The sequence below is a fragment of the Modestobacter versicolor genome, assembly GCF_014195485.1.
GTDB classification, from domain to species: Bacteria; Actinomycetota; Actinomycetes; order Mycobacteriales; family Geodermatophilaceae; genus Modestobacter; species Modestobacter versicolor.
In genome coordinates, this window is record NZ_JACIBU010000001.1 from 398,682 (window position 1) to 509,331 (window position 110,650).

113 protein-coding genes (2 of these 113 only partly in view) are annotated in these 110,650 nt (G+C 73.9%); 64 read left to right on the plus strand and 49 right to left on the minus strand.

Annotation, left to right across the window (positions count from 1 at the left end):
* On the minus strand, positions 1–113 hold the start of the coding sequence (locus FHX36_RS01805) for an IclR family transcriptional regulator (RefSeq protein ID WP_258372899.1). It extends 832 nt beyond the left edge of the window; only the first 113 of its 945 coding nucleotides appear in the window; it begins with the start codon at positions 111–113; its stop codon lies beyond the left edge, outside the window.
* Positions 114–387: 274 nt separating this feature from the next.
* Here FHX36_RS01805 and FHX36_RS01810 point away from each other — a divergent pair, with 274 nt between their 5' ends.
* The 8 genes from FHX36_RS01810 to FHX36_RS01845 are packed head-to-tail and all read left to right on the plus strand — an operon-like array spanning position 388 to position 6,527.
* The gene (locus tag FHX36_RS01810) at positions 388–957 is read left to right on the plus strand and encodes a UGSC family (seleno)protein (protein WP_110553226.1); all 570 of its coding nucleotides are present in this window, start codon (positions 388–390) and stop codon (positions 955–957) included.
* Positions 954–2,039 carry a hypothetical protein gene (locus tag FHX36_RS01815; RefSeq protein ID WP_258372897.1) on the plus strand — a complete coding sequence of 362 codons (1,086 nt, stop codon included), beginning with the start codon at positions 954–956 and terminating at the stop codon, positions 2,037–2,039. Before FHX36_RS01810 ends, FHX36_RS01815 begins: the two co-directional genes overlap by 4 nt.
* Positions 2,036–2,911 (plus strand): SDR family NAD(P)-dependent oxidoreductase, encoded by an 876-nt coding sequence (locus FHX36_RS01820; RefSeq protein ID WP_343056550.1) that lies wholly within the window; start codon positions 2,036–2,038, stop codon positions 2,909–2,911. Before FHX36_RS01815 ends, FHX36_RS01820 begins: the two co-directional genes overlap by 4 nt.
* Entirely contained in the window at positions 2,908–3,768 is an 861-nt protein-coding gene (locus FHX36_RS01825) for an SDR family NAD(P)-dependent oxidoreductase (RefSeq protein ID WP_110551239.1), read from the plus strand. The genes FHX36_RS01820 and FHX36_RS01825 overlap by 4 nt, the downstream gene beginning before the upstream one ends.
* Positions 3,765–4,319 carry a UGSC family (seleno)protein gene (locus FHX36_RS01830; protein ID WP_110551238.1) on the plus strand — a complete coding sequence of 185 codons (555 nt, stop codon included), beginning with the start codon at positions 3,765–3,767 and terminating at the stop codon, positions 4,317–4,319. Before FHX36_RS01825 ends, FHX36_RS01830 begins: the two co-directional genes overlap by 4 nt.
* Positions 4,316–5,368, plus strand: coding sequence for a hypothetical protein (locus FHX36_RS01835; protein ID WP_110551237.1), 1,053 nt, complete (start codon positions 4,316–4,318; stop codon positions 5,366–5,368). The genes FHX36_RS01830 and FHX36_RS01835 overlap by 4 nt, the downstream gene beginning before the upstream one ends.
* A complete protein-coding gene (locus FHX36_RS01840) occupies positions 5,365–5,595 on the plus strand; it encodes a hypothetical protein (protein WP_110551236.1) in 231 nt (76 codons plus the stop codon). The genes FHX36_RS01835 and FHX36_RS01840 overlap by 4 nt, the downstream gene beginning before the upstream one ends.
* A gap of 2 nt (positions 5,596–5,597) precedes the next feature.
* Complete coding sequence (locus tag FHX36_RS01845; protein WP_110551235.1) at positions 5,598–6,527, plus strand: SDR family NAD(P)-dependent oxidoreductase; 930 nt, start codon at positions 5,598–5,600, stop codon at positions 6,525–6,527.
* Between the two features lie 82 nt (positions 6,528–6,609).
* On the opposite strand, the gene FHX36_RS01850 is transcribed toward FHX36_RS01845, so the two are convergent.
* From FHX36_RS01850 to FHX36_RS01865, 4 genes are read right to left on the minus strand one after another with little or no spacing between them, the layout of a single operon-like run.
* Positions 6,610–7,524 (minus strand): SDR family NAD(P)-dependent oxidoreductase, encoded by a 915-nt coding sequence (locus FHX36_RS01850; protein WP_110551234.1) that lies wholly within the window; start codon positions 7,522–7,524, stop codon positions 6,610–6,612.
* A 23-nt stretch (positions 7,525–7,547) separates the two neighbouring features.
* The gene (locus FHX36_RS01855; protein WP_110551233.1) at positions 7,548–8,426 is read right to left on the minus strand and encodes an amidohydrolase family protein; all 879 of its coding nucleotides are present in this window, start codon (positions 8,424–8,426) and stop codon (positions 7,548–7,550) included.
* Positions 8,423–9,097, minus strand: coding sequence for a 3-oxoacid CoA-transferase subunit B (locus FHX36_RS01860; RefSeq protein ID WP_110551232.1), 675 nt, complete (start codon positions 9,095–9,097; stop codon positions 8,423–8,425). Before FHX36_RS01860 ends, FHX36_RS01855 begins: the two co-directional genes overlap by 4 nt.
* Complete coding sequence (locus tag FHX36_RS01865) at positions 9,094–9,852, minus strand: CoA transferase subunit A (protein ID WP_110551231.1); 759 nt, start codon at positions 9,850–9,852, stop codon at positions 9,094–9,096. The genes FHX36_RS01860 and FHX36_RS01865 overlap by 4 nt, the downstream gene beginning before the upstream one ends.
* A 343-nt stretch (positions 9,853–10,195) precedes the next feature.
* Here FHX36_RS01865 and FHX36_RS01870 point away from each other — a divergent pair, with 343 nt between their 5' ends.
* From FHX36_RS01870 to FHX36_RS01950, 17 genes are all read left to right on the plus strand, one after another.
* The gene (locus FHX36_RS01870) at positions 10,196–11,299 is read left to right on the plus strand and encodes an NDMA-dependent alcohol dehydrogenase (protein ID WP_425487819.1); all 1,104 of its coding nucleotides are present in this window, start codon (positions 10,196–10,198) and stop codon (positions 11,297–11,299) included.
* Positions 11,300–11,312: 13 nt separating this feature from the next.
* Positions 11,313–12,791 (plus strand): aldehyde dehydrogenase family protein, encoded by a 1,479-nt coding sequence (locus FHX36_RS01875; RefSeq protein WP_110551229.1) that lies wholly within the window; start codon positions 11,313–11,315, stop codon positions 12,789–12,791.
* 48 nt (positions 12,792–12,839) lie between these two features.
* Entirely contained in the window at positions 12,840–13,958 is a 1,119-nt protein-coding gene (locus tag FHX36_RS01880) for an NDMA-dependent alcohol dehydrogenase (protein ID WP_110551228.1), read from the plus strand.
* A gap of 109 nt (positions 13,959–14,067) precedes the next feature.
* Entirely contained in the window at positions 14,068–15,174 is a 1,107-nt protein-coding gene (locus FHX36_RS01885; RefSeq protein WP_110551227.1) for a zinc-dependent alcohol dehydrogenase, read from the plus strand.
* 10 nt (positions 15,175–15,184) lie between these two features.
* Entirely contained in the window at positions 15,185–16,189 is a 1,005-nt protein-coding gene (locus tag FHX36_RS01890) for an amidohydrolase family protein (protein ID WP_110551226.1), read from the plus strand.
* A gap of 306 nt (positions 16,190–16,495) precedes the next feature.
* Positions 16,496–18,097 (plus strand): ABC transporter substrate-binding protein, encoded by a 1,602-nt coding sequence (locus FHX36_RS01895; protein WP_110551225.1) that lies wholly within the window; start codon positions 16,496–16,498, stop codon positions 18,095–18,097.
* Positions 18,094–19,128, plus strand: coding sequence for an ABC transporter permease (locus tag FHX36_RS01900; RefSeq protein ID WP_110551224.1), 1,035 nt, complete (start codon positions 18,094–18,096; stop codon positions 19,126–19,128). The genes FHX36_RS01895 and FHX36_RS01900 overlap by 4 nt, the downstream gene beginning before the upstream one ends.
* Positions 19,115–20,002, plus strand: coding sequence for an ABC transporter permease (locus FHX36_RS01905; RefSeq protein ID WP_110551223.1), 888 nt, complete (start codon positions 19,115–19,117; stop codon positions 20,000–20,002). Before FHX36_RS01900 ends, FHX36_RS01905 begins: the two co-directional genes overlap by 14 nt.
* Complete coding sequence (locus tag FHX36_RS01910; RefSeq protein ID WP_110551241.1) at positions 19,999–21,156, plus strand: ABC transporter ATP-binding protein; 1,158 nt, start codon at positions 19,999–20,001, stop codon at positions 21,154–21,156. The genes FHX36_RS01905 and FHX36_RS01910 overlap by 4 nt, the downstream gene beginning before the upstream one ends.
* Entirely contained in the window at positions 21,153–22,247 is a 1,095-nt protein-coding gene (locus FHX36_RS01915) for an ABC transporter ATP-binding protein (protein WP_110551222.1), read from the plus strand. The genes FHX36_RS01910 and FHX36_RS01915 overlap by 4 nt, the downstream gene beginning before the upstream one ends.
* On the plus strand, positions 22,244–22,663 hold the full coding sequence (locus tag FHX36_RS01920) for an ester cyclase (RefSeq protein WP_110551221.1): 420 nt from the start codon (positions 22,244–22,246) through the stop codon (positions 22,661–22,663). The genes FHX36_RS01915 and FHX36_RS01920 overlap by 4 nt, the downstream gene beginning before the upstream one ends.
* An 8-nt stretch (positions 22,664–22,671) precedes the next feature.
* A complete protein-coding gene (locus tag FHX36_RS01925; protein WP_146251533.1) occupies positions 22,672–23,541 on the plus strand; it encodes an SDR family NAD(P)-dependent oxidoreductase in 870 nt (289 codons plus the stop codon).
* A gap of 77 nt (positions 23,542–23,618) precedes the next feature.
* Positions 23,619–25,157: an AMP-binding protein gene (locus tag FHX36_RS01930; protein WP_110551219.1), complete on the plus strand. Its 1,539-nt coding sequence runs from the start codon at positions 23,619–23,621 to the stop codon at positions 25,155–25,157.
* A gap of 282 nt (positions 25,158–25,439) precedes the next feature.
* Positions 25,440–26,834, plus strand: a complete 1,395-nt coding sequence (locus FHX36_RS01935) for a C40 family peptidase (RefSeq protein WP_343056553.1) — start codon at positions 25,440–25,442, stop codon at positions 26,832–26,834.
* Between the two features lie 193 nt (positions 26,835–27,027).
* The gene (locus tag FHX36_RS01940; RefSeq protein WP_183513457.1) at positions 27,028–28,407 is read left to right on the plus strand and encodes an AAA family ATPase; all 1,380 of its coding nucleotides are present in this window, start codon (positions 27,028–27,030) and stop codon (positions 28,405–28,407) included.
* On the plus strand, positions 28,404–29,387 hold the full coding sequence (locus FHX36_RS01945) for a DUF58 domain-containing protein (RefSeq protein WP_110550444.1): 984 nt from the start codon (positions 28,404–28,406) through the stop codon (positions 29,385–29,387). The genes FHX36_RS01940 and FHX36_RS01945 overlap by 4 nt, the downstream gene beginning before the upstream one ends.
* Positions 29,384–30,340 carry a VWA domain-containing protein gene (locus tag FHX36_RS01950; RefSeq protein WP_110550442.1) on the plus strand — a complete coding sequence of 319 codons (957 nt, stop codon included), beginning with the start codon at positions 29,384–29,386 and terminating at the stop codon, positions 30,338–30,340. Before FHX36_RS01945 ends, FHX36_RS01950 begins: the two co-directional genes overlap by 4 nt.
* 3 nt (positions 30,341–30,343) lie before the next feature.
* Here FHX36_RS01950 and FHX36_RS01955 read toward each other — a convergent pair whose 3' ends face one another.
* Complete coding sequence (locus tag FHX36_RS01955) at positions 30,344–31,858, minus strand: GGDEF domain-containing protein (RefSeq protein WP_146251489.1); 1,515 nt, start codon at positions 31,856–31,858, stop codon at positions 30,344–30,346.
* A 70-nt stretch (positions 31,859–31,928) separates the two neighbouring features.
* The gene (locus FHX36_RS01960; protein ID WP_110550438.1) at positions 31,929–32,900 is read right to left on the minus strand and encodes a quinone oxidoreductase family protein; all 972 of its coding nucleotides are present in this window, start codon (positions 32,898–32,900) and stop codon (positions 31,929–31,931) included.
* Positions 32,901–33,526: 626 nt separating this feature from the next.
* Between FHX36_RS01960 and FHX36_RS01965 the strand changes: the two genes are divergently transcribed.
* A complete protein-coding gene (locus FHX36_RS01965) occupies positions 33,527–34,951 on the plus strand; it encodes a dihydrolipoyl dehydrogenase family protein (RefSeq protein ID WP_110550436.1) in 1,425 nt (474 codons plus the stop codon).
* A 26-nt stretch (positions 34,952–34,977) separates the two neighbouring features.
* Here the strand turns inward: FHX36_RS01965 and FHX36_RS01970 are convergent, their stop codons facing one another.
* Positions 34,978–35,955 (minus strand): DMT family transporter, encoded by a 978-nt coding sequence (locus FHX36_RS01970; RefSeq protein ID WP_110550434.1) that lies wholly within the window; start codon positions 35,953–35,955, stop codon positions 34,978–34,980.
* A 73-nt stretch (positions 35,956–36,028) separates the two neighbouring features.
* A complete protein-coding gene (locus tag FHX36_RS01975; RefSeq protein ID WP_181428601.1) occupies positions 36,029–36,250 on the minus strand; it encodes a hypothetical protein in 222 nt (73 codons plus the stop codon).
* A 565-nt stretch (positions 36,251–36,815) separates the two neighbouring features.
* Between FHX36_RS01975 and FHX36_RS01980 the strand changes: the two genes are divergently transcribed.
* On the plus strand, positions 36,816–37,427 hold the full coding sequence (locus FHX36_RS01980; protein ID WP_258372554.1) for an RNA polymerase sigma factor: 612 nt from the start codon (positions 36,816–36,818) through the stop codon (positions 37,425–37,427).
* 265 nt (positions 37,428–37,692) lie between these two features.
* The gene (locus FHX36_RS01985) at positions 37,693–37,977 is read left to right on the plus strand and encodes a zf-HC2 domain-containing protein (RefSeq protein ID WP_110550430.1); all 285 of its coding nucleotides are present in this window, start codon (positions 37,693–37,695) and stop codon (positions 37,975–37,977) included.
* 248 nt (positions 37,978–38,225) lie between these two features.
* Here FHX36_RS01985 and FHX36_RS01990 read toward each other — a convergent pair whose 3' ends face one another.
* Both FHX36_RS01990 and FHX36_RS01995 read right to left on the minus strand, forming a co-directional pair.
* Entirely contained in the window at positions 38,226–38,381 is a 156-nt protein-coding gene (locus FHX36_RS01990) for a Zn-dependent oxidoreductase (protein ID WP_110550428.1), read from the minus strand.
* Positions 38,382–38,462: 81 nt separating this feature from the next.
* Entirely contained in the window at positions 38,463–40,268 is a 1,806-nt protein-coding gene (locus FHX36_RS01995; protein WP_110550460.1) for a lipase family protein, read from the minus strand.
* Positions 40,269–40,363: 95 nt separating this feature from the next.
* Here FHX36_RS01995 and FHX36_RS02000 point away from each other — a divergent pair, with 95 nt between their 5' ends.
* Positions 40,364–41,413, plus strand: a complete 1,050-nt coding sequence (locus tag FHX36_RS02000; RefSeq protein ID WP_110550426.1) for a YdcF family protein — start codon at positions 40,364–40,366, stop codon at positions 41,411–41,413.
* A 73-nt stretch (positions 41,414–41,486) separates the two neighbouring features.
* The gene (locus FHX36_RS02005; protein WP_146251488.1) at positions 41,487–42,560 is read left to right on the plus strand and encodes a VanZ family protein; all 1,074 of its coding nucleotides are present in this window, start codon (positions 41,487–41,489) and stop codon (positions 42,558–42,560) included.
* A 136-nt stretch (positions 42,561–42,696) separates the two neighbouring features.
* Here FHX36_RS02005 and FHX36_RS02010 read toward each other — a convergent pair whose 3' ends face one another.
* On the minus strand, positions 42,697–43,641 hold the full coding sequence (locus tag FHX36_RS02010) for an NAD(P)/FAD-dependent oxidoreductase (protein ID WP_110550422.1): 945 nt from the start codon (positions 43,639–43,641) through the stop codon (positions 42,697–42,699).
* 62 nt (positions 43,642–43,703) lie between these two features.
* Here FHX36_RS02010 and FHX36_RS02015 point away from each other — a divergent pair, with 62 nt between their 5' ends.
* Positions 43,704–44,111, plus strand: a complete 408-nt coding sequence (locus tag FHX36_RS02015; protein ID WP_110550420.1) for a MerR family transcriptional regulator — start codon at positions 43,704–43,706, stop codon at positions 44,109–44,111.
* 134 nt (positions 44,112–44,245) lie between these two features.
* On the opposite strand, the gene FHX36_RS02020 is transcribed toward FHX36_RS02015, so the two are convergent.
* Positions 44,246–45,241 (minus strand): helix-turn-helix transcriptional regulator, encoded by a 996-nt coding sequence (locus tag FHX36_RS02020; protein ID WP_110550418.1) that lies wholly within the window; start codon positions 45,239–45,241, stop codon positions 44,246–44,248.
* Positions 45,242–45,331: 90 nt separating this feature from the next.
* Here FHX36_RS02020 and FHX36_RS02025 point away from each other — a divergent pair, with 90 nt between their 5' ends.
* The gene (locus FHX36_RS02025) at positions 45,332–46,078 is read left to right on the plus strand and encodes an alpha/beta fold hydrolase (protein WP_110550416.1); all 747 of its coding nucleotides are present in this window, start codon (positions 45,332–45,334) and stop codon (positions 46,076–46,078) included.
* 62 nt (positions 46,079–46,140) lie between these two features.
* On the opposite strand, the gene FHX36_RS02030 is transcribed toward FHX36_RS02025, so the two are convergent.
* On the minus strand, positions 46,141–46,554 hold the full coding sequence (locus tag FHX36_RS02030; RefSeq protein ID WP_181428599.1) for a GNAT family N-acetyltransferase: 414 nt from the start codon (positions 46,552–46,554) through the stop codon (positions 46,141–46,143).
* A 134-nt stretch (positions 46,555–46,688) separates the two neighbouring features.
* Positions 46,689–47,078, minus strand: coding sequence for a DUF4406 domain-containing protein (locus FHX36_RS02035; protein ID WP_110550412.1), 390 nt, complete (start codon positions 47,076–47,078; stop codon positions 46,689–46,691).
* 41 nt (positions 47,079–47,119) lie between these two features.
* Between FHX36_RS02035 and FHX36_RS02040 the strand changes: the two genes are divergently transcribed.
* Positions 47,120–47,914 (plus strand): DeoR/GlpR family DNA-binding transcription regulator, encoded by a 795-nt coding sequence (locus FHX36_RS02040; RefSeq protein ID WP_110550409.1) that lies wholly within the window; start codon positions 47,120–47,122, stop codon positions 47,912–47,914.
* Positions 47,915–48,020: 106 nt separating this feature from the next.
* Here FHX36_RS02040 and FHX36_RS02045 read toward each other — a convergent pair whose 3' ends face one another.
* Both FHX36_RS02045 and FHX36_RS02050 read right to left on the minus strand, forming a co-directional pair.
* A complete protein-coding gene (locus FHX36_RS02045) occupies positions 48,021–50,156 on the minus strand; it encodes a SpoIIE family protein phosphatase (RefSeq protein WP_110550407.1) in 2,136 nt (711 codons plus the stop codon).
* Between the two features lie 136 nt (positions 50,157–50,292).
* On the minus strand, positions 50,293–50,739 hold the full coding sequence (locus tag FHX36_RS02050) for an ATP-binding protein (protein ID WP_110550406.1): 447 nt from the start codon (positions 50,737–50,739) through the stop codon (positions 50,293–50,295).
* Between the two features lie 316 nt (positions 50,740–51,055).
* On the opposite strand from FHX36_RS02050, the gene FHX36_RS23745 reads away from it, so the two are divergent.
* Both FHX36_RS23745 and FHX36_RS23750 read left to right on the plus strand, forming a co-directional pair.
* Positions 51,056–52,927, plus strand: coding sequence for a SpoIIE family protein phosphatase (locus tag FHX36_RS23745; RefSeq protein ID WP_110550404.1), 1,872 nt, complete (start codon positions 51,056–51,058; stop codon positions 52,925–52,927).
* 69 nt (positions 52,928–52,996) lie between these two features.
* On the plus strand, positions 52,997–53,488 hold the full coding sequence (locus tag FHX36_RS23750) for an ATP-binding protein (RefSeq protein ID WP_110550402.1): 492 nt from the start codon (positions 52,997–52,999) through the stop codon (positions 53,486–53,488).
* An 81-nt stretch (positions 53,489–53,569) separates the two neighbouring features.
* Here the strand turns inward: FHX36_RS23750 and FHX36_RS02065 are convergent, their stop codons facing one another.
* Positions 53,570–54,781, minus strand: coding sequence for a PP2C family protein-serine/threonine phosphatase (locus FHX36_RS02065; protein WP_110550400.1), 1,212 nt, complete (start codon positions 54,779–54,781; stop codon positions 53,570–53,572).
* A gap of 63 nt (positions 54,782–54,844) precedes the next feature.
* On the minus strand, positions 54,845–55,567 hold the full coding sequence (locus tag FHX36_RS02070) for a GAF and ANTAR domain-containing protein (protein ID WP_110550398.1): 723 nt from the start codon (positions 55,565–55,567) through the stop codon (positions 54,845–54,847).
* Between the two features lie 22 nt (positions 55,568–55,589).
* Here FHX36_RS02070 and FHX36_RS02075 point away from each other — a divergent pair, with 22 nt between their 5' ends.
* Positions 55,590–56,483: a GAF domain-containing protein gene (locus FHX36_RS02075; RefSeq protein WP_181428597.1), complete on the plus strand. Its 894-nt coding sequence runs from the start codon at positions 55,590–55,592 to the stop codon at positions 56,481–56,483.
* Between the two features lie 121 nt (positions 56,484–56,604).
* On the opposite strand, the gene FHX36_RS02080 is transcribed toward FHX36_RS02075, so the two are convergent.
* The 3 genes from FHX36_RS02080 to FHX36_RS02090 form a co-directional block, all read right to left on the minus strand.
* Positions 56,605–57,339 (minus strand): GAF and ANTAR domain-containing protein, encoded by a 735-nt coding sequence (locus FHX36_RS02080; protein ID WP_110550396.1) that lies wholly within the window; start codon positions 57,337–57,339, stop codon positions 56,605–56,607.
* A gap of 312 nt (positions 57,340–57,651) precedes the next feature.
* The gene (locus FHX36_RS02085; protein WP_110550394.1) at positions 57,652–58,188 is read right to left on the minus strand and encodes a class I SAM-dependent methyltransferase; all 537 of its coding nucleotides are present in this window, start codon (positions 58,186–58,188) and stop codon (positions 57,652–57,654) included.
* A 61-nt stretch (positions 58,189–58,249) separates the two neighbouring features.
* Positions 58,250–59,152 (minus strand): SDR family NAD(P)-dependent oxidoreductase, encoded by a 903-nt coding sequence (locus FHX36_RS02090; RefSeq protein ID WP_110550392.1) that lies wholly within the window; start codon positions 59,150–59,152, stop codon positions 58,250–58,252.
* A 104-nt stretch (positions 59,153–59,256) separates the two neighbouring features.
* Between FHX36_RS02090 and FHX36_RS02095 the strand changes: the two genes are divergently transcribed.
* The 3 genes from FHX36_RS02095 (at position 59,257) to FHX36_RS02105 (ending at position 62,012) form a co-directional block, all read left to right on the plus strand.
* Positions 59,257–59,931 carry a TetR/AcrR family transcriptional regulator gene (locus tag FHX36_RS02095; protein WP_110550391.1) on the plus strand — a complete coding sequence of 225 codons (675 nt, stop codon included), beginning with the start codon at positions 59,257–59,259 and terminating at the stop codon, positions 59,929–59,931.
* Positions 59,928–60,707 carry a GNAT family N-acetyltransferase gene (locus FHX36_RS02100; protein ID WP_220035776.1) on the plus strand — a complete coding sequence of 260 codons (780 nt, stop codon included), beginning with the start codon at positions 59,928–59,930 and terminating at the stop codon, positions 60,705–60,707. The genes FHX36_RS02095 and FHX36_RS02100 overlap by 4 nt, the downstream gene beginning before the upstream one ends.
* 573 nt (positions 60,708–61,280) lie before the next feature.
* Positions 61,281–62,012 (plus strand): dienelactone hydrolase family protein, encoded by a 732-nt coding sequence (locus FHX36_RS02105; RefSeq protein WP_110550389.1) that lies wholly within the window; start codon positions 61,281–61,283, stop codon positions 62,010–62,012.
* A 66-nt stretch (positions 62,013–62,078) separates the two neighbouring features.
* Here FHX36_RS02105 and FHX36_RS02110 read toward each other — a convergent pair whose 3' ends face one another.
* The 4 genes from FHX36_RS02110 to FHX36_RS02125 form a co-directional block, all read right to left on the minus strand.
* Positions 62,079–62,693 carry a DedA family protein gene (locus FHX36_RS02110; RefSeq protein ID WP_220035775.1) on the minus strand — a complete coding sequence of 205 codons (615 nt, stop codon included), beginning with the start codon at positions 62,691–62,693 and terminating at the stop codon, positions 62,079–62,081.
* Between the two features lie 11 nt (positions 62,694–62,704).
* The gene (locus FHX36_RS02115) at positions 62,705–63,076 is read right to left on the minus strand and encodes an STAS domain-containing protein (RefSeq protein WP_110550387.1); all 372 of its coding nucleotides are present in this window, start codon (positions 63,074–63,076) and stop codon (positions 62,705–62,707) included.
* Between the two features lie 110 nt (positions 63,077–63,186).
* A complete protein-coding gene (locus tag FHX36_RS02120) occupies positions 63,187–63,753 on the minus strand; it encodes a hypothetical protein (protein ID WP_110550385.1) in 567 nt (188 codons plus the stop codon).
* Positions 63,750–65,960 carry an MMPL family transporter gene (locus tag FHX36_RS02125; RefSeq protein WP_220035774.1) on the minus strand — a complete coding sequence of 737 codons (2,211 nt, stop codon included), beginning with the start codon at positions 65,958–65,960 and terminating at the stop codon, positions 63,750–63,752. Before FHX36_RS02125 ends, FHX36_RS02120 begins: the two co-directional genes overlap by 4 nt.
* Before the next feature lie 382 nt (positions 65,961–66,342).
* On the opposite strand from FHX36_RS02125, the gene FHX36_RS02130 reads away from it, so the two are divergent.
* The 6 genes from FHX36_RS02130 to FHX36_RS02155 all read left to right on the plus strand — a co-directional run bounded on the left by FHX36_RS02130 (position 66,343) and on the right by FHX36_RS02155 (position 71,966).
* On the plus strand, positions 66,343–67,266 hold the full coding sequence (locus FHX36_RS02130; RefSeq protein WP_110550381.1) for an ABC transporter ATP-binding protein: 924 nt from the start codon (positions 66,343–66,345) through the stop codon (positions 67,264–67,266).
* The gene (locus tag FHX36_RS02135; RefSeq protein WP_220035773.1) at positions 67,263–68,129 is read left to right on the plus strand and encodes a hypothetical protein; all 867 of its coding nucleotides are present in this window, start codon (positions 67,263–67,265) and stop codon (positions 68,127–68,129) included. The genes FHX36_RS02130 and FHX36_RS02135 overlap by 4 nt, the downstream gene beginning before the upstream one ends.
* Before the next feature lie 60 nt (positions 68,130–68,189).
* Complete coding sequence (locus FHX36_RS02140) at positions 68,190–68,891, plus strand: response regulator transcription factor (protein WP_110550379.1); 702 nt, start codon at positions 68,190–68,192, stop codon at positions 68,889–68,891.
* Complete coding sequence (locus tag FHX36_RS02145; protein ID WP_220035772.1) at positions 68,888–70,381, plus strand: HAMP domain-containing sensor histidine kinase; 1,494 nt, start codon at positions 68,888–68,890, stop codon at positions 70,379–70,381. Before FHX36_RS02140 ends, FHX36_RS02145 begins: the two co-directional genes overlap by 4 nt.
* 126 nt (positions 70,382–70,507) lie before the next feature.
* Complete coding sequence (locus FHX36_RS02150) at positions 70,508–71,356, plus strand: alpha/beta fold hydrolase (protein ID WP_110550377.1); 849 nt, start codon at positions 70,508–70,510, stop codon at positions 71,354–71,356.
* Positions 71,349–71,966, plus strand: a complete 618-nt coding sequence (locus FHX36_RS02155) for a TetR-like C-terminal domain-containing protein (protein ID WP_110550375.1) — start codon at positions 71,349–71,351, stop codon at positions 71,964–71,966. The genes FHX36_RS02150 and FHX36_RS02155 overlap by 8 nt, the downstream gene beginning before the upstream one ends.
* A gap of 119 nt (positions 71,967–72,085) precedes the next feature.
* On the opposite strand, the gene FHX36_RS02160 is transcribed toward FHX36_RS02155, so the two are convergent.
* Positions 72,086–72,934, minus strand: a complete 849-nt coding sequence (locus FHX36_RS02160) for a helix-turn-helix transcriptional regulator (protein WP_110550374.1) — start codon at positions 72,932–72,934, stop codon at positions 72,086–72,088.
* A gap of 101 nt (positions 72,935–73,035) precedes the next feature.
* Between FHX36_RS02160 and FHX36_RS02165 the strand changes: the two genes are divergently transcribed.
* Positions 73,036–73,797, plus strand: a complete 762-nt coding sequence (locus tag FHX36_RS02165) for an SDR family oxidoreductase (RefSeq protein ID WP_110550372.1) — start codon at positions 73,036–73,038, stop codon at positions 73,795–73,797.
* 99 nt (positions 73,798–73,896) lie between these two features.
* Here FHX36_RS02165 and FHX36_RS02170 read toward each other — a convergent pair whose 3' ends face one another.
* The gene (locus FHX36_RS02170; RefSeq protein WP_110550370.1) at positions 73,897–74,541 is read right to left on the minus strand and encodes a TetR/AcrR family transcriptional regulator; all 645 of its coding nucleotides are present in this window, start codon (positions 74,539–74,541) and stop codon (positions 73,897–73,899) included.
* 107 nt (positions 74,542–74,648) lie between these two features.
* On the opposite strand from FHX36_RS02170, the gene FHX36_RS02175 reads away from it, so the two are divergent.
* The gene (locus tag FHX36_RS02175) at positions 74,649–75,215 is read left to right on the plus strand and encodes a dihydrofolate reductase family protein (RefSeq protein ID WP_110550368.1); all 567 of its coding nucleotides are present in this window, start codon (positions 74,649–74,651) and stop codon (positions 75,213–75,215) included.
* Positions 75,216–75,243: 28 nt separating this feature from the next.
* Here the strand turns inward: FHX36_RS02175 and FHX36_RS02180 are convergent, their stop codons facing one another.
* The 5 genes from FHX36_RS02180 to FHX36_RS02200 all read right to left on the minus strand — a co-directional run bounded on the left by FHX36_RS02180 (position 75,244) and on the right by FHX36_RS02200 (position 79,948).
* Positions 75,244–76,086, minus strand: a complete 843-nt coding sequence (locus tag FHX36_RS02180) for an N-acyl homoserine lactonase family protein (protein WP_220035771.1) — start codon at positions 76,084–76,086, stop codon at positions 75,244–75,246.
* A 1-nt stretch (position 76,087) separates the two neighbouring features.
* On the minus strand, positions 76,088–76,921 hold the full coding sequence (locus FHX36_RS02185) for a shikimate dehydrogenase family protein (RefSeq protein ID WP_110550366.1): 834 nt from the start codon (positions 76,919–76,921) through the stop codon (positions 76,088–76,090).
* 86 nt (positions 76,922–77,007) lie between these two features.
* Positions 77,008–78,048 carry a DctP family TRAP transporter solute-binding subunit gene (locus tag FHX36_RS02190; protein ID WP_110550365.1) on the minus strand — a complete coding sequence of 347 codons (1,041 nt, stop codon included), beginning with the start codon at positions 78,046–78,048 and terminating at the stop codon, positions 77,008–77,010.
* A 143-nt stretch (positions 78,049–78,191) separates the two neighbouring features.
* Positions 78,192–79,466 (minus strand): TRAP transporter large permease, encoded by a 1,275-nt coding sequence (locus tag FHX36_RS02195; RefSeq protein ID WP_110550363.1) that lies wholly within the window; start codon positions 79,464–79,466, stop codon positions 78,192–78,194.
* Positions 79,463–79,948, minus strand: a complete 486-nt coding sequence (locus FHX36_RS02200) for a TRAP transporter small permease (RefSeq protein WP_110550361.1) — start codon at positions 79,946–79,948, stop codon at positions 79,463–79,465. The genes FHX36_RS02195 and FHX36_RS02200 overlap by 4 nt, the downstream gene beginning before the upstream one ends.
* Before the next feature lie 182 nt (positions 79,949–80,130).
* Between FHX36_RS02200 and FHX36_RS02205 the strand changes: the two genes are divergently transcribed.
* A complete protein-coding gene (locus FHX36_RS02205; RefSeq protein ID WP_110550359.1) occupies positions 80,131–81,126 on the plus strand; it encodes a LacI family DNA-binding transcriptional regulator in 996 nt (331 codons plus the stop codon).
* A gap of 4 nt (positions 81,127–81,130) precedes the next feature.
* On the opposite strand, the gene FHX36_RS02210 is transcribed toward FHX36_RS02205, so the two are convergent.
* Positions 81,131–83,053, minus strand: a complete 1,923-nt coding sequence (locus FHX36_RS02210; RefSeq protein ID WP_258372552.1) for a sugar phosphate isomerase/epimerase and 4-hydroxyphenylpyruvate domain-containing protein — start codon at positions 83,051–83,053, stop codon at positions 81,131–81,133.
* Positions 83,054–83,145: 92 nt separating this feature from the next.
* The gene (locus FHX36_RS02215) at positions 83,146–83,934 is read right to left on the minus strand and encodes a hypothetical protein (protein ID WP_146251487.1); all 789 of its coding nucleotides are present in this window, start codon (positions 83,932–83,934) and stop codon (positions 83,146–83,148) included.
* Positions 83,935–84,104: 170 nt separating this feature from the next.
* On the opposite strand from FHX36_RS02215, the gene FHX36_RS02220 reads away from it, so the two are divergent.
* The 3 genes from FHX36_RS02220 to FHX36_RS02230 all read left to right on the plus strand — a co-directional run bounded on the left by FHX36_RS02220 (position 84,105) and on the right by FHX36_RS02230 (position 86,877).
* A complete protein-coding gene (locus tag FHX36_RS02220) occupies positions 84,105–84,785 on the plus strand; it encodes a TetR/AcrR family transcriptional regulator (protein ID WP_258372551.1) in 681 nt (226 codons plus the stop codon).
* A gap of 240 nt (positions 84,786–85,025) precedes the next feature.
* Positions 85,026–85,880: a helix-turn-helix domain-containing protein gene (locus FHX36_RS02225; protein ID WP_110550446.1), complete on the plus strand. Its 855-nt coding sequence runs from the start codon at positions 85,026–85,028 to the stop codon at positions 85,878–85,880.
* Positions 85,881–85,947: 67 nt separating this feature from the next.
* Complete coding sequence (locus FHX36_RS02230; RefSeq protein WP_110550355.1) at positions 85,948–86,877, plus strand: NADP-dependent oxidoreductase; 930 nt, start codon at positions 85,948–85,950, stop codon at positions 86,875–86,877.
* Between the two features lie 50 nt (positions 86,878–86,927).
* Here FHX36_RS02230 and FHX36_RS02235 read toward each other — a convergent pair whose 3' ends face one another.
* From FHX36_RS02235 to FHX36_RS22365, 4 genes are all read right to left on the minus strand, one after another.
* Positions 86,928–87,854, minus strand: a complete 927-nt coding sequence (locus tag FHX36_RS02235) for a hypothetical protein (RefSeq protein WP_183513459.1) — start codon at positions 87,852–87,854, stop codon at positions 86,928–86,930.
* Between the two features lie 103 nt (positions 87,855–87,957).
* Positions 87,958–88,686, minus strand: coding sequence for a B3/B4 domain-containing protein (locus tag FHX36_RS02240; RefSeq protein WP_110551952.1), 729 nt, complete (start codon positions 88,684–88,686; stop codon positions 87,958–87,960).
* Positions 88,687–88,733: 47 nt separating this feature from the next.
* Positions 88,734–89,099 (minus strand): ATP-binding protein, encoded by a 366-nt coding sequence (locus FHX36_RS02245; RefSeq protein WP_181428741.1) that lies wholly within the window; start codon positions 89,097–89,099, stop codon positions 88,734–88,736.
* Between the two features lie 174 nt (positions 89,100–89,273).
* Positions 89,274–89,411 (minus strand): hypothetical protein, encoded by a 138-nt coding sequence (locus FHX36_RS22365; protein WP_220035914.1) that lies wholly within the window; start codon positions 89,409–89,411, stop codon positions 89,274–89,276.
* Between the two features lie 148 nt (positions 89,412–89,559).
* Between FHX36_RS22365 and FHX36_RS02255 the strand changes: the two genes are divergently transcribed.
* Both FHX36_RS02255 and FHX36_RS02260 read left to right on the plus strand, forming a co-directional pair.
* Positions 89,560–90,387 (plus strand): PaaX family transcriptional regulator, encoded by an 828-nt coding sequence (locus tag FHX36_RS02255; RefSeq protein WP_110551950.1) that lies wholly within the window; start codon positions 89,560–89,562, stop codon positions 90,385–90,387.
* A gap of 104 nt (positions 90,388–90,491) precedes the next feature.
* Positions 90,492–91,892 carry an alpha/beta hydrolase gene (locus FHX36_RS02260; RefSeq protein ID WP_110551949.1) on the plus strand — a complete coding sequence of 467 codons (1,401 nt, stop codon included), beginning with the start codon at positions 90,492–90,494 and terminating at the stop codon, positions 91,890–91,892.
* 79 nt (positions 91,893–91,971) lie between these two features.
* Here the strand turns inward: FHX36_RS02260 and FHX36_RS02265 are convergent, their stop codons facing one another.
* Positions 91,972–94,146, minus strand: a complete 2,175-nt coding sequence (locus FHX36_RS02265) for an MMPL family transporter (protein ID WP_110551948.1) — start codon at positions 94,144–94,146, stop codon at positions 91,972–91,974.
* Complete coding sequence (locus FHX36_RS02270; protein WP_110551947.1) at positions 94,143–95,021, minus strand: helix-turn-helix transcriptional regulator; 879 nt, start codon at positions 95,019–95,021, stop codon at positions 94,143–94,145. Before FHX36_RS02270 ends, FHX36_RS02265 begins: the two co-directional genes overlap by 4 nt.
* 204 nt (positions 95,022–95,225) lie before the next feature.
* On the opposite strand from FHX36_RS02270, the gene FHX36_RS02275 reads away from it, so the two are divergent.
* Positions 95,226–96,221, plus strand: coding sequence for an SDR family oxidoreductase (locus tag FHX36_RS02275; protein ID WP_110551946.1), 996 nt, complete (start codon positions 95,226–95,228; stop codon positions 96,219–96,221).
* Between the two features lie 88 nt (positions 96,222–96,309).
* A complete protein-coding gene (locus FHX36_RS02280; protein WP_220035913.1) occupies positions 96,310–96,900 on the plus strand; it encodes a class I SAM-dependent methyltransferase in 591 nt (196 codons plus the stop codon).
* Between the two features lie 56 nt (positions 96,901–96,956).
* Here FHX36_RS02280 and FHX36_RS02285 read toward each other — a convergent pair whose 3' ends face one another.
* Positions 96,957–97,238 (minus strand): DUF4342 domain-containing protein, encoded by a 282-nt coding sequence (locus tag FHX36_RS02285; RefSeq protein ID WP_110551945.1) that lies wholly within the window; start codon positions 97,236–97,238, stop codon positions 96,957–96,959.
* A gap of 179 nt (positions 97,239–97,417) precedes the next feature.
* Between FHX36_RS02285 and FHX36_RS02290 the strand changes: the two genes are divergently transcribed.
* The 5 genes from FHX36_RS02290 (at position 97,418) to FHX36_RS02310 (ending at position 102,228) form a co-directional block, all read left to right on the plus strand.
* Positions 97,418–97,969: a hypothetical protein gene (locus tag FHX36_RS02290; RefSeq protein WP_110551944.1), complete on the plus strand. Its 552-nt coding sequence runs from the start codon at positions 97,418–97,420 to the stop codon at positions 97,967–97,969.
* A gap of 181 nt (positions 97,970–98,150) precedes the next feature.
* Positions 98,151–99,317 (plus strand): sensor histidine kinase, encoded by a 1,167-nt coding sequence (locus tag FHX36_RS23285; RefSeq protein WP_146251574.1) that lies wholly within the window; start codon positions 98,151–98,153, stop codon positions 99,315–99,317.
* Positions 99,314–99,988, plus strand: a complete 675-nt coding sequence (locus FHX36_RS02300; protein WP_110551942.1) for a response regulator transcription factor — start codon at positions 99,314–99,316, stop codon at positions 99,986–99,988. The genes FHX36_RS23285 and FHX36_RS02300 overlap by 4 nt, the downstream gene beginning before the upstream one ends.
* A 129-nt stretch (positions 99,989–100,117) precedes the next feature.
* Complete coding sequence (locus FHX36_RS02305) at positions 100,118–101,389, plus strand: fumarylacetoacetate hydrolase family protein (RefSeq protein ID WP_110551941.1); 1,272 nt, start codon at positions 100,118–100,120, stop codon at positions 101,387–101,389.
* A 140-nt stretch (positions 101,390–101,529) separates the two neighbouring features.
* Positions 101,530–102,228, plus strand: a complete 699-nt coding sequence (locus tag FHX36_RS02310; protein ID WP_110551940.1) for a class I SAM-dependent methyltransferase — start codon at positions 101,530–101,532, stop codon at positions 102,226–102,228.
* Between the two features lie 72 nt (positions 102,229–102,300).
* Here the strand turns inward: FHX36_RS02310 and FHX36_RS02315 are convergent, their stop codons facing one another.
* Entirely contained in the window at positions 102,301–103,152 is an 852-nt protein-coding gene (locus FHX36_RS02315) for a helix-turn-helix transcriptional regulator (protein ID WP_110551939.1), read from the minus strand.
* Between the two features lie 85 nt (positions 103,153–103,237).
* On the opposite strand from FHX36_RS02315, the gene FHX36_RS02320 reads away from it, so the two are divergent.
* Positions 103,238–104,020 carry an SDR family NAD(P)-dependent oxidoreductase gene (locus FHX36_RS02320; protein ID WP_343056555.1) on the plus strand — a complete coding sequence of 261 codons (783 nt, stop codon included), beginning with the start codon at positions 103,238–103,240 and terminating at the stop codon, positions 104,018–104,020.
* A 70-nt stretch (positions 104,021–104,090) separates the two neighbouring features.
* Here the strand turns inward: FHX36_RS02320 and FHX36_RS02325 are convergent, their stop codons facing one another.
* The 4 genes from FHX36_RS02325 to FHX36_RS02340 form a co-directional block, all read right to left on the minus strand.
* Positions 104,091–105,284 carry a ferritin-like domain-containing protein gene (locus FHX36_RS02325; protein ID WP_183513461.1) on the minus strand — a complete coding sequence of 398 codons (1,194 nt, stop codon included), beginning with the start codon at positions 105,282–105,284 and terminating at the stop codon, positions 104,091–104,093.
* Complete coding sequence (locus tag FHX36_RS02330) at positions 105,281–106,141, minus strand: phosphate/phosphite/phosphonate ABC transporter substrate-binding protein (protein ID WP_110552498.1); 861 nt, start codon at positions 106,139–106,141, stop codon at positions 105,281–105,283. Before FHX36_RS02330 ends, FHX36_RS02325 begins: the two co-directional genes overlap by 4 nt.
* Positions 106,141–107,298 carry an acyl-CoA dehydrogenase family protein gene (locus FHX36_RS02335; RefSeq protein WP_110552499.1) on the minus strand — a complete coding sequence of 386 codons (1,158 nt, stop codon included), beginning with the start codon at positions 107,296–107,298 and terminating at the stop codon, positions 106,141–106,143. The genes FHX36_RS02330 and FHX36_RS02335 overlap by 1 nt, the downstream gene beginning before the upstream one ends.
* 76 nt (positions 107,299–107,374) lie before the next feature.
* Entirely contained in the window at positions 107,375–108,169 is a 795-nt protein-coding gene (locus FHX36_RS02340; RefSeq protein WP_221203127.1) for a MerR family transcriptional regulator, read from the minus strand.
* Positions 108,170–108,250: 81 nt separating this feature from the next.
* Between FHX36_RS02340 and FHX36_RS02345 the strand changes: the two genes are divergently transcribed.
* On the plus strand, positions 108,251–108,607 hold the full coding sequence (locus tag FHX36_RS02345; protein ID WP_110552501.1) for a nuclear transport factor 2 family protein: 357 nt from the start codon (positions 108,251–108,253) through the stop codon (positions 108,605–108,607).
* A 9-nt stretch (positions 108,608–108,616) separates the two neighbouring features.
* On the opposite strand, the gene FHX36_RS02350 is transcribed toward FHX36_RS02345, so the two are convergent.
* Positions 108,617–109,600, minus strand: coding sequence for a GlxA family transcriptional regulator (locus FHX36_RS02350; RefSeq protein WP_110552502.1), 984 nt, complete (start codon positions 109,598–109,600; stop codon positions 108,617–108,619).
* A gap of 104 nt (positions 109,601–109,704) precedes the next feature.
* On the opposite strand from FHX36_RS02350, the gene FHX36_RS02355 reads away from it, so the two are divergent.
* Entirely contained in the window at positions 109,705–110,064 is a 360-nt protein-coding gene (locus FHX36_RS02355; protein ID WP_220035960.1) for a cupin domain-containing protein, read from the plus strand.
* A 4-nt stretch (positions 110,065–110,068) separates the two neighbouring features.
* On the opposite strand, the gene FHX36_RS02360 is transcribed toward FHX36_RS02355, so the two are convergent.
* A complete protein-coding gene (locus FHX36_RS02360; RefSeq protein ID WP_110552504.1) occupies positions 110,069–110,530 on the minus strand; it encodes a MarR family winged helix-turn-helix transcriptional regulator in 462 nt (153 codons plus the stop codon).
* Positions 110,531–110,590: 60 nt separating this feature from the next.
* Here FHX36_RS02360 and FHX36_RS02365 point away from each other — a divergent pair, with 60 nt between their 5' ends.
* Positions 110,591–110,650, plus strand: the start of a protein-coding gene (locus FHX36_RS02365) for a VOC family protein (protein ID WP_110552505.1). The gene runs 312 nt beyond the window's last position; 60 of the gene's 372 nt are visible here — the first part of the coding sequence; the start codon lies at positions 110,591–110,593; its stop codon lies beyond the right edge, outside the window.

A 110,650-nucleotide genomic window follows, 5' to 3' on the forward strand; every position in this document is an offset into this window, starting at 1 on the left:
CGGCCGGTGCGGGGAGCACCGGCGGTGGTCGGCTGCAGCGGCATCGTTGCCGGCATGTCGTCCTCCTGCTGGCGGGGTGGGCGCACCGGCCAGTGGCCGGTGGCGGTGATCACAATCTCCGACCGGTCGGAGCGCTTGTCAAGCGAGGCCGCGACCGGCGTGTTTCCCGTCCCGCGGAAGAGGCGTCGCTCGCCGGACCCCGCCGCGCGCACGATCGTCCCAGCGCCGAGGTGACCGCCGTCACGTGGTCCGCCCGCCGCCCCGACGGCCGTCCGCCCGCTCCCGGGCGGGGCCGGTCACCACCTCGAGGAGGACCCCGATGCCGCACCCCATCGCGACGGACCCGCGCCGCTCGGCGCAGCGCCCGGTGCCGGGCCGGGTCGCCTGATGGCCACCCTCGCCGACGTCCTCGACCCCACCGGCCGCTCGGCCGTCCGGGCGGTCAGCAGCACGCGCGCACCCCGGCGGGCCGACCTCGCCGGCGCGCGGGTCGGCCTGCTGGAGAACACCAAGCACAACGCCGCCCTGCTGCTCGACGAGATCGCCACCCTGCTGGAGCGGGACCGCGGGGCGGTGACGGTGCTGCGCCGCACCAAGACGGCGTTCGCGCTGCCGATGCCGCAGGAGCAGCTCGACGAGCTGGTCCGCGAGTGCGACGTCGTGCTCGTCGGGGTGGGCGACTGCGGGTCGTGCAGCGCGGCCGCGGTCGCCGACGGCATCGCGCTGGAGCGGGCCGGTGTGCCCGCGGCGGTCATCTGCTCCGACGCCTTCACCACCACGGCGAGCGCGATGGCCGAGGTGCAGGGCGACCCCGGCTACGCCTACCTGACCACCCCGCACCCGGTGGCCGTGCTCGCCCCGGACGCGGTCGCCGAGCGCGCCGTCCAGCTGGCGCCGCAGGTCATCGGCACGGTCCTCGGCGACGGCCCGGCCGAGCTGCGGGAGCGGGCCTCGTGACGGCGGTCGACACCCCGCGGCTGGAGGCCGACCCGGACGCCGCCTGGGCCGCCGTCGAGCACGGCTACGAGCAGGGCTGGTCCGACGGGCTGCCGGTCGTGCCGGCCACCCGCTCGCTGGTCGACCGCTTCCTCGCCACCGTCGACCGGTCGCCCGAGGAGGTGATCGGCTCGCTGGAGCACCTGCACCGCACCGTCACCGTCGAGCTGGCCGCCATCAACGCCGCGATGGCCGGCTGCCGGCCGGAGTACTTCCCGGTCGTGCTCGCCGCCTGGGAGGCGATCCAGACCGACCGGGCCGCCGGGGGCGGCGGCTGGCAGAGCACCAGCGGGCCCTCGCCGCTGCTGGTCGTCAACGGCCCGGTGCGCCAGCAGCTCGGCTTCAACTCCGCCGGCGGCGTCTTCGGCCCGGGGTTCCGGCCGAACATGACCGTCGCCCGCGCGCTGGGGCTCATCGTCCGCAACGCCCTCGGCGTGGTGCCGCACGGCTTCGAGCAGGCCACCCAGGGCCTGCCGGGCCGCTGGCAGGTCTGCCTGGCCGAGAACGAGGAGGAGAGCCCCTGGGAGCCGATGGCGGTGGAGGGCGGCCTGGACGCCGGCACCGACGCCGTCTCGGCCATGCTCACCCGCACCGTCGAGTACGTCGACAACCGGCACACCGCCGACCCCGAGCAGCTGCTGGCCGACTTCGCCGACACCATCTCGCGCAGCGGCGCGCTGATCTTCGCCCACGCCCCCGCCGGCATCGTCTTCTGCCCCGAGCACGCCCAGCTGCTGGCCGGTGCCGGCATGAGCCGGGCCGACGTCCGGGCCTGGCTGGTCGAGCGGTGCGGCCGCACCAAGGCCGACCTCGCCCGGGTCGGCAAGGACGGCGTCGGCCCCAACGGCGTCCGCTTCGCCGACGGCACCACCGCACCGGAGGACTTCGACCCGCTGTTCAGCGCGGCCGGCCCCGAGGTGCTGCCCATCGCGGTCGCCGGGGCCCGCAACGCCGGCATCTCCATGGTCGTGCGCGTCTTCGCCGGCTGGTCCGCCCGTTCCGTGCCGATCGTCGGCCGCACCACCCCAGGGAGCCCCTCGTGACCGATCCGCTCGACGACCCCTTCGGCCCTGCCGGCGACCCGTGGATGGCCGGCCGCACCGCGCTGGTCACCGGCGGCGGGCAGACCGGTGAGGAGCCCGGCGTCGGCTACGCGATCAGCCGGGTCTTCGCCGCGCACGGTGCCTCGGTCGCCGTCCTGGACCGCGACCCGGCCGCCGCCGACCGCACGGTCGCGGCGATCACCGCGGCCGGCGGCACCGCCGTCCCGGTGATCGCCGACGTGCTCGACGACGACGCCTGCCGGGCCGCCGTCGCCGACGCCGAGAAGGCGCTGGGCGGGCTGGACACGCTGGTCAACAACGTCGCCGTCGGCGACCGCGCCGGCGTGTTCGAGGTGACGCCGGAGCGCTTCCACCAGCTGATGGACCTCAACCTGACCACCGCCTGGCAGATGACCCGGCACGCCGCCCCCCGGCTGCCGCGCGGCGGGGCGATCGTGAACATCAGCTCCGTCGGCGTGCGGGCCGGTGGCCCCGGGATGGTCTACAACCTGGCCAAGGCCGGGCTGGAGAACCTCACCGTCGGTGCCGCCAACACCCTCGGCCCGCAGGGCGTGCGGGTGAACTGCGTGCAGGTCGGCGCCATCTGGGGCGCGTTCGCCGCGGCCAACATGCCCCCGCACATGCGCGAGGTGCGCAAGGGCTGGATCGGGCTGGGTACCGAGGGCACCCCCTGGGACATCGCCCAGGCCGTGCTCTTCCTGGCCAGCGACCACGCCCGCTGGGTGTCCGGGCAGGTGCTGTCGGTCGACGGCGGCCCGTCCACCGGCCGCCCGGGCAAGCCGGCGGCGGCCGTGCTCACCGAGACGCCGCCGCCGTCGACGCCCGAGGGCACCCCGCTGGTGCAGGCATGAGCGGCACCCGGGTCGCCCTGGTCACCGGCTGCGGCAAGCCCGACGGGATGGGGCAGGCCATCGCCCGCCGGCTCGCCGGGCAGGGCCTGGCCGTCGTCGTCACCGACCTGCAGCCGGCCGGGGTGCCCAACGCCCGGCAGGAGGAGCGGTCCGCCGGCTGGGGCGGGGTGCACGCGCTGGCCGCCGAGATCACCGACGCCGGCGGCGACGCGCTGGCCGTGCTCGGCGACGTCAGCGACCCCGCCGACGCCACCGCCATGGTCGCCGCCGCGGTCGACCGGCACGGCCGGCTCGACGTGCTGGTCAACAACGCCGCCGCCCCGCAGGGCCCCGACCGGGCCGACGTGGCCGACGTGCCGATCGAGGTCTTCGACCGGGTGCTCGCGGTGAACCTGCGCGGCCCGTGGCTGATGAGCCAGGCCGCGGTGCCGGTGATGCGGGCCCAGCGGTCCGGCCGGATCGTGAACATCTCCTCGATGGCCGGGCTGACCGCGGCGCCCTTCTCCGGCGCCTACTCGGCGTCCAAGGCCGGCGTCATCGGCATGACCCGCGCGCTCGCCATGGACCTCGGTCCGTGGGGGATCACGGTGAACGCGCTCTGCCCCGGGCTGGTCGCCACCAGCCGGGCGTTCCTCTCCGCCGCACCGGACGTCGACGAGGCGGAGCTGATGGCCCAGCGCGGCCGCAACATCCCGGTGGGCCGCGCCGGGCAGGCCGAGGACATCGCCGCGGCGGTCGCCTTCCTCGGCTCGCCGGACGCCGGCTACATCACCGGCCAGGCGATCCCCATCGACGGCGGCGGGCTGAGCCCCTTCCCGCTGCGCAGGCCCGAGCCCGCCCTGGAGGCGACCCGATGACCGAGCTCTTCGACCGCATCATCGACCCGACGGTCGGCCCGGCCGGTGACGCCCGCGGCCGGACGGCGCTGGCCGCCCGCCCCGGCGACCTCACCGGGCTGCGCCTGGGCCTGCTGGTCAACACCAAGCGCAACGCCGCGGAGTTCGTCGAGGAGGTCGCCGGCGTGCTGGCCGCCCAGCACGGGATGACCCCGTCGATCACCCGCACCAAGCCGAGCATCGTGCACCCGGCGCCGGCCGAGATGGTCGAGGAGCTGCGCGCGGCCAGCGACGTGGTCGTCGTCGGGGTGGGGGACTGCGGCTCCTGCAGCGCCTCCGCGATCGCCGACGGGCTGCAGCTGGAGGCGGCCGGCGTGCCCACCGTCGTCGTCGTCAGCGACGCGTTCCGGGTCAGCGCCGACGCGATGGCCGAGCTGCAGGGCACCCCGGGGTACCAGTACGTGGCCACCCCGCACCCGGTGGCCAACCTGTCCCGCGCGGGGCTGCGCGACCGGGCCGCCGCGGCCGCCCCGGAGATCTTGGCGCTGCTCACCGGGCCGGCGCCCCGGTGACCACGACCACCGCCGACCCGCTGGCCCTCGCGCGGCAGGCGATCGAGCACTGTCACGCGCAGGGCTGGACCGACGGTCTGCCGGTCGTCCCGGCCACCGAGGACGCCGTCGCGGAGTTCCTGGCCACCGTCGACCGCGACCCCGACGAGGTGATCGGCGCCCAGTCGCACCTCGACCGGCGGGTGACCGTCGCCCAGGCCGCGGTCAACGCGGTGATGGCCGGCTGCCTGCCCGAGTACTTCCCGCTGGTGCTCGCCGCGTGGACCGCGCTCACCGGTGAGCCCGCCGCCCAGGGCGGCGCCTGGCAGTCGACCAGCGGGCCCTCGCCGCTGCTGGTGGTCAACGGCCCGGTGCGCCACCGGCTCGGCGTCAACTGCGCCGGCGGGGTGCTCGGCCCCGGCTTCCGCGCGAACGCGACCGTGCCCCGGGCGCTCGGGCTGCTGGTGCGCAACGGCTTCGGCATCCGACCGCAGCAGCTCGAGCAGGCCACCCAGGGCGTGCCCGGCCGCTGGCAGCTGTGCATCGGCGAGAACGAGGAGCTCTCCCCGTGGGAGCCGTTCAGCGTCGGCGGTGGGGTGCCGGCCGGCACGGACGCCGTCTCGGCGATGCTCATCCGCGACTGCGAGTACGTCGACAACCGGCACACCGAGGACGTCGAGGCGCTGCTGCGCGACCTCGCCGACACCCTCGCCCGCACCGGCGCCTACCTGGGCATCAAGCACTCCACCGGAGGCTTGGTCCTCGGACCCGAGCACGCGCAGCAGCTGGCCGCCGCCGGCTACGGGCGGGCCGACGTCCAGCAGTGGCTGTTCGACGCCGCCGTGCGCAGCCAGGCTGACCTGCGCGCCGTGGGCAAGGAGTCGCACGACGCCGAGCCCGGCCCGGACCCGATGCACATGATGCCGTCGCCGGCCGAAATCCCGGTGATCGTCGCGGGTGCGGCCAACGCCGCCATCTCCATGGTCTTCCGCCCGTTCGGCTGGTCCACCTGGTCCGGCCGCTCCGTCCCCGTCCCCGTTTCCCTGACAGCCCAGGAGGCACCCGCATGAGCGTCGACGAGGTCCAGCTGGACCGGCTCCGCCAGACCCTGCAGGCCGACGACTACCGCCTCGACGTCGACCTGACCGGCAGCGCGGCCGCGGTCACCATCGTCGCCGGCCCGGACGCCTGCGAGGAGTGCCTGGTGCCCAAGCCGCTGATGCAGTCGATGCTCGCGCCGGTGCTCGGCGTCGAGCCGGCCAGCATCACGCTGACCTACCCGACCGACGGGCACTGAGCGTGGAGGTCAGCCTCGAGGGCAAGGTCGCCCTGGTCACCGGTGTCGGGCCGAACATCGGCAGCGGCATCGCGCTGGCGCTGTCCCGGTACGGCGCCAAGGTGGCCTGCAACGACGTCGACGACGCCGTGATCAAGACCGCGATGGCCCGGATCGAGCGCAACGGCGGCGAGGCGATGGCCGCCCCGGGCGACGTCACCGACGAGGCCGCCGTGCAGGGCTACGTCGACGCCGTCCTGGAGCGGTGGGGCCGGATCGACATCCTGGTCAACAACGCCGCCATGCTCGGTGGCCGCGGGGTGCTGGACGAGACCGCGGCGACCTTCGAGCGGTCGATCAAGGTCTCCGGCCTCGGGTACTTCCTGAACACCAAGATCGTCGGGCGGGCGATGGCCGAGCGGGGCATCCGCGGCTCGATCGTCTGCATCTCGTCGTCCAACGGCTGGAACGGCTCGGCCGGGGTGATCGCCTACGCGTTCAACAAGGGAGGGGTGAACAACTTCGTCCGGGCCGCGGCGATGGACCTCGCGCCCTACGGCATCCGGGTCAACAGCTACACGCCGACCGCGCCGACCGTCGACAACCCGGAGCTGCTGGCCGAGTTCGCGACGTCCGGGCGCCCGGCCGACATGCTCAACGCCGGCCGCAAGGGCGGTGGCCTCGGCGGGGACGCCGGCGAGGAGGAGTGGCGCCGGCCGGCCCGCTGGTCGGGGGAGCGGCCGCCGCTGGTGCCGATGGGCAGCACCGGGACGCCGACCGACATCGGCCACGCGGTCGCCTGGCTGTGCTCGGACTACGCGCGGCTGATCACCGGCACCGACCTGGTCGTGGACGGCGGGGCGCGGGCGAAGAACTTCGCCTACTTCCCGGCCGACCCCGAGGACCTCGCCGGCCCGGTCCCGCTGATCCCGCTGGACTCCACCACCCTCTGACCCCCGTCACGACTGTGCGCTGATCGTCGTGTCCCGGGCCGGGACACGACGATCAGCGCACAACGGTCGTGCCGGAGCGGGGCTAGGGGACCAGGTCGGTGAGGCGGGGGGAGGGGAGCCGGTTCTCCGGGGCGTAGACCGGGTGGCTGGTCAGGAACGGGATCGCGGCGGCCCGGGCCTCGTCGATCGGCTCGTCGGGGAACGCGGCCAGCGTCGTCTCGAACCGCTCGCGCACTCCCTCGCGGAACTCCGGGTGCGTGAGGATGAACAGGTCGTTGCGCCGGACGCCGGCCAGCACGCGCTCGCCGGCCTCGACGTAGCTCATGTACGGCTGGTCCTTGGCCCGCTCGAGGAACTCCGTGGGCGGCGGGGTGTAGCCGCTGTCGCCGTACTCGGTGGGCCGGCGGCTGACCGCCGAGGCGATGTTGCTGTGCACCGGGCCCGGGCAGTACGCGGAGACGCCGATGCCCTCGGGGGCCAGCTCGATGTGCAGCGCCTCGGACAGCGCGATCACCGCGGCCTTGGTCATGCTGTACAGCCCGGCGACGATCGGCATCAGCCCGGCCATGGACGTCGTGGTGACCACGTGCCCGCCCTCGCCGCGGCGCTGCATGTGCGGCACGAACGCGCGGATGCCGTTGCCCACCCCGCGGATGTTGACGTCGATCAGCCAGTCCCAGTCGCTGGCGGTCGCGCCCATCACCGGCCCGGTCAGCCCGATGCCGGCGTTGTTCACCAGGACGTCGACCCGGCCGAACCGCTGCACGGTCTCCGCCGCGGCCTCCTCGACCGCCTCGGCGTTGGTGACGTCCAGCTGCACCGCGGTGACGTCGAGCCCGGCGGCAGCGAACTCGGCCCGGGTCTCGTCGATGTGCTCGGGCTTGCGCCCGCTGATCACGACCTGCATCCCGGCCCGGGCGAAGGCCAGCCCGATCCCGCGGCCGATGCCGCTGGAGCCACCGGTGATGAAGGCGACCTTGCCCTCGACGTCCTGCATGGGTGCTCGTCCTCTCGCTGGGTTCAGCCGCCGAGCCCGAGGAGCCGGGCGGCGTTGTCCTTCATGACCTTGGGCCGGACGTGCTCCTTGATCGACAGCCCGTCGAAGTCCTTGATCCAGCGCTCCGGGGTGATGACCGGGAAGTCGGAGCCGAAGAGGACCTTGTCCTGCAGCAGCGAGTTCGTGTACTGCACCAGCTGCGGCGGGAAGTACTTGGGCGACCAGCCGGACAGGTCGATGTACACCTGCGGCTTGTGGGTCGCCACGGCCAGCGCCTCGTCCTGCCAGGGGAACGAGGGGTGCGCCAGGATGATCGGCATGTCGGGGAAGTCGACCGCGACGTCGTCGATGTGCATCGGGTTGGCGTACTTGAGCCGGATGCCGCCCCCGCCGCGAGTGCCGGCGCCCACGCCGGTCTGCCCGGTGTGGAACAGCGCGACCAGCTGGTGCTCGGCGATGACCTCGTACAGCGGGTAGGCCGACCGGTCGTTCGGGAAGAAGCCCTGGGTCTGCGGGTGGAACTTGAACCCGCGGACCCCGTGCTCCTCGATCAGCTTCCGGGCCTGCCGGACGCCTGCCGCGCCCCGGGCGGGGTCGATGCTGGCGAAGGGGATCAGCACGTCGGCGTGCTCGGCGGCCTGGTCGGCGACCTCCTCGTTGGTGGGCACCATCTCGTCACCGGTCTGGGAGATGCTGTCCACGCCGAAGACGACGGCGGCCATCGTCCGCTCGCGGTAGTAGGCGGCCAGCTCGGGCACCGTGTACTGGGGCATCGAGCCGATGCCGAAGTAGGCACCCATGTCGTCGGCCTCGCTGCCCTCGCGGGGTGGGGCGGAGACCGAGCGGTGCACGTGGGTGTGCACGTCGATGGCGGTGATCGCGTTCAGGTCGATGCCGGTCACGGGTGCAGGTCCTCGGTGTAGGGGGCGGCGGTGCGCGCCGCGACGTCGGCCGGGGTGACGCCGGGGGCGCACTCCACCAGCCGCAGGGTGCCGTCGACGACGTGGAACACGGCGAGGTCGGTGTAGATCCGGGTCACGCACTGCTTGCCGGTGAGCGGCATCGTGCACTCGGGGACGACCTTCGAGCGGCCGGAGCGGTCGACGTGCTCCATGGTCACCCACACCTGCGGGGTGCCGGCGACGAGGTCCATCGCCCCGCCCACCGCGGGGTTGCGGCCGGGCACGTACCAGTTGGCCAGGTCGCCGCGGGCGGAGACCTGCAGCGCGCCGAGCACCGTGACGTCGAGGTGCCCGCCGCGGATCATCGCGAACGACATCGCGGAGTCGGTGATCGCCGCCCCGCTCATCAGCGTGATCGGCTGCTTGCCGGCGTCGGTCAGGTCCAGGTCGCCCTCGCCGTCGGGGGCCGGGCCCAGGCCGAGCACCCCGTTCTCGGCGTGCAGCACGACCTCGACGCCGTCCGGGATGAACAGCGGGACGGCGAGCGGGATGCCGACGCCGAGGTTGACGACGTACCCGTCCTGCAGGTCCTGGGCCAGCCGCTGGGCGATGCCCTCCCGGCTGCGGCCGGTGATCGGCGGCGCCGGGGTGGTGGCGAGCGTGTCGGTCATGCGGGGGTCCTCGCGATCAGCCGGCTGTCGTCGGGGGTGGGGCGGGGGGTGCCGGAGAGGAACACGTCGTCGACGAACACCCCGGGCAGGTGGACGTCGTCGGGGTGCAGCTCGTCGACCGCCACGAGGTTCTCGACCTCGGCGAAGGTGTGCCGGCCGGCCATCCCGGCGAGCGGGTTGAAGTTCCGGGCGGAGAGCCGGAAGCGCAGGTTGCCCTTGCGGTCGCCCTGGTGGGCCTTGACCAGCCCGAAGTCGGCGACGATCCCGGTCTCCAGCACGTACTCGCGGCCGTCGATGAGCCGGTGCTCCTTGGCCGGCACGTGCTCGGCCACCCCGCCCTCGGGGGCGTAGCGGAGGGTGAAGCTGCCGTCGGCGAGCATCGTGCCGGCGCCGGACGGGGTGAAGAAGGCCGGGATGCCCGAGCCGCCGGCCCGCATCCGCTCAGCCAGCGTGCCCTGCGGCACCAGCTCCAGCTCCACCTTGCCGGCGAAGTAGTCGTCGTAGAACTCCTGCAGGATCGGGAAGGACGCCGTCACCCGGCGCAGCCGGCCCTCGTGCAGCAGCCGGCCCACCCCGGTGAAGTCGTGGCCGACGTTGTTCACGTACACGTGCAGGTCGCGCTTGCCGAGCTCGCAGAGGGCGTCCAGCAGGCGGTCGGGCCGCCCGGAGCTGCCGAAGCCGCCGACGGCGATGGACGCGCCGTCGGGCACCTGGTCCACCACGGACAGCACGTCCTCGCGGAACTTGTCGATCACGCCCGGTCCTCTCGTTGCGCTGGCGGGCTTGCCGTCCCCGGCGGCGGCCCGCCACGGGTCAGGGCGGGCGGCGGCTGTGTCGGGGGTCACTGGGACGAGCCGAACGTATGGACGGTGTCGTCCGGTGGAGAAGGCCTCTTCCACCCGGGGGAAGGGCGTGCGCCGAGGCCCGTCCCGGGGCGGTCGGGGCGGCCGCGGGCTGGTCTTCCGTGGGCCGGAATGCGATGTGGCGCACCTCACCCGTGCGGCGGGATCGTCCGAGCAGTCAGGGCGCCGCCGTCCGCCGAGCGGCCCGGCCCGCGCCCGTCCCGCAGTCCCCGCACAGGAAGGCCTCCCCATGAGCATGACCACCCGAGCCGCCGTCTGCCGGGAACCAGGCCTCCCGTGGGAGGTCACCGAGCTCGAGCTCGACGACCCGCGCGCCAACGAGGTGCGGATCAAGTTCATGGCCGCCGGGCTGTGCCACTCCGACGACCACATCCAGAAGGGCGACGCGCAGATGCGCTTCCCCGTCGTCGGCGGCCACGAGGGCGCCGGCATCGTGGAGGCCGTCGGCGACGGCGTCACCCGGGTCAAGGTCGGCGACCACGTCGTCTGCTCGTTCATCCCCGCCTGCGGCAAGTGCCGCTACTGCTCCACCGCCCGGCAGAACCTCTGCGACGAGGGGAAGAACGCCTCGACCGGCGAGTTCCCCGACGGCACCTTCCGCTTCCACCAGAACGGCCAGGACTTCGGTGGCCTCTGCGTGCTCGGCACGTTCGCCGAGCGCGCGGTGGTCAGCGAGTACTCGGTCATCCCGATCCCCGACGACATCCCCTTCGAGGTCGCCTCGCTGGTCGGCTGCGGGGTGCCGACCGGCTGGGGCAGCGCGGTGCACGCCGCCGGGGTGCGGGCCGGCGAGACCGTGGTCGTCTTCGGCGCCGGCGGGGTCGGCAGCAACGCGGTGCAGGGCGCCCGGTTCGCCGGCGCGCAGCACGTCGTCGTCGTCGACCCGGTCGAGTTCAAGCGGGAGATGGCCACCGTCTTCGGTGCCACGAGCACCTTCGCCACCGCCAAGGAGGCGCAGGACTTCGTCAACGAGGTGAGCTGGGGCGAGCTCGCCGACCACGCGATCATCACCGTCGGCGTCCTGCACGACGAGGTCATCGCCGACGCGCTGAAGATCGTCGGCAAGGCCGGCCAGGTGACGGTGACCGCCGTCGGCAACGGCTGGGTCGACGAGCACCCGGGCATGCTGATCGGCTACCAGCGGCGCATCCAGGGCGCGATCTTTGGTGCCTGCAACCCGCTGTTCGACGTCCCCCGGCTGCTGAGCCTCTACCGCACCGGCGACCTCAAGCTGGACGAGCTGATCACCCGCACGTACCGGCTCGACGAGGTCAACCAGGGCTACCAGGACATGTTGGACGGCAAGAACATCCGCGGCGTGATCATCCACGAGCACTGAAGGACTGCAGACCATGACGATCGCCCCTCCCGGCCCGGTGGCCGGTTCCTCGCTCATCATCGACGACGCCCAGCTGATCGGCGGTGACTGGGTCCGCGCCGCGGACGGCCGCACCATCGACGTCATCAACCCCGCCACCGGCGAGGTCCTCGCCCGGGTGCCCCGCGGCGGTGCCGACGACGTCGAGGCCGCGGTGCGCGCCGGCGAGGCCGCGTTCCCCGCCTGGCGGGACACCAACGCCACCGCCCGCGGCGCGCTGATCACCCGCTGGGCCCAGCTCATCGACGAGCACATCGCCGACCTCGACGCGCTGGAGTCGCAGGAGGTCGGCCGGCCCAGCTGGGGCCCGCCGCCGATGTCCCGGATCCTGAACTTCATCGCCGGCCAGGCCGACAAGGTGCAGGGGCTGACCCTGCCCACCTACACCCCCGACGCGATCGGCCTGACCCTCCGCGAGCCCTACGGCGTGGTGGGCGCGGTCATCCCGTGGAACGCCCCCGCGCCGATGTTCGTCAACGACGTCGGCCCGGCCATCGCCGCCGGCAACACCATCGTCATCAAGCCGGCCGAGGACGCCCCGCTCACCGCCCTGGCGCTGGCCAAGCTGGCCCTCGAGGCCGGCATCCCGCCGGGCGTGGTCAACGTGGTCACCGGCTACGGCCACGAGGCCGGCGCGGCGATCCCGGCGCACCCGCGGATCCGGCGGATGAGCTTCACCGGCTCGCCGGACACCGGCTCGCTGGTGATGGCCGCCTGCGCCAAGAACCTCACCCCGCTGCACCTGGAGCTGGGCGGCAAGTCGCCGCAGGTGATCCTCGCCGACGCCGACCTGGACGCCGCGATCCCGGCCATCGCCATGGGCATCACGCTCAACACCGGCCAGATCTGCGCCGCCGGCTCCCGGGTCGTGGTCGACCGGAGGATCCACGCCGAGGTCGTGCAGCGGCTGGCCGAGCGGATGTCGCAGGTCAAGGTCGGCCCCTGGCACCAGCAGGTCAACATGGGCCCGCTGATCAACGCCAAGCAGCAGGAGCGGGTGCTCAAGTACATGCAGCTGGGCCAGGAGGAGGGCGCCGACCTGGTGCTCGGCGGCGGCCGCCCCTCCGGCGCGGAGTTCGAGCGCGGCTTCTTCGTCGAGCCGACGCTGTTCGACAACGTCGACCCGTCGATGCGGATCCACCAGGAGGAGATCTTCGGGCCGGTCCTGGGGGTCACCCCGGTCGCCGACGCCGACGAGGCCCTCGCGGTCGCCAACGGCACCGACTACGGCCTGGTCGCCTCGGTCTGGACCCGCGACATCGGCCGCGCCGTCCAGTTCAGCCGCGGGCTGCAGGCCGGCCAGGTGGCGGTCAACGCCGCGCTGGGCGCCGGCGTCATCGGCGGGCCGTTCGGCGGCTACAAGCGCAGCGGCTTCGGCCGCACCATGGGCGCCGACGCCGTCCTGGACTACACGCAGGTCAAGACCGTCTCCCTCCGGGGCACCGGTGCCTGAGCCGACTCCCGCCGCCGTCCCCGCTCCCGCCCCCAGGAGGGTCTCCCGATGAGCATCACCACCCACGCCGCCATCGCCCGGGGCCCGCACCTGGGCTGGGAGATGGTCGACCTCCAGCTGGACGACCCGAAGGCGCACGAGGTGCGGGTGAAGTTCGCCGCCTCCGGCCTCTGCCACTCCGACGACCACATCACCCAGGGCGACGCCCCGGTGCGCTTCCCGATGGTCGGCGGGCACGAGGGCGCCGGCATCGTGGAGTCGGTCGGTCCCGACGTCCGCCGGGTCAAGCCCGGCGACCGGGTCATCTGCTCCTACATCCCGGCCTGCGGTTCCTGCCGGCCGTGCTCGACCGGTCACCAGAACATGTGCGTCAAGGGCCTCAACGCCGGCAGCGGCATGTTCCTGGACGGCACCTTCCGCTTCCACCTCGGCGACGAGGACCTCGGCGGCTTCTGCTCGCTGGGCACCTTCTCCCAGTACGCGGTGGTGTCGGAGTGGGCGGTCGTGCCGCTGGCCGACGACATCCCGTTCGAGGTCGCCAGCCTCGTCGGCTGCGGGGTGCCCACCGGCTGGGGCTCGGCGGTCTACGCCGCCGGCGTCCGCCCCGGCGACACCGTCGTGGTCTTCGGCTCCGGCGGCGTCGGCAGCAACGCCGTCCAGGGCGCCCGGTACGCCGGCGCCAAGAACGTCGTCGTCGTCGACCCGGTGGAGTTCAAGCGGGAGATGGCCACCGTCTTCGGCGCCACCAACACCTTCGCCTCGGCGAAGGAGGCGCACGACTTCGTCGTGGAGACGACGTGGGGCCAGCTGGCCGACCACTGCATCCTCACCCCGGGCGTGGTGACCGAGGAGATCGTCAACTCCGCGGTCCAGATGACCGGCAAGGGCGGCAAGGTCACCATCACCGGCGTCGGCAAGATCAACGAGAAGGCCGTGCACTTCCACGCCGGCGCGCTCATCGGGTACCAGCGGCAGGTCCGCGGCGCGCTGTTCGGCGACTGCAACCCGCTCTACGACATCCCGAAGCTGCTCGGGCTGTACCGGGCCGGCGACCTCAAGCTCGACGAGCTGGTCACCCGCACGTACGCCCTGGACGAGGTCAACCAGGCCTACCAGGACCTGACCGACGGCAAGAACATCCGCGGCGTCATCGTCCACGACATCTGACGTCCACCGGCCACCGCGGTGGCCGCCCCCGGAGCCCGGTGCCACCCGTCCGCACGGGTGGCACCGGGTCCCCGGCGCGCCCGCGCGCCGGCCGAGCTCGAGGAGAGCGATGAGCGACAGCGTGCGCGCGGTGGTCCAGACCGGTCCGCGGAAGATGGAGGTGCGGGAGTTCCCCCGCCCGGTGATCGGTGCCGACGACGGCCTGCTCCGGGTGGAGGCCAACGGCATCTGCGGCAGCGACGTGGAGACCTACAAGGGCCACATGTCGATGGGCCGCGGCGACTTCATCCCCGGCCACGAGCCGATGGGGATCGTCGAGGAGATCGGTGACCGCGCCGCCGAGCGCTGGGGCGTGCAGGTCGGCGACCGGGTGGCCCTGGAGGTCATCGTCCCGTGCCGGGCCTGCGCCAAGTGCCTCACCGGGCGCTACCAGGCCTGCCCGAACCGGACCCTCGGGCACGGGGTCACCGGGGTCGACGTCGCGCCCAGCCTGTTCGGCGGCTTCGCCGAGCACCTCTACCTGACGCCGAACTCCGTGCTGCACAAGATCGACAAGACCATCCCCGCGGAGATCGCGGTCATGTTCAACCCGCTGGGCGCCGGCGTCCGCTGGGCCGTCCACCTCGGCGGCATCGGCCTCGGCGACACCGTCGTGGTGCTCGGCGCCGGCCAGCGGGGGATCGCCTCGGTGATCGCGGCCAAGGCCGCCGGCGCCGGCACGGTCATCGTCACCGGCCTGGAGGCCGACGCGCACAAGCTGGCGCTGGCGCGCGAGTTCGGCGCCGACCACACCGTGGTCGTGGGGGAGGGCGGCGAGGACGTCGTCGAGCGGGTCCGGGAGATCACCGACGGCGAGATGGCCGACGTCGTCCTGGAGCTCACCCCGATGGCGGCCGGCCCGGTCACCGACGCGCTCAAGGCGGCCCGGCACGGCGGCACCGTGGTGCTCGCCGGCCTCAAGGGCGGGCGGGAGATCCCGCTGAGCACCGACCTGATCATCAACCGCGCGCTGGTCGTGAAGGGCGCCTTCGGCGTCGACTTCGCCGGCCAGGAGGCGGCCATCGCGCTGATCGAGTCCGGGCGCTTCCCGCTGGAGAAGCTGCACACCCACACCTTCGGCCTGGACGACACCGCCCTGGCCATCGAGACGCTCGCCGGCGAGGTGCCGGGGGAGTCCCCGGTGCACGTGTCGGTCCACCCCAACCTCTCCGCCTGAGGAGGCACCCGTGCTCGTCGATGCGCACGCCCACCTGCTGCCCCGCGACTACCCGGCCGACGCCCCGGAGTGCTTCCCGCGGATGGAGCCGGTGGACGGCTCCAGCGCCCGCACGTTGCTGTTCGGCGCCATGCGCTTCACCGCCCGGGACGTCTTCTTCGACGCCGAGCGGCGGATCGAGGAGCAGGACGCCTCGGGGGTGGACGTCGAGGTGCTGAGCCCGATGCCGCCGCTGCTGAAGTACGACCTCCCGGCCGGTGACGGGATGTCGCTGGCCCGGCACGTGAACGAGTTCACCGCCACCCTGTGCGCCACCGACCCGTCGCGGTTCAAGGGGCTGGGCATGGTGCCGCTGCAGGACCCGGACGCCGCCACGGCCGAGCTCAAGGCGGTCAAGGACCAGGGCCTGCACGGGGTGGAGATCGCCTCCAACGTGCTGGGGAAGTCGATCGGCCACGAGCAGTTCCTGCCGTTCTTCCAGGAGGTGGAACGGCTGGGCCTGTCGGTGTTCGTGCACGCGATGCCCAGCCCCTCGGAGCGGCTGCCCATGGCAGCGATGGGCACCCACGTCGTCGGCGTGGAGGGCGCGTTCGCCGCGGGCTCGATGATCAGCGGCGGCACCGCCCTCGCCTGCCCCGACCTGCGGATCTCCTTCAGCCACGGCGCCGGCGGCTTCCCGATGGTCCTGCCGCGCGCCCAGTACTTCTGGGGCGGCTCCTGGAACGAGGAGCCCGTCGACCTCACCCGGGCGGTCATGCACGACGACGGCCCCTCGCCCCTCGAGCTGGCCCGCCGGTTCTGGTACGACTCGATGGTCTTCGACCGGCGCACCATCCGGTACCTGATCGACCTGCTCGGCGCCGACCGGCTGCTGGTCGGGTCGGACTTCCCGGCGATGCTCCGGGAGGACCCGGCCGCCCGCACGCTGCGCGGCATGGACCTGCCGGAGGCCGACCTGGCCGCCATCACCGGCGAGAACGCGCTGCGCTGGCTCGGGATCGACACCCCCGCCTGACCTGTCCCACCGCCGTCCCGACCGCGTCCGGCCCGCCTCCCCGGGGGGCCGGACGCGGTCGTCGGCATGCCCTGGGAACGGTCCCGGCGATCGTGATCGAACCGTTGCCACGGGGCGCTGAATTGTCTCCCGCCGGACGGAAGCAACGGGCGCGGGAGGGCTGGTCCCACGGGACTCTTCTGGAGACGCAGTGAGCCCGGTCACTCCGGCCGCGACCACCGCGAGGCACCTGTTCGCTCACCGGCCATCGCCGGATCCGCGCAGCCAACGACGCCCACTGAAGCGGGAGCTACCCACGTGAGACGAATGAAGAAGCTGGCCCCGATCGCCGCGGCCCTGATGATCCTCACCGCCTGCGGTTCCGGCGGCGACGACGACTCCACCGACCCGGCCGCCGGTGGTGGCGGCGGCGAGCCGGTGGCCGGTGGTGAGCTGACCGTCCTGGAGGACGCCTCCTTCGCCGGCTCGTGGCCCGCCGGCCTGGACCCGGCGACCAACACCACCGGTGGCTCCAACATCGCGATGAACCAGGCGATCTTCGGTGGGCTGTTCCTGCTCAAGGCCGAGGACGACGGCTCCAACGCCGAGGTCACCCCCAACCAGGCCGAGAGCGCCGAGATGTCCGAGGACGGGCTCACCTTCACGGTGAAGCTCCGCGACGGCATCGAGTTCAGCGACGGCACGCCGCTGGACGCCGAGGCGGTGCGCTTCAACTGGGAGCGCGACCTCGCCAACCCCTGCACCTGCAAGCCGACCTGGCCGCTGGCCCCGAACGGCATCTCGGTGGTCGACCCGCTGACGGTCCAGCTCACCTTCACCCGGCCCTACCCGGCGATCCTGGCCTCCTTCCCGGCCAGCAACGTCAACTGGATCGCCTCCCCGACCGCCCTCGAGGAGCTCGGCGAGGACGCCTTCAAGATCACGCCGGTCGGCGCGGGCCCCTTCACGGTCGAGTCCAACCAGCTCAGCTCCTCGCTGGTGCTGAAGAAGAACCCGACCTACTTCAAGGAGGGCCTGCCCTACCTCGACGGGCTCACCTTCCAGTCGATCGGTGGCGACCAGCCCGCCTACCAGGCGCTGCAGGCCGGTCAGGCCCAGGTCTACGAGGGGCTGAACACCACCCCGCTGCTCGAGCAGGCGCAGCAGAACGACCAGCTCCAGGTGGTCGTGCAGCCGGCGACGTCGCCGTACGTCATCCAGCTGAACACCGCGATCGCACCCTTCAACGACGTCAAGGCCCGTGAGGCGATCTACCGCGCCACGGACTTCGAGGCGATCAACGAGGGCATCTTCAAGGGCACCTACGACGTCAGCCAGAGCTTCACCGGCCCCGGCGGCAAGTTCTACGAGCCCGAGGTCGAGGGCTACCCGGAGTACGACCTGGACGCCGCGAAGGCGCTGGTCGAGGAGCTCGGCGGGCTCACCGTCCGGCTCGGCACGATCAGCAACTACGTCGCCACGCAGATCAACACCGCCCTGCAGACGCAGTGGCAGGAGGCCGGGATCGACGTCGAGATCAACGACTACCAGCTCTCCGGCGTCATCCAGGAGTTCACCGGTGGCCAGTGGCAGGCCATGCTGCAGACCGCCGGTGCCTGGGACCCCGCCGCCGGTGTCGGCGTCGGCTTCCGCTTCCAGTCCGGTGTGCCCTACAGCGGGGTCGACGACCCGGCGCTGGACCAGCTGCTGAACGACGCCTCCGCCACGGTCGACGAGGCCGAGCGGGCGGACCTGTACCGGCAGGCCGGTGAGCTGATCGCGAAGAACTTCTACGCGCCCTTCGGCCTGGCCTTCGCCCCGGCGAACATCTCGGCGGCCGGCGTGCACGGTCCGGGTCTCACCACGAAGATCCCGCCGATCCTGGTCAACGCCGGGGTCATCTGGGACGAGGTCTGGCAGGAGCAGTGACCACTGCCACCCTCCCGCGGGTCCCGGTCAGCCGGGACCCGCGGGTCTCCCCGCTCCGCCGGGTGACCGGTTCGCCGGCCCTCCGGTTGGTCGTGAAGCGGCTGCTCATGGCCATCCCGATCATGCTCGGCGTCACCGTCCTCACCTTCTGGGTGCTCAGCCTGATCCCCGGCAACGCGGCCCAGCAGCTGCTGGGCCCGGAGGCCACCCCGGAGGACATCGCGCTGCTCGAGGAGCGGCTCGGGCTCAACGAGTCCGGGGTCTCCCGCTACCTGAGCTGGCTGGGCAACGCCGTCACCGGCGACCTGGGCAACTCCCTGGTCAGCGGGCAGCCGGTGAGCGACGTGCTGGGGGAGCGGCTGCCGGTCACCGGGGAGCTGGTCTTCCTGGCCTTCTTCGTGTCGCTGCTGCTGGCGGTGCCGGTGGCCCTGCTCGCGGCCTACAAGCCGAACGGGGTCGTCGATCGGATCAGCATGATGATCAGCACGCTGGGCCTCTCGGTCGCCAACTACGTGCTGGCGCTGATCCTGGTGCTGGTCTTCGCGGTGCAGCTGGGCGCGCTGCCGGCCATCGGGTACGTCCCGCTGTCCGAGGGGCTGTGGGCCAACCTCGAGCCGATGATCCTGCCGTCGGCGGCGATCGGGCTGCCGCTGTTCTGCTTCTACACCCGCTTCCTGCGCGGCGACCTGGTCGACCAGATGCAGCAGGAGGAGTACGTCACCACCGCCCGGGCGAAGGGCATCGGCCCGTGGCAGGTGCTGATCAAGCACGCGTTCCGGAACTCGTCGTTCGGCCTGATCACCGTGGTCGGCCTGAACCTGGGCGCGCTCATCGGCGGCACCGTGATCATCGAGCAGATCTTCGCGCTGCCCGGCGTCGGCCAGATGCTGCTGCAGGCGATCAACACCCGCGACTTCGTCGTCGTGCAGGCCGCCGTGGTGATCTTCGCCCTGGTGGCCGTGGTGGCGAACCTGCTCGTCGACCTCATGTACGCCGTCCTGGACCCGAGGATCCGCTATGGCGCTCGCTGAGACACCCCTGCAGGTCGCGGAGCGGCCGGCCGCCGAGCAGGACGACGCCGTCCCCGGTGGGCGGCGGTGGCGCGGGAAGCTGGGCCTCTGGCTGCCCGGCGGCGCGATCGTGCTGATCGTCGCCGCTTGCTTCCTGGGTCCGACCGTGCTCGGCCTGCCCAAGCCGGTCGGCGGCAACGTGCTGGAGAGCTACCTGGGGCCCGGGTCGCCCGGTCACCTGCTCGGCACCGACCCCAACGGCAACGACATCCTGTCCCGGCTGCTGCACGGCGGCCGCGCCTCGCTGTTCATCGCCTTCGCGGTCAACATCGTCGGCCTGGTGCTCGGCGGCACGCTGGGTGCGCTGTCGGGCTACCTCGGCGGGGTCGTCGACACCGTGATCATGCGGGTGCTCGACGTGCTCATCGCCTTCCCGTCGCTGGTGCTCACCCTCGCGGTGGCCCAGGCCCTCGGCCCGAGCATCCGCAACACGATCTTCGCGCTGACCTTCTTCAGCATCCCGGCGGTCGCCCGGGTGGCCCGGTCGGCGGTGCTCCGGCTGCGGGGCCAGCCCTTCATGGCCGCGGCCGAACTGGCCGGCACACCCGCCTGGCGGGTGCTGTTCCGGCACCTGGCGCCCAACATCGCCCCGCAGCTGATCACCTTCGGCATGCTCGGCATGGGCATCGTGATCATCATCGAGGGAGCGCTGAGCTTCCTCGGTCTGGGCATCCCCGCCCCAGCCCCCAGCTGGGGCAACATGGTGGCCGACGGCCAGCTCAGCCTCTCCGCGACGCCGATGCTCGTCGTCTGGCCGAGCGTGGCGCTGCTGGTCACCGTGCTGTCCTTCAACCTCCTCGGGGAGAACCTCCGGGCGCGATGGAGCGGTCGATGAGCGAGCGGACAGCGGCGTACCCGGTCGCGGACAGCCAGGTCACCACGGGCGTGATCGGGGACCCGTCCCCGACGGCGGGTGCACACCGGAGCCCCGGGGAGCCGCTGCTGCAGGTCGAGGACCTGCGGGTGCAGTTCACCGGCCGGGGCCGGCGGGTCAACGCGGTCAACGGGCTCTCCTACGAGCTGGTCCCCGGCCGGATGATGGCGATCATCGGCGAGTCCGGGTCGGGCAAGAGCGTCAGCTCCCGGGCGCTCATGGGGCTCCTGCCGCCGGCCGCGCAGATCACCGGGTCGATCCGGTTCGAGGGCCGCGAGCTCATCGGGCTGCCCGACCGGGAGATGCGCAAGCTGCGCGGCGGCGACATCGCCATGGTGTTCCAGGACCCGGCGCGGTCGCTGAACCCGACGATGAAGATCGGCAGCCAGATCACCGAGGCCGTCCGGGCGCACAGCGACCTGGACAAGAAGGGCGCGCACGCCCGGGCGATCGAGCTGCTCCGGCTGGTCCGCCTGCCGGCGCCCGAGCGGCGCTTCCACGAGTACCCGCACCAGCTGTCCGGCGGCATGCGCCAGCGCGTGATGATCGCGATCGCGCTGGCCGGGAACCCACGGCTGCTCATCGCCGACGAGGCGACCACCGCCCTCGACGTCACCACCCAGGCCCAGATCATGGAGCTGCTGGTGGAGCTGCGCGAGCGGCTCGGCATGGCGGTCATCATGATCAGCCACGACCTCGGGCTGGCGGCCAGCTACGCGGAGGACGTCGTCGTCATGTACGCCGGGCGGGCGGTCGAGCAGGCCCCGGTCCACACGCTGTTCTCCAACGTGCGGATGCCCTACACCCGCGCCCTGCTCGGGGCGATCCCCGCGCTGGAGCGCGAGCCGCACTCGATGCTGCCCGTCACCCCCGGGCAGCCGCCGGACCTCAGCGCGCTGCCCAAGGGCTGCCCGTTCCGGCCGCGGTGCTCCAACGCCACCGACAAGTGCCTGGAGCACCCGCCGTTCCTCGAGCACGAGCCGGGCCACTCGTACGCCTGCTGGCACCCCGCCGGCACCGAGCTCGACACGGCCCCCGCGGTCACGGCCGCCCTGACGCCGGCGACCGAGGCGGCCCACCAGTCCACCGCACACGACCAGGGAGCCGCCCAGTGACCGCCGTCGACCAGCGACCGCAGGGCCCGTCCACGCCGTCGAAGACCCCGCTGCTGCGCGCCCGGAACCTCGTGCAGGAGTTCCCGGTGCGCGGCGCCGGCGGGGTCAAGGGCGGGGTCGTCCACGCCGTGTCCAACGTGTCCTTCGACGTCTACGCCGGTGAGACGCTCGGCGTGGTGGGGGAGACCGGGTCGGGGAAGTCCACCCTGGCCCGCTCGGTCATCCAGGCGCCGCGGCCCAAGTCCGGCGAGGTCGAGTTCCAGGGCACCGACCTGATGACGCTGCGCCGGAAGGACCTCAAGCAGGCCCGTCGGCAGATGCAGATGGTCTACCAGGACCCGTTCGGCTCGCTGAACCCGCGCTGGCGGATCTCCGAGCTCGTCGAGGAGCCGCTGGTCGGCTACGGCGAGGGCAACGCGAGCAGCCGCAAGCGCCGGGTCGAGGAGCTGCTGGACCTGGTCGGCCTGGACCCCTCGCAGTACGCGAAGCGGCGGTCGCACGAGCTCTCCGGTGGCCAGTGCCAGCGGGTGGCCATCGCCCGCGCGATCGCCCTGGACCCCGCCCTGGTCATCTGCGACGAGGCGGTCTCCTCCCTCGACGTGCTCATCCAGGCCCAGGTGCTCAACCTGTTCGAGAAGCTGCGCCGCGAGCTCAACCTCTCCTACCTGTTCATCGCCCACGACCTGGCGCTGGTCAAGCAGGTCAGCGACCGGGTGGCGGTCATGTACCTCGGTCAGCTGGCCGAGATCGGACCGGCCGACGGGATCTACCGGCAGCCGCTGCACCCCTACACCTCGGCGCTGCTGGACTCGATCCCGCGGATCGACCCGGCCACCGGCCGGGCCAACAAGCCGGTGGCGCTGGCCGGGGAGCCGCCGTCGCCGGTCGACCCGCCGAGCGGCTGCCGGTTCCGCACCCGCTGCCCGCGCGCCCAGCTCAAGTGCGCCGAGGAGGAGCCCCAGCTGGTGGAGCTGCTGCCCGGCCACCAGGCGGCGTGCCACTTCCCGCTGACCATCCCGGAGAGCGAGCTGACCCGGCGCCCGGCCGGCGCCACGCAGGCGGCGCCGGACCCGTCGTTCGCCCGCGGGTGAGCACCGAGGGCAACAAGGCCGTCGTCCGCCGCTGGATCGAGGAGTTCAAGACCGGCGGCGACGAGGCGGTGGCCGACGCGGTGCGGTCGCCGCGGTTCGTCAACCACTCGGCCCCGCCGGGGGCACCGAGCGGGCCGGAGGCCGGGAAGGCCGCCTTCCGCGCGATGCGGGCGGCCTTCCCCGACCTGCACGTGACCATCGAGGACATGGTGGCCGAGGGGGACCAGGTGGTCACCCGGCAGACCTTCGCCGGCACGCACCGCGGGGAGTGGATGGGCGTCCCGGCCACCGGCCGGGCGGTCACCTGGGCCGTGATCGACGTCGTCCGGCTGGAGGACGGCCTGCTGGTCGACCACTGGGCGGTCGCCGACATGCTCGGGCTGCGCGCCCAGCTGACCGCCGAGGGTCCCGGGTGACCGGCGCCATGCCGGCCCCCGTCGGTCCGGGCCGGGTCGCCGTCGTCACCGGTGCGGCCAGCGGCATCGGGCTGGCGCTGAGCCGCCGGTTCGCCACCGAGGGCATGGCCGTCGTGCTGGCCGACGTGGAGGGCCCGGCGCTCGAGGCCGCGGCCGCCGGGCTGGCCGACCAGGGCGCCCGGGTGCGCACGGTGGTCACCGACGTGTCCGACGCCGACCAGGTCGACGCCCTGCGCGACGCGGCCCTGGCGGCCTTCGGCGCGGTGCACGTCGTCTGCAACAACGCCGGGGTGGGCGGCCCGCACAGCCCGCTGTGGGAGATCTCGCGCGGCGACGCCGACTGGGTGCTCGGGGTCAACGCCGGGGGAGTGCTCAACGGCATCCGCTCCTTCGTGCCGGTGCTACTCGAGCAGGACGCCGGGCACGTGGTGAACACGGCGTCGGTGTTCGGGCTGTTCGCCGGCACGCTGGGGGTCTACGGCCCGTCCAAGCACACCGTGGTCGCGCTGTCCGAGGCGCTGCACCTGCAGCTGCGCGAGGTCGGCGCCCGGGTCGGGGTCTCGGTGCTCTGCCCCGGCCCGGTGGCCACCCGGTTCGGCTCCTCGGACCGCAACCGCCCGGCCTCGGCCGGTCCGGCCACCGGCCGCGAGGTCGACCAGGAGTCGGCCGCGCGGATGGACGAGCTGCTCGCCGCAGGCCGGCCGCCGGACGAGGTGGCCGGTCTGGTCGTCGACGCGATCACCGGCGGGCAGTTCTACGTGCTCACCTCGACCAACCGGATCGAGGCGATCCGGGCGCGCGCCGAGGCGATCGTCACCGGCACCCCGCCGGAGCCGCCGTTGAGCTTCCGGCCTGCGCCGGGGCCACTCGTCGGCTGAGGAGCGGCCGGTTAGCGTGACGGCGACCACGTTCCGCGGCCGGCACCGCAGCCGGCCCAGGCACCAGGGAGCCGGCAATGCGCGTGCCCTTGACCACCCGTGACTTCCTCGACCGGGCGGAGCTGGTCTACGGCGACCGGGTCGGCGTCGTCGACGAGCCGACCCAGCCCGCCACGTCGCTGGGCTCGCTGAGCTACCGCGAGCTGGCGCGCCGCGCCCGGGCGATCGCCGCCGGGCTGGACGCGCTGGGCGTCGGCGAGGGCGAGCGGGTCGCCGTGGTGAGCCACAACTCCGCGCGGCTGCTCGAGCTGCTCTACGCCGTCCCGTCGGCCGGCCGGGTGCTGGTGCCGGTCAACTTCCGGCTCTCGCCCGGGGAGTTCAGCTACATCGTCGAGCACTGCGGCGCCAGCGTGCTGCTGGCCGACCCCGAGATCGAGGGGCAGCTGGCCGGCATCGACGTCCCGCACCGGTTCCTGCTGGGCGAGGAGTACGAGTCCGGGCTGCTGCGCCCCGAGACCGAGCCCGCGCCGTGGCGCGAGCCCGACGAGGACGCCACCGCCACGATCAACTACACCAGCGGGACGACGGCGCGGCCCAAGGGCGTGCAGATGACCCACCGCAACATCTGGGTCAACGCCACGACGTTCGGCATGCACATGCAGGTCAGCGACCGCGACGTCTACCTGCACACGCTGCCGATGTTCCACTGCAACGGCTGGGGGCTGCCGTACACCAGCGCGGGCCTGGGCGTGACCCAGGTGGCGCTGCGCAAGGTCGACGGCGCGGAGATCCTCCGCCGCGTCGAGCAGCACGGCGTCACGCTGATGGCCGGGGCGCCCGCGGTGTGGAACGCGGTGCTGGAGGCCGCCGCCGACTGGGACGGCCCGGTGCCCGGCCGTGACCGGGTGCGGATCATCGTCGCCGGCGCGCCGCCGCCCTCGCGCACCATCGCCCGGGTCGAGGAGGAGCTCGGCTGGGAGTTCAACCAGATCTACGGCCTCACCGAGACCGCGCCGCTCCTGACGATCAACCGGTCGCGCGCGGAGTACGACGGGCTGGACCCGCAGGCCCGGGCGAAGGCGCTCTCCCGCGCCGGGGTGCCCGCGCTCGGCACCCGGATCACCACCAGCGAGAGCGGTGAGGTGCTGGCCCGGGGGAACACCGTGCTGGCCGGCTACTGGGAGAACCCGGACGCCTCCGCCGAGGCGCTCGACGGCGGCTGGTTCCACACCGGCGACGGCGGGACCCTCGACGAGGGCGGCTACCTCACCATCTCCGACCGCAAGAAGGACGTGATCATCACCGGCGGGGAGAACGTCTCCTCGATCGAGGTGGAGGACGCCGTCTTCAGCCACCCCGCCGTCGCCGAGGTCGCGGTCATCGGCGTGCCCGACGAGAAGTGGGGCGAGATGGTCACCGCGCTGGTGGTGCGCGCCGAGGGGGCCGAGGTCACCGAGGCGGAGATCATCGCGCACGTCCGCGGCTCGCTGGCCGGGTACAAGGCGCCCAAGCGGGTGGAGTTCCGCGACGCCATCCCGCGGACGGCGACCGGCAAGATCCAGAAGTTCAAGCTCCGCGAGGCGTTCTGGTCCGGAGCCGAGAAGCAGGTGAACTAGAAGGACCACCCTTCCCCCCACGCCTCGCGAGCTCGGCGCGGGCCCCTGAAGGGTGGCCGTTCCAGCAACTCACCTCGCGGGGCCGTTCCAGCACCTCACCGAGGTGACCGTCCGTAGCCCCTGACCTCCCCCCGAGGGGGGAGATGTCCTCCGCAGCTCTACGCGCCTCACCCGATCGCGTCGATCACACCCGGGAGAGCGCACCCCGACGGGTGTGCCGGGACTGGTCGAGACCGGCGCCGCCACGAACCCTGGGCGCCGGGCAACGGAGGAGTCGGGACAGTGCACACGCAGGTCAGGACGCAGCAGAGCACCACGGGACGCCGGGCGGGCCGCCGCTGGGCGACCCGGGTCGTCGGCGTCGCCGCCGTCACCGCGGTCGGGCTGGGCCTCGCGCCCGGCACCGCCTCGGCCGCCCCGGTCAACCCCAGCGACTCCCAGATCAGCGCCGCCGAGCAGGCCCGGCAGGCCGCTGCCGCACAGGTCGGGCAGGTGAGCGCCGCGCTCGCCGCGGCGGAGTCCGCCGCCGCCAACGCCTCGGCCGCGGCCAACATCGCGCTGCAGGACTACGAGGACGCGCAGGCCGCCTACGACGAGGCGCGCGCCGCGGCCGCCGCCGCCGCCGCTGCCGCCGCGCAGGCCGAGGTCGAGCTGCAGGGTGGCCGCGACGACGTCGCCGCCTTCGCCCGGGACAGCTACATGCAGGGCAGCACCAACGCCGGCGCCCTGGCGCTGATGACCTCCGGCGGCCCCGCCGAGCTGCTCGAGCGGGCCGCCCTGCTCGACGCGGTGGGGGAGCACCGGGTCGACGTCGTCGCCCAGCTCACCGTGCTGGAGGAGCAGGCCAACGCCGCCGACGAGGCGGCCCAGGTGAGCGTCGCCCAGGCCGACACGCTCAAGGTCGAGGCCGCCACGCTGCTGGCGACCGCGCAGGAGCAGGAGTCCGCGGCGCGCAGCCAGGCCGGTGCGCTGGCCGAGCAGCAGGAGCAGTACGAGGCGGGACTGGCGTCGGCGGAGCAGACGCTCACCGCGCTGCAGGGCCAGCGGGCCGCTGCCGAGGCGGCCGCCGCGCAGCAGGCCGCAGCAGCTGCGCGCGCCAGCACCTCGCGGCCGGCCGGCTCGTCGTCCGGGTCGTCGTCCGGCTCGGCGTCGTCCGGGTCCTCGTCGTCCGGGTCGTCGGCCGGCACGGGTGCCTCGACGGTCAAGCCGCCGGTCAGCGTGCCCGCACCGCCGCAGGGCACCACCGCCGGCGTGCCCTCGGGCGGCGCGGTGCAGACGGCGATCGCGGCGGCCAAGACCCAGCTCGGGCTGCCCTACTCCTGGGGCGGCGGCGGCAGCGGCGGGCCCAGCTACGGCATCCCGCCGGACACCGACATCTGGGGCTTCGACTGCTCGGGGCTGACCCAGTACGCCTACGCCCAGGCCGGCATCCAGATCGGCGGTACCAGCCGCGACCAGTGGTACCGGTTCCGCGGCCAGACCGTGGCGCGCGAGGACCTGCAGGCCGGTGACCTCGTCTTCTGGGCCAGCGGCAGCGCCTACAGCTCGATCTACCACGTGGCGCTCTACCTCGGCGGCGGCAAGGTCGTGCAGGCCCCGCAGAGCGGTGACGTCGTCAGGATCAGCAACATGTGGTACGGCGGCGACTACTTCGGCGCGGTGCGGCCGACCGGCTGATCCGAGGCGCGGGAGGCAGTGCCTCGACCGCGCAGATGAGGGCGTCGGGCAGCCACGGGGGGAGCTGCCCGACGCACGGACGAGGCTAGCAGCCCCGGCCCCTCGTGGGCAGGGGACCGCACGATCGGGGGACGGCGACCGGCCCGCCCGGCGTCCGGTGGCCCGCACAGCCAGGTGTAGGAGACTGGCTCGTGTGACCGCTGCCAGCAGCCCGCCCGTCTCCGATCAGCCCACCCCTCCCTCGGTCGACGCGGCGCGCCTGGAGCGCGCGCTGTTCGAGATCAAGCGGGTCATCGTGGGCCAGGACCGGCTCGTCGAGCGGATGCTCGTGGGCCTGCTCGCCCGCGGGCACGTGCTCCTGGAGGGTGTGCCCGGCGTCGCGAAGACCCTCGCCGTCGAGACCCTCGCGCGCGTGGTCGGTGGCGAGTTCGCCCGGCTGCAGTTCACCCCGGACCTGGTGCCCGCCGACATCCTCGGCACCCGGATCTACAAGTCCGGCCAGGACGCCTTCGACACCGAGCTCGGCCCGGTGTTCGCCAACTTCGTGCTCGCCGACGAGATCAACCGCGCGCCGGCCAAGGTGCAGTCGGCGCTGCTGGAGGTCATGGCCGAGCGGCAGGTCTCCATCGGCGGCGTCACCCACAAGCTGCCCGACCCGTTCCTGGTGCTGGCCACCCAGAACCCGATCGAGAACGAGGGCGTCTACCCGCTGCCCGAGGCCCAGCGCGACCGCTTCCTGCTCAAGGTGCTCGTCGACTACCCGAGCCCGGAGGAGGAGCGGGAGATCATCTACCGGATGGGCTCGAACCCGCCGTCCGCGGAGACGGTGCTCGGCCCCGATGACGTCCGCCGGCTGCAGCGCACCGCCTCGGAGGTCTTCGTCCACCACGCGCTGGTCGACTACGTCGTCCGGCTGGTGGTGGCCACCCGGGCGCCCCGCGAGCACGGCATGGCCGACGTCGCGAACTGGGTCTCCTACGGCGCCAGCCCGCGTGCCTCGCTGGGCCTGATCGCCGCCAGCCGGGCGCTGGCGCTGATCCGCGGCCGCGACTACGTGCTGCCGCAGGACGTCCTCGACGTCACCGGCGACGTGCTCCGGCACCGGCTGGTGCTCTCCTACGACGCCCTGGCCGACGGCGTGCCGGCCGACCACATCGTCAAGCGCGTGGTGCAGAGCGTCCCGCTGCCGCAGGTCACCCCGCGGCAGCGCTCCGGCGGCTACGGCCCGGGCAGCCCGGGCGGTCCGGTGGTGCCCGGGTTCGGCGGCGGCTCCTTCGGCCCGCCCAACGGCGGTGCGCCGAACGGCCAGCCGCAGGGGCAGCCCAACGGCCAGCCGAACGGGCAGCCCGGGCCGTACGGGCAGCCGGGCCAGTTCGGCCCGCCGCAGGGCCAGCCGGGCCAGTTCGGCCCGCCCCAGCAGCAGCAGTACGGGCAGCAGCCGCAGTTCGGCCAGTACGGCCAGCAGCAGCGCCCCGGTCAGCCCACCGGCCCGTCGAACGGGCAGCCCAACGGGCAGCCGGGCACGGGCGCCTCGGCGGCCTCCCCGGCTGACCGGCCCGACGGATCGGTGTGACCGGCCCCTCGGAGGCGCAGCAGGACGACGGGCCGCCGGCCGGCCGGTCGGCCGCGGACGGCGCGCCACCGCACTTCGGTGACGGCAGCAACGCCGAGGTGCTGCTCCGGCGCCTCGAGCTGACCGTCCGCCGCCGGCTCGACGGGCTGCTGCAGGGCGACCACCTGGGGCTGGTGCCGGGCTCGGGCAGCGAGGCCGGTGACTCCCGCACGTACCACCCGGGCGACGACGTCCGGCGGATGGACTGGCCGGTCACCGCGCGCACCCAGGTGCCGCACGTCCGGGAGACCATCGCCGACCGCGAGCTGGAGACCTGGGCGGTGCTCGACCTCTCGGCGAGCCTGGACTTCGGCACCGCGAACTGCGAGAAGCGCGACCTGGCCATCGCCGGGCTCGCCGCGGTCAGCCACCTCACCGTGCGCGGCGGCAACCGGCTGGGCGCCGTCGTCACCACCGGGGAGCGGGTCGACCGCTACCCGGCGGTGCCCGGGCGGATGGCCGCCGACCGGCTGCTCCGCTCGGTGGTGGCCACCCCGCGGGCCGCGAGCGGGCGCCGCGGTGACCTGGCCGCGGCGCTGGAGTCGCTGCGCCGGCCACCGCGCCGGCGCGGCCTGGTCGTGGTGATCTCCGACTTCCTGGGCGATTCCGACTGGGAGCGCCCGCTGCGCGGGCTGGCGGCCCGGCAGGAGCTGCTGGCGATCGAGGTGGTCGACCCCCGCGAGCTGGAGCTGGCCGACGTGGGCCTGCTGACCGTCGTCGACCCGGAGAGCGGGCAGACCCTCGAGGTGCCGACCGGCAACGCGGAGGTGCGCCGCCGCTTCGCCGAGGGCGCGGCCGCCCAGCGCCGGGAGGTCGCCACGGCACTGCGCCGGTGCGGGGCCGGGCACCTGCGGCTGCAGACCGACCGCGACTGGCTGTCCGACGTCGTCCGCTTCGTGGCAGAGCGCCGGCGTGCCGGCAGCGGAGGAGCTTCCCGATGACCTTCCAGTCCCCGTGGTGGCTGGCGGCCCTGCTGGCCGTGGCCGCCCTGCTCGGGCTGTACGTGCTGCTGCAGCTGCGCCGGGCCCGGTACGCCGCGCGCTTCACCAACGTGGCGCTGCTCGGCTCGCTGGTGCCCAAGCGCGCCGGCTGGCGGCGGCACGTGGCCTTCGGCCTGGTCACGCTGGGCCTCGCCGTGCTGGTCGTGTCGCTGGCGCAGCCGAGCACCGAGGTGCGGGTGCCGCGCGAGCGGGCGACGGTGATCATGGCCGTCGACGTCTCGCTGTCGATGCGGGCCACCGACATCGAGCCCGACCGGTTCAGCGCGATGCAGCAGGCGGCCAAGGAGTTCGTCGACGTGCTGCCGGCGCGGATCAACCTGGGACTGGTCAGCTTCGCCGGGACGGCGAGCACGCTGGTCACCCCGACCACCGACCGCGACCAGGTCGCCACCGCCATCGACAACCTGGAGCTGGCCGAGGCGACCGCGATCGGTGACGCCGTCTTCACCTCGCTGACCGCGATCACCAACTTCCAGGCCAGCCTGGAGGCCGGGGGCGAGGAGCTGCCGCCGGCCCGGATCGTGCTGCTGTCCGACGGCTACAGCACCGTCGGGCGGGAGGCGACGCAGGCCATCGACGCGGCCAACGCCGCCCAGGTGCCGGTCTCCACGATCGCGTTCGGCACCGACTACGGCACGCTTGACCTCAACGGGGAGACCGTGCCGGTACCGGTCGACCGCTCGACGCTGGAGGAGATCGCCGACGACACCGGCGGCAGCTACAGCGAGGCGGCCACCGCGCAGGAGCTGGAGCAGGTCTACGAGGACCTGGGCAGCCAGATCGGCTACACGACCGAGCCGCAGGACATCAGCCCGTGGTTCGTCCGAGGCGGCCTGCTGTTCGCCTTCCTCGGCATCGTCGCCTCGCTGCTCTGGACCAACCGGCTGCTGTAGGGCTCAGACCCCGGCCAGCTCGGCGGTGCGGACGCCGCCACCGTCGCGCTTGGCGGCGTACATCGCCGCGTCGACCGAGCGGAGCAGGTCGTCGGCCACCCGGGCGGTGACCCGCTCGGCGTCCGCCGCACCCGCCCGCAGCCCGGCGACCCGCTCGGCCGTGACCGCCAGCACCCCGACGCTGGCCTGCACCTGGACCCGGGTGGCGCCGTGGTCGCCGACCAGCGGCACCGGCCGGCCCACGGCCTCGGCGATCCGCCGGGCGAGCGTCTGGGCGCCGTCCTCGTCGGTGCCCGGGCAGAGCAAGACGAACTCGTCCCCGCCGACCCGGGCCACGGTGTCGGCCTGGCGCACCAGCGCCTGCAGCCGGGAGGTCACCGCCTGCAGCACGACGTCACCGGCCTGGTGCCCGTGCACGTCGTTGACCGGCTTGAACCCGTCGAGGTCGATGAAGACCAGCGCCAGCGAGGCGGTCGCGCCGGTCGCGAGGTCGTCGGTGAGCCGCCGCATGAGCAGCGTCCGGTTGGCCGCGCCGGTGAGCTGGTCGTGGTGCGCCTGGTACTGCAGGGCCGCCTCGGCGCGTTCGCGCTCCCGGACGACCCGGTAGAAGCGCAGCACCACGGCGGCGGTGACGACCAGGGTCGCGACCAGCGAGGGGACGACGGCCTGCCAGCCGGAGGCCAGCGCGGAGGTCAGCGACACCGCGGCCAGCGAGACCCCCAGCAGGAGCACCCGCCAGCGGTCCAGCGGTGCCGAGCCGCGCGCAGTGGGCGCCGTCGTCAGCTCGGCCCGCCGCGGGTGCAGCGCGGCCGCGCCGAGCAGGCCGTTGACGACGGTGAGGGCGCCGTCCAGGTGCGCGCCGTCCAGCCCGGGGGCGAACAGCGGGAGCAGCGCCTGCGCGCAGTCGATCGGGAAGGTCAGCACGAAGCAGGCCATCAGCAGGGCGGTGGGCACGCCGCGGCGCCCGGGGGCCAGCAGCAGGGTGAGGGCCAGCGCGAAGACGGCGACGTCCGCGAGGGGGTAGAGGGCGCCGACCAGCGTGGTCAGCGAGACGGTGTCGGTGCTGTAGGCCGGCCGGACGAGCAGCTGCCACGAGCTGACGGCAGCGGCGACCGCGACCACCAACACGTCCAGCCGCATCTCGACGCGCTGGGTGCGCGACATGCCCCGGCTGCGGACCATGCCGACCACCGCGGCGATCATCAGCGGGTAGGAGGCCAGCCAGAACAGGTCGGGCAGGCCGACCCAGTCGGTGCTCAGCCCGACGGCGTCGTACACCCGCTGGACGGTGTCGCCGGCCAGCCAGGCGGTGGCGGCCAGCGCGAGCAGCACCCAGGGCTGCCGGGCGCCGCCGTGCAGCTGCAGGGCACCGCGCCAGACCGCGCCGACGACCAGCACCAGCGCGGCCAGGTAGGTGACCGAGGCGGTCGGGCTGTCCGGGGCCAGGACGGTGGGGACGGCCAGCAGCGCGCAGGCGATCGGGACCACGCGCCACGCGACGCCCCGGGAGTCCTCCATGCCCCTGCAACGGCGTCGCCGGGGGAGTGCTTGAGCGGTTCCTCCGTTCGGGGTGGCCCGGCCCGCGGTGTCAGCGCGCGGGGTCGAGGGTGAGCTTGCCGCTGGTGCGCCGGGCGCGGAGGTCCTGGTGGGCCTCCCGGACGGCGGTCAGCGGGTAGCGGCCGCCGGAGACCGGCTGCAGGGCGCCGTCGGCGACGAGGGGGAGCAGCTCGCCCATCGCGGCGTCCAGCATCTCCGGGCGGCTGAAGCAGTGCGCCAGCCAGAAGCCGATGACCGCCCGGCTGGTGCCCATCAGCGAGGGGACGTTGACCGGCTTGGGGGCCTCCCGGCCGGCCATGCCGTAGGCGACCAGCCGGCCGAACGGCGCCAGCGCGGACAGTGACCCGTCGAGCACGTTCCCGCCGGTCATCTCCAGGACGACGTCGACGCGCCTGCCGCCGTTGGCCTCGCGGAGTGCAGCGGTGAAGGCCTTCGGGTCGTCGTCGGCCAGCGCCGGGTCGACGGTGGCGTCGGCGCCGAGGGACTCGGCCAGGGCGCGCTTCTCCGGGCTGGAGGCGGTGGCGATGACCCGGCCCGCGCCCCAGCGCTTCGCCAGCTGGACGGCGAGCGAGCCGACCCCGCCGGCGCCGGCGATGACCACGACCGACTCGCCGGAGGCCAGGTGCGCGGAGGTCCTGAGCAGGTGCCAGGCGGTCGCGCCCTGCAGGACGACGGCGAGGGCCTGCTCGTCGGTGACGGCGTCGGGCACCGGCCAGGTCAGCCGCGGGTTGGTGGCGACCTTCTGCGCGTACCCGCCGCCGCCGACCAGGCCGACCACCCGCGGGCCGCCGCCGGCGAGGGTGCCGACGAACTCCGCGCCCGGGATGAGCGGCAGGGTCTGCTTGGCGAGGTAGGTGTCCTCGGTCTGGTGAGTATCTGCAAAATTCACGCCCGACGAGCTGATGTCGAAGAGCTGCTCGCCGTCCCCGGGGACCGGGTCGGGCAGGTCGACGACGTCCATGACCTCGGGGCCGCCGAAGCGGGTGATCTGCACAGCACGCATGCAGCCCAACCTAGGGGGCCAGCTCACAGGGGGTCCTGCTGGTGGCAGACGTCTGCTGACGAGAGCTGGGGGGCCGAGCCCACCGGCAACAACGCGTCGAAGGGTGGTCGCCCCCCACGGGGGTCACCACCGCTCGCGCTGGTCGCGTCGGCGACTCGACGCGCGTCCCGGCTCGTCCCAAGAGATGCGGCTACCGGGAGCTCAGGGCATCGAGTGGTCCGCGCCTCATGCCGCGGGAGCACCCAGTCGGACCGCACCCAGTGGCGGGTGCGGCCGAACGGGATCTCCTGCAGGTGGTCCGGGGGTTCCTCCCCGGCTTTCCGGGAGGGGCCGGCCGGCGCCACCTCGGTGATGATGACCGGTGTTCAGGTCGGTTGCCGGCTCCCCGCGTCGGCGATGACCAGGCGACTCGCGATGAGCAGTGCCATTGCTACGACCACCCACCAGCTGCCCGCGAGGAGCGCCAGTACGCCCAGAACGAGGGCGGACACGAGGACGATGATCCGTGCAGCAGCCGCGGACCGACACTCCCGCGGCACGCGGCCCGCCGATGAATCCTGGGGGCAGCGACCACTCCCTCCCGCCACGGCCGTAACGCCCGCAGAGGTGGGGGAGACACCACGGGTATGACATCCAGCTCGGTGGGGCCCGCGTCGAACACCCATGACGTCATCGTCGTCGGTGCGGGACCTGGTGGGGAGGATGCGACCACTGCGCTGCTCCGGGCGGGGCTCTCCGTCGCGATGGTCGAGTCCGAGCTGGTCGGGGGGGAGTGCTTCAACTGGGCATGCGTACCGAGCAAGGCGATGCTCCGAGCTGGCCATGCACTCCGTTCGGCTCACCGACTGCCCGGCGCCCACGAGGTGATCAGCGGTCCGCTCCAGGCGGCAGCCGTCCTCGCACATCGCGACGAGGTGATCTCCCACCGCGACGACAGCGGGTTGGTCGAGGGGTTCACCGGGGCAGGCGCGACGTTCGTCCGCGGACACGGTCGTCTCGACGGCCCGCGTCGGGTGGTCGTGGAGACGGCGGACGGCCGGCTGGTCCTGACGGCGACTCTCGCCGTCATCGTCGCCACGGGCTCCACGGTCGCGTTCCCGGACGTGCCAGGGCTGGCGCAGGCCGGCCCGTGGACGAACAGAGAGGCGACGTCGGCCCGACGGGCGCCCCGCAGGCTCACCGTCCTGGGCAGTGGGGCCGTCGCACTCGAGCTGGCACAGGCCTGGCGCTCGCTGGGCAGCGAACGGGTCGTCGTCCTGAGCCGGCGGGCCACGCTGCTGCCCGATCTCGAACCGTTCGCCGGCGAGTTGGTGCTGGAGGGCCTGCGCGACTCCGGGGTGGACGTCCGCTTCGGCGTCCGGGTGCTCCGAGTCGACCGATCCGCAGCCGGCGGGGAGGTCGCCGTCCAGCTCGATGACGGGACGGCCCTCGTCTCCGACGAACTCCTGGTGGCGACCGGTAAGCGGCCGACCACCCAGGACCTGGGTCTGGAGGCGGCGGGACTCCGTCCCGGCGAGATCGTCGAGGTCGACGACAGCATGCGGGTACCGGGGAGCGACTGGCTGTACGCGATCGGCGACGTGAACGGCCGAGCACTCTTCACTCACCAGGCCAGCTACCACGCCCGGGTCGCAGCGGCCGCCATCGCGGCGCGGAGCCAGGGGGCAGAGCCGGACTTCCTGGCGGAAGCGGACTCCTACGCCGTGCCCCGAGTCCTGTTCACCGACCCCGAGGTCGCCTCGGTCGGCCTGTCCCACGCGCAGGCGGTCGGGCGGGGGATACGGGCGCGGGTGGTCGAGGCGGACCTCGGGAAGGTGCTCGGAGCCCAGTTGCACGCCGATGGTTACCGCGGGCGCGTGAGCCTGGTGGTCGACCAGGACGCGAGCGTGCTCGTGGGCGCCACGTTCGTCGGTCAGGACGTCGCCGACATGGTGCACGCCGCGTCGGTCGCCGTCGTGGGGCGCGTGCCCCTCGAGAGGCTGCGCCACGTCATCCCGAGCTTCCCCACCATGAGCGAGGTGTGGCTCGACCTCGTGCCGTCGGCATCGTGAACTGAGGGGCGCCGGGACCGCCGGGCTCAGGAGGACACGAGCCCAATGCCGGCCAGCGCCAGCGCGACGCCGACCAGCTGCCAGCGGTTGACGCGTTCGCGCAGGAAGACGGCGGCGATGAGCACCGCGACCACCGGGTCGAGCGACCCCAGCGGGCCGACCACGGCCAGCGGGCCCACGCCGATCGCGTACGTCAGTGCGACGTCGGAGGCGACGTCGAGCACGGCGATCGCCCCGGCAACGCCGAGCAGCCGTGCACTCGGACGTACACACCGCAACGTGTGACGGCTCGCGGCCAGCACGGTGACCAGCAGGGAACCCGCTTGCACTGCCAGTGCCACCAGCAGCGCCGTGGCCAGGGCCAAGCCATCGTCAGACGTGGGCGCAGCGCTCGCGATGGCCACGTCCACGATGATGAAGAAGGACCCGAAGCCGACCGCCGCCACCACGGACAACAGCACCGCAGCCAGCGCCGGGCGTGCGTAGGCGAAGGGCCTGCACTGGTCGTGGACGGGGGCCACCTGGGATCGTCCGGGGGCGCCCAGTGGTCGTCGCGGCCAGATGTCGGTCGTGTGGGAAGCGTTGTCGCTCCGCAGGGCGATCACCAGGATCCCGGCGACGACGGCGACCAACCCGACGATCGCGCTGACGCTGAGCTGTTCGCCGGTCACCAGCCCGCCGACGAGCGGGATCACGACACCGGCGCCGGACACCGGGGCGACGATCGACGTCGGCCCGTTCTGCAGTGCGGTGTAGAAGGCCAGCACGCCGAGGGCTCCGAGCACGCCGGCCACGCCACCCCAGACCAGGCCAGGCACGGTCGGTTCCGGCCGCTGGAGGAACACCCCACCGGTCAACATGACCACCGCGAGCAGCTGCACCCAGAGGGCAACCGACGACGCTGTGTGGCGACGGACGGCCACTCCCGCCAGGACGTCGCCCACGCCGTAGCCGATGCTCGACGCGACGGCGAGCAGCGCCGCCCCGGTCGTCAGTGAGAACACGTGAGCACAGCCGGGATCGCGTCCGGGAGCGGGTCGACGCGAGCCCCGCGTCCGCGGCCGGGTCGGGCCTGCGTCACGGTGTCGCTCGCCGGTCGGCCACGCCGAGGCAGGGCGCGCACAGAGCCGACGGCGGGGAAGCGAGCTCTGCCCCGACCACCCGGATGTCGGCGTCGGTGAGAACCTCGTCCATGCCTGCCACCGTGTCGGCCCCGTGCTCGAGTGACTGCCGGGCGGACTCCCGGCCCGAGCCTTGGTTGGCGCCGGTGACGAGCACTGTCGCGTTCTCGATCCGCATGTCGGTGAGACATGCCGATGTCCGCCTGCGTTACACGGCCACGGAACTCGAGGGCGCCGGTCGTGTCCCGACGCCGCGCGAGACTCCCGCACCTCCTCCGGAGAGGAGGGTGGTCGCGCCGCCGGGAGGGGACCGGCGGGACATGCCCCTCGAGGTGGAACGCCGGGGAGCTGGCGCGGGGTCAGGGCCCGTGTGCCGGTGTCCCGCCGTCCTCGAGGGGCGTCGCTGCTCAGCCCGGCCCGGCGCGCGGCACCACACCCGTTCGCGCGGACGCACCTCGTCTGCCGGGAGGCTGGAAGAGTGCACCCATGCGGTCATCGGGGTCCGGCGCGGTGACGGGCCGTGGCGATGACGACGTCCTGGGGATGCGCCTGAGCGGCCGGTGCGTCCACGGTCAGTCCGGTGGGCGAGCTGGCACGGCAGTGCCGGACGGTCGCGGCCACGGGTGGGGACCGCGGCGCGACGCGCGGCTCCTGGGTGCACCGTCGGGCTGCGACCGGTGACGGGAGCCACCGCACCGTCAGGTCGAGGTCGGTCGAGGACCTTCGAGGACGACGACGTTCTAGTGACGGCGCTCCAGGCCGGGGACGAGGCTGCCTTCGCACACGTCCTCGATCACCACAGCGCGGCCCTGCTGCGAGTGGCCATGCTCCACGTCAGCAGCCGCCAGGTGGCTGAGGAGGTGGTGCAGGACGCGTGGCTGGCGGTGATCCAGGGGATCGACAGGTTCGAGCGCCGCTCGTCCTTCAAGACCTGGTTGTTCCAGATCCTGCTGAACAAGGCCAGGACGCGGGGTGCCCGGGAGCGACGCAGCGTGCCGTTCAGTTCCGCCGGCGGCGCCGGGGACTCCTGGGGAGGAGCGGTGCCGCCCGAGCGGTTCAGAGGAGTCGATGATCCCGAGTTCCCGCACTGGTGGGCGAGCTACCCGACACGCTGGGACACGCTCCCGGAGAGGCGGCTGGTCGGCCAGGAGACCCTCGACAAGGTGCGCGCCGCGATCGACGCGTTGACACCCAGGCAGCGCGAGGTCGTGACCTTGCGGGACGTGCACGGGTGGACGGCCGACGAGGTGTCCGCCTACCTGGGCCTCACCGCTGCCAACCAGCGGGTCCTCCTGCACCGGGCCCGCTCGAAGGTGCGCCTCGCGCTCGAGGAGTACCTCGATGACGGTCGCTGACGCCGCGGTCGACCGGTGGCGGCAGTATCTTTCGCCTGGGACGTCGTGACGGGGGATCGCCTCGCCAGCGACGAGGTCGGTGGGGACGTCATGACCGTCCTGCACCAGTGACCTCTGATGCAGCCGAGCGTGGTGGTGCTGCGGGACGTGCACGGGTGGGCTGCTGAGGAGGTGGGCGCGGTTCTGGAGATGACCGACGCCGTTCAGCGGGCCCTGCTGCACAGAGGGCGTTCGAAGCTCAGTGGCGCGTTCGAGAGGCGTCTCGATGACCGGACCTGACCCCGACGTCGTCGACAGGGGGTCGTTGAACTGCCGCGAGTTCGTCGAGATCGTGACCGATTACATCGAGGACGACCTCCCGAGAGCGGCTCGCGCAGACTTCGATCACCATCTCGATGTCTGCGTCGGCTGCACGAACTACCTCGACCAGGTGCGCGCAACGATCGCCTTGAGTCGAACCGCCGTCTTGCGCGGCACCGACGGTGACGCGCTCACCCAGTCGGCTCGCGAAGCGCTCTTCGAGGCTTTCCGGCGTTCGCGGAACGCCTGAGCGGCGTCACGTTCCGCGGTACGACTGTGGGCCTTTCGACGCGTCCGGTCCCACTGACGAACGGCGAGAAGGTGCCAAGGCCGACCGGAGCATCAACTCCGGTCTGGCACCTGTACGTGCCGTTCCATCGACTTGACCTGAGCCCGGGCCGGCCTGTCCGACGTCAGCGTGACGGCTGACAGCCGCGAGTACTCGTGCGCCGAGCTCTGTGGGCCCACCCCGGTGATGGTGAGGTGCGGCGCGCCATGTCAGTTGGCCGACAGCTGGTGGTGTGTATCCGCAATATCGACCCCACCGGAGCGGATGTCGAAGAGCTGCTCGCCGTCCCCGGGGACCGGGTCGGGCAGGTCGACGACGTCCATGACCTCGGGGCCGCCGAAGCGGGTGATCTGCACAGCACGCATGCACGGGGGCTATGGCCCGGCCGACGACAGCACCGTTACAGGTCCGCGGACGCGGCTCACGGTCGCGTCATGCTGCGGCGGTCACGAGCAGGTGTTCGCCTGGGGCAGGCCGGCGAGCCGGTCCTTCGTCCACTGCTCGAGGTCGGCGTTCAGCGGCGAGTCGGGCTCGAGCACGCCCATGTGGTTCCTCCCCGCGTACGTCGTGTACTGCAGCGGCCGTCCGGCGGCACACAGCCGGGCCACGTAGTCGTCCTGCAGCCGGGCGACGATGACCTCGTCGGCGGTGCCCTGGCCGATGAACAGAGGTGCGGGCCAGGGGCCCAACGGCACGTTCTCCCGCAGCCGTCGGCCGACCGCCCCGGTCGCCGGATCGGCACGGAGGATGGGCGTGTCCCGGGAGACCGCAACGCCGGTGAGGACGGTGAGGATCGTGCCGGGGTCGCCGGTGCACCGGGCGGCCGCCTCCTCGACCAGCGTCCGCGCCGCCGGGTTGACGTCGTCCAGCGAGATGTCGGGGTAGGTCCAGCTGTACGCGGCGAGCACGAAGGAGATGCCCAGGCTGGCGCCCAGGGCACCGGGGTGGGAGGTGACGAGCTCGGCCAGCGCCAGCGGGTCGCTCGCGGCCGACAGCGCCGCTGTCCCGACGACGTCGACGTCGGGTGCGTACGTCGGGGCGAGCTGTCCGGCCCAGAGCGCGGCGTGCCCGCCCTGGGAGTGCCCCCAGACCACCGTCTCGGGCGCGAGGTAGAGGCCGTCGAGTTGGTGCGCGGCCCGCACGGAGTCCAGGACCGAGCGGCCCTCGCCCTGCCCGATCAGGTAGGGGAAGTCCCCCTCCGTCCCCTGGCCGATGTAGTCGGTGGCGACCATCCCCCACCCGTTGCGGGCCAGGGCGTCCATGGCCGGCATGCCCTCGGGGGTGATGGCGTAGCGCCCCAGACTGGGCGCGCAGGCCCGCGCAACGCCGACCGTGCCGTGGGCCCAGGCGATCAGGGGGACGGGCTTCCCCGCGGACTCGGCGGGAACGGCGACCACGCCGCTCGCCAGGCCGGGGACGCCGTCGTCGGCGGTGGTCGTGTAGAGGATGCGGTGGGCCACCAGGCCCTGCGGCAGCTCGCCGTCGTAGGGCTCCGCGCGGAGCAGCTGTCCGGGCTCGTCGGGGACGTCGTCGGGTGCGTCGTAGAAGCCGTCGAGCACCGGGAGGCCCCGCCGGAACTGTTCGCTGACCACGAGGGTCGTGCCCGCCACCAGCAGGACCCCGGCCGCAGCTCCCCAGCGCAGGACCGGCGAACGCGTGCGCCGGGGCGCGGCGTCGGCCGTGGCCGAGGAGGGGTGACGCGCGGCCCGGGCCCCGCGCCAGAGCAGTGACAGGCCGAAGCCGGCGGTGCGGACCCCGAACAGGAGGGCGATCACCAGCAGGGTGGCGTCCGGCCACACCCACGCCACGGCGCCGAACGCGATCTCGGAGAGCCCGAACGCGCCCCCGATCAGCCGTTCCCTGGCCGAGCCGCGGCGCAGGTCGAGCAGCCGGACGGCGCCGCTGACGACGAGCAGCCCGGCCACGAAGGGACCCAGCAACTGCAGACTCCGGCCGAGCCAGGCGAGCACCGCCACGCCGGCGAGGACCCAGCCGACCCCCGTGAGCAGGGACAACTTGCCGCGATCGGCGTGGCGGGCGACGAGGTCACCGAGGCCGGAGACCACGCAGCTGATGCCGGTGTAGATGCCCAGGACGGTCAGCGAGCTGAGGGGCCGCACCGCGAGCAGCGCGCCCAGCGCCGTGGTGACCGCGCCGATGGTCACGAGCACCCACCACGGCGCCCGTGCGAGGAGCCCGGGCAGCGCACGGACCCGGTGGCCGAGGCGGCGGTACGGGGTCTCGGCCGGCATGTCCGCACCGTAGGCGACCGAGTCACCGGACACCCGGTCGATCGAGTCCTGCACGCCGGCCGCAGGTGTCGCCCGCAGGTGCTTGGATCGAGTGAGTGAGCCCGGGGACCGAGTTCGTGGTGCAGGCTCTCGTCGCGCTCTTCGGGGTGCTTGCCGTGGTGGGTGCTCTCGTGTGGTCGCTGCGGAAGGACCCACGATCGCTGCGCAACGGCGTCCTGGTGATCCTGGTGGTGCACTACCTGCTGGGCTTCATCGCCGCGGTCACCGCATGGTCCAGCGTGCTTCAGACCGTCGACGGACTCGTCCTCCTGGCGGTGGGGGGACTGGTCGCGCTCGGTCTCTCCCTGCTGCCACTGCTCCTGGTCCTCGACGGTGTCCTGATGCTGCGCAGGGAGAGTCGATCACTGGCCAATGCGCTGTCACTGCTGGGAGGACTGTCGATGATCTGCCTCCCACTGGTCCTCGTCGCGCTGCTCCGACACGAGAACGCCGTGACCGGTTCCCTGGCGGCGGGGCTCCTCACCGCGCAGGTCTGCGCCGGTCTGCTGTTCCTGGTCTTCGCGGTGCACACCGCGCTGTACGCCAGGATCGCCCGTCGCGCCCGGGCGCACGCGGTGATCGTCCTCGGGGCCGGTCTGGTGGAGGGCCAGGTGCCACCGTTGCTCGCCGGGCGCCTGCGCCGGGCGGTCACCGCCGTCGAGGAGCGGAAGGCGCAGGCCGAGGCGATCGTCATCGTCCCCAGCGGAGGTCAGGGCAGGGACGAGCCGTTCGCAGAAGGGGCGGCCATGGGGGAGTGGCTCCGCCGGCACGGCGTCGACGCCGACCACGTCCTCGTCGAGGACCAGGCACGGACCACACAGGAGAACCTCCGCTACAGCGCACGACTGCTGGCTGAGCACGGGGTGCAGGAGCCGTACCTGATCGTGACGAGCAACTACCACGCTCCCCGCGCCGCGATGCTCGCCCGACGGCTGGGGATCGATGCCCAGGCGATCGGCTGCCCGACCGCGCTGTACTACTGGCCCAGCGCGTACCTCCGCGAGTTCGTGGCGGTGTTGGTCGAGCACCGTCTCCTGGTGGTGATCTCCGGCATCGCGGTCGTGGGGATGATGGCCCTCACCTGGTCGTCCCTGACGGCTGGATGACCGGGCCGCACCTTCCGCGACGCCCGCCCACCAGTGGCTCGTGGGCCGACACGGGCATGACCAGGAGGCCGATGTGCTGACCGTGCTGGACGCGTTCCTGGACCAGCTCGGACGAGGGGCGGTCTTCGCCCTGCTCGCACTCGCCGTGGTGGCGATCCCGGTGCTGGTCGTCCAGTACCGGCGCTTCGGTGTGGTGGACCGGGGACGCGCGGCCGGTGCGTACCTGTTCGTCGTCTACGCCGTCTTCGTCGTCGCGCTGACCCTGCTCCCGCTGCCCCCGCCCGATGACGTGGTGTGCGTGGGGAGGAACCTGCGCCCCCTGGCGTTCGTGGGAGCCGTCCGGGACGACCTGGCCGACGGTTTCTCCGTCCTGTCGAGTCCGGCACTCTTCCAGCTGCTGTACAACGTCGCGATGTTCGTTCCTGGAGGCGTGCTGCTCCGGCGTTCGTTCCGGTGGCCGCTCCTCCACGTGTTCGTGGCGGCGCTGGTGGCCTCCGTGGCGATCGAGACGGTCCAGGGCACCGGCATCTTCGGGCTCTACGACTGTGCCTACCGCGTCCTGGACGTGGACGACGTCCTGGCCAACGTCTCCGGAGCAGTGGTCGGCGCCCTGCTGGCACCGGCGGTCGTCCTGGTGCCGCGACCGGGTCACGGGGTCGCGGGCTCGGGCCGGTCCGGTGCGCTCCGGCGCGCGACCGCAGCGTCGGTCGACTTCCTGCTCGTCGGCATCCTCGGCGGCAGCGACCTGGCCGGTACGGCTGCCCTGCTCCTGCTCGTCTTCGTCGCCGTCCCCGTCCTCACCGGGGGCGCCACCCCCGGACAGCGCCTGGTGCGGGCGACGGTCGTGCGAGCGGACGGTCGTCCTGCCTCGCGGAACGCCCTGCTGCAGCGCGGACTCCTCATCTCCGGCAGCTGGTTCGTCACCGTCGCGTTCTCGCGGTGGACCGGCACCCGGGCCGAGGAGCTGCCCGGCCTGGTCGTCGTGGCCCCGCTGGTCGTCGTGGCCGTCCTCGTCGGCGCGGTCATCGGCACCGTGGCGATCCGGCGGGACGGCCGGGCACCTCAGGACCTGCTCACCGGCACCGAGGTGCTGGTCAGGCCTCAGGCTGGCGACCGCACGGCCGGGGCCACCGACGGAACGACGTGAGCTGCCGGCGTGTCCGACCAGCACTCGCCCCTGCCTCGAGCCGGCCGTCACGGAGAACGGGTCGCGTGACGGCCGGGGTCCGGTGACCGTTCCCGGCAGTCGGACACAGGCTCACCGGATCGCGTCGTCCCGTCGCTCATCGCGGCGTCGCCGTCGGGAAGGGGGCGGGCAGCGCGAAGTCGTCCGAGAGCAGGTCCTGGTCGAGCACGGCGGCGGCCACCTGACCGGCCGCGCCGGCCGCCGTCACCGACGCCAGCGGCATGGGCAGGGTGGAGCGATGGGCCATGTCCCCGGCGGCGTAGATCCCGGGCACGGAGGTGCGCCCGAACTCGTCCACCTCGATGCCGCCGTCGGGCAGCAGTGCGCACCCCGCGCCGCTGGCCAGCGCGGACCGCTGACGGGTGGAGCTGGCGACGAACAAGGCATCACGAGGGAGTGTGCCGCCGTCACTGAACCGGAGCTCGGTCAGGCGGGATCCCCGGGCGCCGAGTTCGACGAGTCGTTCGGGTCGGACGCCGACCCCCGCCCTGCCGAGCACGCCGTCGTCCGGGGCGGTGAGCTCGGCGCCGTCAGTGCAGAGCACCACGTCATCCGTGAACCGCGTCAGCTGCAGGGCCAGTCGCACCCGCTGCGGTGACGCTCCCTGGACGGCGACTGCCTGCCCGTTCGTCTCCCAGCCGTGGCAGTAGGGGCAGTGGAAGACCGACGATCCCCAGAGCTCTGCCATCCCCGGGATCGGCGGCAGGACGTCGACCAAGCCGGTGGCGAGGAGCACCCGGCGTCCGGCGACCGGCCGGCCCGAGGCGACCGTGGCTTCGAAGCCGGCGCGCGTCGGCGTGAGTCCCGTCGTCTCCTCGGACCGGATGGTGATGGCCGGGTAGCGGCCGAGGTCGGCGAGCGCAGCGCGGCGGTACTCCTCGGGCGGCGTGCCGTCGCGGGTGAGCACGTTGTGCATGCGGTGCGCCGGGGCATTGCGTGGCCGCCCGGCGTCGAGCACGCACACGTCGCGATGCGAACGACCGAGCATGAGCGCCGCCGACAGGCCTGCCACGCCACCACCGATGATGAGCACGTCGAACACGGGATCGCCCTCCCTCTCGAGGAGCCTTGACGGACGACCGCACTCTGCGACTTCATGTCGACATGAGGTCAAGCGAGACGTGGAGCATCGGTCAGCTCGCCGCCCGTCTGGGCAGACCGCCACACGTGCTGCGGCACTGGGAGACGGTGGGTCTGCTCCGTCCCGCCCGGGACGTCGGAGGGCGCCGGTGCTACGGCCCCGACGACCTCTCCCGGATCGCCGTGATCGTCCGTGGCAAGGAAGCAGGGATCGGCCTCGACGAGCTGAAGGCCATCCTGGATGCGGACCCTGACGCCCGCCTTCGCCTGCTCCAGGCCCACCATGCAGAACTCGACCGGCGCATCACGGCGATCCAGGCCTCCCAGCGCCTCACCCGACATGCTGTCGACTGCGAGGCGGGGGACTTCACCACCTGCCCGAACTTCCAGGCGCTGGCGCGGGAGGTGATCGGAGACGGTGTCCCCGCGTAGCGACCAGCACCGGTAGGGGCAGCGATGAGAACCGTGGCGGTCCGGGTCTCCCTCCCGCCCTCGGTCGCGTCAGGTCGCGGACCTGGGCCTCGGCGCGTCGTGCGGGGGCTCCGCTGTGCGGGCGGGTGGTGTCCTCAAGGACTCTGCGGCGCAGCTGTGGTGGCGGTGACAGCGCCGCGCACCGCGCTGACTCGGAGGCGGTCGGACAAGGCGAGCACCTCGTCACGCAGGGCGTCCGGGGTGATCACCTCGAAGTCCCAGCCGAGCCCGGCCAGCATGCGGGCCATGCCGTCGAGGCGCTCGGCGCGCGTCTCGAGGAGCACTCCGCCGACGTGCTCGCTCAGCCGTCCCGCGCTCCGGGGCAGTCGGTCGCGCGCATCCACGAGGGTGGTCTGCAACACGACCGAGACCTCGTGCGACCACCTGACCGCCGCGATGCCCGACACGACCTGCGTCGTGGCCTCGAAGTCAGCGGGCACGAGGTAGGAGCCGTCGCCCTGCTCGACTGAGGCGATGCGGTCCAAGCGGAAGGTCCGCACGTCATCACGGCCGTGGTCGTGTCCGGTGACGTACCACCGGCCGGAGTGGAAGACCAAGCCGTAGACATCGAGCTCACGCTGCGACTCCCGCCCGTCCCAGGCGGTGTACGCGATCAGAACGGTGCGCCGCGCCTGCGCAGCCGAGGCGAGACCGAGCAGCGTGTCGGCGCCGGCGGGAGCGGTGGCCCGCACCGGGGTCGTGAACTGTGCGGTCGAGAGCAGGCTGTCGAGCCGCTGGCCCAGGGCCCGCGGCAGCACACGCGACACCTTGGCCAGCGCGCTCGCCGTCGCTGCGTGGTCGGTGGTGGCGAGCCCCGCGCGTTCCGCGGCCCTGAGCCCCAGGACGACGGCGACGGCCTCGTCGTCGGTGAGCATGAGCGGCGGCAGCTTGTAGCCCGGTGAGAGCCGGTAGCCGCCGTACCTGCCTCGTTGCGCCTGGACGGGGATGCCGAGGTCGGCGAGGTGCTCGGCGTAACGACGCACCGTGCGCTCGTCGACCCCGAGCCGAGCAGCGAGATCGCCGACGGTGCGCTGCCCGCCCGTCTGGAGCAGCTCCAGCATGGCCAGCACGCGAGCGGTCGGGCGGGTCACGGCCCTCCTCGGCGCTGCTGGGAAAGAAAGGTGACGCGGGGCCAGCATACCGGGCGGAGTCTGTCCGCAATCGTGCTTAGCGTTGCCGCCATGAACACCGCCACCTACGTCCTCGTCCCCGGCTTCTGGCTCGGCGCCTGGGTCTGGAGCCCCGTCGCAGACTCGCTGCGTGAGCGCGGCCATGTCGTGCACGCCGTCGATCTCCCAGGCATGGGCGAACGCGCCCACCTCGCCTCGCCCGAGACCGACCTGACGACCCACATCGACGACGTCGTCCACCTGCTCGAGCAGCGGGACCTGTACGACGTCGTGCTCGTCGGCCACAGCTACGGCGCCCTCGTGACGACCGGTGCGGCGGACCGCGTGCCTGAGCGCGTGGCGCGCCTGGTCTACGTCGACTCGGGGCCCCTGCCGGACGGCATGGCACAGGCCGACTTCGAGGGACCCGACGCGCGCGCGGCCAACGACGATCTGGTCATGACGCACGGCGAGGGCTGGAAGCTCCCGCCGCCGCCCTGGGGCGTACTCGCGGCCGAGGTGGCCGAGGTCGACGACGCTGCCGTCGCCGCGCTGGTCGAAGGCTCCCAGCCGCAGCCCTGGCTCACCGCCACCCAAGCGGTCGCGCTCACCGGCGCCTGGCAGCGGCTGCCCCGGACGGGTGTGCTGTGCAGCTTCAGCCTCGAGCAACTGCAGCAGATGGCACCGCACGCACCGGTGTTCGCGCACATGGTCGACGGCGACTGGACGTACGTCGAGCTCCCGACGTGGCACTGGCCGATGGTGAGCCGACCGGCGGAACTCGCCGAGGTGCTGGGTCGGTCAGCCGCTAGCGCGTGAAGACCCGTGCCCGCGCCCACCCGCGACCATCCCTCCACCGCCCGACCGCTGCGGGGACGACGTCACGGGGCGCGCCTGCGCATCAGTGCCCGGGTCAGGACCTGGTCGCCGATGTGCACGGTCTCCACCTCGACGTGTCGGAAGCCTCGCCGCTCGAACACCGGCACGGCACGCCAGGAGGCGTGGGTGAGCAGGTCGGACACGCCGGCACGGGCGGCGGCCAGCTCGATCGCGTCGAGCAGCAGGCGAGCCACCCCGCGCCCACCGTGCTCCGGGGCGACGAACAGCTGGTCGACCTCGCCACGCTCCAGCTGACCCGTGGCCGCCAGGGCGATCGAGGCGAACCCGCCGACCCGGTCCGCCGCGTCGTCCGCGACGAGCACGGTCGTCTCCCGGATCATCCGTCGATGCCGGGAGACCGTGCGGGTCGAGGCCCATGCCTCCACCTGGGCCGGGCTGTAGTGCGTTGCGGCCACCTGTCGGATCGACGCCGAGCTCAGCGCCTGGAGGGCGTCGGCGTCCGAGAGGCGCGCGGGACGTACGCGGAGCCCGCGGACCGCTCCGCCGTCCCGGAGCGACCCGCCCTGCGGGCCGGCGGGTGGGGGCGCGGTCAAGCGACGGCCGGGACGACGACGCCGGGGACGTCCTCGAGCCGCGTGTAGACGGGCAGGCCGCGCTGCCTGGCGATCGCGACGTCCTGGTCGGCGCCGGTCGACTCACCGGGCAGGCGGAGCACGGCGTCGCAGTGGGCCAGCAGACGCTCGGCCGTCGGGTAGAGCACCTGGTCCGCCAGTGGGGAGTGGACGTCTGCGCCGGCACTGTGCAGCACGGGGAGGGCCACCCACTCGCCGATCACCGGCAGGTGACCGGCCTGGAAGAGCGGCCAGGCTGCTCGTTCCAGCGTGCGGAGGTTGGCGGCCATGAGCTCGGGGTCGTCCCCGGTCCCGGAGCGGTACGGCCCGGCGATCAGGACGAGGAGTGGTCGTGCAGCCGTTGTCATGGCTGCAGACTATGCACAAACGTGCAACAATCGGAAGCATCATGCAGCCACCATCAGACCGCCGCGTACTCGTGACCGAACGTCGTGACCTCCTGCTCGGACGGCTGCGTCGCGACGGGCGCGTCCTCTCCACGGACGTCGCGGCCGAGCTGGGGGTGAGCGAGGACAGCGTCCGGCGGGACCTCCGGGAGATGGCCGCGGCCGGCCTGTGCCAACGCGTCTACGGCGGAGCTGTCCCGGCGTCTCCGGCCGTGGCGGACTACGGCACTCGCCGTGGCGTGGCCGTGGACAGCAAGGCGCGCGTGGCAGTGGCAGCCGTCGGCCTCATCGAGCCCGGCGACACCGTGATCCTCGACGGGGGCACGACCGCGCTCGCCGTCGCCCGTGCGCTGCCGCGTGATCTCGACGCGACCATCGTCACGCACAGCCCCACGGTGGCCGCGGCGCTGGTCGACCACCCCAGTGTCGAGGTCTACGTGCTGGGAGGCCGCCTGTTCAAGCACTCCGCGGTCGCCTCCGGAGCGGCTGCGGTGGAGGCGGCCGAGGCGGTCAACGCAGACCTCTTCCTGCTGGGCGTCACCGGTGTGCACCCGGACAGCGGCCTGACCACCGGCGACGCCGACGAGGCGGCGATGAAGCGTGCGCTGTCCCGGCGAGCCGCGGACACCTACGTGCTGGCCAGCACCGAGAAGATCGGTGCCGCGTCGCGGTTCTCCGTCCTGCCGCTGTCGGCCGTGGCCGGCGTGGTGACCGACGCGCCCGCCGACGACGAGGCCGTGGCGCGGCTGGTGCGGATGGGCGTCCGGATCGTCCCGGCACCCGTCGACCCGGCGTGATCCGGCGTCCACGCCCGCGGAGCTCAACGCGGCAGCTCGCCGCCGTCGCTGACGGCGGTGCTGCTCAGCGTGCTCGTGGAGCGAGGGGGCAGGCAGCCCGACGGCGTCAGGCCGCGGGCACGTCGGGTGGCAGGCGGTTCGGCCCGGCCTCGGGTGGGCGGGGCTGGTCCTGGCGGTGGAGCCGGACGGCGATCAGCGCGACGTCGTCGTCGGGGATGGCGGGCAGCATGCGGTCCAGCACCTCGTCGACGAGTTCGTCGAGGTCGCGGCCGGCCAGCTCGGCGACGATCGCCTGCAGCCGTGCCAGCCCGTGGTCGAGGTCCTCGGAGCGGCGTTCGACCAGGCCGTCGGTGTAGAGCAGGACCACCGTCTCCCGCTGGACGGTGATCACCGACTCGCGTCGGGTGGTGCTCGGGTCGACGCCGAGGAGCAGGTCAGCGCGCTCGGTGGCGAGGAGCTCCACCTGCCCGTCGGGGGTCAGGACCAGCGGCGGGGGGTGACCGGCGTTCGACCAGCGCAGTCGGGTGAGTCCCTGGTCGTGCTCGTCGTCCGTCTGCTCGAGCCGGGCGACGACGGCCGTGGCGAGGATGGCCGACTGCAGCGCATGCATGACCTGGTCGGCCTGGGCCACGACGGCAGCGGGCCCGTCGTCGTCATGGGCGCCGAGCGTCCGCACGACGGTGCGGATCTGGCCCATGGCGGCAGCCGCCTGGGTGTCGTGGCCGACGACGTCGCCGATGACGAGCACGGTGGCCCCGGCAGGCTGGAGGAACGCGTCGTACCAGTCGCCGCCGACCTCGGCGGCCTGCGCGGCCGGGACGTAGCGGACCACGATCTGCAGGTGGTCGGGCTGGGGAGGTGCGGTGAGCAGCGACCGCTGGAAGCCCTCGGCGAGGTCGCGCTGCTGCCGGTAGAGGCGGGCGTTGTCCAGCACCAGGCCGGCCCGGGCGGCGACGTGCCGGATGCTGACCAGGTCCTCGGGGCTGAACGGGCCCCGTCGGGCGCCGTTGCACACGGTCAGCAACCCGACCGGCCCGGTGCGCCCGGGCAGCGGCATGACCAGGACGGCCTCGGGGGCGAGGACGTCGACGAGGTCGCGGGCCAGGCCCGGCGCCAGCATGTCCTCCGCGAAACCTGCCGCGCCGGTCGGCAGGTGCTGGGGCTGCCCGGTGCGCAGCGCGCGGACGACGATCGCGTCGTCGTCCATCACCGACAGCCGCGACTGCGCGTAGGCCTCGACGGTGTCGCGCATCGCCGGGTCGGTGTGCCACGAGGCGGCGGTCCGCAGCCCGCGACGGTCGCCGGCCGCGGAGGTGTCCTCGATCAGGGTGACGATGCACCAGTCGGCGACCGCGGGGGTGATCAGCCGCGCCAGGCGGGTGGCGGCGTCATCGGCGTCCAGGGTGCCGGCGAGCTCCTCGGTGATCCGGCTGAGCAGCTGCTCGCGGGCAGCGGCCCGCTCGGCCTGCTGGACGGCCAGGGCCCGGGCGGTGATGTCGACGAAGTGCAGCGCCAGCCCGGCGGGGCCGGGCACGGCCCGCACCTCGACCCACACGTCGAGCGGCTCGGGGTAGTAGGCGTCCAGCGCCTGGGTCTGGCCGGTGGCCGCGGCGCGGCGGTAGCTCCGCTCGAACTCCGTGCCGACGGCGGCGGAGAACTGGTCCCACAGGTCCCTGCCGAGCAGCTGCTCGCGCGGGTAGCCGGTGATGCGCTCGGCCTCGGTGTTGACGTGGGTGATCACCCAGTCGTGGTCCACCGCGATGAACCCGACCGCCATCGAGTCGACGATCTGGGCGATGCGCTCCTGCTCGGCGCGTCGCTCGGTGACGTCCCACGCGGCGCCGATCACCCGGACGGTGCGGCCGGCCTCGTCGGCCAGCGCGCGGCCACGTGCGGCCAGCCACCGGATGCCGCCGTCGGGGAGGACCACCCGGTACTCCGCCGAGTACTCCCCGACGGTGTCGACCGCGTCCTGCAGCAGCCCGGTGACCCGGTCGACGTCCTCGGGGTGCACCCGGTCGGTGAAGGCCGCGAAGGCCTGGTCGAAGGTGGCGGGGTCGTAGCCGAACAGCTCGATCAGCCGCTCGTCCCAACCGAGGTCGTCGGCGGCCAGGACCCAGTCGAACATGCCGACGCCGGCTGCGGTGACCGCCAGGTCCAGCAGCGCCCGGCGGGCCTCGCCCGGTCCACCGGCCAGCTCGGACGTCCTGGTGCGGGACGCGTCGTCGCCGTACTCGCTCATCGACCCCGTCGACCCCCGGTGGCTGCGGCCGCCCGGACACCGGGTGGCGCCGCGACTGCCCGTCGTGCACGGCCCGGGCGAGCCCACGTCGTGGTCGCCGGAGGGGCGGTGCGGTCCGGGCAGGTCACGCGCGGCATCAGACCGTGACCGGGACGATGCAGGCCCAGACGTGCTTGCGGACGCCGGCGACCACCCAGCCGTGCGCCGCCGCGAGCCGGGCGATCAGGTAGAGGCCGAGGCCGCCGAGTGAGGGATCGCGGTCGACCGCAGGCACGGGGGGTTGGTCGGGGCGGGCGTCGCTGACGTCGATCAGCCAGCCGGAGGAGCAGCCGGTCACCGTGACCACGATCGGATGGCCGCTGTGCCGCAGGCCGTTGGACGCCAGCTCCTCGAAGGCCAGCAACAGCCGGTCCACGTCGTCCGGCTGTGCCCCCGCCGGCATCGCGCCGCCGGAGACGTCGTCGCGAAGGGCCGTCCGCGCGGCCGTGAGCTGAGCGGGGCGATCGATGTCCCACCGCCACTCCCGCTGCGCCCGGTCGCTGACATCGGGCAGCGAGAGCTGCGGCCAGTGCTCGGTGCTCATCTTCTCCTGCCCTCCGTGCGCGCCCGCTGCTGGGCTCGTGCGGGCCGGTCCCGCTGGCCCGCGCCCGGCACCGGCTCGACCCTTGGTCCGACGGGCAGGACCCACCGTCGCACACCCGACTCGCGGACCGCCGGTCGAGGTGCGGTGAGGGACCCGTCGACGTGGGGGCCCGAGGCCGGCACCCCGTGCGCGCTCCGCCGCCCCGGCGGGGCCGCCACCCGCCCGGCCGGCGGATGCCGCATGATGGAACAGTCCAGATCACGCGCGATGTGTCGCGCACTCGCCAGACGCAGGGCTCGGGGGAAACCACGTGGGCGTGGACGACGGCGCCGTCGGCCGCGCCACCGACGGGGACTTCGCCGCGGTCTTCGCGGCGCTGCCCACGGCCTACCTGGTGATGTCCCCGGACCTGACGATCGTGGACGCGAACCCGGCGTACCTGGAGCTGCTCGGCCGCACGCGCGCGGAGCTGATCGGCCGGTACGTCTTCGATGCCTTCCCGCCGTCACCGGAGGCACTGGACGCCGACGGCGTCAACCCGCTGCAGACCTCGTTCGAGCGCGCCCGCGACACCGGCGCGCCCGACCACATGCCGCTGTTCCGGTACGAGGTGGTCGACCAGGAGACGGGCCGCCCGGTCCCGCGCGCCTGGTCGCTGATCAGCGCGCCCGTGCTCGACGAGGCCGGCCGTACCCGGTTGGTGCTGCAACGGGTGGAGGACGTCTCGGAGTACCTGGCCGAACGGGAGCGCCTCGCCGCGAGCCGGGAGGACGGCAGCTGGGCTCGGCTCGACGGGCTCGAGGCCGACCTGTTCGCCCGCACGCAGGAACTCCGGGCGGCCCTCGCCTCCCGGGAGGCGGCCACCCGCCGGCTGGCGGCCATGGCGCAGGTGGTGCTCCAGCTGACCGACGCCGAGTCCGTCGCGGACGTCACGGCCATCCTCGCCGAGGCCGGCCTCGCGGCCATCGGTGCGGACGGCGGCGCGATCGCGCTGCGCGACGACGACGAGGGCGTCGTCCACCTGACCATGACGCCGTCCCTGGGGTCGGGGGCGCAGCGACGGTTCGGCACCATCGACCTGGAGAGCCGACTGCCCGCCGCGTGGACGGCACGGACCGGGCAGACCGTGGTCTTCCAGGACCAGTCCGAAGCCCAGGCCTGGTCACCGGAGATGCGGGAGGCGTTCGAGCAGTCCGGGCAGCGGTCGTGGATCAGCGTCCCGCTGTCCGCGCGAGGTCGACTGCTCGGCTCCTTGCTGGCCGGCTGGACGGTGGAGCGCACCATCTCCCCTGACGAGGTCGACCTGGTGCAGGCCTTCGCTGCCCAGTCCGCGCAGGCCCTGGACCGGTTGCAGGCACTGACCCGGGAACGCCGCTCCGCTGCGCGCAGCCGGCAGCTGGCGGAAGAGCTGCAGCGGAGCATGCTGACCGAGCCGTTCCAGCCCACGCACTGCCAGATCGCGGTCCGGTACCTGCCGGCCACCGGCACCGCCCAGGTCGGCGGGGACTGGTACGACGCCTTCCTGCAGGCCGACGGCGCCGTCAACCTGGTCATCGGTGACGTCGTCGGCCACGACACCGGTGCGGCAGCGACCATGGGACAGCTGCGCAGCCTGCTCCGCGGCATCGCCGTGGCGGGCGGCTCGGACCCCGCGCACGTGCTCGACATCCTGGACAGCGGGATCGTGCAGCTGGGACTGCGCACCTACGCCACCGTCGGCATGGGCCGGCTCGAGCGGACCACCGAGGACGTCGCCCGCGGGACCGCCCGGCTGCGGTGGGCCAGTGCCGGACACCCTGCACCGGTCGTGCTCGATGCGGACGGCGGGCTCGTCGACGTCCCGGAGGTCTCCGGCCGGCTGATGCTCGGCGTGGACCCTGGCAGGTCCCGTGGGCAGATCGCCCTGGAGCTGCCTCCGTGCGCGACGGTGCTGCTCTACACCGATGGGCTGGTCGAGCGGCCCGGAAGCGACCTGGACGCCGGTGTCGCCCGGCTGCAGCGGTCGGCCGCCGAGCTGGTGCACCTGCCGCTGGAGGAGCTCTGCGACCGGCTCCTCGAGCAGCTGGTCGACGGGCACCCCGCCGACGACGTCGCCCTCGTCGCCGTCCGCCTGCACCGCCCACTGCACGCGGGAGCCGGCCCCGACCACCTCCCCGACAGCATCGCCGTCCACGAGTGGGAGCGCTGACCCGGTGACCGCAGCCGCGATCACCCCACCGCGCAGGAGTCCGGCCCCGGGTCAGGAGGGCAGGCGACCGTGAGCGGCTCCACGAACACCCCGGCGGAGTACGCGGAGGCCTACGCCTCCTGGCACGAGGACAGCCCCGTGCCCGCATCGACCGAGACCCGGCTCCTGGTGCAGCTGGAGTCGCTCCGCGGCCTGAGCCTCGTGCGCCGTCAGGTGCAGCACTTCCTGCGGGCCTCGCTGGGTGCCGGGGAGCACGCGGACCTGGCTCCAGCCGTCGAGGACGCCATCGAGCGCGCGGTCCTGGTGATCGACGAACTGACGTCCAACGCGCTGCGCCACGGGTCGCCGCCCTCGAGCCTGCACATCGGTGACGACGACGGACGGTGGATCGTCATCGTCACCGACGGCGCGCCCGGAGTGGCACCCACGCCGGCCAGGGACCGCCCCGCCGGGCAGGGTGGCTACGGCCTCTACGTGATCGCCGACCTCACCGCCGAGCACGGTGTCCACTACGAACCCGACCGGAAGCTCGTCTGGGCCTGCCTCGTCAAGCCCAGCTGACCGTCGACCGCGGGCCTCCTGCCCGCCGCTCCCGGCAGCGTGGTGGGCCGTCGCCGCCTCCCGGCTGCGCTTCGCCCGGGGCTACACCTGCAGGCCCTCCTCGTCACCGGTGAGCCATTCCAGGAAGACGATGCTGGCGTCGTCCTGGAGCTGGTCGGCCTGGTGTGCCAGCACGCTGCGCATCAAGCGCCGCATGGTCTCCGGTGCCGGGTCGCCGGCGGCGGTGGCGGTGGTGACGAAGTCGGCGAGCCGCTGCTCGCCGAAGAACTCCCCGTCGGGGGACCGGGCCTCGGTGATCCCGTCGGTGTGGAGCAGGACCCGGTCGCCTGGTTCGAGCCGGGTCTCGCAGCAGATCGCCTTCCGGTCCTGCAGGCCCAGCGGGCGGTCCGGTGGGCAGTGGGGCGGCTGGACCAGCGAGCCACCGCGCAGGATGAGGGGCGGGGGGTGCCCGGCGTTGACCCAGCGCAGCCGGCCGGTGTCGAGGTCCAGCCGGGCCAGCACTGCGGTGGCGAACTGCGACCCGGTGAAGTGGGTGGCGATGACGTCGTTCACGGCCTGGGCCATGTCGGGCAGGTCCAGCATGTCCCGGCGGGCGTGCCGGTAGGTCCCGACCGCCGCGCTGGCCAGGAACGCGGCAGGGAGGCCGTGGCCGACGGAGTCGAGGACCAGCAGGTCGGCGTGGTCGCCGGTGACGGCGTAGTCGAAGGTGTCCCCGCCGATGTCGTAGGCCGGCTCCAGCGCGCCGGTGATGACCACCCGGTGGGTCCCGAAGCTCAGCGGCGGCAGCAGCTCCCACTGGATCTCCGCCGCGAGGCTGAGTGTCTTGCGCCGTCGCAGCCGGGTGAAGGCGTCGCTGTACGCGTCGTTGACCACCACGAGCTCAGCGACCAGGGACGCGAAGACACGTGCGTCGTCGTCCACGGCGCGGGTCGGCGCGGTGGCGAAGACCATCTCCACGACGCCGAGGCGCTCAACACCGTTCAGCAGGGGGATCCACAGCCGGTGCGAGGCTTCGCGGACGGCGCTGCGGATGACCTCGACTCGGCGGAACGCCCGTCCGGCCATGGTGCCGTCGATCGCCAGCTCCTGGCGCTCCGGCACCCCCGGGCCCGGCAGGGGCAGGAGGGTGGCCTGCTCGTAGTCGGCCAGGTAGAGCACCGTCTCGCGTGCGCCCAGCAGCCGGGCGTGGGTCTGGACGGTGGCGGGCAGCTGGTCGGCTGCGAGCAGGTGTGAGGCGCGCAGCAGCGAGCGCAGCGGGTCGGTGCTGGTCGGGTCAACGGCAGCGTCGGTCACGTGGCATCGTCTCACGCCCGGCGACCTGCGGTGGTCACGCGCCCGGCCTCGGTACCGGGGCGGCTACGCGGTCGGCAGCTGACCGGTGGTCGTCAGTTCGTCCGCGAGGTCGCGCAGCTTGCGGTTGGTCAACGACGAGGTGCGGATCAGCACGGCGAAGGCCTGGTCGGCGGTCAGCTGGTGGCGCTCCGTCCCGATGCCCTTGGCCTCGCCGATCAGGTCCCGGTTGGCCATCCCGCCGCGCGGGTTCTCCTCGTGCTCGGCGCTGGCCAGCGCGACGGCGGCGTGCCCGGCGAACATCAACCCGGTCTCCTGGGACTCGTCGTCGAAGGCGCCCGGCTCACGGCCGTAGACGTTGAACGCGCCGAGGTCGTCGCCCTCGACGAACAGCTGAAAGCACAGCATGCTGCCGACGCCCAGCTGCGGAGCCTCCCGGGCTAACTGCGGCCAGCGTCCATCCGCACCGACGTCGACGACACTGACGACCCTGTTCTCCCAGACCGCGTCCGAGCACGGTCCCTCGTGGAGACGGCTCTGCAGTGAGTCGACGTCCTTCGGCAGGTCGCTGGTCCAGGCCCTGGGCTCCACCGCGGCTCGGCCGATGACGTAGCTGATGCCGCACTCGGCGGCGCCGGGGATCGTGCCGACCGCTGACCGGGTGATGCCCCGCAGGGTCGCCTCGACGTCCCCGTGCTCTTCCTGCAGCTGCCGCGCCACCTGGCTCATGACGTCGCCGAGGCTCCCCCTGGACGAACCGGCCACCCTGACCTGCTGGTCGGTGCCCATCAGCCGAACGTGGTACCGGTCGATGCGCCTGGAGACCGATGACCGGACGCCGCGACCGCAGCGGGGTTGCTGCGGATCGGCACTGGGCATGGCGGTGGTGCCCGGTGAGGACAGCCAGGCCCGCGGTGACACCGGTGCGTTCGCTGCAACTGGTCACCTCACCAGTTGCAGATGGAGTTCCGTGAGCACGAGCGAGCGCTTCAAGGTCGCCCTGGCGGCGTCCGCGGTGGACCTGGCTGGTCCCGAGCTCCTGCCGGAGCGACTGGCCAGAGCCGCGGCCGCCGTGCTGCCCGTCGACGGGGGAGGCATCAGCCTGTTCTTCGCCTCCGACCGGAGGCTGCCGCTCGGGGCCAGCGACGAGCAGTCGGCGGAGGTGGAACGCCTGCAGTTCACGGTGGGCGAAGGGCCCTGCCTGTCCGCCCATGCGTCCGGCCGGCCGATCGTCGCCGACGAGGCCATGATCGAGTCGCGCTGGCCGGCGTTCTACGACGAGTTGGTGGCCCGCACGTCCATCCGCGGGATCATCGCGCTGCCGCTGGAGGACGATCTCCGCGCCTTCGGCGCGCTCGACCTGTACCTGGTCCCGCCGGGCGACGTCGGGTCGGTGACCCTGCTGGATGCGCTCACCGTGGCGCGTGAGGTCGTCGAGACGTTCCAGGCGACGCGTCGGCAGGATCCCACCAGCGCGGACGGGCCGGCGTGGCTCGATGCGCCGGCCGCGGAGCGCCGGTCCTTGGTCTGGCAGGCCATGGGGTTCGTCAACTCCGGTCTCGGCGTGACCGGCCCGGACGCCCTGGCGCTGCTGCGCGGGTACGCCTACGGCGAGGGGGCGGACCTCGACGACGTCGCCGCCCGGGTCCTCGCCCGCGACGTGCCCCTGGAACGGCTTGCGCTGGACGCCGGCGAGTCGCGTTAGGACCAGCGGGACGTCGCCCCGGCGGTCGGCATCAGTCGCCTCGGGCGCCGCGCGCGATGACGCGGCCGGCCGCGAGCGTCCTGAGCGAGCCCCGCGGCCGGACGCGCGAGCTCTCGGTCGATCACGAACGGCTGGGCGGCATGATCAGTTCGCCGGTGGTCACCAGGTGGTCGGCGACGAGTCGCAACTTCTGGTTGCTGGCCATGGATGCCTGGGCGAGGAGCTTGAAGGCCTCGTCGGCGGTCAGCTTGTACCGCTCGATGAGGATCCCCTTGGCCTGGTCGATGACCGCTCGGGACTCCAGGGCGACCTGCAGGTTGTCGGCTTGCTCACGGGCGCTCTGGTAGGCGTTGAGGTTGGCCACGGCGACTCCGGCGAAGCGCGCGAACCGGTGCCCGATGCGGCGGCTGTCGTCGTCGAACGCGGCGGCCTCACGTGCGTAGATGTTCAGCCCGGCCCCCGAGGTCGTGGGACTGCCCAGGGGTATGGACAGGGAGCTGAGCCCACCCCGCTCGACGGCGCTCTTCATGTAGTCGGGCCAGCGCACCTCCGTCCGGGCGTCCTCGACCTCGACCGCCTGCCCCGTGCTGGCGGCGTGCAGGCAGGGTCCGTAGCCGCGGCCGTACTGGCTCTCATCGAGGTCCAGTGCCAGCTGTCCGGTGTAGACCACGGTGGTCGCCTTGTCCGCCACGAGCAGGCTGACCGACGCCTCGATGTCCCCGGGCATGACCTGCTTGGTCAGGTCGGCGACGGCCTGGAAGACCGAGTGCAGCGAGTGCTCGGACAGTGCAATGCCGCCGAGCAGCTCGAAGGCCGTGGCTTCGTCGACAGCGGAATTGCGATCGATGGAACTCATTCCATGCGCTCCGGTCAGGTTGCCGGGAGGCAGGATGCGTCCTCGGTGTGGAGCCACGGAGTGGACCGGTGAGGCTCACACGTACGTGCGCCGCTGTCTGACGCACCGTTGCGACGGGGAACTCGTCCGTCGGGTTCTCGTGTCGACACTACTCGTGTTCGTCGCGCCGCTCGCCCCCTTGCCGCCCGGGATGGAAGAGGTGACGAACCGCCCTTGCTGACGTCAGTCGACCGACTCCCGGTGGCGGGTGTCAGCGAAGTCGACCCCGCTGGAGCTGATGTCGAAGAGCTGCTCGCCCCGGCCTGGACCGACTCAGCGAGGCCGGCGCGCGTAGTACACCAGTGCTGGAGGGAGGTTCCGCCACACGGTCCGCCCGATGATGACCTCCTCGAACCGCGCTTCCAGATCCCGGCGGAACCGCCGAGCGGCGGGCGTCCACCGGGTGTGGACGTACGCGAAGGTGGTGAACACGCCGTCGGGGGAGAGGGAGTCGACCACGGCGTCGAGCAGGTGCTCCTGCTGCCGAGCCGGGAAGGCGGCCCACGGCAGGCCGCTGACGATGACGTCGACGTCCGCGATGCCGCGCTCGGTGAGGACTGCCCGGAGGTCGACGGCGTCCGCCTGCACCACCTCGACCGCGGGGTGCTGGGTGGACAGCCGTGCGGCCAGCCGGGTGTTCACCTCGATCGCGAGCTGCCGGCCGCCGCTGGCAAGCCGCTCGGTGATGGGTCCGGTCATCGCTCCGGTACCGGGACCGAGTTCGACGACGACAGCTGCGCTCGACGACACCGGTGCGATGGCCGCGCGGGTGAGCGGTCGTCCGCTGGCTGCGACAGCTCCGACGGTCATGGGCGCACAGACGAACTCGACCAGGATCGACGCGGCTCCACAGCTGGTCGAGACGGGGTGCTCAGACACCGAACGTCACGCCCGTGAGGTCCTCGGAGACCGCCCACAGCCGCTGCTGGACGGCGAGGTCGTACGACTCAGGGCTGGACGTGACGAGCCTGGGGTACCCGCGGACCTCACGACGGCCGCCGGGGCCGTAGTACTGCCCACCCAGGACCGACGGGTCGGTCGCGGCCCGCAGCGTCGGCAGGGCGCCCATCGCGGCGGACTGGGTGACGAGAGGGGCCAGCCGGTCCATCGGCGCCCGGACCAGAGCCGGGGAGTTGCGCACGAGTTCGGTGTTCGACACCCCGGGGTGCGCGGCCGCCGCCAGGGTGGGCGGGCCGTGCGCCGCGAGCCGGCGCTGCAGCTCGTAGGTGAACATGAGGTTCGCGAGCTTGGACTGCCCGTAGGCGCCGGCGCGGGAGTACGAGCGTTCCCACTGCAGGTCGTCGAAGTGGATCGCCGCGCGGATGCGGTGGCCGGTGCTGCTGACGGTCACGACGCGGGAGCCGGGAACGGGCAGCAGCAGGTCGAGCAGCAGCCCCGTGAGAGCGAAGTGGCCGAGGTGGTTGGTGCCGAACTGGCGCTCGAAGCCGTCCACCGTCGACTGCCTCGGGGTGTACATCACCCCGGCGTTGTTGATGAGCAGATCGATCTGCGGGTGCGCCCGACGCAGCTGGGCGGCGGCCGTGCGGACGGAGTCCAGCGAGGTCAGGTCGAGCTGCTGGACGGCGACGGCGCCGGCCATGCGGGCCGCTGCCCGCTCTCCCTTGTCGACGTCCCGCACGGCCAGCACCACCGTGGCGCCGCGTCCGGCGAGGACCTTCGCGGTCTCGAAGCCCAGACCGGTGTTGGCGCCCGTCACGACCGCCACCCGGCCCTGCTGGTCGGGTATGTCATCCGCTGTCCAGTGGGTGCCCATCGTCGTCCTCCTGAAAAGACCGTCGGTCTGTTGTGTGGAGGACAGTAAGAGACCGGCGGTCCGATGTCAAGAGACCGGCGGTCTGCAAGTGCTAGAGTCGCTCCGTGACCTTCCAGCGAGCCCGGAGCGAAGAGCAGCGCGAGGTCAGACGTCGGGCGATCCTGAACACGGCGGCGGCCATGCTCGAGGAGATGCCGCTGGCTGACGTCAGCCTCAACGAGCTCAGCCGCCGCGTCGGCCTGGCCAAGTCGAACGTCCTGCGCTACTTCGACTCCCGCGAGGGCGTGCTGCTCGAGCTGATGCAGTCGGTGCTGCAGGACTGGCTCGACGGGCTGGCCGACGACCTCGCGACCGGGGTCGACGCGGGGCTGCCGCTGGTGGCTCGCGGCGAGCAGCTGTCCGCGGTCCTCGCCCGCTCCCTGGCCGCCAACCGCGTGCTGTGCGACCTGCTCGGGGCACAGGGCGGCGTCCTGGAGCACAACGTCACCGCCGAGGTCGTCGCACGCCACAAGCGCGCGGCCCTGAGCCAGCTCACCGCCGCGGCCGACCTCCTGCGCCGCCACGTGCCCGAACTGGGCGCCGCAGCCGAGACGTTCTGCTTCCAGACGATGGTCCTGGCCGGCGCCCTGGCGCCCTACAGCTCTCCACCGCCGGGCGTGCGCGCTGCCTACGAGGCCGACCCGGCGCTCGCCGTGCTCCACCGCGAACTGGAGGACTCCCTGCAGCTGGCGATCCGCACCATGCTCCTCGGTGCCGTCCCACGCAGCGGTTCGGCATGACGGACACCGCGAGCGGCCGGGGCCCGGGCAGCATGGTGTCCAGCGGGGATGCCGACGTCTCCTCCACCGTGCTCGACGACCCCGTGGGGGAGTCGCTGCGCGGCCACCACGCACACCTCGCCCGACGGGTCGGCGGAACAGCCGCGTACCTGCCCGAGGTCGCCACCTTCGCGGCTGTGCTGCTCGAGCCAACCCCGTCCGACTGGGCTGACCTGGCCGCGCTGCTCGGGCCCGGCGAGCTGGCCGACCTGTTCAGCGCGTCCGTGGAACCGCCGGCGGACTGGGCGCCCGTGTTCAGCCTGGAGGGCGTGCAGATGGTGGCCGACCCGCGGGCACCCGCCGGCGGGGTGCCGGTCGCTGCGGACGTCGTCGAACTGGGGCCAGCCGACGTCGCGGACATGCTCGCCCTGACCGGCGTCACCCGTCCAGGACCGTTCTGGAGCAGGACCGACGAGCTCGGCACCTACTGGGGTGTCCGGGAGAACGGTGTGCTGGTCGCCATGGCCGGCGAACGGCTCCGGCCGCCCGGCTGGACGGAGATCAGCGCCGTGAGCACCGCGCCGCAGGCGCGCGGGCGGGGTCTGGCGTCGGCGCTCGTGCGGACTGCGATGCGGCACGTCGTGGACCGCGGCGAGCGACCGTTCCTGCACGTGGCCGCGGAGAACTCCGGTGCCATCGCTCTCTACGAACGCCTCGGCTTCGAGGTGCGCCGACGGGTGCGCTTCCACGGACACCGGACGCCCGGCGGGACTCCGGAGGCGCTGGTGCGGCCGTGAGCTGATCGGGGCCGCTCCCTGCCCGGGCGGTGGTCAGGACGAGCGGGCTCACGTGGTCGTCCCTGGCCGGTGCACGACGGCTCCGCTGCGCTCGCGATCGCCGTCCAGCATGACCCGGTCGCGCCGATGACCGGACCTCTGCTCCGCAGGACGGCGGACGATGGGACGACGTGCCGGGGTGGTCGAGGGGGGACGGACTGCCGGCACCTACCTCGTCGGCGTCTACGCCGCCTTCGTCGTCGCGCTGACGCTGCTTCCGCTGCTGTCGCCGGTCGACGTGGTCTGCGTCGGGTGGAGCCTCCGCCGCACGCACTCCATGTTCTCCAGCGCCTTCCGCGTCGAGTTCGAGGTCCACGCCGTCCGCCGCCCGCGCGAGCGCGTGAGGAGTCGACCCGGGGGTGGGAAATGGCTCGATGGGTCGGGACGAGCGCTGCTACCTTCCCGTCGGCCGTGCCGGAGGACGAGGAGGTGGTACCCGTGACCGCAGTGACGACATGGGTGCTCCCCTCCGGGGTCGCGGTCGGGCGGTAGGTCGTCCGGGAGCGCCGTTCCGCACTCCCGAAGGGCACGACCATGCAGTTCGTCTCCGAACGGCGCCTCGACGACCACGTCGTCGAGCGCGCCTTCACCCTCGGCGAGGTCCCCGGCATCCTCTGGACGCCCGGGGACCCCGCCGACCCTGCGCCGCTGATCCTGCTCGGCCACCCCGGCGGGCTGCGCGCGATGTACCCCCGGCTGCTGGCCCGGGCACGGCACGCGCTGGCGGCGGGCTTCGCCGCGGCCACGATCGAGCTCCCCGGAGGCGGCGACCGGCCCCGGTCAGCCGCCGCCGAGGAGGCCCGCACCGACCTGCACCGGGCCCTGGCGGCCGGCGAGCCGGTGGACGACGGGACGGTCGACCGGCTCGTGCTCCCGTTGGTCGACCAAGCCGTCCCCGAGTGGCGGGCAGCGCTGGACGCCCTCCTCGCGGTGCCCGAGGTCGGGGGGCCGGTCGGGCTGGCGGGTGGGGTGATCTCCATCGGCGTCCGGCTGGCGGTGGTCGAGCCGCGGATCAGGGCGGCCGTGCTCTTCGCCGGCAGCCACGTGCCGCGCAGCGTGCTGGAGGAGGCCCGGCAGGTCACCATCCCGCTGCACGTCCTGTTGCAGTGGGACGACGAGGGCAACGACCGGCAGGTGGCACTGGAGCTGTTCGACGCCTTCGGCTCCAGGGAGAAGACCCTGCACGCCAACACGGGCGGGCACACCGGCGTCCCGCACTTCGAGGGGGACGCCGCGAACTGGTTCTTCGCCCGGCACCTGCGGTGAGAGCTGCGCCGGCGGCCGGGTCGAGCGTCGTCCGGGCTCTGACCGCCGGGCTGCCACGCACCGGCGTCAGGGGGCGGCCGTGGTCGGGACACCGCTGCCTCGCGGCCGGCGCCGGTGCACCTGACGCCAGACCTCAGCCATGGCGGCGATGACCAGGGCGGTGGTCATGCCGAGGAGGACGGCGGGAAGGGGGTCCTCGGCGAGGGCGCTGCCCCCCACGACGCCGATGACCGTGCAGTACCCCGCCCAGCTGGAGGCGGCGATGGCGTCCCACCCGGTGAACCTGGCGAGTGGGTGGCGCAGGGCGCCCATGGCCAGGGTCACCGCGGTGCGCCCGCCGGGTACGTAACGGGCGACGACGAGGGCCATGCCCCCGCGTCCGGCCAGCACCGAGCCGGCTCGTCGCAGAGTGCGGGCGCGCCGTCCAGCGGAGTCCCTCCCGGCGGTCCACCTGCTCGTCGTCCGTCCGACCAGGTACGAGAGGTGGTCGCCGAGCATGGCGCCGACCGCAGCGGTGAGGACCACGAGCGGCACGCTGGTCGGACCGGATGCAGCGAGCACCGCGGCGGTGATCACCACCGTCTCGCTGGGCACCACGGGAGCCAGGGCGTCGGCGAGGGCCACGAGCACGATCACCAGGTACGCCCACGGTGAGGACATCAGGTCCATCGCGGTGTCCACCAGGCCGCCGATCACCGTGCCGCCGCCGCGGGCGCCGGGGGCTCGGCGGCCAGCAACCGAGCGTCGGGCAGGGCGAGCAGCCGCAGCATGGTCGCGGGAGCCACCGTCAGGTGCAGGCGTCGGCCGTCCGCCGCCAGGCGCTGCTGGGCTGACCGCAGCGGGACCAGCCCGGTGTCGTCGACCGACTGCAGGTCGCTCAGGTCGACCCACAGCCCGCGGTCGTCCTCGATCGACCCGGTGCCGCGGCCGGCTCCGGCCGACAGCAGGCGGGTGGCGGTGCGCAGCACCTGATCGAGCACCGGTGCGGTCGTGACGTCGAGCTCCCCGGCCACCCGCACGAGCAGGGCCTGGGGATACCGGACGAGCTGGGCGGACATGTGCATGAGGACTCCCGGTGCAGGGGGACGCCGGTGCGACCCGGCGCGGGGGAGGAGGTCGAGTGGTTGCCGGCAGTGCGGGACCAGGGGACAGGTGCCGCACTGCCGGCGTCCGGTCATCCGCTGGTGGAGCCCGGCGGTCGCCCCGGGTCGTGGGGTGGGTGGACGCCGAACTCCTGGCACTGGAGGGCTGCCAGCTGCGCAGCGGCACCGGGCTCCCCGCGCCGCCAGCGGGCGACCGGGTCGGGACCGAGGCGGGCCAGGCGGTGCAGCGGCAGGGTCGTCGCCGCGCGCAGCGCCAGTGCGTCGACGTCCCGGTGCAGGGCGAGGACCGCGCCCGCCTCACGGGCGTGGTGCACCCGGCGCGGCACCCACCGGGCAGCGACCCAGCCCATCAGGACCACGGCGACGACCAGCCCGAGGACCAACGACGCCCGGCCGACCGCGTCGTGCGCCTTCGTGCCCGCCGCTGCCAGCCGCTCGCCGGCGTCCCCGACGGGGCCGGGACCGTCGGCGAGCAGGTCGCCGGCGCTCCGCAGGCGCTCGGTCGGCTCCTGGACCTGGCGCAGCACGCTGCTCGTCGCCACGGCGACCCGGGTGCTCGTCAGGCACCAGAGCACGACCACCACGTCGGTGACCACCTGGCGGGCCCGCATGGCCGGGGCGTCCGCGTACCACTTCACCCGCGTGCCTGGTCACGGCTGCCGCCGCCGGTCTCCGGCGACGTCTCGGCCGTCGCGGAACCGGCGGCCGCCAGCACGGCCTCCCGGGGAGGCTGTTCCGAGGAGGGTCCGGCGTCCATCGCTGCGCCGTCCAGGTCCACCTCCGGCAGCGCCCGGTCCAGCCAGCGGGGCAGGTACCAGGCGCGCCGGCCCATGAGGAGCATCAGGGCCGGGATGAGCGTCATCCGGACGACGAAGGCGTCGATGAGCACGCCGAGGGCGAAGGCGAAGCCGACCGACTTGATGATGGGGTCGTCCGGGATCATGAACCCGGAGAAGACGGCGGTCATGATCAGTGCGGCGGCCGTCACGACGCGGGCGCCGTGCCGGAACCCGTCGCGGACGGCGTCGACGGGCGTGGCTCCGCGCCGGACCTCCTCGCGCATGCGGGAGACCAGGAAGATCTGGTAGTCCATGGCCAGCCCGAAGAGGACGCCGATCATGACCACCGGCAGGATGCTCGCCAGCGGTCCGGTCTGGTCGACGCCCAGCAGGCCGGCGGCGTGCCCGTTCTGGAACACCGACACGACCGCGCCGAAGGTGGCCGCGATCGTGAGGAGGAACCCCGCGAGGGCGGTCAGCGGGACCAGGACGGAGCGGAAGGCCAGCAGCAGGACCAGCAGCGCCAGGCCGACGATCACGGCGAGGTAGGGGATCAGCGCGTCCGCCATCTTCTGCGAGGCGTCGATCTCCACGGCGGTCTGCCCGGTGACCAGGACCTCGGTCCCCGTTGCCGACTCGATCCCACCGGCTGCGTCGCGGATGCTGCGGACGAGGTCCGTGGTGGCCGGGTCGGTCGGCCCGGTCGTCGGGACGACCTGGATGAGAGCCAGGTCCCCCTCGGGGTTGAGCTGGGGCGGGGAGACCGCAGCGACCCCGTCGACCCGGCCGAGCTGGGTCGCCACCTCAGCAGCTGCCGCCTCACCGCCGACACCGGTCGGGAGGACGGTGGCCACCGTGAGGGGACCGTTGAAGCCGGGACCGAAGCCCTCGCTGAGCAGGTCGTAGGCCTGGCGCTGGGTGCTCTCCGGGGACAGCGCGGCGTCCCCGGGCAGGGCCAGCTCCATGTCCAGCGCGGGGACCGCCAGCGCGCCGAGGGCGACCACCGGGATGACGATCGCGACGATGCGGCGCTTCACGACCAGCCCGATCCAGCGCGCTCCCAGGGTGGGGCGCGCTGCGGCGGCCGCGCTGTCGGTCTCCAGGAAGACCTTGCCGCGGACGGCGCGGCGGCCCATGACGGCCATCAGGGCGGGCACCAGCGTGAGGTTCACCGCGACGGCGACGGCGACGGTGAAGGCGGTGGCCAGGCCCATCTGCTGCAGCAGCGGGATGCCGGTCACGAGCAGCGCGACGAGGGCGATGACGACCGTCGTGCCGGCGAACACGACCGCCGACCCGGCGGTGGCCACGGCCTTGGCGATCGACGGGCCGATGTCCATGCCCGCCCGCACCTGCGCGCGGTGCCGGGTGAGCACGAGCAGCGCGTAGTCGATGCCCACGGCCAGGCCGAGCATGAGGGTCAGCGTGGTGGTGTTGCTGTCCAGGTCGGTGAACGCGGTGGCGGCGAGGGCGCCCATGATGCCGACGGCCACGCCCAGCGCGGCGGTGAGCAGGGGCAGGCCGGCCGCGATGACCGAGCCGAAGGTGATGGTCAGCACGAGCGCTGCCACGACGATGCCCAGGACCTCCCCGATCGGGGCCTCCGCGGGTGCGGCGGCTGCATCGCCGCCCACCTCGACCCGGAGCCCGGCGTCCTGGGCCGGCTGCACGGCGGCCGCGACCCCGTCGGTCTGCTCCGTGGCGATCTCCCCGGCCGGGATGGCGAAGTCGACGTCCGCGTACGCGGTCGCGCCGTCGGTCGACACGGCCTCGGAGGTGTAGGGATCGCTGACCTCGGCGACGCCGGGCACCTGACCGATGGCGCCGATGGCCTGTTCGACGGCGGACCGACCGGCACCGGAGCCGAGCGACTGCCCCTCCGGTGCGGCGAAGACCACCCGACCGGACGCGGCGTCGGCGTCCGCGCCGGGGGTGCGGGCCTCGATCAGCTCGATGGCGTCCTGCGACTCGGTGCCCGGGACGCTGAACCCGTCGGAGAACGGCTTGGAGATGCCGATGGCGCCGGCGCTGAGCGCGACGATGCCGATCAGCCACGAGATGATCACGAGTCGTCGGTGTCGTACCGAGAACGACCCCAGTCGGTGCAGCAGGTGTGCCATGTCGGTGCCCCTTGGTCGTGGAGCGGTGCCGGTGTGCTGGTCGCGTCCGGCTCCCGCGTGCGCAGCTCGACACTCACGCCACCGCATGGGCTGTTCATCGACGTCTCTGAGCGCCACGTGGGAACGGCGACCCCGTGCCCGCGGCGACGGCCCCGCTGCGGCCGGGATCCCGACGCCGGCGGCACGCATGCCCCGCCGTCCGGGGGAGGGCCGCGCCGTTCTCCCATGGAACTCCCATGTCCGTGCACCCGACGCCCATCCGGGCACGCGACCGTTGGTGGTGCACGCGGTCCTCGCGTGCACAGGGCGCACCGGACCGGGAGCAGCGATGATCGACGTGGACGAGCTCACCAAGGAGTACGGCGACGTCCTCGCCGTGGACCACCTGAGCTTCACCGTCCCCTCGGGGCAGGTGACCGGTTTCCTCGGTCCCAACGGCTCGGGCAAGTCCACGACGATGCGCTTGATCCTCGGGCTGGACGCGGCCACCTCGGGGACCGCCACCGTCGACGGGCGGCCGTACGTCGCCCAGCCGATGCCGTTGCGGTCGGTGGGGGCGCTGCTCGACCCGGGTGCGGTGCTGCCCAGCCGCCGGGCCCACCACCACCTGCTGGCGCTGGCCGCGGGGAACGGGATCCCGCAGGGCCGCGTGGCGGAGGTGCTGGCCGAGGTCGGGCTGGAGTCGGTGGGCCGACGCCGGACGGGCACCTTCTCGCTGGGGATGCGGCAGCGGCTCGGGATCGCCGCGGCGCTGCTGGGCGACCCGCCGGTGCTCATCTTCGACGAGCCGCTCAACGGGCTGGACCCCGAGGGCATCGTCTGGATCCGATCGCTCATGCGCCGGATGGCCGCCGAGGGGCGCACCGTGCTCATGTCGAGCCACCTGATGAGCGAGATGGAGCTGACCGCCGACCACCTCATCGTCATCGGACGCGGCAGGCTGATCGCCGACACCTCGATGGCGGAGTTCATCGCTGCGCACTCCGACCGCCAGGTCGTGGTCCGCAGCCCGCAGGTCGAGGCGCTGCGCCGGCTGCTGGCCGACCGGGCGGGCGTGCGCACCGACGACGTCGACGGCGTTCCCGGCCTCCTGGTGACGGGCCTGGAGGCGGCGGAGATCGGTGCGCTGGCCGCAGCCGCCGGCCTGGAACTGCACGAGCTCACACCCCGCCAGCCCTCGCTGGAGCAGGCGTTCGTGGACATGACCCGGGAAGCGCAGGAGTACCGGTCGGACAAGGGGAGCACCCGATGAGCGCCACGACCACCCGGTCCGCGCTGGCTGCCGAGGGCAGCCCGGCCGGGGAGGGCTCGGTCGCCGTGGAGCAGCCGGCGGCGCGGGCCCGGTTCCGGCACGCGGTGGGCTCCGAGTGGATCAAGATCCGCACGATGCGCTCGAGCCTGTTCGTCGTGCTCGGCACCCTGGCGTCCACCGCCGGGCTCGCCGCACTCAACGGCTCCTCCGCCGGCGGCGACCACGCGCGCCTGACGGCTGCGGAGCAGGCCACCTTCGATCCGCTGGCCATCAGCCTGATGGGGTACCTGCTGGCCCAGATCGCACTCGGTCTGCTGGGTGGGCTGGTGATCACGTCCGAGTACGGCGCCCGCACGATCGTCAGCACGCTGACCTCCGTGCCGCACCGGGCGCGGGTCCTGGGCGCCAAGGCCCTGGTGCTGGCGGGGGTGGCGCTGCCGGTCGGCCTGCTCGTGTCCGCCACCGGCTTCGTCATCGGCCAGGCCTCTCTGGCCGGTCAGGACGCCCCGCACCTGGCGCTCTCCGACGGCCTGGCCCTCCGGGGCATCGTCGGCGGCAGCCTGTACCTGACCCTGGCCGCGCTCCTCGGGCTCGCGATCGGGACCGTCATCCGCAGCACGACGGCGACGGTGACCACGCTGTTCGGCGTGCTGCTCATCGTCCAGGCGTTCGCGCCCGCCCTGCCCGGCACGCTGGGGGACTGGGTGTCGACGTACTGGCCGCCGATGGCCGGCGGGCAGATCATCACCGGCTACCGCGACCCCGACCTGCTCGGGCCGTGGGCGGGCCTGGGGCTCATGGCAGCCGCTGTCGCGGTGCTCCTCACGGCGGGGTTCGTCGTGTTCGGCAAGCGCGACGCGTAGGGGGCCCGGGGCGGCGGGCCAGACTCTGGCGCGGACCCACGATCGAGGGACGGGGATGGGATGACCGCACAGCGGCTGCTGGTCGTGGAGGACGAGCCCACGCTGCGTGAACTGCTGTCGGCGAGCCTCCGGCTCGCTGGGTTCGACGTCGTCACGGCGGCGACCGGGTCCGAGGCGCTGACCGCCGTCCGCGGTCAGCGCCCCGACCTGATCGTGCTCGACGTGATGCTGCCCGACATCGACGGCTTCCAGGTGCTCCGCCGGATGCGCGAGCAGCACCCGGCGGCAGGAGTGGCGTTCCCCCCGGTGCTCTTCCTCACCGCGCGCGACGCACCCGAGGACCGGATCAGCGGACTGCGGGCCGGGGGCGACGACTACGTCACCAAGCCGTTCAACCTGGAGGAGCTCGTGCTGCGGATCCAGGCCGTGCTCCGTCGCACCGGGGGCGACCCCGGGGACGGCCGGCTGGTCGTGGGCGACCTGGAGCTGGACACCCACAGCCATCAGGTGACCCGGGGTGGGCAGCCCGTGCACCTGTCGCGCACGGAGTTCAGCCTGCTCCGGGTCCTGATGGAGCACGCCGGGCAGGTGCTGTCCAAGCCCCAGCTCCTCGAGCTCGTCTGGCACTACGACTTCGGCGGGGACGACAGCATCGTCGCCACCTACATCAGCTACCTGCGCCGCAAGATCGACCCGGGGGACCCGAAGCTGCTCATCACCGTGCGCGGCACCGGCTACCTGCTGCACCGGCCCCGGTCGTGAGCGCGCCGCCGGTGCGGCGGCGCCGGCCCCACCGGCTCTCGCTGCGCGCCCGGCTCCTGGTCATCACCCTGGTGCTGGTGCTGGCGGCCCTGCTGGGCAGCACCGCCGCGCTCGCCGTCCTGCTGGAGCGCAGCCTGGTGGACCAGTTGGACGACCGACTGCAGGCAGCCGCCGCACTGGCGGCGCAGCCGCCGGTCGTCCTCGTCGCACCGGGAGCCCCGGCACCGCAGGTGCGCAACGCCGTGGAGGGGGCGCTGACCGGTGACGTGCACCTGGTGGTGCTCCGCCCGGACGGCGCGGTGCAGCGGGTCGTCCGGCCGGCCACCGGCAGCCCGCCCGCGCTGCCCCCCCTGGACGCGGCGGCGGTCGAGGCGCGCGGGGAGCGGCCGTTCGAGGCGCCGGCCCGGGCAGGTGGACACGCCTGGCGGGTGGTGGCCACGCCCGCGCAGGGCGGCACCGTCGTCGTCGCCGTGTCCATGGCGGAGACCGACGAGACGCTCCGCGACCTCGGCGTCCTCGCGCTGTCGATCGACGCCGTCGTGGTCGTCCTGGTCGCCGGGGCGGCGTGGTTCGCCGTCCGCGCCGGGCTGCGCCCGCTGCGCCTGGTCGAGACGACGGCGGCGTCCATCGCCCACGGAGACCTGGCGCCGCGGGTACCGGATCTGGCCTCCGGGCGGACGGAGCTGGGGCGGTTGTCCGCCGCGCTCAACGGCATGCTGGACCGGATCGAGGCCGGGGACGCAGCACGCGCGGCCACCGCGGACCGGATGCGCCGGTTCGTCGCCGACGCCAGCCACGAGCTGCGCACGCCGCTGTTCGGCATCAAGGGCTACACCGAGCTGTACCGGATGAGCGGCCTGCCCGAGCGCGCCGACGTGGACCGAGCGATGGGCCGGATCGAGGGCGAGGCAGCCCGGCTCGCCCGGCTGGTCGAGGACCTGCTGCTGCTCGCCCGCCTCGACGAGGACGACGCCAGCGGCGGGCTCCCGCTGCGGCTCAGCCCGATGGACCTCCGCACCCTCGCCGCCGACGCCCTGCACGACCTGCACGTCCTCGACCCCGGACGGCCGGTCACCCTGACCGGTCCCGGCGGCGGTCCGCCGGGCAGCGCACCCGTCCTCGGCGACGAGGCGCGGCTGCGGCAGGTCACCTCCAACCTGATCGGCAACGCCGTCGCCCACACGCCGCCCGGCGCGCGGGTGCGGATCGGCGTCGGCACCCACGCCGGCGAGGCGGTCCTCGAGCTGGGCGACGACGGGCCGGGGATGACCGCGGAGCAGGCCGCCCGGGTCTTCGACCGCTTCTACCGCGCCGACGACGGGCGCGGGCGAGCCGGTGGCGGTGGCGCCGGTCTGGGGCTGGCGATCGTCCAGTCGCTGGTCGCCGCCCACCACGGGCGCGTCGAGATCGACACCGCTCTCGGCGCAGGAGCGGTGTTCCGGGTCCTCCTGCCTCTGCACGCCGAGGCACCGCAGCACGCCGAGGACTGAGGGAGGGGGTGCGGCGTGGAACGCCGACACGAGAGTGCCGGACAGGCGCCAGCTCACGTCTTGACCTCGGCGGCTATGGCCAGTAGCTTATGGCTAACGACATAAGCCACTGCACCGGAGGACGAGATGACCGAGTACCTGACCATCGACGGCGGGACCCTCGCCTACGAGCTGACCGGCACGGCAGGGCCCCTCGTGGTCCTGGCTCACGGCATGGGTGACAGCCGCGCGGCCTACCGCTTCCTCACCCCCTCCCTGGTGGAGGCCGGCTACCGGGTGGCGGCGGTCGACCTGCGCGGCCACGGCGAGTCCAGCGTGGGGTGGCCGGCCCACACCCGCACTGCACTGGCCGGCGACCTGATCGCGCTGGTGCGGCACCTGGGCGGGCCCGCGGTCCTGGTTGGCCACTCGATCGCCGGCGGTGCGGTCACGATCGCCGCAGCCCAGGCCCCGGAGCTGGTGACGGCGGTCGTCGAGCTCGCCCCGTTCACGCGCAAGCAGCAGGTCAAGCTCGGTGACTTCCGGGTGGGCACCTACCGGCGCGGCGCGATCCACCTGATGGGCACGGCGATCCTGGGCAGCACCCGGCAGTGGGCCAAGTACCTGGACGCCGCCTACCCCGGCGCCAAGCCCGCGGACTGGGACAGCCGCCTGCAGCAGATCACGGCCATGCTGGCGGAGCCGGGCCGGATGAAGGCCCTGCAGGCGATGGGCAAGACCCCGCCCACCGATGCCGGTGCGCAGCTGCCCAACGTGACCCGCCCGGTGCTGGTCGTGCAGGGCGGCGCCGACCCGGACTGGGTGTCGCCGAGGGCCGAGGGCGAGGCGATCGTCGCCGACCTGCCCACCGGCCTGGGCCGCCTGGTGGTGATCGAGGGGGCCGGGCACTACCCCCACGTCGAGCACCCCGAGCAGGTCCTCGCCGCGGTCCTGCCCTTCCTCGCCGACCACACCCAGGCCGGTCACCGTGCCTAGGGCGGGCCTGGACGCCGGGGTGGTCGTCGCGGCCGCGGCCGAGCTGGCCGACGAGATCGGGTTCCCCGAGCTGACGATGGCACGGCTGGCCGACCGGCTCGGCGTCCGCACCCCCTCGCTGTACAAGCACGTGGCCAGCCAGGAGGACCTGCACCGGCGGATCGCCGTCCTCGCCCTCGACGAGGTCGCCGACGCGGTCGGCGCGGCCACGCAGGGCCGCGCCGGCCGGGACGCACTCGGGGCGGCGGCCCGGGCGATGCGCGAGTTCGTGGTCACCCACCCCGGCCGGTACGCGGCCACCATCGGGCTCACCGCCACCGGACCCGATGACCCGATGGCGATCGCCGCGATCCGCGGGCTGGGTCCCTTCTCCGCGGTGCTGCGCGGCTACGACGTCCCTCCGGAGCAGGCGACCCACGCCCTGCGTGCGCTGCGCAGCGTCTTCCACGGCTTCGCCACGCTGCAGGCGACCGGCGGGTTCCAGTGGGCAGTCGACGTCGACGAGAGCTTCGAGTGGCTCATCGACCTCATCGACCGCGGGCTGCGCGCCACGCCCACCGACCAGCCCGCCGACACCGCGTCGACCACTCCCTCCACCCACCACCGCTGAACGCCCGACCCGGCAGCACGTCGACCATCGACACGGACGTGGAGACGTCAGAGCGTCTCTGGTTCCCTGAGCCGGGTCGGGCAGGCCGGCGCCGCCCACGGCCTTGGGGCGCCCCGGTCCTAGTGCTCCGGGGCGAAGGCCTGGGTGCCGAGGACGGCGAGGAGCGCGAGCCTGCTCGCGGCGTCGGTACCCGGGGGAGCGGTGAGCACGAGCAGCACCTGCGACGCGTCCTCGGTGAACAGCGCCTGGCAGTCGACCTCGATGGCGCCGACCTCGGGGTGCAGGAGCACCTTGTGGTCCTCGAACCGCCGGGCCACCTCGTGGGCCTCCCACAGCCGCGCGAACTCCGGGCTCGTCCGGGTGAGCACCCGGACCAGCTCCCCGGCCCGGGAGGCCGCTCCCATCGACCCGTACGCGGCACGGAGCGAGGCCACGTGGCCCCGGCTGTGCCGGTCGCGGTCGTCCTCCGGGTAGCTGGCCCGTTCCCGCTCGGGGTGCACGAACCAGCGGTAGATGCCGCTGCGCTCCCAGCCGGTCAGGTGGCTGACGTCCCCGAACAGGGCCCTCGCCGGGTCGTTCTGCACGAGCGTCTCGCCCAGCGCGGACAGGATCAGCGCCGGGGTGTCGGTGAGGCGGTCGAGGACGCGCAGCAGCCCCGGGGCGATGTGGTCGCTGCCGCCGACGGTGTCGGGGGCGGCGTGCCCGGCAACCCGGTAGAGGTAGGCGCGCTCGTCCGCGGTCAGCCGGAGGGCCCGGGCCAGCGAGGCGAGCATCTGCGTGCTCGGCTGCGGGCCGCGCCGCTGCTCCAGGCGCGTGTAGTAGTCGGTGGACATCGCGGCGAGCTGCGCGACCTCCTCCCGACGCAACCCGGCGGTGCGCCGGCGCGGGCCCGCGCTCAGCCCGACGTCCGCAGGCTGGAGGCCGCTGCGGCGCCGGACGAGGAAGTCGGCCAGGTCGTCCCGGTTCACCGGACGAGTGTCGCCGCTGCACGCCGGCGGGAACCAGGGACCGGCGATCCCCCGATCACCGCGCTCTGCCACGGGCTCCGGACCCGGCCGACGCTCCGGGCATGGACATCGCAGGCAACACCGTCTTCATCCCCGGCGCGACCAGCGGCATCGGCCTGGCCCTGGCGCTGCGCCTGCAGCAGGAGGGCAACACCGTCATCGTCGGCGGGCGGCGCACCGCGCTGCTGGAGCAGATCGTGGCCGAGCACCCCGGCCTGCACGCCGTCCAGATCGACACCACCGACCCGGTGAGCATCCAGCGTGCCGCTGCCCAGGTCCTGGCCGACCACCCCGACGTGGACGTGCTGGTCACGATGGCCGGGATCATGCGGGTCGAGGACTGGACGACGAGCCAGTTCCTCTCCTCGGCCGAGGAGACGGTCACGACCAACCTGCTCGGTCCGATCCGCCTCATCGCCGCGTTCGTCGAGCACCTGCGCTCCCGGCCCGCCGCCACGATCATGACGGTCTCCTCCGGGCTGGCGTTCGCGCCGCTGCGGATCACGCCCAGCTACAACGCCACGAAGGCCGCGGTCCACATGCTGAGCGAGTCCCTCCGGCTCCAGCTGGCGGGCACCAGCGTGTCGGTGGTCGAGCTCGAGCCGCCGTCGGTGCGCACCGCCCTGCTGCCGGGCCAGGAGGAGAGCGAGTTCGCCATGCCCCTCGCCGACTTCGTCGACGAGGTCACCGAGCTGATCCGGACCCAGCCGGACGCGCGGGAGATCCAGGTGGAGAACGTGAAGTTCCTCCGCTACGGCGAGGCGCGTGGCGACTACGACCACGTCGTCGCGACCCTCAACCACCTCGACCCGCACGGCAACTGACGTCGGTCGGCGGCCTGGCGGGCCGGGCCTCGGCCCGGCCGAGGCCCGTGTCGGCTCCCGCCGGTCACGTCAGGGCGCCGGCCGGCGGGGCCCCGCGGTTCACGCCGGAGTCCGCGCGTCGGGCTGGACCCCGTAACGGGCGACCATCGTCGTCACGGCCTCCTCGACCGCGCGCTGCTGCTCCTCCTCGGTGATCGACCAGCCGGCGTGGACCAGGCGGGGCCAGAAGACCGCGCTCGCGATCATGCCGAGGAACTGCGCGGACGCGATCCCCGGGGACTCCATGTGAGCCCGACCCGCGTCCTGCTCGGCGCGCAGGTAGCTTCCCAGAGCGGCGAGGGCGGGGAGCGTCCCGAAGTCGAAGGTCCGCTCGCGCAGCTCGGCGAACCGGGGGGCCTCGGCGATGACGAGCCGGATCAGCCCAGCCGTCCGGGGCTGCAGCAGCACGTCGGCGTACGCCCGGCCCAACGCCAGGAGGCCGGCTGAGAGGTCGCCGGTCGGGGGGACGGGGACGGTTCCCCCCGGGCTCTGCCCGACGGCGAGCACGGTCGCCTCGAACAGCAGCGCCTTGGTCGGGAACTGCTTGAACAGCGTCGCCCTGGAGACTCCCGCGTTCTCGGCGACACGGGCCAGCGACGTCCGGTCGTAGCCGCTCTCGAGGAACAGGGCCTCGGCGGCGGCGAGGACGGCCGCGCGGTTCTCGTCGGCCACGCGCTGGTGGTACTCGGGCAGCTCGCGGGTCATGGCGGCAGTCTGGCACGAGCTGTGAGTCCATTGACTCACCTCTCGTGCGCCCCTACCGTCAAGGGGGTGAGTCACTCGACTCACCTCGTCGCGAAGGAGTGGTCCCCATGCACGACACGAGTCCCCGGACAGCCGAAGGCAAGGTGCTGTGGCACTTCTCGATGTCCCTCGACGGGTACGTCGCGGGCCCGGGTCACGGCATGGACTGGATGCCCGAGGCGACGAACCGGCCGGGCCTCGTCGAGGAGTACGTCGAGACGACCGGTGCGGTGCTCGGCGGACGCGACGGCTGGGACGCCTTCCCGGACGCAGGTGCCGTGTACGGCGGTGCGTGGAGCGGGCCGGTCTTCGTGCTGACCCACCACCCCGAGGACGCCGAGCCCGCCGACAGGGTGACCTTCCTCAGCTGTGACGTCGCCGAGGCGGTGCACATCGCCCGGCAGGCCGCCGGGGGCAAGAACGTCGAGGTGCTCTCCCCGAGCATCGGCCGGCAGCTGCTGGAGCGCGGCCTGCTCGACGAGGTGGACCTGCACGTCCTGCCCGTGCTGCTCGGGGACGGGGTGCGGCTGTACGACCACCCGGGCGGGTCCCCGGTGCAGTTGGAGTTCCTCAACGGCGACCCGGTCGAGGAGGTCAACCTCCGCTATCGACCGGTCGGCCAGGTCGGCCGCTGAGCACCGACCCGGACAGCGGCGGTCGCCGTCAGGCGATCTGCACGACCCGGCCGGTGAGGGCCGGCGTCGCCGCCGGGTGCCGCTCGAGGACGGCCGGGTCGTGGCCCGGCACGACCAGCTCGAGCCGGTCAGCGAGCTCGCTGATCCGGTCGAAGGCACCGTGGACGGCGGTCGTGCAGTGCAGCAGTGGCGCCGGCCGGTCGGTGCCGAGGTTCTCGTAGAAGTGGCTCGCGTCGGACGCCAGGACCACGTGGCCCAGCCCGGTGCGCAGCCGGACCACCTGCATCCCCGCCGTGTGGCCGCCGACCAGGTGCAGGCTGAGCCCCGGCAGCAGCTCGACGTCCCCGTCGACGACCTGCAGCCGGCCCTGCCGCTCGGCGGCGCCCAGGTGGGCCAGGTCCTCGGGTGACCAGAGCCAGCGCTCCCGGGTGATCCGCTGCGGCCACGGTCCGGTCCAGTACTGCCACTCGGTCTCCTGGACGACGTAGGTGGCCGCGGGCAGGTCGGCGACGGTGCCGGTGTGGTCGTAGTGCAGGTGGGTGAGCACCGCCCGGTCGACCTGGTCCGGGGTCACGCCGACCTGCGCCAGCAGCTCGACCGGTGAGCCGAGGTAGCTCATGCCGGGCATCGTCGCGGCCCGGTCGCGCCCGATCCCGGCGTCGACCATGACCACGTGCCGGTCGGACACCGCGAGCCACACGTAGTAGGCCGTGGGGTGTGGTTCGGTGGACCGCTCGTCGTGGCCCAGGAAGTGCTGCCCGCGGAGACCGGTCCGGAAGCCGTAGGCGAACGCGAGCACCCGCCAGGTGCCGGGCACGGTCGGCCGCAGCCGGGCCAGCGCGTCGGTGTCGGGGGCGGGGGACGTCGACACCTCAGTCGTCCAGCGGGGCCAGGGCGCGCAGCTCCTCCGGCGTGGCCGAGCCGAAGCCGAAGAACTCGAGGTAGGCCGGGATCTGCTCGTAGAGCATGTCGGTGCCGACCTGGACCGGGCAGCCGCGGGCCGTGGCTGCCGCCAGCAGCGGGGTGATCCTGCGGTGCATGACCACCTCGCCGACGAAGGTCGCGGGGGAGAGGCGGGTGACGTCGACGGGCAGCGGGTCGGTGTCGGACATGCCCAGCGGGGAGGCGTTGACGACCAGGTCGTAGCCGGCCGGGTCCGCGGAGCCGGTCAGCACCTCCAGCCCGGGGAAGTGGTCGAGGAGCCGACCGGACAGCCGGTCGCTGACCCCTGCCCCGGGGTCGAACAACCCGAGCGCGGCGACCCCGGCCTCGGCCAGCGACGCCGCGATCGGCGAGCCGACGCCGCCGTTCCCGACCACCAGCGCCCGCCGTCCGGCCGGGTCGAAGCCCTTGCGGACGACGCCGCGCACGAACCCGGTGCCGTCGAACTGGTCGCCGACCAGCGTGCCGTCGTCCCGCCGGAGCACCGCGTTGGCCGCACCGGCCACCCGCGCGGCCCGGGACAGGTCGTCGACCAGCTCGGTGGTGGTCACCTTGTGCGGCATCGTGACCAGCGCGCCGTGGACGTTGGTCAGCGTGAACAGGGCGGAGAAGAACTCCCGGTAGTCGTCGGCGCGCACGCCCATCGGCACGACCACCGCGTCGATCCGGTGCGCCTCGAACCACGGGTTGTAGATCATCGGCGCCTTGAAGGCGTGGGTGGGGTAGCCGAGGTGGGCGATGAGCGTCGTCGTCCCGCTGAGCATGGTCGTCTCTCCTGCCGAGGTGGGCGGGCTGTCCGCCCGTGAGCGGCCCCGGGGTGGCTGGTCGGCTCACCCCGGAGCCCGGGCCGTCACTCCGCCGAGCCGCGGATCGCCTCGTAGACCGCCAGCTGGTCACCGCTGTAGTTCTCGGAGAAGTAGTCCTCCGCCTGCTCGCGGAACGCGTCGACGTCCACGTCGTCCACCACCTCGAAGTCGCCGCCGGACGCCCACTCGTCGAGCTGCGTCTGCTCGAGCTCCTCGACGCACTGGGGGACCTGCTCGACGGCCGCGTCGACGGCCGCGGACAGCGCCTCCTGCTGCTCCTCCGACAGCTCGTCCCAGACCGGGCCGATGACCACGAGGTTGGAGTTCTGCTGGTGCGCGGAGAGGCTGAGGTAGTCCTGCACCTCGGCGTAGTTCTGGGCCGCGATGTTCGTGATCGGGTTCTCCTGGCCGTCGACGATGCCCTGCTGGAGGGCCAGGTAGAGCTCCTCGAAGGCGACCTCGGTCGGGGTGGCGCCCAGTGCCTCGGCGTTCATCAGGTACTGCGGGGAGTTGGGGAACCGCATCCGCAGGCCGTCGAGGTCGGCGGGCTCACGGATCGGCTCGCTGGCGGTGAAGTGGCGGGCGCCGGCGGACCAGGCGCCGAGGATCTGCACCCCGGTCGAGTCGGCGAAGTCCTGCCGGACGGTGGCCGACGCGTCACCACCGAAGAAGGTCGCCAGGTGCTCGGCGTCGTCGAAGGCGTAGGCCGCGTCGACCACGCCGATGGGCTCGTAGATGGCCCCCAGGGCCGAGGCACCCTGGATGTCCATGTCGTGGTCACCGGCCGCCACGGCGTTGACGCGGTCGGCGTCGCCGCCCAGCTGGCTGGCCCCGAAGATCTCCACCGTCACGCCGACGTCGGCGGACGCGACCTCGTCGGCGATGACCTGGGCGCCGCAGCGCGCCTGCGGCTGGTCGTCGGTGTAGCTGTGGGCGAGGGTGATCTCCACCTCCTCGCCGGCCGAGCCACCGCCCCCGCCATCGCCTCCGCCGTCGTCGCTGCCGCCACAGGCAGCCGCGAGCAGCACGGGCACGGTCATCGCGAGGGCGAGCGCAGTGCGCTGGCGCCGAGAACGAGTCTTCATGAGGTCCCTCCGTTGGGTTCGAGAGTTCTGGTCGTCGGACGTCAGGCGCCGGTGGTGCACCCGGCAGCAGGACGGGTGTGCGGTGGACCGGCCCCCGGCTGACCCGGGGGACGACTGTGCGGGCGGGCCGTGCCCGCGGCGGGTCACAGGCCGAGCTGCTCGGGGAGCCAGGTCACGGCGTCGGGGAAGAGGATGATCAGGGCGCAGATGACCAGCAGCGGGATCATGAACGGCAGCGAGCCGCGGAAGACCAGTCCGGTGGGTGCCTTGGTGATCGAGCTGAGCACGTAGAGGACCGTGCCGACCGGCGGGGTGAGCAGGCCGATCATGTTCGAGATGATCAGCAGCACGCCGAGCGCGATCGGGTCCACGCCGAACTGGTTGCTGATCGGCAGGATGATCGGGACGGTCAGCACGAGGATCGCCGTGGGGTCGATGGCGGTGCCGAGGATCAGGATCACGATCGCCACGAGCAGCAGGAAGACCGTGGGGTCGTCGGTCAGCGCGAAGATCGCCTCCGACAGCTGCTGCGGCACCCGCTCCCTGGCCATGATGTAGCCCAGCAGGGACGCCGAGGAGACGATCAGCATGACCGCGGCCGACACCAGGACGGTCTCCTTGAGCACCTCGGGCAGGTCGCGGAGCTTGAGGCTCCGGTAGCAGAGGCAGAGCACCAGCATGTAGGCGACGCCGACGGCGGCGGCCTCGGTCGGTGTGAAGGCGCCGGAGAGGATGCCGCCCAGGATGATCACCGGCGCGCCCAGCGGGCCGAGGACCCGGCGGCCGGTGTGCAGCACCCGGGGCATGGAGAACTGGGTCACCTGGATGTCGGGGTACCGGCGCACCAGGACGAAGACGACGACGCAGAGCCCGAACGCCATGAGCAGCGCGGGGACGACCGATGCGGCGAACAGCGCACCGGTGGAGACGGCGGCCAGGCCGGCGTAGATGACCGCCGGGATGCTCGGCGGCATGACCGGGGCGATCAGCGACGCGGCGCCGGTGACGCCGAGCGCGAACTTGAGCGGGTAGCCGTTGCGCTGCATGGCCGGGATCTCGACCTTGCCCAGCGCGGCCGCGTCGGCGACCGCCGAGCCGCTCATCCAGGAGAACCCCAGGCTCACCCCCACGCTGACGTAGCCGAGGCTGCCCCGGACCCGGCCGAAGAGCGCCAGGGCGAAGTCGAAGAGCCGGTCGGCGATGCCGCCCTTGTTGGCGATGACGCCGAGCAGGATGAACAGCGGCACGGCCAGCAGCGGGAAGCTGGCGGTGGCGGCCGTGAGCAGCCGGAGGCTCGCGCCGATCGACTGCCCCTCGATCCACATGTAGGCCAGGCAGGGACCCAGGAACGCGAACGCGACGGGAACCCGCAGGCACAGCAGCGCGGTGATGGCCAGGGTCAGCCAGAGGATGGTCACTCGACACCGGCCATCATCGGGGCGTGCCCGGCGGGCACCCCGCGGACGGCGATGACGCCGGCCGCGACGAGTCCGCGCACGGCAGTGCTCACGAAGCCGATCAGCGGGAGCACGTACAGCCAGGGCATCGGCATCCTGAGCGAGGGCGACTTCAGCCGCGCCTGCGACTGCATCAGCTCGAAGGCCTCGACGGCGAAGCCGGCGCCGATGGCCGCGACGACCAGGCAGGCGAACACCCGGACGGCCCGCACCACGAGCGGGTTCTTGACCAGGTCGACCACCTCGAGGGCGATGTGCCCGTCCGTGGTCACGAGGACGCCGGTCACGACGAAGGCGAGCCAGACCAGGCAGAAGCGGGCCAGCTCACCGGTCCAGGGCCAGCCGTCGATGGGCAGGTACCGCTGGCCCGCCTGGGCGAGGACGAGCAGGAACATGAGCACCGTCGCTGCGGCGGCCAGCCCGATCTCGATGGCGGTGACCACCCGAACCGGGCGTGACCACCAGCGGGTGGGTGGGTCGTTCGGAGCCGTCACTGGCTCGCGCTCCTTCGGTCGACGCTGTGCTGCGTGTCACAGCAGGGAGGGACGCTAGAGACCAGCTCAGCACCGCGGCAAGCAGTTGCCACGGTGTTGCCAGAACGAGCTGATCACGCTTACATCACGCCGTGACCAGCCCGACCATCTACGACGTCGCCCGCAGCGCCGGCGTGGCGACCTCCACCGTCTCCCGGGCGTTCAGCAACCCCCAGCGGGTCAGCGCGGGAACCCGGGAGCGCGTCCTGCGGGTCGCCCACGAGCTGGGCTACGAGCCGAACCCGCACGCCCGTGCCCTGACCTCGCGGCGCACCCAGACGCTGGCGATGGTCGTCTCGGACATCACCAACCCGCACTTCTTCGAGATCATCCGGGGCGCGGAGCTGCGGGCGAAGTCCTCGGCGTTCACGCTGGTGCTCGTCAACGCCGAGGAGTCGCCGCGGATCGAGTGGGAGCAGATCAGCCGGCTGATGCGCTCCGTCGACGGCTTCCTGCTGGCGGCGAGCCGGCTGCCCGACGAGAGCCTCGGCCAGCTGGCCGCCTCGCACTCCGTCGTCCTGCTGAACCGCCAGGCCGCGGGCATCCCGAGCGTCGTCCTCGACCAGCGGGAGGGCTGCCGGCAACTGGTCGCCCACCTGGCGTCGCTGGGTCACTCGAAGCTGGTGTGCCTCTCCGGACCCCGCAACTCCTGGACGTCGGCGAACAGGTGGACGGCGATCCGCGACGCGGCGGAGGAGCTGGGGCTGACGGTGACCCGGATGGGGCCCTACACGCCGACCGTCTCGCACGGTGGCGCCGCGGCCGACGCCGCGCTGACCACCGGCGCGACGGCGTTCATCGCCCACAACGACCTGCTCGCCATCGGCGTGCTCCGCCGCCTGGCCGCCCGCGGCGTCCGGGTGCCGGGCGACGTGAGCGTCAGCGGGTTCGACGACATCTTCGCCGCCGACCTCTGCACCCCGAGCCTGACCACGCTCGGGGGCGTGCACGCCGACCTGGGCCGCGCAGCGGTCGAGCTGCTGCTCGAGGCGGCGGGCGCGCCCAACCGCACCGGCGCTGCCGCCCAGCAGCTGGTCCTGCCGTCGCGGCTGGTGCTGCGGAACTCGACGGGGGCCTCGACCCGCTGAGCGGCTAGCCGGGGACCCCGGTCCGCGAGGTGACCGCAGCGAGCCGGGGGTCGCGACCCTGCGCCCCCCGGGCGCGACGGTGTGCGGCCATCCGGACCGGGGAGTCGGCGGTGCCGTACCCGTCGTAGCCGTCCAGCCGCTGCACCACCTCGAAGAACACCCGGTCGCCGAGCACCAGGGTGGCCAGGTGCAGGTACCCGCCGCGCGCGTCGGAGTCGTAGAGCAGCCCGTGCTCCCGGATCGCCGCGATGAGGTGTGCGGGGAGGTCCAGGCGGGCGTCCAGGTCGTCGGCGTAGTTGGCCGGCACGGGCAGCAGCGGCACACCCGCGGCCCGCAGCCGGACCGCGGTGGCGACGAGGTCGTCGGTGGCGAAGGCGACGTACTGCGGGTCGGGCACGCCCGGCGACCAGCCGCCCCGGCGGAGCGCGGCGACGCTCAGGCTCAGCCGTACCGCCCGGTCGGGCTGGGTGACCGCCCGGTGCCGGACCAGGCCGAACGGTGCGGCCACCTCGGTGACGGCCTGCGGCTCCAGACCGAGCACGGCCCGGTAGAACAACCCGGCCTCGTCGAAGGCGTCGAACGGCTGGGTCAGGCCCACGTGGTCGACGGCGGTGAGGCCGGCACCTCGCTCCCCGGCGTCACCGGTCGGGAGGAAGTCGGCCGGCCAGCCCTCCGGACCGGTGCGGGTGAAGAACACCTGGGTGCCGTCCGGGGCCTCGATCGCAGCCAGGTCGGCCTCGGCGCTGCCGCGGGAGCGCGGGAGCACCGGCGCCCGCAGCGCCTCGGCCCGCCGGGCGGACCGCACCGGGTCCGCGCTCTCCAGGCCGAGGGCGGTGACGGCGGCGATCCCGGCGGCGGCCGGCCGGACGACGGAGGCGTTGAGCAGCACCCGGGCGGCACCCTGCTCCCACAGCTGCACGGGCTTGGACCGGTGCTGCCCGGTGTGGGTGAACCCGAGCCGCCCCAGCACGTCGGCGACCTCCGGCCCGGACACGCCGTCGACGCCGAGCTCGGTGAACGAGTGCCCGGTCAGCGCCGGGGGAGCAGGGAGGGGCGCCGGGCCGGGGAGCTGCTCCTCGAGCCAGAGCAGGGAGCGCATCGCGTCCACCGCCGTCCGGGCGGGGTCGGCCTGCCGGAAGACGTCGTTGAAGACCTCCAGCGACAGCGGCCCCGCGTAGCCCGCGTCGAGCACGCTGCGCAGGAACCTGGGGAGGTCGAAGGCGCCCTGCCCGGGGAAGAGGCGGTGGTGCCGGCTCCACTGCAGCACGTCCATCTGCAGCTGCGGGGCGTCGGCCAGCTGCAGGAAGAACAGCTTCTCGGCCGGCACGGCGGCGAACCCGGCGGGGTCACCGCCGCGGGAGAGCACGTGGAAGCTGTCCAGGCAGAGGCCCAGCGCCGGGACGTCGGCCCGCCGGACCACGTCCCACGAGGCGTCCCAGGTCGACACGTGCGTGCCCCAGGCCAGTGCCTCGTAGGCGATCCGCAGGCCGCGCTCGCCGGCCCGGTGCGCCACGGTGGCCAGCTGCTCGGCGAGTTGGTCGACGTCGGCGACGGCATCGGGGGACACCGAGGAGCACACCAGCACCGTGTCGACGCCGATCTCGGCCATCACGTCGAACTTGCGCTCGGCGCGGCGGACGTTCCGCGCGAAGGCCGCCGGGTCGGTCGAGTCCAGGTCGCGGAACGGCTGGTACAGGTCGACCGACAGCCCGAGGCCGGCGCACCGGGCGCCCAGCTCCCGCGGCGACCACGGCGCGGCGACCAGGTCCGGCTCGAACACCTCGACCCCGTCGAAGCCCGCTGCCGCCGCGGCGGTGAGCTTGTCCTCGAGCGTGCCGGACAGGCAGACGGTCGCGACCGACCGGCGGAACGCCACCCGCTCCGCGTCCGGGCCGGGGTCGGTGCGCACGCTGGCAGGTGTGGTCACCGGCCTCCTCCGCTTCTGTACCAGGTGGTGAGTTGTGCGCCCAGCGGACCACACCCGTCGCTCCTGCGCCAGCCTCCTGCCGTGCCGGCAGGTCAGCCGCCGGCGAGCCTGCGCTCCCGTGCCCGAGGGTGCTCCAGCATGCGGTCGACCAGCGTGTGCAGCGCGCGCAGCCGGTGCCCCGGGTCATCGGCCAGCAGTCCCTGGGAGTCGTCGCCACCCAGCGCGACCGGCACGTGCGGCGGCAGGGTGGCCAGCAGGCCGGCCGCGCCGTCGCCGGCCTGCTCGACCTGGCGCGCGCTCAACCGCACGTAGCCCAGGTGCTCCCAGGCCAGCTCGACGGCGTCCTCGATCTCGTCGGCGGTGGTGGAGGTGGCGGCGACGTCCAGCACGAGGCCGCCGCGCGAGGGGGCGACGACGTCGATGGCGTCCTGCACCAGGTCCAGGCGGTCGACCGGTACCGGCGCCAGCAGCGGGCGCAGCCGGTAGGGGCGGGCCTGCTCGGCGAGCTGGCCGAACAGCGTGATCCGCTCGGCGGTGCTCCGGCCGGCGGGCGAGGCCGGTGCGGCGAACCGGGCGGTGACGTACCGGGCGCCGAAGCGCGCGCCCAGGTCGAGCACCCGGCCGTGCGCGGCGTGCACGTCGTCGGAGGGGAGCGGCCCGTCGAGCACCACCCGACCGACGTCCAGCACGGTCACCCGGGTCTGCAGCAGCAGGTCGACCAGCCGGGCGAGGTTGCGCTCGCCGCTGCCGCCGGACCACCAGTGCTCCACCTCCTCGGCCCCGCCGACGTGCAGGCCGAGGGAGTCCCAGCCGGTGCCGGGCAGCAGCTCGGTCAGTTCGAGCGGGTCGCGGGGGTGGACCACGGACTGGTGCACGACCATGCGGTTCACGGTCTGCCGCCTCTCTTGTCGGGCGGCCCCGGAACGGGCCACCGATCGGGGTGGGCGAGAGTACTGAGCCCGTCGCCGTCGCCCCGGCCGGGCGGAGGGGCCGGGTCGTCGCGAGCGGCCGACCCTAAGCTCGGGTCGCCGAACCGGCTGGGAGGAGACCCGTGAGCGCACAGCCGTCCGGTGCCGGGGAGGGTCCCGGCACGTCGGCGGTGGCCGGCGTCGAGCGCACCCGGGACGCCGAGCGCACCAGGGCCGACATCCTGGCCGTGGCCACCCGGGAGTTCGCCGACCAGGGCTACGCCGGCGCCCGGGTCAACGAGATCGCCGACAAGACCAGCACCACGAAGCGGATGATCTACTACTACTTCGGCGGCAAGGAGCAGCTCTACGTCGCCGTCCTCGAGCAGGCCTACCGCCGGATCCGCGCCCTCGAGCAGCAGCTGGACGTCGAGCACCTCGACCCCGTCGAGGCGATCCGCGAGCTGGCCGCCCTCACCTTCGACCACCACGAGCAGCACCCGGACTTCATCCGGTTGGTCAGCATCGAGAACATCCACCGCGCCGAGCACATCGCCCGCTCGACGGTGCTGTCCGGGCTGGCCAACCCCGCGCTGGACGTGCTCGGCGCGATCCTCCGTCGCGGCTGGGACGCCGGGGTGTTCCGCGAGGACGTCGACGCCCTCGACGTCCACCAGGTCATCAGCGCCTACTGCGTCTTCCGGATCGCCAACCGGCACACCTTCGGCGCCATCTTCGGCCGCGACCTGCTCGACCCCGCGCAGCGGGAGCACCAGCGGACGATGCTCGGCGACCTCGTCGTGGCCCACCTGACCGCTCGCTGACGGCGAGCACCGGGAGCCGGTCGACGAGGGCGCGGCCTGCGCCGTCGCCGGCGGTGTGCGCCGACACGCCAGGCCGACCAGGACGGCGGCCGGGTCGCCACGTGACGGCCCAGCCTGCGCTGGCTCGCGATGCCGTCGACCACGAGCCCGGGGCGGGCCGGTGCCCCGCCCGCGACCCGGTCTGCCGTCGTGCCGCTGACCAGCGTCGATCCGGGCGGCTCCCCACGGCAGACTGACACCGTGGAGCGGCATGACTTCGGCGCAGCAGTGCGCCACCTGCGGGGGACGACGGACCCCGCATCCGTCGGGCTGCCCGTCGGCGGCCGGCGGGTGCCCGGGCTGCGGCGGGAGGAGCTCGGCGACCTGGCCGGGATGTCCGCTGACTACGTCCGCCGGTTGGAGCAGGGGCGCAGCCACCCCTCGGCCGGCGTGGTGAACGCCATCGCCCGGGCCCTGCGGGTGGGACGGGCGGACTACGAGCGGCTCTGCGCGCTCGCCGGGTACGCCGCCGCGGACGGGCAGGTGCCGACCGACCTCGGCCCGGGCGCGACGCGGCTGCTGGAGCGGTTCTCCGACACCCCGATGCTCGTCACCGACGCCGCGATGAACCTCGTCGCGGTCAACAGCGCGTTCCTGGCGCTGGAGCACTGGGACCTCACCGGGGACCGCTGGGAGTGGAACGTGGCCTGGCGCATCTTCTGCAGCCCGTTCGCGGCCTTCCAGCAGTCCGCGGCCGACGCGACCAGCCACGAGACGATCCAGGTGGCCCAGCTGAGAGCCGCGCTGCTGCGGTACCCCGGTGATGCGTCGCTCGCGGCCCTCGTGGACGAGCTGCGGAGCCGGAGCCGGCGGTTCGACACGCTGTGGCGGGCGCCGCGGCCGGTGACGGCCTACGAGAGCAGCGCGACGTTCACCCAGTCCGACGGCGACTCCGTCACGCTCGTCGGGAACCTGATCGCGATCCCCGGCGACGACCTGGCGGCCGTCATGCTCACTGCGGCGCCGGGCTCGCGCGACGCGGCCCGGCTGGTCGAGGTGGTCGGCGCGGCCGGCGGCCAGGCGGTCGTCAAGGTGGGCCAGTCCGGCCCAGGATGACCGCGGCAGGACCTGCGACGTTGGGTGGCGTCTCGACCACGGCACACCCAGAGGAGCAGGTCCAGCGATGAAGGCAGTGCGTTTCCACGAGGTCGGCGGTCCCGAGGTCCTGCGCTACGAGGACGTCGAGCAGCCCGCCCCCGGCGCGGGTGAGGTACGGGTGCGGGTGGCGGCCTCGGCGTTCAACGCCGCCGACGCCGGCATGCGCGGCGGCTTCCTGCCGATCCCGGTCGTGCTGCCGCACGTGCCCGGGTACGACGTCTCCGGCACGGTCGACGCGCTCGGGGAGGGCGTCCGCGGCCTGCAGGTGGGGGACGCGGTGATCGGGTTCCTGCCGATGGAGCGGGACGGCGGCGCGGCGGAGTACGTGATCGCCCCGGCGGACGCGCTGGTGCCGGCCCCCACGACGGTCCCGCTGCCCGACGCGGCGGGGCTGCCGTCGGTCGCGCTGACGGCCTGGCAGGCGCTGTTCGACCTCGGCGAGCTGACCGCCGGGCAGCGGGTCCTGGTCAACGGCGCGGGGGGAGTGGTCGGCAAGTACGCCGTCGCACTGGCCACGCGGGCCGGCGTGCACGTCGTGGCGACCGCCAGCCCGCGCAGCAGCGACGCCGTCCGGGCGGCCGGGGCCGACGAGGTCATCGACCACACCACCACGGACCTGCTGGACGCGGTCGACGAGCAGGTCGACGTCCTGCTCAACCTCGCCCCCATCGACCCCGACCGGTTCGCGGCGCTCGTGGCCCTGGTCCGCGACGGCGGCAAGGTCGTCAGCACCACCGCCTTCATGGCCACCCCCGGGGACGAGGCCCGCGGCGTCACCGCGGCGACCGTGTTCGTGCTGCCGAACCGCGACCGCCTCGCCGAGCTGGTGTCCCTGGTGGACAAGGGGGACCTGCAGGTCGAGGTCACCCGCCGCATCCCGCTGGCCGAGCTGCCCGGGCTGCACGCCGAGGCCGCTGCCGGTCGCATCGAGGGCAAGGTCGTCGTCGAGCCCTGACCCCCGGGTGCCAGGGGCGGCCGACGTCGCTGACTCCGCGGGGGACCGGCTCAGCGGACGGGCAGCGTCGCCAGCCGGGCGGCCAGGTCCGCGTTGCGGCGCAGGAAGGGCACCCACCCGTCGGGCGCCCGGGTGCCCGGCACCGGCCGGGAGCAGGTCTCCTGGTCCCAGGCACGGAGCCGGCCGTCCCGGATCCGCAGCCGGACCAGGACGTCGTCGCCCCAGGCGGTGACGTCCTGGTCGCCGTCGGCACCGGTCTCGCCGGGCGCGGTGACCCGCTGCGGTGCGACGACCCACCGGAGCGCCTCGATCTCCTCCTGCAGCCGGGCGGCGGCCTCGTAGGCCTGTGCCCCGGCCGCGGCGTCCCGCCGGGCGGTCAGCGCCGCCAGCGCGCCGGCGACCGCCGTCGGCTCGCGGTCCAGCACCGACTCGACGGCGCTCGCCAGCTGCGCGACGGGGGTGTCGTGCCCGCCGCGCACCCGCGCGAGCTCGCGCTCGCCCGCGGTCCGGCCCGGGCCGGCGTGACCGATCGGGTACAGCCGCTCCAGCCCGGAGACGGCCAGCTTCACCTTGCGGGCGCCGAGGTAGGGGCCGAAGCAGCGGGCTCCCGGTGCCGGCCGGTGCGCCGGGGCGAGGCCGAGCCGCGGCGCCTCCGGCGAGGGGTCCAGGCGGATGCTGACGGGCACCTCCAGACCGCCGACGATCCGGTTCCACGGTGGCATCGACCGCTCGAGCAGGTTGCGTTCGGCCCAGGCCGCCTCGTGCGCGGAGTCGCAGACGAGCGCCTCGATCCGGGCGACCCGGAGCACCATCCGGCGCAAGTGGCGGCGGTCCCGCAGGTCGCCCCAGTAGGAGCTCACCCGGCGGCGCAGCTCGACGGCCCGCCCGACGTAGAGCACGCGGCCGCCGTCGTCCCGGAAGCGGTACACCCCCGGGGCGGCCGGCAGCGCGGCTACGGCGTCCGGTCGGGCGGGCATCCCGACATCCTGCGCACGCGATCGGTGCCCGTCGTGGCGCCACGCCCGACGGCTGGCCCATGTCCCACCGATCACACCGTGCTCTCCCGAGCCTCCTCCGGAGTCAGGACGCGGTGAGCAGCCGGCGGTGGAGCACGGCGTCCGGGCTGAGGGTGACCAGGGCGTCGGTGAGCGCGTCGGCGGCGGCGGTGAGGGCGGCGTCGTCGAGCGGGGCGAGGGCGTCGAGGATGAACACGGCGTCGGTGGTGGTCGTGGTGATCCGGGTGCGGATGCCCTGCCGCCAGTTCCAGCGGCGGCAGGTGACCCCGGCGCCGTCGCGCCAGACCACCTCGCCGGCGTCCGGGTGCTCGATCACCGGCCGGCCACCGGCGGTGGTGTCGAAGTCCTCGTCCCCGGTGGCGCGGACCAGCCGGGCCGGGCCGGTGTAGGCGTCGCGGTCCTCACCGCCGACGGGCAGCAGGTGGGCGATGGAGACGGCGTTGTAGACGTCGGTGATGCGGTCGATGCGGGGCAGGCCGTCGGGGTCGAGGCGGCGGAGGAGGGCCTCGACGCTGGGGCGGGTGCGCTGGGGCTTGGCGCCGAAGGCGCGGTAGGCCTCGCGCCAGGCGGCCGGGTGCGGCAGCTGCTCGGGCGGCTGCCCGGCCAGCGCGCGCCGGGCGGTCGCCTCGGCGGCGGCCAGGACGCGCTCGCTGTGCTCGTCGCTCGGGCCGCCGCGCAGCCCGTCGGCGGTGATCAGCACGGCCCGGTAGTCGGGCCGCAGGGTGGACACCGCCGGGTCCACGAACGCGGCGGCCAGCCACTCGCGCGGGTCGGTCGGCTCGGGTGCGGTCATCGGGGTGCCTTCGTGGTCGGATGCGGGCCCGGTGCAGCGGTCTCGGGTCAGTCGTCGTGGGACGGCATGACGGCCCAGACGACCTTGTGGTCGCCGGTCGCGAACCAGCCGCAGTCCAGCGCGAAGTCGGCCACCATGCCGAGGCCCATGCCGCCGTGGCTGGGGTCGCGGGTGGACGTGGGGCGCGGGGGGTCCTCCGCGGCCCGGTCTGCGACGGAGAGGAGCACCCCGCCCTCGCTGGTGCAGACCTCGACGTCCACCGGCGCGCGGCCGTGCCGGAGCGCGTTGGACATCAGCTCGTCGAGGGCCAGCACGGACTCCTCGATGCGGTTCGCCCGCAGCTGGGGCGAGTCCGCCACCGCGTCGGTGACCCAGGCCCGGAACTGCCGGCGGACGCCGGGGAGGTCGCGCACGTGCCGCGGGGACCACGTCCGGCAGTCGACGCCCTCGGGCGGACGGGCCGCGACCCAGGGGCGTGCCGGTTCAGCGTGCATACCGCGCGGACCTCCGTGGACGACGCCGCGCCGGACGACGCACCGGGGGGACTGCCCGAGCCGGCGCCGGGCCACACATGCCCGTCGGGCGGCTCACCCCTGCGGCTGCCTGCGCACCATCTCGCCGATCCAGACCGGGGCGAACGGTGAGGTGCAGTCCTCGGGGGTCGGGGAGTCCAGCTCGGCCATCACCTCGGCGACCGGTGGCGCGGTCGCTGCCGCCTGCGGCATCGGGATCTCCGGTTCGTCAGGGGGAGGCGCTCGCCACCAGGATCCGGTGGTCAGGGCCCTGCCACCAGTGGTCCGCCCGTCCCTCCGGTGCGCGGACAGCTCGCGGCCGGCCTGGCAGGGTGGGTGCGCCGGCCACGGAGGAGGGCAGATGACCGACCGCGTCACCGAGGTGCGCGTCAAGCCGCAGGAGCTCCTGCTGTCGCTGGGCGGCGCGCTGGTCCTGGACCAGCACGAGGAGTCCCTCCCCACCAGGGTGTTCCTCGACGTCCTCCGGTCGCTGGGCGTCAGCGACGATGCCACCAGGTCGGTGCTCACCCGGCTCACCGAGCGCGGTCTGCTGACCCGCCAGCAGGACGGGCGGGTGGTCAGCTACGGCCTGACCGACACGTCGCGGAAGGTGCTGCGGGAAGGGCGGGACCGGGTCGAGGCCGCCGAGCCCTTCCACCAGACCAGCCCGGACTGGACGCTGCTGAGCTTCTCCCTCCCCGAGACGCAGCGGGACGTCCGGTCCCGGCTGCGGTCCCGGCTCTCCTGGGCGGGGTTCGGCTGCCTGCGCGACGGGCTGTGGGTGGCGCCGGGCCGCGTCGACCTGGACCGGATCGTCGCCGTGGGTGCGGAGGTCGAGGGCCTGCAGATCGACGGGTTCGTCGCCTCGCCCACCCCCGGCACGGACGTCGCCCGGTTCGTCCGGCGGGCCTGGGACCTCCCCGCCCTGCGCCGCGAGCACGAGGCCTTCCTGCACCGGTGGGAGCGGCCGCTGCCCCGCGACGGGGACCCGATCGCCCTGTTCACCCTCCTCGGCGCCCACTGGGTCCGGCTGCTCCGGCTCGACCCGGTGCTGCCCGAGCAGTACCTCGGGGAGGACTGGCCCGCCCGCCGCTCGGCGAGCGCGCACCGCGCCGCCTTCGCCGCCCTGCAACCCCGCGCGCGGGCGGAGTTCACCGACCTGGTCAGGGACGCGCGCGCCCGCCGGTGACCGCAGGACGTGGTCTGGCTCACAGAAAAGGTCGGTGAATCGTTGACGGTCGTCCAGCGGGCTCCTAGCGTCACCGGCATCCCGGACCCGTCGTGAGGAACCTGATGTCCCCTCGATCCCGCGTCACCGGCGTGGCCTGCGCCTTGGCCCTCTCCGTCATCGCCGTCCCGTCCGCCGCCGCCGCTGGGGAGCCGCCGGCGGCGCAGCACCTCGAGGGGACGGTGGACGACGGGGCGACCCCGTGGGTCGCCGACGTCCCGGCCGGCTGGAACGGCACCGTGCTGCTCTACGGCCACGGCTACCGGCCCAGCTTCGCGCCCATCCCGAACACCCCCGAGAACGCGCCGGACGACGAGACCCGGCAGGCCCTGCTCGACCGCGGGTACGCGCTGGTCGGGTCGTCCTACGAGCGCAGCGGCTGGACGCTGGACACCGCCGCCGAGGACCAGCTGCAGACGCTGGACGCGTTCAGCGCCGCGGTCGGGCAGCCCTCCCGGGTGCTCGCCGTCGGCACCTCCATGGGCGGCCTGGTGACCGGGCAGCTGGCCGAGCTCCCGGGTACGCCGATCGACGGGGCGCTGCCCACGTGCGGGCTCGTGCACGGTGGCGTCGACCTGCTGAACTACCAGCTCGACGGGGCGCACGCGATCGCCCAGCTGCTCGTGCCCGCGGGCACCGACGTCCGGCTGGCCGACTACGGGGGAGACCTGGCCGCCGTCAACGCCGCGGCGGGCACCCTCACCGACGCCGTCCTGGCGGCGCAGGACGACCCGGCGGGGCGCGCCCGGATCGCCCTCGCCGCCGCGCTCTACCACCTGCCCCGCTGGGCCGAGGGCCAGCCGGAACCGGCTCGCCGGGACCACGAGGCGCAGGTGGACGCGCAGGTCGCCCAGTTCTCGACGGCGCTGGGCTTCACCTACCCGGCGCGGGTCGACATCGAGACCACCGTCGGCGGCAACCCGTCGTGGAACGCCGGGGTCGACTACCGGGCGCTGCTGCGGCACGCCGACGAGCGCGTCCAGGTGGAGGCGCTGTACCGCGCGGCCGGCCTCGACCTGGACGCCGACCTCGCCCGGCTCACCGAGACCGCGGCGGTGACCCCCGACGAGGGCGCGCTGCAGCGGGCGTACGCCACCTCCGAGCTCACCGGCGACCTCCAGGTCCCCGTCCTCAGCCTGCACACCACGCACGACGTCCTGGCGCCGGTGCAGGTCGAGGAGGAGTACGCGGAGACCGTGCGGCAGGCCGGCGCGACGGGCCTGCTGCGCCAGGCGTTCGTGCACCGGCTGGGCCACTGCGCGTTCACCCCGGCGGAGCTGGTCGCCTCCGTCGAGGCCCTCGACCAGCGGGTCGCCACCGGTCGCTGGGGAGCGGCGGCCGACCCCCGCAGGCTGGACGCCGCCGCCGAGCGGCTCGGCCTCGGCGCGTCGGAGATCCTGCCCCGCTACCGGCCGGCCGAGTGGCTGGGTGACCGGGGCGGCCTGTTCGGGCGCCCCCGCTACTGACCGCCAGGCCAGGGCACGGGAACGACGGGTGCCCGGCCCAGACCCGCCCGGGCCGGGCCGGGCCGGGCCGGCGGCGCGATCAGCGGCGGACGGCGGCTGCCAGCTCCTGGTCGTGGGGCCGCCGGGCGGGACCGGCCCCGGGGCCGCCGTCGTCGGCGGTCTCGGCCTCGATCGTGGGCAGGAGGCGGTCGAGCCAGCCGGGCAGCCACCAGCTGCGGTGACCGAGCAGGGTCATCGTGGCCGGCACGAGCACCATCCGGACGACGGTGGCGTCCAGCAGCACGGCGACGGCCATGCCCAGGCCCAGCTGGCGGACGACGAGGTCGGACTCGGTGGCGAAGCCGAGGAAGACGACCACCATGACGGCGGCCGCGGTCGAGATGACCCGGCCGGTCCCCGCGACGCCCTGCACGACGCTGGCCCGGGCGTCCCCGCTGCGCAGCCAGTGCTCCCGGATCCGGGAGAGCAGGAACACCTCGTAGTCCATCGACAGGCCGAAGAGGATCGCGAACATCAGGATCGGCAGCCAGCTGGACACCGGCATCGCGTGGTCCAGGCCGACGAACCCGGTGCCCCAGCCCCACTGGAACACCGCGGTCACCACGCCGTAGGCGGCCCCGATCGACAGCAGGTTCAGCGCCGCCGCCTTCAGCGGTACGACGACCGAGCGGAACATCGCGGCGAGCAGCAGCATCGACACCGCGACGACGAAGCCGACGACCAGCCACACCCGGTCGGACAGCAGGACGGAGATGTCGGAGAACATGGCCGTGCTGCCGGTGACCTCCGCGCCGTCCAGGTCGGCGCGGACCTCCTCCAGGAGCGTGGGCGTGCGCTCGTCGGCCGGCCCGAACGCCGGCTGCGCCTCGAGCACCGCCACCTGGCCGTCGGGTGAGACCACCGGCCCGGTGACAGCGACCACGTCGTCGACCGCCCGCAGCCGTTCGGCGGCCGCCGCGACGCCCTCGTCGCCGACGGCCGCTCGGTCGACGACCACGGTGAGCGGACCGTTCGCGCCCGGTCCGAACTCGGCCGCGATGAGGTCGTAGGCCTGGCGCGTCGTGCTGTCGGCCGCGTTGTTGGACACGTCGCGCGGGAAGGTCCGCATGTCGAAGGCGGGCGCCGCCAGCGCTCCGATCAGGACGAGGGCACCCAGCGCCCACGGCACCGGACGGCGGGCGACGGCGGCCGCCCACCGCGCGGACAGCGGCGCGCGCGACGGTCGCCGCCGCCGGGGCGGCAGGCCGCGCCGCTCCCGCCGGGGCAGCAGCCGCCGGCCGAGCAGCCCGCAGAACGCGGGGACCAGCGTCAGGGCGGCGGTGGCGACGGCCACCACCGAGATGCCGGTCGCGAACCCGTACGAGGAGTAGATGGGCACGCCCGCCAGCGGGAGCCCCATCAGCGACACCAGCACGATCGCCGCCGCGAAAACCACCGACCGGCCCGCGGTGGCGGTCGCCCGGGCCGCGGCCTCGACGACCGGCACGCCGGCCCGCAGGTGCTCGAGGTGGCGGGAGACCAGGAGCAGCGCGTAGTCGATGCCGACCCCGAGGCCCACCATCACCGCGACGGTCGGGGCGGTGGTGCTGACGTCGGTCACGGCGGCCAGCAGGGTGACCCCGGCCGCGGAGACGCCGAGGCCGGCGAGGGCCACCAGCAGCGGCAGCCCGGCGGCCACGACCGTCCCCAGGACGAGCGTCAGCAGCAGCAGCGCCACGACGACGCCGGCGACCTCGCCGGTGCCCTGCACCTCCTCGGGCGAGGTGTTCGGCAGCTGGCCGCCGAGCTCCACCTGGAGGCCGTCGGCGGCCCCGTCCACCGCGCTCTGCAGCGCGTCCACCCCGAGGCCGCCCGCCAGGTCGGGGTGGGTGACGGGCACGTCGAAGACCACGGCCAGCAGCGCGGTGTCCCGGTCCTCGGAGAAGCGCGGCGGTACGACCGACGTGACGTGCTCGACCTCCGCCACCCGGGCGGTCAGCTCGGCGAGATCGGCGTCGCCCAGCCGGCCGCCGGCCGGGTCGTGCACGACGACCTGGGCGGAGCTGCCGGCCGCGCCCGACCCGGGGAAGTGCTCGCGCAGCTGCTCGGTGCCGGCCAGCGCGGGGGCGCCCTCGACGTCGAAGTCGTCCTGGGGCGTGCCGCCGAGGGCGCCGGCGGTCAGCGTGGCCGCGACGGCGACGAGCAGCCAGGCCGCGAGCGTGCGCCACGGGTGCGCCGCCGTGCCGCGGCCGAGCCGGTGCAGGAACCGGCTCATGACCGATCACCCGGCTCCGCGCCGGAGGGCGCGAGGGACAGGGACTGCGCGCCGATGACCGTGAGCACCTGGAGCTTCTCGTGGCTCTCGGTGCCGGGCACGGCCGTGTAGACCATCAGGCGGTGGGCCTGGTGCGGGTCGACGAGCGTCTGGCAGTTCAGCACCAGCCGGCCCACCTCGGGGTGCTGGTAGCGCTTGACCTCGTCGACGTGGATGCCCACCTCGTGGACCTCCCACAGGGAGCGGAACTCCTGGCTCCGCTCCAGCAGGAGGTCGGCCAGGTGCGCAGCCCGCGACCCGGGTCCCCGCATCGTCATGATCGCCCGCAGCCCGGCGGCGTACATGCGGGACAGGTGGGCGCGGTCCTCCGGCACGTGCAGCTCGCGGGCCGCCGGATCGGTGAACCAGCGGTAGCCCCGGCTGCGCGCCGGGCCGGTGTACCGCATGGCGTCGCCGACGAGGGCCACCGCCGGCGGCGTCTGCCGCAGGGTCTCGCCCAGCTCGGTGACGATCTCGGCCGGGGTGTCGCCGAGGCGGTCGAAGATCCGCAGCAGCCCGGGGCTGATGTGCTCGCTGCCGGTTCCGCGCGGCGGCGGCTGCTGCCCGGCCAGCCGGTACAGGTGGTCGCGCTCGTCGAGGGACAGGTGCAGCCCCTGCGCGATCGAGGCGATCATCTGCGCGGACGGCTGCGGACCCCGCTCCCGCTCGAGCCGCGTGTAGTAGTCGTTCGACATGTGGCAGAGGGCCGCGACCTCCTCGCGCCGCAGGCCGGCGGTCCGGCGCCGCGCCCCGCGGGGCAGGCCGACGTCCTCGGGCTGCAGCGCCTCGCGGCGGGCCCGTAGGAACCCTGCCAACCCGGCTCGATCGATGACCACGTGTGTCCTCCCGGTGCACGTCCTGCCGACCTCGTCGGGCGGCGCAGCTCTGTCTACCGGCGCCGCTCCGGCACATCCACGGCCTCCCGATCCCCCCTTCGGCGGCCCGGACGGGGGGATCGGGAGGCCCTGCCTCCCGCCGGCGGGACCGGGGACGGTGAGGCCACGGCGCGACCAGCGCGCCACGGAGACAGGAGCCCGACGATGGCCCGTACGACGATCGACATCACCCTCCCGGACCTGACGGGAAAGCGGGCAGTCCTCACCGGCGGCAGCGACGGCATCGGCCTGGTGATCGCCCGCCGCCTGGCCGCGGCCGGGGCCGACCTGGTCCTGCCGGTCCGCAACCGCGGCAAGGGCGAGGCCGCGGTCGCCGAGATCCGGGCGCGCGTCCCGCACGCGAGCATCACCCTCGCCGCACTCGACCTGGCCTCGCTCGACTCGGTCGCCGCCTTCGCCGGCACCCTGGTGACCGAGGGCCGGCCGATCGACGTCCTGGTCAACAACGCCGGCGTCATGACGCCCCCGCAGCGGCGGACGTCGGCCGACGGGCACGAGCTGCAGCTCGCGACCAACCACCTCGGCCACGTCGCCCTCGTGGGGCACCTGCTGCCGCTGCTGCGCGCCGGCCGGGCCCGCGTCACCTGGCAGTCGAGCGTGGCCGCGAGCAGCAACGCCGTGCACTGGGACGACCTCGACTGGGAGCGCTCCTACCACCCGCAGCGGGCCTACAGCTCGTCGAAGATCGCCGTCGGCCTCTTCGCGCTGGAGCTCGACCGCCGCAGCGCGGCCGGCGGGTGGGGGATCACGAGCAACGTCTCGCACCCGGGCATCGCCCCGACGAACCTGCTCGCGGCCCAGCCGGGGATCGGGCGGGCCACGGAGTCGCGGGGGATCCGGCTGATCAGGCGGCTCTCGCGGTGGGGCATCGCGGGGACGCCGGAGACCGCCGCGCTGCCCGCCCTGCTCGCCGCGACGTCACCGGACGCCGCCGGTGGGCGCTTCTACGGGCCCAGCCGGTTCGGGCACATGAGCGGGGCGCCGGCCGAGCAGCCGCTGTACCGGCGCTTCCGGAGCACCGAGGACGCGCAGCGCATCTGGCAGCTGTCCGAGCAGCTGTCGGGGGTGTCGTTCCCTGACGGCGGCACGAGCGCCAGGACCGGGCAGACCGCCCTGGACATCGTGCGTGACCCGGTCTGACGGCGGCGTGCGAGAAGGAGTCAGCGGCCCGGTGACCGGTCGACCGCCGTCCCCTCCCACGACCACCTCGGCAGCCGGAGGGACCCGCGTGTTCCTCCGGGAGTTCGTCCGCGCGCCGCTGCGCACGGCGTCCGTGGTGCCGAGCTCCCGGGCCCTGGCGGAGCGCATGATCGCGCCGCTGCTGGCGGCGTCGTCGAGGGCGGACGCGCCGGTGGTGGTGGAGCTGGGACCGGGCACCGGGGCCGTCACCGCCGCCCTGCGCGCAGCGGTGCCCGAGCTCCGCTACCTGGGCGTCGAGCTGAACCCGGCGATGGCCGACCACCTGGCCGCCCGGTTCCCCGGGATCGACCTCGTCCGCGGGCCGGCGTCCGTCCTCCCGCAGGCCCTCGCAGAGCGCGGTCTGCGGGAGGTCGACCTGGTCGTCAGCGGCCTGCCCTGGCAGGCCTTCGCCGGCAGCGACGGCACCGCGCTCGTCTCGGCCATCGCGGCCCACCTCGCCCCGTCGGGGGCGCACACCCAGTTCACCTACCGCTGGAGTCGCTGGGCGCCACCCGGCCGTCGGCAGCACCGCGAGCTCCAGCGGTTCTTCGGCCACGTCGACCTGTCGCCGACGGTGTGGCCGAACGTGCCGCCGGCCGTCGTCTACACCGCGACGCTCCCCCGGCCGGACGGCGTCTGACGACGGTCGTGCCCCGGTGGGGGTCTCGAGCCCACCGGGCACGACCGTCACAGACATCAGGCGGGGGCTTCGTCGGCACCCCGTCGCTCGACACCGATCGTGACGTGGGTGAAGAGGGCGGCGACGGCGCCGAGGGCGACGAGCGCCGGCCAGACCAGCGCCCCGGCCGCAGCCACCGCCACGCCCGCGGTCAGCGGGACCTCGAGGACCGTCTCGCCGTCCTCCTTCTTGATCGACAGGCGACTCACGTTGCCCTCGTGGACGAGCTCGCGCACGCGGGTCACCAGCTCGTCACCGGCCACCTGGATCTCCTGGTACCGGCTGTTGGCTGCAGGCATGTCGTGGTCCTCCCACCGTCGGGCCGGGCTGGTCCCGGCCACGGCGAGGAGCCTCGACGCGCGCCGGTGGCCGCCACATCGGCCTGCTGGGGTGTCCCGGGCCGTACCGGGGGGTGACGCCGAGCGGGACCCGCCCGCCCTACGGTCGCCGCCCCACGACGTCGAGAGGTTGGCAGACCATGGCCCCCAGCGGTTCCCGGTACACGCTCGCACCGATCGCCACCCGGGTCGCCCACCCGTTGCTCCGGGCCCGCTCGCTCCCCCCGGCGGCGGTCGCGCACGCCGTCCACGGTCTCGTCCTGTTCGTGGCCGTCGTCGGCGCGACGTACGTGGCGGACTACCCGGCGAGGAAGGTGCTGCTCTTCTCCACGGGGGCGGTCGTGCTCTTCTGGGTGGCGCACGTGTACGCGGCGGCGCTGGCCCACCAGCACGAGCCGGAGGACTCCGGGCGCACCGGGCCGGCGGTCGTCGCCCGCGAGGCGCGGCGCGCGCTGCCGTTGCTGGAGGCGTGCGTCGTCCCGGCGCTGCCGCTGGTCCCCGCCGCGTTGGGGCTGCTCGCGCTGCCGCTCGCCTACGCCGCGAGCGTGACCATCGGCATCGTCGTCCTCGCCGCGGTCGGCTTCGCCGCCCTGCACGCCCGGCAGGCGTCCGTGCGCCGGTCCCTGGCGGCCGCCGCCGCGACCGGGGGCATCGGTGCCGTCATCATCGCGGCCGAGACCTTCTGGCACTGAGCCCGACCCGTACGCCGGTACGGGGGGAGGCCCTCCGTCGAGGTGACGACGGGCGGGCCGGCTCGCCCTACTGTTCTCGCTCGTGACCGCCCGGGGACCGCGCCGCTCGGAGGTCGTCCTTGCCGACCTCCCGACCCGGAGGCGTCCGGCCGCGCCGTTGTCGTTCCGGGCGTGGTGCACCGTGGCCGTGTTCTGCGCGGCGCTCTACACGGTGGCGGTGCCGCTCACGAGCGCGACCTACCACCTGCACCTCGTGGTCGCGTTCACCGTGGCCACCATCCAGTGCGGCTCGCTCGTCGTCGCGGTGCACCGACCGCTCGTCGGCTCCGTGCTGCACGTGCTGTGCATCGTCGCGCTGGCGTTGGCGGTCCGTGACTCGGGCGCAGGACCGTGGCCGTTGCCGGTCACCGGACTGGTGTCGCTGGGCGCGCTGGTCCTGCTGGTGGGGATCCGCGAGCGGTGGACCGTCTCGGTCTCCGTCTGGTGGCTCAGCGTCGTCGCCCTGGTCGCCGTCATCGCCGCCTCCCCGGCGCGGTACGAGGTCGACGGCGAGTGGGGCACGAACCTGACGGTGTACGCCAGCTACACCGCCACGGTCCTCGTGGCGGCCATCGCGATCGGCCAGCGGCACCGCATCCGCGCCGACCTGGCGGAGGCGCGGCGGGACGCCGAGCTCGAGCACGCCCAGCGTCTCTACGTCGAGGAACGCGCCCGGATCGCGCGGGAGCTGCACGACATCGTCGCCCACAGCATGTCCGTCATCCACATGCAGGCGCTCTCCGCGCCGTACCGGCTCCCCGAGGTGCCGTCGCCGGCGGTGCGGGAGGAGTTCCAGGACATCGCCCGGTCGGCTCGCGGCGCCTTGGGGGAGATGCGCCAGATGCTGGGCGCGCTCAGGTCGGAGGACGACGAGGCCGAGCTCGCCCCGCAACCGCGGATCAGCGACATCCAGCAGCTCGCCGACGCCACGTCGCGGGCCGGCAGCCCCGTGTCGGTCCGCATCGACGCCGAGACCGGCACCGTGAGCGGGCCCGTCCAGCTGACGACCTACCGCGTCGTGCAGGAGGCGCTGAGCAACGTGGTGCGCCACGCACCCGGGGCGCCGGCGACGGTGTCCGCGACGCTGGACGGCGGGGCGCTGCGCATCTGCGTGCAGAACGCCCCGCCCCTGGCGCGGGCGGGGCTCCCCGGCGCACCGACCCCCGATCGGGGCGGGCAGGGGATCCGAGGGATGCGCGAGCGGCTCGGTGTGCTCGGCGGTCAGCTCTCCGTGCGCGCGACCGCCGACGGGGGCTACCTCGTGGACGCCACGATCCCGGTGGAGAGCGCCCCGGGGGAGGGGCGATGACCACCCGCGTCCTCGTCGTCGACGACCAGCCGATGTTCCGCGCGGGGCTGAGCGCCATCCTGGGTGCGGAGCCGGACATCACCGTGGTGGGGGAGGCCGGCGACGGCGACGAGGCCCTGGCCCGCAACCGGGCGCTGCACCCGGACGTCGTGGTGATGGACGTGCGGATGCCGGGGAAGAACGGCATCGACGCCACCCGTCAGCTGACCCGGCCCGCCGGCGCCGCGCACGTCCCCCGGGTGCTCATGCTGACCACGTTCGACATCGACGAGTACGTCTACGCCGCGCTCGAGGCCGGTGCCAGCGGGTTCCTGCTCAAGGACGCGGACGCGCCCGAGCTGGTGACGGCGGTGCGGACCGTGGCGCAGGGCGACGCACTGCTGGCGCCGCGGGTCACCCGGCGCCTCATCGAGGACTTCGTCGCCAGCAAGCCGGCCGGCCTGACGTCGACGACGGTGTTCAACAGCCTCACCGACCGCGAGCGCGAGGTCTTCCTGCTCATCGCCACCGGTCGGTCGAACGCCGAGATCGGCCGCGAGCTGTACATGGCCGAGCAGACGGCGAAGAGCCACGTCAGCCGGATCCTGTCCAAGCTCCAGCTCCGCGACCGGATCCACGCCGTGATGCTCGCCTACGACACGGGGCTGGTGACCCCGGGCGAACCGCGCTGACCCGGCCCGGCCCGTACGCGGGTACGGCCGGACGAGCACCGGCCGGGTGACGACCGGCCGGTGTCCTCGCTCCTAGCTTTCGGCCACCGCCAGCGAGGCGGGTGGCCGGACGCACCAGGAGGACCTGAGATGAGCAGCACCGAGAAGACCGCGACGAAGGCGAGCCCCACCCGCCGCCGCCGGAAGGCCCTCGTCATCGCCGGGGTCGTGGCGGCCGGCCTGGTCGTCGCCGGCGGGGGTTCCTACGGGGTCGCCCGCGCCATGTCGTCGGACTTCCCGCTCGTGTACTCGGAGCAGCTGGAGCCCAGGGCCACCGAGGGCGTCACCATCGCCGACCCGGCCACCGCGCTGACCTTCGCCCGGGTGGCCACCGGCAGCGGCGTGACGGTGCTCGCCGTCACCGGCTACGCGGAGCACCGGATCAGCGGGGTGGACCTCAACGCCGCCGCCGGCACCAGCTTCACCGAGCCGATCGCGGCCTTCAACGAGCTGGGGTACGAGGCCGTGCGCGCCCTCGCCGCCGACCCCGCCCAGCCGATCGTCACGGTGGAGGCGTCGACCGTCCTCACCGCCATCGAGACGCACACCCAGCACGTGGGCACCGGCACCAACTACCTCGAGCACCAGGCCGAGGCCACCATCGAGGAGCAGTACCTCTTCCCGAAGATCGGGGCCATCACCGACTCCGACGAACCCCTCCTCGCCGGCAGCGGGCTGCTGGACTACGAGGTGGAGCTCGGCTTCGTCCCGCTGCACGACATCACCGCGCAGACCGGCATCCCCGAGCACATGGGCCTGATCCTGTCCAACGACTGGACCGACCGCGAGCTGCTGGTCAGCCAGATCGAGGTCGACAACCTGACCGGTGGTGCGGGCTTCACCAACGCCAAGAGCCAGCCGGGCTTCCTCAGCACCGGCGACCTGTTCGTCGTCCCGGCCGACTGGCAGACCTACTACCAGGAGCTCCAGCTCGACCTCTTCGTCAACGGGGACCTGCGTCAGCGTGCCCACCCGGAGGAGATGGTCTGGGACGCCCCGCGGGTGATCGAGGAGATCCTGGCCGCGGGTGACCGGACCTGGGACAGCGACGGCGAGCAGGTGCCGCTGACCGCAGAGCCCGGCGTGATCCGGCAGGGCACCATCATCCAGAGCGGCACCCCGGAGGGCGTGGTCTACCGGGCGCCGGACACCCGCCAGCGCTTCCTCGGCTTCATGGAGTGGGTCGGCAGCTTCGGCACGAACGCGGAGTCCGTCGTGGCCTCCGCCCTCGACGTCTACGTCCGGGACGCCCACGAGGCGGGCGTGTACCTGCAGCCGGGCGACGAGATCGTGACCCGGGCCGACGGCCTCGGCCAGATCTTCACCACCGTCGTCGCCGGGGAGCGTGCCGAGACGGAGTGATCCCGGGGTGACCGGCCGGCCCTGCCCCCTCGTCCGCCGACGAGGGGGCAGCTCGCCGTCCCCGTCCGGGCGGCCGGCGGGCCGGACGTGCCCCGCTACAGTTGCCCCCCGCTCGACGGGTCACCGGAGGCGAGGCCCACGTGACGGCCAACGACTACGACAGCTTCGGCGCGGCGTACTCGGCGGAGAACGACGCCAACCTGATCAACGCCCACTACGAACGGCCCGCGATGCTCGACCTGCTCGGGGACGTGCGCGGTCGCCGTGTCCTCGACGCCGGGTGCGGCTCCGGCCCGCTGGCGGCGGCGCTGCGCGACCGGGGAGCGGTCGTGACCGGATTCGACGCCAGCCCGCTGATGGTCTCGCTGGCGCGGGAGCGGCTCGGTGCCGACGCCGACGTGCAGGTCGCCGACCTGGCCACGCCGCTGCCCTTCGCCGACGGGGGCTTCGACGACGTAACCGCGTCCCTCGTCCTGCACTACCTGCGCGACTGGGCCGCGCCGTTGGCGGAGCTGCGCCGGGTGCTGCGGCCGGGTGGCCGGCTCGTGCTGTCGGTCAACCACCCGTTCCTCTACAAGGCGCTGCACCCGCAGGCCGACTACTTCGCCACCGTCCAGTGGACCGACGACCACGTCTTCGACGGTCAGCCCGCCGTGCTGGAGTACTGGCACCGGCCCCTGCACGCCATGACGGACGCGTTCTCCGAGGCCGGCTTCCGGATCGGCGTGGTCAGCGAACCGCCGTGGTCGCCGGACACCCCGGCGGAGCTGCTGCCGCCGGGCTTCGAGGGCCGCACGGCCTTCATCAGCTTCCTCTTCTTCGTGCTGGTCGCGAGCTGAGCAGGCCACCCGCCGGCGCTGAGCGCACAGCCGCGGTCGACGGCCGGCGGCCCGGGAACCGCCGTGCCCCACCTACCTGCTCGCCGTGGCGCTCTGGACGCCGAGCATGCCCAGCAGCGCGAGGGCCTCCGCGTCCCGGGACCCCGGCGGTGCCGTGTAGAGCACCAGGTGCTGGTCGCGGTCGGGGAGCGCGAGCGAGTCGCAGTCGACGGTGACCTCCCCGACGGCCGGGTGCCGGAAGGTCTTGGTGAGCATCGGTGCCGCCTGCACGTCGTGCCGCTCCCAGAGCTCGGCGAACTCGGCACTGCCGTCGCGGAGCTCCGCCACGAGACCGGTCACCGCGGGGTCCGACGGGTACCGGGCCAGCGCGGCACGGAGGTCCATGACGACGTTGCGCCGGAAGGCTGCCCCGTCGGAGATCCCGTACAGGGTCGAGCCGGGCGCCACCGGCCCGAGGAACGCCCGCCGCGCGAGGTTGCGCTCCCCTGGAGCGAGGGCAGCGAAGTCCTCCATGAGCGCTGCCGCGAGGTCGTTCCAGGCGAGCACCTCCAGCGTCGCGGAGACCACGATCGCCGCCGTCTGCGGGAGGCGGTCGAGGACTGCGAGGATGCTCGGCCGGACGTCGCGCCGGTGCACCCTGGTACGGATCGGCGCAGTGCCCGCCAGGAGGTGCAGGTGGGTGGACTCCGCGTCCGTGAGCCGCAGGGCGGCCGCGATCCCGGCGAGGACCTCGCCCGACGGGCGCGGTGCCCGGCCCTGCTCGAGCCGCACGTAGTACTCGGTGGAGATGTGCGCGAGCACCGCGACCTCCTCGCGGCGGAGCCCGGGGGTCCGGCGGCGCGGACCTGACGGGAGGCCGGCGTCCACGGGGCGGAGCCGCTCGCGTCGGCTGCGGAGGAACGCCCCGAGCTCCTGCTTGTCCATGCCCGCAGTGTGCTCGCCGGCCAGCCGCGGAGCCTGGTACCGGCTGTGCCTGCCTCCGGGGGCCGGGAGCCGCGACGGTCTCGGGGTGACCACCATCGACACCACCCCCATCGGCCTGCTCTCCGGCAAGGTCGTCCTCATCACCGGCGCCAGTCGCGGCATCGGCGCAGCTGCGGCCCGGCTCTTCGCGCGGGAGGGCGCCGCGGTCGTGCTCGCCGCGCGGAGCACCGACGCCCTCGACCGCGTCGTGGCCGAGGTCCGCGCGGACGGCGGCGTCGCCGACGCCGTCGCCCTGGACCTCGCCGACCGGGCGAGCGTCCGCGCCGCCGTCGACCGGGCCGAGGAGCTGCACGGCCGGCTCGACGGCGCCTTCAACAACGGCGCCGCGATCCAGCGCCGGCCCGGACCGCTGGACACCACCAGCGACGAGGACGTCGAGGAGCAGTTCGCCGTCAACTTCCGGGGTCACTGGACCGCGATGAACGCCGAGGCCGCGGTGATGCGCCGGGGGGACGGCGGGGCGATCGTCAACACCTCGAGCATCGGAAGCCGCCGCGCGAACCCCGCGCTGCCGGCCTACGGCGCCATGAAGCGGGCGCTGAACAGCCTCACCGAGACCGCTGCCGTCACGTGGGCCGCACAGGGCATCCGGGTCAACGGCATCACCCCCGGTGGCACCGCCACGGAGATGATCGACGCGTGGGAAGCGGCGACCCCGGGCGTCGTCCAGCAGATCACCGCCTCGGTCCCGCTGGGCCGGATGGCCGAGCCGCACGAGGTCGCCGAGGTGGCGGCGTGGCTGCTCAGCGACCGGGCGTCGATGGTGACCGGCGCGATCGTGCCGGTCGACGGCGGCGCCGGCGCCTGACCCGGACGGCGGCGGCCGGTGGCTCGGGGCCGGGCGGGCGGCACCCCAGCGGGCCCCACCCCGGGAGCCGCTACATGAAGTTGCGGGTGTGCAGCGCGGAGAGCTCGGCCGCCTCGTCGTCGGGGAACCCGAGCCGCTGCAGCCGCTGCCGGCGGCCGTCGTCCATGGTGCCGTGCAGCCGCTGCACCGCCCGGTGCCCCCGGGCGATCGCCTCCGGCGTCCACTCGCCGGCGGCGAGCACCACCAGGGAGTCGAAGACGTCGGCGTTGAGCCCGGCGGTGTCGACCAGCACGTCGTGCCGGCGCTCGACCGCGGCCCGCAGCCGGCCGCGCAGGGTGGGGTCGAGCTGGCCCTCGTGCTCCAGGTGCGCGACCCCGAAGGCGACGTGCCGGGCCTCGTCGACCCGGGCCAGCCGGGTCACCTGCCGGGTCACCGGGTCGGGGGCGTGCTCGTCGATGAAGCCGAGGAGCGACAGGAAGCTGCCCTCGCCGAGCACGGAGAGCAGGAACGAGGCGAGGGAGAAGTCGGCCTCGTTGAGCAGCGAGTTCAGCGACTCCCGCCCACCCGCGGACGACGTGCCCATCTGGCCGCCGGTCAGCAGCGCCCGGCGGGTGAACACCTCCATGTGCCGGGCCTCGTCGGCGGCCTGGACGGCGAGCAGCTGCAGCACCTCCCGGAAGTGCGGGTGCACCCGGGCCAGCAGCCGCGCCGGGATGACCAGCGCGGCCTGCTCGTTCTCCACCAGGTAGGTCATCACCTGGACGACGGCGGCCTCGATGTCGGCGGGCAGCGGCTCGGGGATGGTCCAGTCGACGGCGGTCGCCGGGTCCCACTGCGCCGCCGCCGCGTGGGCGTACAGCCGGGGGGCCAGGTCCGCCCAGACGACGTCCCGGTCGGCGACGTCGAAGCCCGGGGCCGGCCCGCCCGCCTCGACCAGCGCACCGCGGGCGGCCAGCCCCCAGTGCGCCGGCGGCCGCCGCACGACGCCCTGCGGGGACGGGTCGCCGGCCCGCTCGGCACCGGCCCAGCGCAGCTGCTCGGCCTCGCCGCGGACGACGTCGTAGCCCCCGTCGGGGTCGACGGAGAACCCGTGCCCCTCGGCCCGGCACCAGGCGCGCAGGTGCACGCCCAGCGCCGGGTCGTCGCCCCGCACCCGCAGCCGCCCGCCGATGGGCACCTCGCGCAGGCCGCGCCGCACCAGCAGGTGCGCCCCGGCGTCGAAGCCCAGCCGGTCGAGGTCGACGAGGGCCGCGGGGGGCGTCACGGCCGGTACCCCGCGGCGAGCACGCTCCCGTCGGCGCCGTAGAACCCCTGCTCGTCGACGGCGGTGGTCAGCGGGCCGAAACCGCTGGTCCGGCCCACCCGCCACTGCCGCAGCCCCTCGAGGTCCAGCAGCGGGCGCACCACCGGGTCGCCGTAGGACATCGACAGCAGCAGGTCGACGAACCGGTCGGCGAGCTCGGCCGGCGCGGTGTCGACCAGCGTCATCGTGCAGTGGTCGTACACCGGCGTCTGGGCCAGCACCCGGGTGGCGCCGGACGGCAGCACGCCCTCCTGGCTGAACAGCAGGTGGTTGCCGTCGATCATGCAGGCGGCGTCGACCTGGCCGGCCATCAGCGCCCGGGCGGCGTCGCGCTCGCCGCCGATGTGGTCGCCGTGCAGCCCGACCCCCACGTCGAACCGCCGCACGGTCAGGTCGCCCTCCGTGTCCAGCCCCTGGGCGCGCAGGAAGGACAGCGGGAGGAGCGTCGCCTGCGGCGAGTCGACCGCGCCGGTGGCCAGGGTGCGGCCCTTCAGGTCGGCGACCGCCTCGATGCCGGAGTCGGCGCGGACGACGACCACCGAGGTGAGGTCCTGGTCGGTGTCCCGCATGACCGCCGAGCGCACCGTCCGGCCCGAGGCCCCGGCCAGCCGCACCGAGCGCACCCAGGCCAGCGGCGAGTTCCAGGCGGCGTCGATCGACCCGGCGACCAGGTCGGCGACCTGCCGCTCGTAGTGGGAGTAGAGGACGAAGTCGAACGGCAGCCCGGCCTCGGTCAGCCAGCGGCGGAAGCCCTCCCAGATGGTGACCACCTTGGGGTCGTAGGCCACCGCGCCCATCACCAGCACGTCGCCGGGCATCAGGCGGCCGGCCCGTCGAAGAGCGGCTGGCCCAGGCTGATCCGGCCGACGAAGTCGTGCAGCGCGGCGGTGGTGGGGGCCATCACCCGGGCGGCCAGCGAGTCGCGGAACCGCCGCTCCACGCCCAGCTCCTTGCGGAACGCCGCACCGCCGCACAGCTTCATCACCCCGTCGGCGACCTCCGCGGCGGCCTCGGCGGCCACCGCCTTGACCTCGAGCACCCGCAGCGTCGCGTCCGGGCGGCCGGAGCCGAGCGCGGCCAGCGTGTCGGCGAGGAACGCGCGGACCCCGTCGACCTGCAGCTTCAGCCGGGCGAACTCGCCGCGGGTCAGCGGCTGCTGGGCGAGGGTCTGGCCCAGGTGCTCCAGCCGGGTGCGGGTCAGGTGGGCCGCGGCGTCGGCGAGCAGCGCCTCCATCAGCCCGAGGGAGAACGCGGCGCTGCCGACGAGGAAGGTGGGCAGCGCGGTGCCCAGCGCGATGTCCAGGCCGGCGCCGTCCGGGCCGAGCTGGGCTGACGCCGGCACGGTCGCACCGTCGGCGCGCACCGGCCGGGAGGAGTTGCCGCGCAGCCCCACCCCGTCGAACGGGCCGGCCACCGTGACGCCCGGGGTGCTCGAGGGCACCAGCCACAGGGTCATCGGGCCGTCGGCGGCCAGCGGCCGGCTGGACCACAGGTAGCTGTCGGCCTCGCCGGCGGAGGTGACCCAGCTCTTGGCGGCGTCCAGCCGGACCCGGTCGCCCTCGGCCGTCGCGCTGCTCATCGGCGCCCAGAAGTGGCTGCGCGACCCCGCCTCGGAGAACGCCAGCGTGCTCAGGTGCTCGCCGCGGACGATCGCCCGGCGGACGTCGTCGGGCCCGTGCGCCTCCAGCACCGCGGTGGCCGCGTAGTGCATGAGCAGCACCATCCCGGTCGAGCCGTCGGCCGTGGCCACCTGCTCGACCACCCGGGCGACGTCGGCCAGCGAGCCGCCGGCACCGCCCACCTCGGGGGAGCTGAGCAGGCCCAGGGCGCCGGCGCGGGCCAGCGCCTCGATGCCCTCGCGGGGGAAGGTGCCGGTGGCGTCGACGGTGGCGGCGGCGGGCGCGATGGTCCCGGCGACGACGGCGTCGACGCGGCCGGCCAGGTCGGTGTCCGGCTGGGTCGGTGCGGTGGTCATGATCGCGATCCTGCCGCGCGGTCCGGGCAGCGCCAAGGCCGGTTTCCGGCAGGCCGGAAGACGGCGGACCGGGCGCTCAGCGGGGCGCCACCCGGAAGACCGGCCAGCCGATCTCGGTGCGCCAGGCGGCCGGGTCGGGGGTGTCTCGGGGGCCGACGAGGTAGGTCTCCCGCACCGGGCCGGCCACGGCCAGCGCGTTGCCGACCACCCACCGTCCGAGCTCGCCGTAGGTGACGTCGATGTCGTCGTGCTCCCCGGCGTGCACGGTGACGGCGAGCTCGACGGCCGGCAGGGTGACCGGCCGCACCCGGCCGCTGCACGGCGGGTCCGCCGTCGGCAGGTGGACGAGCAGGTGCCCGCGGCCGTCCTCGAACAGCGCGTTGTCGTACAGGCCCCCCGGGACGCCGGTGGGCGCCGTGACCAGCGCGTCCAGCTCGGCCATCGCGCCGGCGTACCAGGCGAGGACGTCGTCGGCGGCCACGTCGTCCTCGATGGCGGCGACCGTGGTCGCCGGCACCGCGCGCAGCTCGACGTCCAGCGGGGCCGGCCCCGGGCGGAGCAGCCGGCGCAGCGACACGACCGCGGCGCGGGTCCGGTCCAGCTCGGACTCCAGCCGCTGCAGGTGGTCGGCGACCAGCCCGGCCCGGGTGCGGGGGTCGGGGGAGCGCAGGATCCGCTCGACGTCGGGCAGCGGGACGTCGAGCTGGCGCAGCCGGTGGATGACCTGGGCGGTCGGGATCTGGTCGGCGCTGTAGGAGCGGTAGCCCGTCCCGTCGTCCACCGCGGCCGGCTCGAGCAGCCCGGCGTCGTGGTAGCGCCGCAGGGTGCGCACGCTGAGGTGGGTCAGCCGCGAGAACTCGCCGATCGACATCACGCGTGCACTGTGCACCCTCTCCCTGCGGGAGGGTCCAGCGCTTGACCCTCCCGTAGCGGGACGGCGCACGGTCGCTGCATGACCACACCGACAGCAGTCCCGCCCACCGGGCTCCCGGCCCGCGTCCAGGAGTTCCTCACCGCGCACACCGCCCGCGACGCCGACACCGCCGTCCGCGCGTTCACCCCGGACGCCGTCGTCACCGACGAGGGGCGCACCTTCCGCGGCACCGAGGAGCTGCTCGGCTTCCTCCGGCACTCGGGCTCGGAGTTCAGCTACACGACCGAGCTGACCGCGGTCGAGCGCCTGGACGACGAGCACTGGGTGGCGGTCAACCACCTGGAGGGGGACTTCCCCGGCGGCGTCGTCGACCTGGCCTACCGCTTCACCCTGGTCGGCGACCTGATCGCGGAGCTGGTCATCGCCCCCCGCTGACCCGGGGTCTCAGGTGGCGGCGAAGCGGGTGCGGTACTCCGTGGGGCTCAGCCCGGTGTGCCGCCGGAGCTGGGTGCGCAGGTTGGCGGTGCTGCCCAGCCCGCTGCGGTGGGCGACGGCGTCCAGGGTCAGCTCACCGCCCTCCAGCAGCCGCCGCGCGAGGTCGACGCGCTCACCGGTCAGCCAGGCCAGGGGAGTGGTGCCCAGCTCGGCGCGGAACCACCGGTGCAGGGTCGTGACGCTGGTGTGCGCCTGCCGGGCGAGGTCGGCGACGGTGAGCGGGGAGTCCAGCCGGCCCTGGGCCCAGGCCAGGGTCGCCGTCAGCGGCCGCTCCACGACCGCGGGCACCGGGCGTTCGACGAACTGCTGCTGGCCGCCGTCCCGGAACGCGGCGAACACCAGCCGCCGGGCCACCGAGGTGGCGGCCTCCGCGCCGTGGTCGCGGCGCACGACGTGCAGCGCGAGGTCCAGCGCGGCGGCGCTGCCGGCCGAGGTCAGCACGTCGCCGTCGTCGACGAACAGGACGTCGGGGCGCACCTCGACGGCGGGGAACCGGCGGCGGAACTCGTCGACGAGCTGCCAGTGCACCGCGGCGGGGCGGCCGTCGAGGACACCCGCCTCGGCCAGCGTGAACGCGCCGGTGCACAGGCCGACCAGCCGGGCCCCGCGGGCGTGCGCCCGGCGGACGGCGTCGAGCACGGCGGCGGAGGCGGCGGAGTCGACGTCCGGCCGGTTCGGCACCACGACGGTGTGCGCCTCCTCGACCACCGCCAGGTCGCCGGTCCCGGTCAGCGTGAACAGCCCGTCGCGCATGGTCGTGCTGCCGCTCGGGGCGACCACCCGGAGGTCGTAGAGCTCCCGGCCGAGGTCGGCGCGGCGGCGGGCGCCGAACACCTCGCACGCGCAGCCGACCTCGAAGGGGTTGGAGTTCTCGTCGACGATCAGCACGACGGAGATCGGCGCGTCCGCCGGCTGGCAGGATCCGTGCGGCATGCGCCAATCCTGGCACTGTCCGGGCCGCCGGCCGGGTGCCACCGTCGGGGGCAGCCCCGCGGCAGCTCGCGGCGGGCCGACCGGACGGCGGGACGATGGACGCGGTGCACCTGGCAGGCGAGACGGCGGAGCTGACCGAGTTCTGGTCGCAGCGGGTGGTCGCCCGGGCCAACGGCAACCTGTTCAAGGTGGCCAAGGGGATCGGCTCCACCCGGTGGCACACCCACGACGACCAGGACGAGACCTTCCTGGTGCTCGAGGGGCGGCTCACCAACCAGCTCCGGGACGGCGACGTCCAGCTGACCGCCGGCGACCTGCTCGTCGTCCCGCGGGGCACCGAGCACTGCCCGGTCGCCGACGAGGAGGTCCGGTTCCTGCTGGTCGGCCCGGACGTCACCTCCACCGCCGCGGGCGGCAAGCCCGAGTGGAGCCGCGACGGGGGCACGCCGCCGACCGCCCCCTGACCGGTCAGCCGGCGGGCCTGCTGGGCTCCGGCCCGCTCCGCACCGCCTGGGCGCAGCGGAGCAGGTCGCCGTGCAGCCGGGTCCGGTCCCCGGTGGAGAACGGCTCCAGCATGCGGTGCTCGACCTCCGCCACGGCGCGGCTGGCGTCGCGCAGCAGGGCGCGCCCGGCGGCGGTGAGCTCGGTGGGCAGCGCCCGGCCCTGCGGCGCCGCCTCCGGCCGGGTGAGCAGGCCGCGGGTCGCCAGCCCCTGCAGCACGCCCTGCATCGACTGCCGGGTGACGAAGGTGCGGCGGGCGAGCTCGGCGGCGGAGATACCGGGCTGCTGGCCGAGCACCTCCAGCGAGGAGTACTGCGACACCGTCAGGTCGAGCGGCCGGAGCGCGTCGTCCATGGCGCTGCGCAGCGCCGAGGCGGCCTCCTTCAGCGCGTAGCCGATCGACAGGCCGAGGTCGCCCACTTGCTTCATGTCAGCATCCTGACATACGGTCGGCATGTAAGGACCTTGACATACCCCTCGGGAGGAACCATGACCGTCACCGGACCGGACTTCATCGCGCTGCAGGTGCGCGACCTCGAGGCCGCCGCC

What these genes read in the sequence shown, in the direction of transcription:
- FHX36_RS01810 (WP_110553226.1), top strand. Translation starts at nt 388, where the DNA reads ATGGCCACCCTCGCCGACGTCCTCGACCCCACCGGCCGCTCGGCCGTC.
- FHX36_RS01825 (WP_110551239.1), top strand. Translation starts at nt 2,908, where the DNA reads ATGAGCGGCACCCGGGTCGCCCTGGTCACCGGCTGCGGCAAGCCCGAC.
- FHX36_RS01830 (WP_110551238.1), top strand. Translation starts at nt 3,765, where the DNA reads ATGACCGAGCTCTTCGACCGCATCATCGACCCGACGGTCGGCCCGGCC.
- FHX36_RS01840 (WP_110551236.1), top strand. Translation starts at nt 5,365, where the DNA reads ATGAGCGTCGACGAGGTCCAGCTGGACCGGCTCCGCCAGACCCTGCAG.
- FHX36_RS01850 (WP_110551234.1), bottom strand. Translation starts at nt 7,524, where the DNA reads ATGCAGGACGTCGAGGGCAAGGTCGCCTTCATCACCGGTGGCTCCAGC.
- FHX36_RS01860 (WP_110551232.1), bottom strand. Translation starts at nt 9,097, where the DNA reads ATGACCGACACGCTCGCCACCACCCCGGCGCCGCCGATCACCGGCCGC.
- FHX36_RS01870 (WP_425487819.1), top strand. Translation starts at nt 10,196, where the DNA reads ATGACCACCCGAGCCGCCGTCTGCCGGGAACCAGGCCTCCCGTGGGAG.
- FHX36_RS01875 (WP_110551229.1), top strand. Translation starts at nt 11,313, where the DNA reads ATGACGATCGCCCCTCCCGGCCCGGTGGCCGGTTCCTCGCTCATCATC.
- FHX36_RS01880 (WP_110551228.1), top strand. Translation starts at nt 12,840, where the DNA reads ATGAGCATCACCACCCACGCCGCCATCGCCCGGGGCCCGCACCTGGGC.
- FHX36_RS01885 (WP_110551227.1), top strand. Translation starts at nt 14,068, where the DNA reads ATGAGCGACAGCGTGCGCGCGGTGGTCCAGACCGGTCCGCGGAAGATG.
- FHX36_RS01895 (WP_110551225.1), top strand. Translation starts at nt 16,496, where the DNA reads ATGAAGAAGCTGGCCCCGATCGCCGCGGCCCTGATGATCCTCACCGCC.
- FHX36_RS01905 (WP_110551223.1), top strand. Translation starts at nt 19,115, where the DNA reads ATGGCGCTCGCTGAGACACCCCTGCAGGTCGCGGAGCGGCCGGCCGCC.
- FHX36_RS01910 (WP_110551241.1), top strand. Translation starts at nt 19,999, where the DNA reads ATGAGCGAGCGGACAGCGGCGTACCCGGTCGCGGACAGCCAGGTCACC.
- FHX36_RS01925 (WP_146251533.1), top strand. Translation starts at nt 22,672, where the DNA reads ATGCCGGCCCCCGTCGGTCCGGGCCGGGTCGCCGTCGTCACCGGTGCG.
- FHX36_RS01930 (WP_110551219.1), top strand. Translation starts at nt 23,619, where the DNA reads ATGCGCGTGCCCTTGACCACCCGTGACTTCCTCGACCGGGCGGAGCTG.
- FHX36_RS01950 (WP_110550442.1), top strand. Translation starts at nt 29,384, where the DNA reads ATGACCTTCCAGTCCCCGTGGTGGCTGGCGGCCCTGCTGGCCGTGGCC.
- FHX36_RS01955 (WP_146251489.1), bottom strand. Translation starts at nt 31,858, where the DNA reads ATGGAGGACTCCCGGGGCGTCGCGTGGCGCGTGGTCCCGATCGCCTGC.
- FHX36_RS01960 (WP_110550438.1), bottom strand. Translation starts at nt 32,900, where the DNA reads ATGCGTGCTGTGCAGATCACCCGCTTCGGCGGCCCCGAGGTCATGGAC.
- FHX36_RS01965 (WP_110550436.1), top strand. Translation starts at nt 33,527, where the DNA reads ATGACATCCAGCTCGGTGGGGCCCGCGTCGAACACCCATGACGTCATC.
- FHX36_RS01975 (WP_181428601.1), bottom strand. Translation starts at nt 36,250, where the DNA reads ATGCGGATCGAGAACGCGACAGTGCTCGTCACCGGCGCCAACCAAGGC.
- FHX36_RS01985 (WP_110550430.1), top strand. Translation starts at nt 37,693, where the DNA reads ATGACCGGACCTGACCCCGACGTCGTCGACAGGGGGTCGTTGAACTGC.
- FHX36_RS01990 (WP_110550428.1), bottom strand. Translation starts at nt 38,381, where the DNA reads ATGCGTGCTGTGCAGATCACCCGCTTCGGCGGCCCCGAGGTCATGGAC.
- FHX36_RS01995 (WP_110550460.1), bottom strand. Translation starts at nt 40,268, where the DNA reads ATGCCGGCCGAGACCCCGTACCGCCGCCTCGGCCACCGGGTCCGTGCG.
- FHX36_RS02015 (WP_110550420.1), top strand. Translation starts at nt 43,704, where the DNA reads ATGAGGTCAAGCGAGACGTGGAGCATCGGTCAGCTCGCCGCCCGTCTG.
- FHX36_RS02025 (WP_110550416.1), top strand. Translation starts at nt 45,332, where the DNA reads ATGAACACCGCCACCTACGTCCTCGTCCCCGGCTTCTGGCTCGGCGCC.
- FHX36_RS02035 (WP_110550412.1), bottom strand. Translation starts at nt 47,078, where the DNA reads ATGACAACGGCTGCACGACCACTCCTCGTCCTGATCGCCGGGCCGTAC.
- FHX36_RS02040 (WP_110550409.1), top strand. Translation starts at nt 47,120, where the DNA reads ATGCAGCCACCATCAGACCGCCGCGTACTCGTGACCGAACGTCGTGAC.
- FHX36_RS02045 (WP_110550407.1), bottom strand. Translation starts at nt 50,156, where the DNA reads ATGAGCGAGTACGGCGACGACGCGTCCCGCACCAGGACGTCCGAGCTG.
- FHX36_RS02050 (WP_110550406.1), bottom strand. Translation starts at nt 50,739, where the DNA reads ATGAGCACCGAGCACTGGCCGCAGCTCTCGCTGCCCGATGTCAGCGAC.
- FHX36_RS02070 (WP_110550398.1), bottom strand. Translation starts at nt 55,567, where the DNA reads ATGGGCACCGACCAGCAGGTCAGGGTGGCCGGTTCGTCCAGGGGGAGC.
- FHX36_RS02075 (WP_181428597.1), top strand. Translation starts at nt 55,590, where the DNA reads ATGCGCCTGGAGACCGATGACCGGACGCCGCGACCGCAGCGGGGTTGC.
- FHX36_RS02080 (WP_110550396.1), bottom strand. Translation starts at nt 57,339, where the DNA reads ATGAGTTCCATCGATCGCAATTCCGCTGTCGACGAAGCCACGGCCTTC.
- FHX36_RS02085 (WP_110550394.1), bottom strand. Translation starts at nt 58,188, where the DNA reads ATGACCGTCGGAGCTGTCGCAGCCAGCGGACGACCGCTCACCCGCGCG.
- FHX36_RS02090 (WP_110550392.1), bottom strand. Translation starts at nt 59,152, where the DNA reads ATGGGCACCCACTGGACAGCGGATGACATACCCGACCAGCAGGGCCGG.
- FHX36_RS02100 (WP_220035776.1), top strand. Translation starts at nt 59,928, where the DNA reads ATGACGGACACCGCGAGCGGCCGGGGCCCGGGCAGCATGGTGTCCAGC.
- FHX36_RS02105 (WP_110550389.1), top strand. Translation starts at nt 61,281, where the DNA reads ATGCAGTTCGTCTCCGAACGGCGCCTCGACGACCACGTCGTCGAGCGC.
- FHX36_RS02115 (WP_110550387.1), bottom strand. Translation starts at nt 63,076, where the DNA reads ATGCACATGTCCGCCCAGCTCGTCCGGTATCCCCAGGCCCTGCTCGTG.
- FHX36_RS02130 (WP_110550381.1), top strand. Translation starts at nt 66,343, where the DNA reads ATGATCGACGTGGACGAGCTCACCAAGGAGTACGGCGACGTCCTCGCC.
- FHX36_RS02135 (WP_220035773.1), top strand. Translation starts at nt 67,263, where the DNA reads ATGAGCGCCACGACCACCCGGTCCGCGCTGGCTGCCGAGGGCAGCCCG.
- FHX36_RS02140 (WP_110550379.1), top strand. Translation starts at nt 68,190, where the DNA reads ATGACCGCACAGCGGCTGCTGGTCGTGGAGGACGAGCCCACGCTGCGT.
- FHX36_RS02150 (WP_110550377.1), top strand. Translation starts at nt 70,508, where the DNA reads ATGACCGAGTACCTGACCATCGACGGCGGGACCCTCGCCTACGAGCTG.
- FHX36_RS02165 (WP_110550372.1), top strand. Translation starts at nt 73,036, where the DNA reads ATGGACATCGCAGGCAACACCGTCTTCATCCCCGGCGCGACCAGCGGC.
- FHX36_RS02170 (WP_110550370.1), bottom strand. Translation starts at nt 74,541, where the DNA reads ATGACCCGCGAGCTGCCCGAGTACCACCAGCGCGTGGCCGACGAGAAC.
- FHX36_RS02175 (WP_110550368.1), top strand. Translation starts at nt 74,649, where the DNA reads ATGCACGACACGAGTCCCCGGACAGCCGAAGGCAAGGTGCTGTGGCAC.
- FHX36_RS02185 (WP_110550366.1), bottom strand. Translation starts at nt 76,921, where the DNA reads ATGCTCAGCGGGACGACGACGCTCATCGCCCACCTCGGCTACCCCACC.
- FHX36_RS02190 (WP_110550365.1), bottom strand. Translation starts at nt 78,048, where the DNA reads ATGAAGACTCGTTCTCGGCGCCAGCGCACTGCGCTCGCCCTCGCGATG.
- FHX36_RS02215 (WP_146251487.1), bottom strand. Translation starts at nt 83,934, where the DNA reads ATGGTCGTGCACCAGTCCGTGGTCCACCCCCGCGACCCGCTCGAACTG.
- FHX36_RS02230 (WP_110550355.1), top strand. Translation starts at nt 85,948, where the DNA reads ATGAAGGCAGTGCGTTTCCACGAGGTCGGCGGTCCCGAGGTCCTGCGC.
- FHX36_RS02235 (WP_183513459.1), bottom strand. Translation starts at nt 87,854, where the DNA reads ATGCCCGCCCGACCGGACGCCGTAGCCGCGCTGCCGGCCGCCCCGGGG.
- FHX36_RS02240 (WP_110551952.1), bottom strand. Translation starts at nt 88,686, where the DNA reads ATGACCGCACCCGAGCCGACCGACCCGCGCGAGTGGCTGGCCGCCGCG.
- FHX36_RS22365 (WP_220035914.1), bottom strand. Translation starts at nt 89,411, where the DNA reads ATGCCGCAGGCGGCAGCGACCGCGCCACCGGTCGCCGAGGTGATGGCC.
- FHX36_RS02255 (WP_110551950.1), top strand. Translation starts at nt 89,560, where the DNA reads ATGACCGACCGCGTCACCGAGGTGCGCGTCAAGCCGCAGGAGCTCCTG.
- FHX36_RS02260 (WP_110551949.1), top strand. Translation starts at nt 90,492, where the DNA reads ATGTCCCCTCGATCCCGCGTCACCGGCGTGGCCTGCGCCTTGGCCCTC.
- FHX36_RS02265 (WP_110551948.1), bottom strand. Translation starts at nt 94,146, where the DNA reads ATGAGCCGGTTCCTGCACCGGCTCGGCCGCGGCACGGCGGCGCACCCG.
- FHX36_RS02275 (WP_110551946.1), top strand. Translation starts at nt 95,226, where the DNA reads ATGGCCCGTACGACGATCGACATCACCCTCCCGGACCTGACGGGAAAG.
- FHX36_RS02285 (WP_110551945.1), bottom strand. Translation starts at nt 97,238, where the DNA reads ATGCCTGCAGCCAACAGCCGGTACCAGGAGATCCAGGTGGCCGGTGAC.
- FHX36_RS02290 (WP_110551944.1), top strand. Translation starts at nt 97,418, where the DNA reads ATGGCCCCCAGCGGTTCCCGGTACACGCTCGCACCGATCGCCACCCGG.
- FHX36_RS02300 (WP_110551942.1), top strand. Translation starts at nt 99,314, where the DNA reads ATGACCACCCGCGTCCTCGTCGTCGACGACCAGCCGATGTTCCGCGCG.
- FHX36_RS02305 (WP_110551941.1), top strand. Translation starts at nt 100,118, where the DNA reads ATGAGCAGCACCGAGAAGACCGCGACGAAGGCGAGCCCCACCCGCCGC.
- FHX36_RS02315 (WP_110551939.1), bottom strand. Translation starts at nt 103,152, where the DNA reads ATGGACAAGCAGGAGCTCGGGGCGTTCCTCCGCAGCCGACGCGAGCGG.
- FHX36_RS02330 (WP_110552498.1), bottom strand. Translation starts at nt 106,141, where the DNA reads ATGCCCGGCGACGTGCTGGTGATGGGCGCGGTGGCCTACGACCCCAAG.
- FHX36_RS02335 (WP_110552499.1), bottom strand. Translation starts at nt 107,298, where the DNA reads ATGACCACCGCACCGACCCAGCCGGACACCGACCTGGCCGGCCGCGTC.
- FHX36_RS02340 (WP_221203127.1), bottom strand. Translation starts at nt 108,169, where the DNA reads ATGTCGATCGGCGAGTTCTCGCGGCTGACCCACCTCAGCGTGCGCACC.
- FHX36_RS02345 (WP_110552501.1), top strand. Translation starts at nt 108,251, where the DNA reads ATGACCACACCGACAGCAGTCCCGCCCACCGGGCTCCCGGCCCGCGTC.
- FHX36_RS02350 (WP_110552502.1), bottom strand. Translation starts at nt 109,600, where the DNA reads ATGCCGCACGGATCCTGCCAGCCGGCGGACGCGCCGATCTCCGTCGTG.
- FHX36_RS02360 (WP_110552504.1), bottom strand. Translation starts at nt 110,530, where the DNA reads ATGAAGCAAGTGGGCGACCTCGGCCTGTCGATCGGCTACGCGCTGAAG.